The 115343-nt window shown below is 68.1% G+C and carries 97 protein-coding genes, 8 tRNA genes and 1 pseudogene (1 of these 106 running past the window's edge); 42 read left to right on the forward strand and 64 right to left on the reverse strand.

Annotated features, from left to right (window positions below; translation table 11 throughout):
- Positions 1 to 610 (forward strand): annotated as a pseudogene (locus tag H507_RS17980) (hypothetical protein); the annotation flags it as partial.
- Positions 611 to 694: 84 nt separating this feature from the next.
- On the opposite strand, the gene H507_RS0112000 reads toward H507_RS17980, so the two are convergent.
- From H507_RS0112000 to H507_RS0112095, 20 genes are all read right to left on the reverse strand, one after another.
- On the reverse strand, positions 695 to 1246 hold the full coding sequence (locus H507_RS0112000) for an arsenate reductase/protein-tyrosine-phosphatase family protein (RefSeq protein ID WP_051139816.1): 552 nt from the start codon (positions 1244 to 1246) through the stop codon (positions 695 to 697).
- A gap of 156 nt (positions 1247 to 1402) precedes the next feature.
- On the reverse strand, positions 1403 to 3763 hold the full coding sequence (locus tag H507_RS0112005) for a right-handed parallel beta-helix repeat-containing protein (protein ID WP_022910946.1): 2361 nt from the start codon (positions 3761 to 3763) through the stop codon (positions 1403 to 1405).
- Positions 3764 to 3876: 113 nt separating this feature from the next.
- Positions 3877 to 4752 carry a hypothetical protein gene (locus H507_RS16630; RefSeq protein ID WP_157438979.1) on the reverse strand — a complete coding sequence of 292 codons (876 nt, stop codon included), beginning with the start codon at positions 4750 to 4752 and terminating at the stop codon, positions 3877 to 3879.
- A 390-nt stretch (positions 4753 to 5142) separates the two neighbouring features.
- Positions 5143 to 6432, reverse strand: coding sequence for a lipopolysaccharide biosynthesis protein (locus H507_RS0112015; RefSeq protein WP_022910948.1), 1290 nt, complete (start codon positions 6430 to 6432; stop codon positions 5143 to 5145).
- 8 nt (positions 6433 to 6440) lie between these two features.
- The gene (locus H507_RS16635) at positions 6441 to 7823 is read right to left on the reverse strand and encodes a tyrosine-protein kinase domain-containing protein (protein ID WP_022910949.1); all 1383 of its coding nucleotides are present in this window, start codon (positions 7821 to 7823) and stop codon (positions 6441 to 6443) included.
- Positions 7824 to 8140: 317 nt separating this feature from the next.
- Positions 8141 to 9625 (reverse strand): sugar transferase, encoded by a 1485-nt coding sequence (locus tag H507_RS0112025; protein ID WP_084707824.1) that lies wholly within the window; start codon positions 9623 to 9625, stop codon positions 8141 to 8143.
- A gap of 287 nt (positions 9626 to 9912) precedes the next feature.
- A complete protein-coding gene (locus H507_RS0112030; RefSeq protein WP_022910951.1) occupies positions 9913 to 11043 on the reverse strand; it encodes a winged helix DNA-binding domain-containing protein in 1131 nt (376 codons plus the stop codon).
- Between the two features lie 124 nt (positions 11044 to 11167).
- Positions 11168 to 11875 carry a 50S ribosomal protein L1 gene (rplA, locus tag H507_RS0112035; RefSeq protein ID WP_022910952.1) on the reverse strand — a complete coding sequence of 236 codons (708 nt, stop codon included), beginning with the start codon at positions 11873 to 11875 and terminating at the stop codon, positions 11168 to 11170.
- Positions 11876 to 12000: 125 nt separating this feature from the next.
- Positions 12001 to 12432, reverse strand: a complete 432-nt coding sequence (gene rplK / locus H507_RS0112040; protein WP_022910953.1) for a 50S ribosomal protein L11 — start codon at positions 12430 to 12432, stop codon at positions 12001 to 12003.
- Between the two features lie 142 nt (positions 12433 to 12574).
- Complete coding sequence (gene nusG, locus H507_RS0112045) at positions 12575 to 13450, reverse strand: transcription termination/antitermination protein NusG (RefSeq protein ID WP_022910954.1); 876 nt, start codon at positions 13448 to 13450, stop codon at positions 12575 to 12577.
- Positions 13451 to 13476: 26 nt separating this feature from the next.
- Positions 13477 to 13989 carry a preprotein translocase subunit SecE gene (secE, locus tag H507_RS18425; RefSeq protein ID WP_084707825.1) on the reverse strand — a complete coding sequence of 171 codons (513 nt, stop codon included), beginning with the start codon at positions 13987 to 13989 and terminating at the stop codon, positions 13477 to 13479.
- Positions 13990 to 14004: 15 nt separating this feature from the next.
- Positions 14005 to 14077, reverse strand: a tRNA-Trp gene (locus tag H507_RS0112055).
- 96 nt (positions 14078 to 14173) lie between these two features.
- A complete protein-coding gene (locus H507_RS16645; RefSeq protein WP_022910955.1) occupies positions 14174 to 15232 on the reverse strand; it encodes an LCP family protein in 1059 nt (352 codons plus the stop codon).
- A 22-nt stretch (positions 15233 to 15254) separates the two neighbouring features.
- Positions 15255 to 16550, reverse strand: coding sequence for an aspartate aminotransferase type Ic (locus tag H507_RS16650; protein WP_022910956.1), 1296 nt, complete (start codon positions 16548 to 16550; stop codon positions 15255 to 15257).
- Positions 16551 to 16691: 141 nt separating this feature from the next.
- On the reverse strand, positions 16692 to 17873 hold the full coding sequence (locus H507_RS0112070; protein WP_022910957.1) for a UDP-N-acetylmuramate dehydrogenase: 1182 nt from the start codon (positions 17871 to 17873) through the stop codon (positions 16692 to 16694).
- Complete coding sequence (locus tag H507_RS0112075; RefSeq protein WP_022910958.1) at positions 17870 to 18292, reverse strand: MaoC/PaaZ C-terminal domain-containing protein; 423 nt, start codon at positions 18290 to 18292, stop codon at positions 17870 to 17872. The genes H507_RS0112070 and H507_RS0112075 overlap by 4 nt, the downstream gene beginning before the upstream one ends.
- A 1-nt stretch (position 18293) precedes the next feature.
- Positions 18294 to 18701: an FAS1-like dehydratase domain-containing protein gene (locus tag H507_RS0112080; protein WP_022910959.1), complete on the reverse strand. Its 408-nt coding sequence runs from the start codon at positions 18699 to 18701 to the stop codon at positions 18294 to 18296.
- A 132-nt stretch (positions 18702 to 18833) separates the two neighbouring features.
- Positions 18834 to 19004: a 50S ribosomal protein L33 gene (gene rpmG / locus H507_RS0112085; protein ID WP_022910960.1), complete on the reverse strand. Its 171-nt coding sequence runs from the start codon at positions 19002 to 19004 to the stop codon at positions 18834 to 18836.
- Positions 19005 to 19044: 40 nt separating this feature from the next.
- Positions 19045 to 19119, reverse strand: a tRNA-Met gene (locus H507_RS0112090).
- Between the two features lie 48 nt (positions 19120 to 19167).
- Positions 19168 to 19240: transfer RNA gene (locus H507_RS0112095), tRNA-Thr, on the reverse strand.
- A 457-nt stretch (positions 19241 to 19697) separates the two neighbouring features.
- Here H507_RS0112095 and deoD point away from each other — a divergent pair.
- Positions 19698 to 20420, forward strand: a complete 723-nt coding sequence (gene deoD, locus H507_RS0112100) for a purine-nucleoside phosphorylase (RefSeq protein ID WP_022910961.1) — start codon at positions 19698 to 19700, stop codon at positions 20418 to 20420.
- Positions 20421 to 20499: 79 nt separating this feature from the next.
- Here deoD and H507_RS0112105 read toward each other — a convergent pair.
- Positions 20500 to 20582: transfer RNA gene (locus H507_RS0112105), tRNA-Tyr, on the reverse strand.
- Between the two features lie 139 nt (positions 20583 to 20721).
- Here H507_RS0112105 and H507_RS0112110 point away from each other — a divergent pair.
- From H507_RS0112110 to H507_RS0112120, 3 genes are all read left to right on the forward strand, one after another.
- Positions 20722 to 21216, forward strand: coding sequence for a YajQ family cyclic di-GMP-binding protein (locus H507_RS0112110; RefSeq protein WP_022910962.1), 495 nt, complete (start codon positions 20722 to 20724; stop codon positions 21214 to 21216).
- Between the two features lie 64 nt (positions 21217 to 21280).
- Entirely contained in the window at positions 21281 to 22807 is a 1527-nt protein-coding gene (locus H507_RS0112115) for an FAD-dependent oxidoreductase (RefSeq protein WP_084707826.1), read from the forward strand.
- 46 nt (positions 22808 to 22853) lie between these two features.
- Positions 22854 to 23744: an exodeoxyribonuclease III gene (locus H507_RS0112120; protein ID WP_022910964.1), complete on the forward strand. Its 891-nt coding sequence runs from the start codon at positions 22854 to 22856 to the stop codon at positions 23742 to 23744.
- Positions 23745 to 23754: 10 nt separating this feature from the next.
- Here the strand turns inward: H507_RS0112120 and H507_RS16655 are convergent, their stop codons facing one another.
- The 6 genes from H507_RS16655 to H507_RS0112150 all read right to left on the reverse strand — a co-directional run bounded on the left by H507_RS16655 (position 23755) and on the right by H507_RS0112150 (position 28759).
- Positions 23755 to 24549, reverse strand: coding sequence for a GNAT family N-acetyltransferase (locus H507_RS16655; RefSeq protein ID WP_157438980.1), 795 nt, complete (start codon positions 24547 to 24549; stop codon positions 23755 to 23757).
- Between the two features lie 303 nt (positions 24550 to 24852).
- The gene (locus H507_RS16660) at positions 24853 to 25800 is read right to left on the reverse strand and encodes an enoyl-CoA hydratase/isomerase family protein (RefSeq protein ID WP_022910966.1); all 948 of its coding nucleotides are present in this window, start codon (positions 25798 to 25800) and stop codon (positions 24853 to 24855) included.
- Positions 25793 to 27286, reverse strand: coding sequence for a polyprenol phosphomannose-dependent alpha 1,6 mannosyltransferase MptB (mptB, locus tag H507_RS0112135; RefSeq protein WP_022910967.1), 1494 nt, complete (start codon positions 27284 to 27286; stop codon positions 25793 to 25795). Before mptB ends, H507_RS16660 begins: the two co-directional genes overlap by 8 nt.
- Complete coding sequence (locus H507_RS16665; RefSeq protein WP_022910968.1) at positions 27283 to 27666, reverse strand: 4Fe-4S binding protein; 384 nt, start codon at positions 27664 to 27666, stop codon at positions 27283 to 27285. The genes mptB and H507_RS16665 overlap by 4 nt, the downstream gene beginning before the upstream one ends.
- Positions 27663 to 28352 (reverse strand): NADH-quinone oxidoreductase subunit C, encoded by a 690-nt coding sequence (locus H507_RS16670; protein ID WP_022910969.1) that lies wholly within the window; start codon positions 28350 to 28352, stop codon positions 27663 to 27665. Before H507_RS16670 ends, H507_RS16665 begins: the two co-directional genes overlap by 4 nt.
- Positions 28349 to 28759: an NADH-quinone oxidoreductase subunit B gene (locus tag H507_RS0112150; RefSeq protein ID WP_245558925.1), complete on the reverse strand. Its 411-nt coding sequence runs from the start codon at positions 28757 to 28759 to the stop codon at positions 28349 to 28351. The genes H507_RS16670 and H507_RS0112150 overlap by 4 nt, the downstream gene beginning before the upstream one ends.
- A 234-nt stretch (positions 28760 to 28993) precedes the next feature.
- On the opposite strand from H507_RS0112150, the gene H507_RS0112155 reads away from it, so the two are divergent.
- From H507_RS0112155 to H507_RS0112175, 5 genes are all read left to right on the forward strand, one after another.
- Positions 28994 to 30865: a 2-oxoacid:acceptor oxidoreductase subunit alpha gene (locus H507_RS0112155; protein ID WP_022910971.1), complete on the forward strand. Its 1872-nt coding sequence runs from the start codon at positions 28994 to 28996 to the stop codon at positions 30863 to 30865.
- A gap of 5 nt (positions 30866 to 30870) precedes the next feature.
- Complete coding sequence (locus H507_RS0112160; protein WP_022910972.1) at positions 30871 to 31965, forward strand: 2-oxoacid:ferredoxin oxidoreductase subunit beta; 1095 nt, start codon at positions 30871 to 30873, stop codon at positions 31963 to 31965.
- A 40-nt stretch (positions 31966 to 32005) separates the two neighbouring features.
- On the forward strand, positions 32006 to 33367 hold the full coding sequence (locus H507_RS0112165; protein ID WP_022910973.1) for a hypothetical protein: 1362 nt from the start codon (positions 32006 to 32008) through the stop codon (positions 33365 to 33367).
- A gap of 63 nt (positions 33368 to 33430) precedes the next feature.
- Entirely contained in the window at positions 33431 to 35392 is a 1962-nt protein-coding gene (locus H507_RS0112170; RefSeq protein WP_022910974.1) for a M13 family metallopeptidase, read from the forward strand.
- 147 nt (positions 35393 to 35539) lie between these two features.
- Positions 35540 to 36526 (forward strand): polyprenyl synthetase family protein, encoded by a 987-nt coding sequence (locus H507_RS0112175; RefSeq protein ID WP_022910975.1) that lies wholly within the window; start codon positions 35540 to 35542, stop codon positions 36524 to 36526.
- A gap of 188 nt (positions 36527 to 36714) precedes the next feature.
- Here H507_RS0112175 and nuoN read toward each other — a convergent pair whose 3' ends face one another.
- The 16 genes from nuoN to H507_RS0112255 all read right to left on the reverse strand — a co-directional run bounded on the left by nuoN (position 36715) and on the right by H507_RS0112255 (position 55208).
- A complete protein-coding gene (gene nuoN / locus H507_RS0112180; protein WP_022910976.1) occupies positions 36715 to 38334 on the reverse strand; it encodes an NADH-quinone oxidoreductase subunit NuoN in 1620 nt (539 codons plus the stop codon).
- On the reverse strand, positions 38334 to 39848 hold the full coding sequence (locus H507_RS0112185; RefSeq protein WP_022910977.1) for an NADH-quinone oxidoreductase subunit M: 1515 nt from the start codon (positions 39846 to 39848) through the stop codon (positions 38334 to 38336). The genes nuoN and H507_RS0112185 overlap by 1 nt, the downstream gene beginning before the upstream one ends.
- Positions 39849 to 39862: 14 nt before the next feature.
- Entirely contained in the window at positions 39863 to 41773 is a 1911-nt protein-coding gene (gene nuoL / locus H507_RS0112190) for an NADH-quinone oxidoreductase subunit L (RefSeq protein ID WP_026378163.1), read from the reverse strand.
- Between the two features lie 10 nt (positions 41774 to 41783).
- Positions 41784 to 42083: an NADH-quinone oxidoreductase subunit NuoK gene (nuoK, locus tag H507_RS0112195; protein ID WP_022910979.1), complete on the reverse strand. Its 300-nt coding sequence runs from the start codon at positions 42081 to 42083 to the stop codon at positions 41784 to 41786.
- Entirely contained in the window at positions 42080 to 42886 is an 807-nt protein-coding gene (locus tag H507_RS0112200) for an NADH-quinone oxidoreductase subunit J (RefSeq protein ID WP_022910980.1), read from the reverse strand. The genes nuoK and H507_RS0112200 overlap by 4 nt, the downstream gene beginning before the upstream one ends.
- Positions 42883 to 43527, reverse strand: a complete 645-nt coding sequence (gene nuoI, locus H507_RS16675) for an NADH-quinone oxidoreductase subunit NuoI (RefSeq protein ID WP_022910981.1) — start codon at positions 43525 to 43527, stop codon at positions 42883 to 42885. The genes H507_RS0112200 and nuoI overlap by 4 nt, the downstream gene beginning before the upstream one ends.
- The gene (gene nuoH / locus H507_RS0112210) at positions 43527 to 44885 is read right to left on the reverse strand and encodes an NADH-quinone oxidoreductase subunit NuoH (RefSeq protein WP_022910982.1); all 1359 of its coding nucleotides are present in this window, start codon (positions 44883 to 44885) and stop codon (positions 43527 to 43529) included. The genes nuoI and nuoH overlap by 1 nt, the downstream gene beginning before the upstream one ends.
- Positions 44882 to 47293 (reverse strand): NADH-quinone oxidoreductase subunit G, encoded by a 2412-nt coding sequence (locus tag H507_RS0112215; RefSeq protein ID WP_022910983.1) that lies wholly within the window; start codon positions 47291 to 47293, stop codon positions 44882 to 44884. The genes nuoH and H507_RS0112215 overlap by 4 nt, the downstream gene beginning before the upstream one ends.
- Positions 47290 to 48648 (reverse strand): NADH-quinone oxidoreductase subunit NuoF, encoded by a 1359-nt coding sequence (gene nuoF, locus H507_RS0112220; protein ID WP_022910984.1) that lies wholly within the window; start codon positions 48646 to 48648, stop codon positions 47290 to 47292. Before nuoF ends, H507_RS0112215 begins: the two co-directional genes overlap by 4 nt.
- Positions 48645 to 49343 (reverse strand): NADH-quinone oxidoreductase subunit NuoE, encoded by a 699-nt coding sequence (gene nuoE, locus H507_RS0112225; RefSeq protein ID WP_245558937.1) that lies wholly within the window; start codon positions 49341 to 49343, stop codon positions 48645 to 48647. Before nuoE ends, nuoF begins: the two co-directional genes overlap by 4 nt.
- A gap of 307 nt (positions 49344 to 49650) precedes the next feature.
- Positions 49651 to 51033 carry an NADH-quinone oxidoreductase subunit D gene (locus H507_RS0112230; protein WP_022910986.1) on the reverse strand — a complete coding sequence of 461 codons (1383 nt, stop codon included), beginning with the start codon at positions 51031 to 51033 and terminating at the stop codon, positions 49651 to 49653.
- Positions 51033 to 51863 carry an NADH-quinone oxidoreductase subunit C gene (locus H507_RS0112235; RefSeq protein ID WP_022910987.1) on the reverse strand — a complete coding sequence of 277 codons (831 nt, stop codon included), beginning with the start codon at positions 51861 to 51863 and terminating at the stop codon, positions 51033 to 51035. Before H507_RS0112235 ends, H507_RS0112230 begins: the two co-directional genes overlap by 1 nt.
- Positions 51860 to 52417, reverse strand: a complete 558-nt coding sequence (locus tag H507_RS0112240; protein ID WP_022910988.1) for a NuoB/complex I 20 kDa subunit family protein — start codon at positions 52415 to 52417, stop codon at positions 51860 to 51862. Before H507_RS0112240 ends, H507_RS0112235 begins: the two co-directional genes overlap by 4 nt.
- Before the next feature lie 27 nt (positions 52418 to 52444).
- Positions 52445 to 52804, reverse strand: coding sequence for an NADH-quinone oxidoreductase subunit A (locus H507_RS0112245; RefSeq protein ID WP_022910989.1), 360 nt, complete (start codon positions 52802 to 52804; stop codon positions 52445 to 52447).
- A 52-nt stretch (positions 52805 to 52856) separates the two neighbouring features.
- Positions 52857 to 54215 (reverse strand): geranylgeranyl reductase family protein, encoded by a 1359-nt coding sequence (locus tag H507_RS0112250; protein WP_022910990.1) that lies wholly within the window; start codon positions 54213 to 54215, stop codon positions 52857 to 52859.
- Between the two features lie 336 nt (positions 54216 to 54551).
- The gene (locus H507_RS0112255; RefSeq protein WP_051139818.1) at positions 54552 to 55208 is read right to left on the reverse strand and encodes a maleylpyruvate isomerase N-terminal domain-containing protein; all 657 of its coding nucleotides are present in this window, start codon (positions 55206 to 55208) and stop codon (positions 54552 to 54554) included.
- A gap of 212 nt (positions 55209 to 55420) precedes the next feature.
- Here H507_RS0112255 and H507_RS0112260 point away from each other — a divergent pair, with 212 nt between their 5' ends.
- The gene (locus H507_RS0112260; RefSeq protein WP_022910992.1) at positions 55421 to 56665 is read left to right on the forward strand and encodes an isochorismate synthase; all 1245 of its coding nucleotides are present in this window, start codon (positions 55421 to 55423) and stop codon (positions 56663 to 56665) included.
- Between the two features lie 16 nt (positions 56666 to 56681).
- Here H507_RS0112260 and H507_RS16680 read toward each other — a convergent pair whose 3' ends face one another.
- A complete protein-coding gene (locus H507_RS16680) occupies positions 56682 to 58496 on the reverse strand; it encodes a DUF6297 family protein (protein ID WP_022910993.1) in 1815 nt (604 codons plus the stop codon).
- Positions 58493 to 59146, reverse strand: coding sequence for an ABC transporter ATP-binding protein (locus tag H507_RS0112270; RefSeq protein ID WP_026378167.1), 654 nt, complete (start codon positions 59144 to 59146; stop codon positions 58493 to 58495). Before H507_RS0112270 ends, H507_RS16680 begins: the two co-directional genes overlap by 4 nt.
- A gap of 141 nt (positions 59147 to 59287) precedes the next feature.
- On the opposite strand from H507_RS0112270, the gene H507_RS0112275 reads away from it, so the two are divergent.
- Complete coding sequence (locus H507_RS0112275) at positions 59288 to 59983, forward strand: demethylmenaquinone methyltransferase (RefSeq protein ID WP_026378168.1); 696 nt, start codon at positions 59288 to 59290, stop codon at positions 59981 to 59983.
- Between the two features lie 13 nt (positions 59984 to 59996).
- Positions 59997 to 61667 (forward strand): TM0106 family RecB-like putative nuclease, encoded by a 1671-nt coding sequence (locus tag H507_RS0112280; RefSeq protein WP_022910996.1) that lies wholly within the window; start codon positions 59997 to 59999, stop codon positions 61665 to 61667.
- 70 nt (positions 61668 to 61737) lie between these two features.
- Here H507_RS0112280 and H507_RS0112285 read toward each other — a convergent pair whose 3' ends face one another.
- The 6 genes from H507_RS0112285 to H507_RS0112310 all read right to left on the reverse strand — a co-directional run bounded on the left by H507_RS0112285 (position 61738) and on the right by H507_RS0112310 (position 68903).
- On the reverse strand, positions 61738 to 62484 hold the full coding sequence (locus H507_RS0112285; RefSeq protein ID WP_022910997.1) for a ZIP family metal transporter: 747 nt from the start codon (positions 62482 to 62484) through the stop codon (positions 61738 to 61740).
- 120 nt (positions 62485 to 62604) lie between these two features.
- The gene (menD, locus tag H507_RS0112290; protein ID WP_022910998.1) at positions 62605 to 64194 is read right to left on the reverse strand and encodes a 2-succinyl-5-enolpyruvyl-6-hydroxy-3-cyclohexene-1-carboxylic-acid synthase; all 1590 of its coding nucleotides are present in this window, start codon (positions 64192 to 64194) and stop codon (positions 62605 to 62607) included.
- A complete protein-coding gene (locus H507_RS16685; RefSeq protein ID WP_022910999.1) occupies positions 64191 to 65204 on the reverse strand; it encodes an o-succinylbenzoate synthase in 1014 nt (337 codons plus the stop codon). Before H507_RS16685 ends, menD begins: the two co-directional genes overlap by 4 nt.
- A 9-nt stretch (positions 65205 to 65213) precedes the next feature.
- On the reverse strand, positions 65214 to 66596 hold the full coding sequence (locus H507_RS0112300; RefSeq protein WP_022911000.1) for a hypothetical protein: 1383 nt from the start codon (positions 66594 to 66596) through the stop codon (positions 65214 to 65216).
- Between the two features lie 193 nt (positions 66597 to 66789).
- A complete protein-coding gene (locus H507_RS0112305) occupies positions 66790 to 67689 on the reverse strand; it encodes a 1,4-dihydroxy-2-naphthoate polyprenyltransferase (RefSeq protein WP_022911001.1) in 900 nt (299 codons plus the stop codon).
- Positions 67690 to 67739: 50 nt separating this feature from the next.
- Positions 67740 to 68903, reverse strand: coding sequence for an AMP-binding protein (locus H507_RS0112310; protein ID WP_022911002.1), 1164 nt, complete (start codon positions 68901 to 68903; stop codon positions 67740 to 67742).
- A 151-nt stretch (positions 68904 to 69054) separates the two neighbouring features.
- Here H507_RS0112310 and H507_RS0112315 point away from each other — a divergent pair, with 151 nt between their 5' ends.
- The 10 genes from H507_RS0112315 to H507_RS0112360 all read left to right on the forward strand — a co-directional run bounded on the left by H507_RS0112315 (position 69055) and on the right by H507_RS0112360 (position 79933).
- Positions 69055 to 69480: a MarR family winged helix-turn-helix transcriptional regulator gene (locus tag H507_RS0112315; protein ID WP_022911003.1), complete on the forward strand. Its 426-nt coding sequence runs from the start codon at positions 69055 to 69057 to the stop codon at positions 69478 to 69480.
- Positions 69477 to 70760 carry an MFS transporter gene (locus tag H507_RS0112320; RefSeq protein ID WP_022911004.1) on the forward strand — a complete coding sequence of 428 codons (1284 nt, stop codon included), beginning with the start codon at positions 69477 to 69479 and terminating at the stop codon, positions 70758 to 70760. Before H507_RS0112315 ends, H507_RS0112320 begins: the two co-directional genes overlap by 4 nt.
- Before the next feature lie 54 nt (positions 70761 to 70814).
- Entirely contained in the window at positions 70815 to 71696 is an 882-nt protein-coding gene (locus tag H507_RS18320) for a DUF4031 domain-containing protein (RefSeq protein ID WP_022911005.1), read from the forward strand.
- 71 nt (positions 71697 to 71767) lie between these two features.
- Entirely contained in the window at positions 71768 to 73432 is a 1665-nt protein-coding gene (locus tag H507_RS17470; RefSeq protein WP_022911006.1) for an inositol monophosphatase family protein, read from the forward strand.
- A 53-nt stretch (positions 73433 to 73485) separates the two neighbouring features.
- Complete coding sequence (dhaK, locus tag H507_RS0112335; RefSeq protein WP_022911007.1) at positions 73486 to 74484, forward strand: dihydroxyacetone kinase subunit DhaK; 999 nt, start codon at positions 73486 to 73488, stop codon at positions 74482 to 74484.
- Entirely contained in the window at positions 74485 to 75105 is a 621-nt protein-coding gene (gene dhaL, locus H507_RS0112340; RefSeq protein WP_022911008.1) for a dihydroxyacetone kinase subunit DhaL, read from the forward strand.
- A 64-nt stretch (positions 75106 to 75169) separates the two neighbouring features.
- Positions 75170 to 77518: a dihydroxyacetone kinase phosphoryl donor subunit DhaM gene (gene dhaM, locus H507_RS16695; RefSeq protein ID WP_022911009.1), complete on the forward strand. Its 2349-nt coding sequence runs from the start codon at positions 75170 to 75172 to the stop codon at positions 77516 to 77518.
- Between the two features lie 77 nt (positions 77519 to 77595).
- On the forward strand, positions 77596 to 77799 hold the full coding sequence (locus H507_RS0112350) for a hypothetical protein (protein WP_022911010.1): 204 nt from the start codon (positions 77596 to 77598) through the stop codon (positions 77797 to 77799).
- 71 nt (positions 77800 to 77870) lie between these two features.
- Positions 77871 to 78680 carry a nucleotidyltransferase family protein gene (locus H507_RS0112355; RefSeq protein ID WP_022911011.1) on the forward strand — a complete coding sequence of 270 codons (810 nt, stop codon included), beginning with the start codon at positions 77871 to 77873 and terminating at the stop codon, positions 78678 to 78680.
- On the forward strand, positions 78677 to 79933 hold the full coding sequence (locus tag H507_RS0112360; RefSeq protein WP_022911012.1) for a galactokinase family protein: 1257 nt from the start codon (positions 78677 to 78679) through the stop codon (positions 79931 to 79933). The genes H507_RS0112355 and H507_RS0112360 overlap by 4 nt, the downstream gene beginning before the upstream one ends.
- Positions 79934 to 79957: 24 nt before the next feature.
- On the opposite strand, the gene H507_RS0112365 is transcribed toward H507_RS0112360, so the two are convergent.
- On the reverse strand, positions 79958 to 80884 hold the full coding sequence (locus H507_RS0112365; RefSeq protein ID WP_040438582.1) for a cation diffusion facilitator family transporter: 927 nt from the start codon (positions 80882 to 80884) through the stop codon (positions 79958 to 79960).
- A 215-nt stretch (positions 80885 to 81099) separates the two neighbouring features.
- Between H507_RS0112365 and H507_RS16700 the strand changes: the two genes are divergently transcribed.
- From H507_RS16700 to H507_RS0112390, 5 genes are all read left to right on the forward strand, one after another.
- Positions 81100 to 81603, forward strand: coding sequence for a MarR family winged helix-turn-helix transcriptional regulator (locus H507_RS16700; RefSeq protein ID WP_022911014.1), 504 nt, complete (start codon positions 81100 to 81102; stop codon positions 81601 to 81603).
- A 1-nt stretch (position 81604) separates the two neighbouring features.
- Positions 81605 to 83263 (forward strand): MDR family MFS transporter, encoded by a 1659-nt coding sequence (locus H507_RS16705; protein WP_022911015.1) that lies wholly within the window; start codon positions 81605 to 81607, stop codon positions 83261 to 83263.
- 108 nt (positions 83264 to 83371) lie between these two features.
- Positions 83372 to 84865, forward strand: coding sequence for a patatin-like phospholipase family protein (locus H507_RS16710; protein WP_022911016.1), 1494 nt, complete (start codon positions 83372 to 83374; stop codon positions 84863 to 84865).
- A 204-nt stretch (positions 84866 to 85069) separates the two neighbouring features.
- Positions 85070 to 85145 (forward strand) — tRNA-Lys (locus H507_RS0112385).
- Between the two features lie 21 nt (positions 85146 to 85166).
- Positions 85167 to 85493 carry a hypothetical protein gene (locus H507_RS0112390; protein ID WP_022911017.1) on the forward strand — a complete coding sequence of 109 codons (327 nt, stop codon included), beginning with the start codon at positions 85167 to 85169 and terminating at the stop codon, positions 85491 to 85493.
- Positions 85494 to 85503: 10 nt separating this feature from the next.
- Here the strand turns inward: H507_RS0112390 and H507_RS16715 are convergent, their stop codons facing one another.
- The 3 genes from H507_RS16715 to arsD all read right to left on the reverse strand — a co-directional run bounded on the left by H507_RS16715 (position 85504) and on the right by arsD (position 88801).
- Positions 85504 to 86493 carry an NYN domain-containing protein gene (locus H507_RS16715; RefSeq protein ID WP_022911018.1) on the reverse strand — a complete coding sequence of 330 codons (990 nt, stop codon included), beginning with the start codon at positions 86491 to 86493 and terminating at the stop codon, positions 85504 to 85506.
- 62 nt (positions 86494 to 86555) lie between these two features.
- A complete protein-coding gene (gene arsA / locus H507_RS0112400; RefSeq protein ID WP_157438999.1) occupies positions 86556 to 88325 on the reverse strand; it encodes an arsenical pump-driving ATPase in 1770 nt (589 codons plus the stop codon).
- 17 nt (positions 88326 to 88342) lie between these two features.
- A complete protein-coding gene (gene arsD, locus H507_RS16720) occupies positions 88343 to 88801 on the reverse strand; it encodes an arsenite efflux transporter metallochaperone ArsD (RefSeq protein ID WP_022911020.1) in 459 nt (152 codons plus the stop codon).
- A gap of 89 nt (positions 88802 to 88890) precedes the next feature.
- On the opposite strand from arsD, the gene H507_RS0112410 reads away from it, so the two are divergent.
- On the forward strand, positions 88891 to 89235 hold the full coding sequence (locus H507_RS0112410) for an ArsR/SmtB family transcription factor (RefSeq protein ID WP_022911021.1): 345 nt from the start codon (positions 88891 to 88893) through the stop codon (positions 89233 to 89235).
- Between the two features lie 67 nt (positions 89236 to 89302).
- On the opposite strand, the gene H507_RS0112415 is transcribed toward H507_RS0112410, so the two are convergent.
- Entirely contained in the window at positions 89303 to 91543 is a 2241-nt protein-coding gene (locus H507_RS0112415; protein ID WP_157438981.1) for an FG-GAP repeat domain-containing protein, read from the reverse strand.
- A 199-nt stretch (positions 91544 to 91742) separates the two neighbouring features.
- On the reverse strand, positions 91743 to 92786 hold the full coding sequence (locus H507_RS0112420) for an alcohol dehydrogenase catalytic domain-containing protein (protein WP_022911023.1): 1044 nt from the start codon (positions 92784 to 92786) through the stop codon (positions 91743 to 91745).
- 268 nt (positions 92787 to 93054) lie between these two features.
- Here H507_RS0112420 and H507_RS16725 point away from each other — a divergent pair, with 268 nt between their 5' ends.
- From H507_RS16725 to H507_RS0112440, 4 genes are all read left to right on the forward strand, one after another.
- A complete protein-coding gene (locus H507_RS16725; RefSeq protein WP_022911024.1) occupies positions 93055 to 93561 on the forward strand; it encodes a hypothetical protein in 507 nt (168 codons plus the stop codon).
- Positions 93562 to 93686: 125 nt separating this feature from the next.
- Positions 93687 to 95465 carry a type I restriction-modification system subunit M gene (locus H507_RS0112430; protein ID WP_022911025.1) on the forward strand — a complete coding sequence of 593 codons (1779 nt, stop codon included), beginning with the start codon at positions 93687 to 93689 and terminating at the stop codon, positions 95463 to 95465.
- On the forward strand, positions 95462 to 96727 hold the full coding sequence (locus H507_RS16730) for a restriction endonuclease subunit S (protein ID WP_051139820.1): 1266 nt from the start codon (positions 95462 to 95464) through the stop codon (positions 96725 to 96727). Before H507_RS0112430 ends, H507_RS16730 begins: the two co-directional genes overlap by 4 nt.
- A 2-nt stretch (positions 96728 to 96729) precedes the next feature.
- Positions 96730 to 99732, forward strand: coding sequence for a type I restriction endonuclease subunit R (locus tag H507_RS0112440; protein ID WP_026378172.1), 3003 nt, complete (start codon positions 96730 to 96732; stop codon positions 99730 to 99732).
- A 204-nt stretch (positions 99733 to 99936) separates the two neighbouring features.
- Here H507_RS0112440 and H507_RS0112445 read toward each other — a convergent pair whose 3' ends face one another.
- The 3 genes from H507_RS0112445 to H507_RS0112455 all read right to left on the reverse strand — a co-directional run bounded on the left by H507_RS0112445 (position 99937) and on the right by H507_RS0112455 (position 102893).
- Positions 99937 to 101337 carry an ATP-binding protein gene (locus H507_RS0112445; RefSeq protein ID WP_022911028.1) on the reverse strand — a complete coding sequence of 467 codons (1401 nt, stop codon included), beginning with the start codon at positions 101335 to 101337 and terminating at the stop codon, positions 99937 to 99939.
- 198 nt (positions 101338 to 101535) lie between these two features.
- On the reverse strand, positions 101536 to 102078 hold the full coding sequence (locus H507_RS0112450; RefSeq protein ID WP_022911029.1) for a glucose-6-phosphate isomerase family protein: 543 nt from the start codon (positions 102076 to 102078) through the stop codon (positions 101536 to 101538).
- Between the two features lie 35 nt (positions 102079 to 102113).
- Complete coding sequence (locus tag H507_RS0112455) at positions 102114 to 102893, reverse strand: glucose-6-phosphate isomerase family protein (RefSeq protein ID WP_022911030.1); 780 nt, start codon at positions 102891 to 102893, stop codon at positions 102114 to 102116.
- A gap of 81 nt (positions 102894 to 102974) precedes the next feature.
- Between H507_RS0112455 and H507_RS16735 the strand changes: the two genes are divergently transcribed.
- The 9 genes from H507_RS16735 (at position 102975) to H507_RS0112500 (ending at position 112241) form a co-directional block, all read left to right on the forward strand.
- Positions 102975 to 104036, forward strand: a complete 1062-nt coding sequence (locus H507_RS16735; protein ID WP_022911031.1) for a LacI family DNA-binding transcriptional regulator — start codon at positions 102975 to 102977, stop codon at positions 104034 to 104036.
- A 13-nt stretch (positions 104037 to 104049) separates the two neighbouring features.
- Positions 104050 to 106266, forward strand: a complete 2217-nt coding sequence (locus H507_RS16740) for an alpha-amylase family glycosyl hydrolase (RefSeq protein ID WP_022911032.1) — start codon at positions 104050 to 104052, stop codon at positions 106264 to 106266.
- Between the two features lie 3 nt (positions 106267 to 106269).
- Positions 106270 to 107232 (forward strand): ROK family protein, encoded by a 963-nt coding sequence (locus tag H507_RS17475; protein ID WP_022911033.1) that lies wholly within the window; start codon positions 106270 to 106272, stop codon positions 107230 to 107232.
- Positions 107229 to 108983 (forward strand): class I mannose-6-phosphate isomerase, encoded by a 1755-nt coding sequence (locus H507_RS0112475; protein ID WP_022911034.1) that lies wholly within the window; start codon positions 107229 to 107231, stop codon positions 108981 to 108983. The genes H507_RS17475 and H507_RS0112475 overlap by 4 nt, the downstream gene beginning before the upstream one ends.
- A 51-nt stretch (positions 108984 to 109034) precedes the next feature.
- Positions 109035 to 109742, forward strand: coding sequence for a hypothetical protein (locus tag H507_RS0112480; protein ID WP_022911035.1), 708 nt, complete (start codon positions 109035 to 109037; stop codon positions 109740 to 109742).
- A 433-nt stretch (positions 109743 to 110175) separates the two neighbouring features.
- The gene (locus tag H507_RS0112485) at positions 110176 to 111528 is read left to right on the forward strand and encodes an SH3 domain-containing protein (RefSeq protein WP_022911036.1); all 1353 of its coding nucleotides are present in this window, start codon (positions 110176 to 110178) and stop codon (positions 111526 to 111528) included.
- Positions 111529 to 111590: 62 nt separating this feature from the next.
- Positions 111591 to 111666, forward strand: a tRNA-Glu gene (locus H507_RS0112490).
- A 362-nt stretch (positions 111667 to 112028) separates the two neighbouring features.
- Positions 112029 to 112102 (forward strand) — tRNA-Asp (locus H507_RS0112495).
- Between the two features lie 63 nt (positions 112103 to 112165).
- Positions 112166 to 112241, forward strand: a tRNA-Phe gene (locus H507_RS0112500).
- Positions 112242 to 112302: 61 nt separating this feature from the next.
- Here the strand turns inward: H507_RS0112500 and H507_RS0112505 are convergent.
- The 4 genes in view from H507_RS0112505 to purM are tightly spaced (at most 58 nt apart) and all read right to left on the reverse strand, a layout consistent with a single transcriptional unit that may run on beyond the window.
- Complete coding sequence (locus H507_RS0112505; RefSeq protein ID WP_022911037.1) at positions 112303 to 113601, reverse strand: NAD(P)/FAD-dependent oxidoreductase; 1299 nt, start codon at positions 113599 to 113601, stop codon at positions 112303 to 112305.
- 58 nt (positions 113602 to 113659) lie between these two features.
- Entirely contained in the window at positions 113660 to 114637 is a 978-nt protein-coding gene (locus H507_RS0112510) for an alpha/beta hydrolase (RefSeq protein WP_245558927.1), read from the reverse strand.
- A 39-nt stretch (positions 114638 to 114676) separates the two neighbouring features.
- The gene (locus H507_RS18475; RefSeq protein ID WP_425393315.1) at positions 114677 to 115048 is read right to left on the reverse strand and encodes a DUF3073 domain-containing protein; all 372 of its coding nucleotides are present in this window, start codon (positions 115046 to 115048) and stop codon (positions 114677 to 114679) included.
- Between the two features lie 28 nt (positions 115049 to 115076).
- Positions 115077 to 115343: the 3' portion of a phosphoribosylformylglycinamidine cyclo-ligase gene (purM, locus tag H507_RS0112520; RefSeq protein ID WP_026378176.1), read on the reverse strand. It continues 801 nt past the right edge of the window; the window shows 267 of its 1068 coding nt (coding positions 802-1068); its start codon lies off the right edge, out of view; its stop codon occupies positions 115077 to 115079.

A 115343-nucleotide genomic window follows, 5' to 3' on the forward strand; every position in this document is an offset into this window, starting at 1 on the left:
TGCCTTCGGTCGTACGGTGACCGGCGGCTGGGGCAGCGCGGACGTCGGAGGGCCGTGGACACTGAACGGTGGCAGCGCCGCCTTCTCGGTGTCGAGCGGCACCGGGGTCATCACCCTTGCTCCGTCGCAGAACCGGGTGGCACTGGTCAACTCGGTCTCGACGACGGCCACGCTGAGTCAGGTCGACCTCGTCGCCGACCCGTCGACGACGGGGGGCGCCAACCCCCACGTGACGGTGATCGGACGCCAAGTGGGTTCGTCGTACTACGGCGGCCGGGTTCGCTTCGAGGCGACGGGCGCGCTCAGGCTCTACGCCCTGCGGGACGAGACGGCGCTCGGGAGCAGCTACCTGCTGCCCAACGTCACCTACCAGGCTGGCGACGTCGTGCACGTCAAGGTTGAGGTGAGCGGCACCAATCCCACCACGGTGAAGGTGAAGGCGTGGCTGAACGCCGGCACCGAACCCACCGCATGGCAGATCACATCGACCGACTCGACCAGCACCATGCAGGTGGCCGGCTCGGTGGGGGTCAAGGCGACAGTGGGTTCGACGTCGACCAATCCCAGCACCCGGTTCATCTTCGACAACTACAAGGTGACAGCGATCTGATCGATCGGTGGCGACACCTGCACGGGGCCCCGGGCAGCTGCCCGGGGCCCTTGTGTGTTCGCATGTCGGGAGGGCGGCGCCCCGTCAGCGAGCAGCCCCGAGGAGATCGGCCAGGGTCTCCAGCGCTTCACCGATCTGCCTGTGCGAGGCGCGATACACAGCCCGCCGCCTCATGTAGGGATCGGGAAGGTCCATGGGGAGATCCGGCAACAGGAGCAGGTTTCGGTGGGCAGCGGCTTGGTCACGGAGCCACAAGAGCCGATCAGGGCCCTTCGGCAAGGATCCGCACGCCAAGTTCGCAGCGAGCGTCGTGAACTCCAGCAGGGTGAATGTCCTGCCCAGGACCCTGGGCACCCGCTGGACCACAGACGATCGGTGTTGCCTCGTGGCGGTCAGGATCAGGTCGGCGCTCATCACGTCATCATCCTCGAGCCGCCGGGAGGCGAAACCAGTCACGTCGATCCCGTCCCCCGCAAGGAGGGATGCGACGGTCGAGTCGAGCCTTTGACCATCCGTGGCCGCGACGCCCGCGCTGGTGATGCTGACGGGGCCGATCCCCCGCTCGTCCAACAATCGCCTGAACGTCATCTCCGCCGTCGGCGACCTGCAGATGTTCGCCGTGCAGACGAAGAGCACCTGCGCAGGTCGCTGGTCTGAAGTCCGAGCGTCCGTCACCCGATCAGCATAGGGTCGCCAGCCCGACGCGACTCGCCTGCCGGGGGCCTCAACTCTCCTGAAACGCAGAACTGGGACGCCTTGTGGGCGCCCCAGTTCGCTACGTACTACGTGCCGTCAGGGCTTGACCACCGTGAAACTGGCGACCCGCACCTTCACGTTCGAGGACGCGGTGCCTGAAAGGTAGGCCTTGATGCCCACTGTGCCTGCCGACTGGAGAACGGCGGTGGAGTCCTGAGCGGTGAGCGTCCAGGCGGAAGGTTCCGACTGGCCGGCGGCCCAGATCTTCGCCCTGACCGTGGTCGGCGCGGCGCCGGACACCTGCAGCTTGACGTTGAGCTGTTGGCCCGCCACGTACTTCTGAGCCAGGCCGTACGCTGCACCGAGCTGCGTCTCGTCCCTCAGCAGCAGGAGTCGGGCAGATCCGTCGGCACCGACCCGCACTCGAGCCGAGTAGACCGACCCACTCACCTGGCGTCCGATCACGGTCACACTCGCCGCGCCCGCGGTGGGCAGCGAGCCGACTGCCACCGTGGTGGTGGTGGAGGTCGAGGTGGTGGCGATCTTCGGGAGTGTTGCCACCCGATTGTCGGCCGGGTTGAGGCTGACCATTCCGTAGCCGCCGGTCACCGAGAAAGCCGACGAACCTCCGGAAAGGCTCCACGGGTTGCCGCCGTCGGACGATCCCCAGGTGCCGGACAGGGTGCGGTTGAACGCGTCCGAGTCGAGCACACCCGAGGTGGTGGTCGGCGGTGCCACGGTGGTGACGGGAGCGGTGGTCGTGTTGACGAGACCGATCTTCTTGGTACCAGCCGACACCCCGATAAGCGAGGCCACGTCGGAGGGGATGGCCATGGCGGCAGTGGTCTGCGTTGACAAGTCCACCGAGCTCTCGGGGTTGGTGACACAAGCGCTGCTCTGCAGGTTCGTCCAGCCGGAGCCCTTCTTCGCCAGGGCCGCGGTGCTCTGCAGGAACTCCGTGCCGCCTGACACCGGGGCCCCCCAGCCGACCATGTTCAGCTCGGGACTCTGCCGGTACTGGCTGAAGAGGTTCCCGGTGATCGTGGAGTCGAAGTCGGCCATCGGGATCCCGGTGTGGTCATCCTTGCCGAAGATCTGGAAGCGGGCACCACAAGCAAGGACGTTGTTGGCCACCGTGTTGTTCTTCACCAGGAGGCTGTGGGTGGCCGGCGCATTGCTGGGGCGGTTCGTCCAGCGGTCGTCCTGCGCCAGGTACACCCCGAACAGGGTGTAGCCACGGACGTGGTTGTTCATGACCTTGACCGTGTCGGTGTCTCGCAGCTCAATACCCTTGCGGCTGCCGATGACGTCGTTGTTCGCCACAATCCCGCGGGTGGCGGCCTCGAGATTGATGCCCTGCTCCCCGTTATTGACCATCGAGTTGTTGGCGATCAGGACGTCGGAGCTGTAGTTGTCGAACCACAGACCGGCGGAGAGGTAGTTGGCACTGAACAGGTTGTTCGTGATCCTGGCCTTCGCGGCCTTGGTGATCTTCACGCCCGCTGCGACCGGGAGGGTGGGGAACCGTTCGAAGTTGTTCTGGCCGAAGATCGAGTTGGTCACCACCACGTTGTCGGCACGATCCATGCCGAGGCCCATAAGACCGTTGCGCTCCACCGTGAGGTTGCGGATGGTCTTGTTGGACCCACTCAGCGCCAGACCGATGTAGGCGTTGTCGGAAACCACCAGGCGCTCAAAGGTGCCGCCGTCGGGGTCCATCAGAATCGCGGCGCGAGAGGCGGCCGTGACCGCGTAGCGCCTGACACCGAAGCCCTTCAGGTTGACGTTGGTGGTCATGATGCCGATGGCACGGGTGAGATCGCTGGAGACGACTCGCTTGCTGGTGGGGTCGCTTCCGATGACGAGGCGCTTGTTGGCTGAATCAGCGAAGAAGGTGCCGACCTTGACCTCCGCCAACGAGCCGACCTGTGCGAGCGCCGCCCCGTCGATGAAGACCTGGGCGGGGTAAGGAGCGTACGGATAGCCGGGCCGCGTTGCTCCCCCGCTGGAGGCGAAGAACGTCGACCAGGGGGCCACCCAGACCGTTCCGGACTTCGTCCAGTTGGAGACGGCGCGCGAGCCGTCGAACCAGACGACTTCGCGGGGGTAGTTCTGAATGGTCACCTGCTTGGTGACAGTCACGGACTCGTGGTAGGTGCCCGCACGGAGCACCACGGTTCCGCCAGACGGAGCCAGGGCCAGTGCCCGGGCAACGGTCTTCACGGGGCTGGACAAGGACCCGGGGTTGGTGTCAGAGCCGGCATTGCTTGCATAGACGGCACCGGCTGGAGGTGTGTACGAAGCGCTGCCGAGCGACGTGCCTCGGGTGCCGATCACGGCACCGACGTAGGTGTCCGCCGCGACAGCGGGGGTCTTGGGAAGGGCGACCAGGGCGGCGGTGGTGCCGAGGATGAGCACCAGGGCGCGCGAAGTCAGCCTGGAAAGTGGACGAGCCATGGGGGGGTTCCTTGGGGGGAGGAGGTGTTCGGGGGACCCGTCCCATGGTGGGAGGGACCCCCTTGCGGGGCACCTTAGCATTCGCTCTCAGACTCGCCGAAACCGCTCAGGCTCTATTCAGGAACGCCGGCCGCGTCGTCCCTTGCCCTGGTGGGGAGCCGGACCAGCAGACCAACAGCCACCGTGAGCGCGAGCGCCGCCGTGGTGTAGAACGGGCTGAAGAACGCATCCCAGACCACCTGGATGGCCAGGAAGGTGGTCAGCGCCCGGCCGCGACCCTCCGCCAGTCGGGCCGCGCTGTTGCGAAGGACCAGCACGAGCATGGCAAGCAGGAACGCGAGTCCCATGGGTCCGCACCGAAGCCACAGATCGCCCATCACGGAGTGGACCTCAAAGGCGCCACCGAACATGTAGCGCTCGACGTAGCCATTGTTGGCGTCGTAGTTGAGCCGCTCCATCCCCGACTTCGCGGTGTAGATGTCGGCGAAATTGGGTACGACTCCCAGCCCGTAGCCACCGGGCGAGGCCCTGAGCAGGGCCAAAGTGGCACCGATCTCGGGGCGCCCACCCAGGAGCAGCGACCCTGATGAGCGGATCTGGGCCTCACTGCGCAGCTGGGCACCCTCGCCGAGGAAGCCTTGCAGGATGAACGACTGCATCACGAAGTAGGTCATCAACCCCAGGAGCACGATGCTGACGCCCACTCGCAGGGCGGTCGACCGGAGCTGGAGCGCAGCCCTGGCCCGCTGCCAGGACAGGATGAGGAAGGCGGTGGCGAGGATCGAGGCGGCAGAGCGCGAGTCGTTCAAGGCAGACACGAGTGCGAGCAGGACGAGCGCGACCAATTCCCCCGTTCGTGCCTTGACCAGCCAGGCAGCGGCCAGCAGGCAGATCGTGACCGGCAGCGACAGGCTGAACTTCCAGGGGTTGTCGGCGCTCAACCGTGGCAGCACCGACAGCAGCATTCCGGACCCGAACAGGAGCCCCATCCACCCCGACCCCACGACAGATCTGACCCACACGAGAGCACCGGAACCCAGGAGCAACTCGAGGATCAGGACGATCTGAGCCTCAGTGAGTGGGACCGAGATGTGATGTGTCGACGCGTTGACCGAATTGAGCAGTAGGCCATTCAGGATGGCGCCCAGACCTGTCAGGGCCACGACCCCGGATTGGTGCCGGGCAAGGTGCGGCAGCCACACCGGCAGTAGGGCGACCGAGAGTACGAGCGTCAAGGTCAGTGGCCCCGGGAGGGGCAGATGAGCTCCGATTCCCAGTGCCGTGACGGCAGCAACCAGCGAGTCGAGGTGGACCCTGCGAGCCCCGCCCGCGTTGACGCCAGATGCCCGGACGGAGCGATGCGCAATGACTGCCATGGCTCAGGCCGCCTGCCACAGTCGGGCACGGTGGCGGTGGATGTAGAGGGTGAAGGGCACGAGCTGGAAGACCAGGACGCACAGGCAGTTGCTCAGGATGGGCCCGACCACCCCCAGACGTGGTGTCACCACAATGGCCAACAGGAGAGACATTACGGCCATCGCAGCGGTGGGGAGCGCCTGGAAACGAATACCGGGCTTGTCCATGATGAACATGCCCAACGGGTAGAGGCAGGCCTGGATCACGATCATCACACTGAAGGCCATGACGGTGTTGAGATGGACGGGCACCTGACCATTGGTGGTGAAGGCGAACACGGGGCCACGGAGGAGCCCCACCACGACCATGACGGCCAGACTGGCAGCGCCCAGAAGGGCACTGAGCAGGAATGGGCCACTGGTCAATTGCCCGGCTGCCCGGCGGCGGGCATAGCTGGGCCACAGGGCTATCCCGGCGGCGCTGATCATTCCCAAAAAGGCTAGGTAGACCTGCGCGGAGGCGGTGTATTCGGCCAGCTCACCCGTCGTCCCGGATCGGGCCAACACATACCGCTGTGCGGTGATGGACAGTGGCGCCGACAGCAGTTGCGCCATCATCGGCCAACCCACGTCCATGACCCGCACACCGGGATGGTGAGCGGGCTTGAAGACTTGGCGGCAGGCCCTTCCGACCGCTCGTCCCAGGTGCCGGACCGAAGCCGCCATGCCGACAGTGGCAATCACGAAGGCGCCGACATACGACGCCAAGGAGAGGAAAGGGAATGCTCCCGATCCCGAACCGATCAGCACCCACACCAGCAGGAAGTTGATGGGCGCCATCAGCCCCTGGATCAGAATGGTCAGGTGGTTCTTGCGGAGGCCAAGAAGAATGCGCTGCCAGATGCCCAGCGGGACAGCGACGGCCCACACCGACAGACACGTGAACACGACCAACGACGCTCGTGGAAGGAGCCCGGGCTCGCCGAGCAGCCACATCCAACCGCCCGACACCAACAGGACGACATTCAACGCCGTCAGCACGACGGCGAACTTCAGCATGATCCGCCACACCGATGTCAGTGTGTCGGTGACGTGACTGTCATCGTCGGGGGCATCAGCAGTGGCGATGGTGTTGACCAGCGCAGCCCCAGTGCCCAAGTCCTGGAATTGCACCAAGGACGGGAGAACCGTCACCAACGCATACAGCGCGAAGTACTCGACCCCAGCATGACCGAGGATGAGCCGCGCGGTCAGGATGCCGAAGATGGCTGAGGTGAGGGTGGTGAGCCCGCGCGCCGAGAGAGCCTTGAACACCGCCGTCCCTAGTCCACTCTGGCGTCTTGTAGCTCCCGATGTCGGGCGGTCGCGCCGTACTCCCTGCTGTGGTACTTGCTGTCCCGCTGGATGCGCACCCCGTTGACCACCAGACCGAGCACCCTGGCGTGGGTCGAGGTGACCGTGTCAATGGCCGCGAGGAGTGCCCTGGTGGGGGTCTTCTTGGCTCGCGTGACCAGGATCATCCCGTCCGTGTGCGGGGCCAGCCACAGGGCATCACTGACGGCGAGCACCGGCGCAGTGTCGATGATCACGACATCGAACTGTTCCCTCGCCAGCGCCAATGTCTCGTTCAACTGGCCCGACGAGATCAACTGACCGGGATTGGGGGACAGGACCCCTCCGGGCAGGATGCTGAGGTTCTTGTGCCCCCAGGGCTGCACCGCTTCGTCGAATTCACAGTCGTGCACCAGCACGGTCGTCAGGCCGACACCACCCTCGACCCCGGTCAGGTCGGCGATGGAGGGATTGCGCAGGTCGGCGTCGATCACCAACGTGCGTCGCCCCGCCTCGGCAAACGCGACGCCCAGTGCGACCGAGATGCTGGACTTGCCGTCGAACGGTCGCGCCGAGGTGAGGATCATCATCCGCGCGGGCTGGTCGACTGACACGAATCTCAGGCTGGCCGCCACCGCGCGCAGGGCTTCGGCAGCGTGGCCCCGGGGTGCCATGAGAACGCTCTTCGCGAGGTTGGCCTTACGCGCCAATTGGGGCACCTCGCCCAGCACCGGGAGATCCGTCAGGGCCTTGACGTCGTCGGCATTGCGGGGCCGGGAGCGCAGGAGTTCTCGTGTCAGCGCGATGCCCACTGCGAGCACCAATCCGGCCAGGGCGCCGACCATGCCATAGGTCTTGCTGTTGGGCGAGACATACCCCTGCGGCAACGTGGCGGGCGAGATGACCTCCAGACGCACCGCAGGTTCGCTACCGATTTTGGGCGAGAGTTCGTTCACTGCCGCGATCAGCGAATCCGAGGTGGCACCGGCGATGCTCTGCGCTCGCTGGGGCGACGAATCGGTGACAGCGAGCTGGATCACCACGGTGTTGAGCGGGGTCACCACGTTCACCTGCCGCGCCAACTGCCCGGGCGACACCCCCAGGTCAAGCTTGTCGACCACGGGTTGCAGCACGTACGGGGTGGTGGCCAACAGCGCGTACGACTGCACGATGTTCTCGACGTAGTTGGCGCCCTGCACGACCTCACTGGTGTTCTCGCCACGCACGGGCACCACCATCACGGACGCGTAGGAGCGATACTGCTTCGGCAGCGTGTGGGAGTAGAAATACGCGCCGGTGCCCCCGACCACGGCCAAGAGAATGATCAGCAGAAGGTTGCGACGCAGAACATGGACGTACTGGGCAACGGTCATCGGCGTTGTCCCCGGCGGCGCTTGACAGTGTCTCCGCGGACGACTGAACGCTCCATTCAGCACCTTCTGTTCGTGCCATGCGGGATGGCGCCGTGCCGAGCCCGTGCGGAGGTGGTCACCCACAGCCGCGCCGCGAGCCTACACCGCGAGCAATCACAGACCTCACCTTCTCCCCGCCCGCCCCCAGTTGTTACGTGAATGTGAGTTTTGCCAAGCCAACCCACGAACCGGCCCGCCTGACCAGGCCCGAACAAGGAGGATCGTCCGGGCCCCCCGACCCGGACGATCCCCGTCGCAGAATCCCTGACGGGACTCCCTCAGTAGGCACCCTGTGGCAGCAGCACGTGGCGCACGGTCTTGAGGATGATGGACACGTCCTCGCCCAGCGTCCAGTTCTCGACATAGCGCAGGTCGAGACGGATGGCGTCGTCCAGCGAGAGGTCGGAGCGTCCACCGACCTGCCACAGACCGGTGATGCCCGGTTTGATCAGCAACCTGCGCAGGGCGTGTTGCGGGAACGCGTCCAGTTCGCTGGCCAGGTGCGGTCGCGGTCCCACGACGCTCATCCCGCTGCGCAGCACCGTCCAGAACTGCGGCAACTCGTCGAGCGAGTGCTTGCGCAGGAAGGCACCAGTGCGGGTGATGCGCGGGTCGTGCTCCATCTTGAACAACGGCCCTGCTCCGACGGAGAACGCCCTCAGCTCGGCCAGGCGCTTGTCGGCGTCCAGGTGCATGCTGCGGAACTTGTGGATGGTGAAGGTCTCACCGCGCAGCCCGACCCGGGTCTGGCGGTAGATGACCGGGCCACCGTCCTCGAGCTTGATGAGCAGCGCGATCACCCCGAACACCGGCAGGAGCGCCAACAACGCAGCGCCGGCGAAGAGCACGTCGAAGCTGCGCTTCACCACGTACCTGAAGCCCTCGAACTGGGGAAGGGTGACGCGCACGAGGTTGAGTCCCGCCGCCTGCATGAACGACATCCGCTGCCCCGGGACGTCCAGCAGTCTGGGAACCAGCATCACCTCGACCGGGCTGCCCTCCAGCGCGCCGGTGATGCGTGCCACCTCCGGGTCGGAGACCCCACCGGCGACCACCACGGCTGCGCGCGGCATGGGTCGAAGCATCCCGGCCAGCACCTCGACCGGGATCCGCGGCAGCCCAGCCACCGTCAGGCCTGATCCTCCCCCACTGGGAAGGCAGACCCCGATGGGACGGTAACCCGCCGCCGGATTCGACTCCAGCTGCTTCAGCATGGGGGCGACGTCGTCCTGACCGCCGACCACCACGGTGGGCACCATGTTCTCGCCCCGCGCCCTCGACCGCGCGAGCCTGCCTCGCAACAGCCACCTCTCGGTGAGCAGCAACCCGCCGCCGACGAGGAACGAGTTGAGCAGGAAGAGCCTCGAGACGTCCAGGTCGAGCACCCAGCCCGTGATCGCGACGGCTCCCAGCGCCCGCACCGACGCGACCATGACAAGTCGGTACTCGCGGGGGCCCGCCCCCATCACCGTGAGCCGACGGCTGTCGACCAGCCCGAGCGCCAGCAGCCAGACCAGTCCCGTGAAGACGGCAACCATGGTCGGCGTCAGGCTGGAATGAGCGAGATGGAGTCCGTCCCGGCCCCTCGTCCACACCAGCGTGGCCAGGGTCATGGTGAAAGCCAACGCACCCGCGTCTGCCGCCAGAGCGGCCAGGTGCAGGCGACGTGGCCACGACAACGGTGTGGCCCAGGCCCGAAGCTTCGCCGGGCGCGACAAACGCCCGACTTCGAAAAGTGCACTCGCACTGTTGATCGTTGTCATTGCGCCGCCCCCGCGACACAACGACAGAATTGTCCCCACATGTGGCGTTCCCCCCGGATCACCTTCATGCCGCCCACGGATCAAGATCCCGGCAGCGTGTGCCTCACGGCACCCCCCTGAGTCACGAAGCGTACACCGACCCGAGGGTCACGCGAACCCAACGCGCGCAGATTGCTCAAAATCTCACGCCTTGACCGTCAGCGCTTGTCAGCTCGACTACCTAGCCAGCTCGTGGGCCGCAGCCGTGCCCGCCGCCAGCGACGACGACCTGTTGGTGCGCCCGGGGTTCAGGGCAGGGGAAAAGGGAATTCCTCGAACAGCCGCTCGTACTCGGCAAGGTCCTTCTTGGTGAGCCGTCCAAACGGCGCCAGCTCAAGGGTTCGCTTCCCAGGACGACCGGAGCGCGCCCAGGTTCCCACCACCCGTCCGCCGCCCACCAGAGACTTCTTGAACACCCCGTTGTTACCGGGCACGAGCAGGTGGTGCTCGCTCGAAGACATCGCGAACAATCGGTCCTGGTAGCCCAGCACGAACTCGTCGAAGCCCGGCAGCAGCAGTCGCGTTCCGGTGCTCTCCGGGTGGTCGGAGCTGTCGGGGCCGCCGAGCCGTTCGGCCAGTTCGTCGGCCAGTCCCGGGCGCGCAAAGCGGACCTCGCCGTCCTGCTCGGGCCCAGCCCCAGTGAACCTCTCGACCTCGTGTTCGATGAGGGTGAAGGCGGGTCTGATGTCGCGCTGCGGCAGCTTCGTCCACCACGCGAAGTCGCGCAGGGTCGCCGGACCGTGGCTGGTGAGGTAGCGCCTCAGCAGTTCGGCCGTCGCAGCTGTGCGGTCGCCGTTGAATCGACTCTCGAGGTCGCCACCCGCTGGCAGCTTGTCGCGCCCCACCACGTTCTGGTCGACACCGTTCCAGGGGCCGTAGACGACCTCACCACGCCCGATCAGATGTGACAGCACGTGGTAACCGCGCCCCGCGTCAGTGGGCACGCCCACCTCGTCCCAGTGCTGCATCAGGCCAGCCCGCGGTAGGCCACGTTCATGTGCGGTGAGCACCTTGGCGGTGAGTGCGGAGGCCACCTCGACGTGGTCCTCGTGCAGGTCGAGCTGGCCGCGGCGAGCGGCCTGTGCCCGAAGCATCGGTGCGTTGCACAACTGTGAGACCCAGGCAACGTCGTCGGCCGCCATCAGGAAGACGGTGCCCCGCATGGGGTAACCCCGCACCAAGCGGCCGGCGTCCAGGTCGGCGATCACCTGCTCGGCGGTGCCATCTCGGGTGCGCAGGGCAGCTGACGCGATGGCGCCGGGCAGATCCTGCCCCTGCATCGCGCCATGGGCCCGCACGGCCTCGGTCGGCGTGGCGTACGGACGGGTGACCAGCCCCTGGGCCAGCAGGCGGGCTCGTCCGAGGTGGGTGTCGACCATGATGGGAAGGCTAACTGGCTCCCCTGACAACCCGTGGCCCGGTGGGACGAACAACGGGCCGCCACCCGGAGGAGGCGACCCGCTGGTCAGGATGCTGAGTTGTCACATGGTCACGAGGAGAGGCTCAGGCCTCAGCGTCCTCGGCCTTGATCTTCGACGGATCCAGGTTGACCCCGGGGCCCATCGTCGACGAGATGGTGATCCGCCTGATGTAGCGACCCTTCGAGGTCGACGGCTTCAGACGCAGCACCTCGTCGAGCGCCGAGAAGTAGTTCTCGGTCAGCTGCTCCGCGGTGAACGAGGCCTTGCCGATCAGGAAGTGCAGGTTGGCGTGGCGATCGACACGGAACTCGATCTTGCCGCCCTTGATGTCGCTGACGGCCTTGGCCACGTCCATGGTGACGGTGCCGGTCTTGGGGTTCGGCATCAGGCCACGGGGGCCGAGCACGCGACCCAGACGACCAACCTTGCCCATCATGTCGGGGGTCGCCACGACGGAGTCGAAGTCGAGGTAGCCGCCAGCCACCTTCTCGATCAACTCGTCAGCGCCAACCTCGTCGGCGCCCGCGGCGCGAGCGTCCTCGGCCTTCTCGCCGGTGGCAAACACGAGGACCCGTGCCGTCTTGCCGGTTCCGTGCGGAAGGTTGACCGTGCCGCGGACCATCTGGTCGGCCTTGCGGGGGTCGACACCGAGTCGCATGGCGACGTCGATGGTCTCGTCGAACTTCGCCGCAGCGCCCTGCTTGACGAGATCAACAGCCTGCTCCGCGGAGTACAGCTGGTCTTCGTCAATCTTCTCGGCAGCGGCGTTGTAAGCCTTGCTTCGCTTCATGCTGGTTCCTTTCATGTCAGCCTCGTGGGCTGATCCACCAGTTCTGGTGCGGGCGCGAGGCCCTCCCAGGGGGATGTGGGGTGCACCCGGGACTCGTCCAAGGTGCGGGTGGGTTGAGCGAGTGCTCAGCCCTCGACGGTCACGCCCATCGAACGAGCGGTGCCGGCGACGACCTTCATGGCGGCCTCAACGTTGTTGGCGTTCAGGTCGGGCATCTTGGTCTCGGCGATCTCGCGCACCTGGGCCTGGGTCAGCTTGCCGACCTTGGTCTTGTGCGGGGTGGGCGAGCCCTTGTCGAGTCCGGCGGCCTTCTTGATCAGCTCGGCGGCCGGCGGGGTCTTCAGCACGAAGGTGAACGTGCGGTCCTCGTAGATGGTGATCTCGACGGGGATGACGTTGCCGCGCTGGGCCTCGGTCTGGGCGTTGTAGGCCTTGCAGAACTCCATGATGTTGACACCGTGCGGACCGAGGGCGGTACCGACCGGAGGAGCAGGAGTGGCTGCGCCAGCCTTGAGTGCGACCTTGACGAGGGCCGCAACCTTCTTCTTGGGAGGCATGGTTGTGGGTCCTTTTCTTGCTTGCCGGCGTGGACGGGTGCCCACACCGTGATGACTCGGACGAGAGCCCGGGTCGGGTGGTGGTCGGATCCCCGAAGGGTTGGCGGTCCGACCGGCGTGAACTCAGTTTCTTCCGAAACCCTCAGATCTTCTGGATCTGGGGGAAGGTCAGGTCGACCGGAGTCTCCCGACCCAGAATCTCCACCAGAGCCTTCAGGCGCTGGGTGTTCACGTTGATCTCGGTGATGGTGGCCTGGACGCCGGCGAACGGTCCGTCCACGACCTCGACGGAGTCACCGACGGTGTAGTCGACGACCTCGATCTTGCGCTTCTGCTTGCGTGAGGGCTTGCCCGACTGCTCGGCATTCACGCGAGCGATGACCGACGGGGTGAGCATGCGCTCGACCTCGTCGAGGCTGAGCGGCACCGGCTGGGTGGCGTGGCCGACGAAACCGGTCACCGAAGGGGTGTGGCGGACGACGCCCCAGGCCTCGTCGGTCATGTCCATGCGCACCAGCACGTAGCCGGGCAGCACGCAGCGGGTGACCGTCTTCTTGGTGCCGTTGCGCATCTCGACGACCTCTTCGGTCGGCACGACGCTCTCGTAGATGTAGTCCTCGACCTCGAGGGAGGTGACGCGGGCGTCGAGGTTCTGCTTCACCCGGTTCTCCATACCCGAGTAGGTGTGGATGACGTACCACTCCCCCACCTTGGTGCGCAGTTCCTCGCGGAGTTCGGCGAGGGCGGCCACGGTGGCGGCGTCCTCGTCGTCGTCATCGTCGTCCTGGGTCTCCTCGGCCGACGGTTCGGCGTCCTCACCGAAGTTCAGGTCGATGCCGCTGTCGGTCTCCTCGGCGTCGTCACCGAAGTCGAGGTTGAGTTCGGTGTCGTCGGACGCGGCCTCCTCGGATGCGTCGGCGTCGAACTGGTCCAGGTCGATCTCGAAGTCAGGGGTTGACTCCTCAGCAGCCTCGGGCTGGTGGGAGTCGGCGTTCGCGAAATCAGGGTCGTTGGTCATCTCGTCTTCTTCCGTTGTCAGCCGATTCAGGGTTTGCCAGCGCCGAAGAGCTTCAGCACGACCCACCCGAAGGCGAAGTCCAGCAGACCCACGTAGGCGATGATGATGAGCACGAACACCAGCACCACGGCGAAGTACTGACGCAACTGGTCGCCGGTCGGCCACAGCACCTTGCGCAGCTCGGCCACCGACTGGTTGACGAACACGCCGGGAGTGGTGCGGGCTGACTTCTCGGCCGCGGCCACGTCACGCCTGCGGGTCGAGGTGCCCTTCTTGGCGGTCACGGCCGACTCGGGCTGCTTGCGAACCGGACGAGAACTGCGGGCGGCCGCAGCAGGAGTCGAGGTCAGCTGCTCCGCGTCGTCGGCCACAGTCAGCTCCTGGGCCTCGTGGGAGGCATCGGGGCCGTGCTGCTCAGCCGCCTCGGGTGCACCGGTGTCGACGGGCTCGCGCTCGTCCGGTGACGAGGGGGTGTCGTCGGCCACGATGTTCCTTCGGTAGTGCCTTTCGGCTTGGTGCTGACTGGTCAGCAGGATCATCTCGATCCTGCCTCGCAGGGCAAGAGGGACTTGAACCCCCAACCTGCGGTTTTGGAGACCGCTGCTCTGCCAATTGAGCTATTGCCCTTCGGTGACGACGCTGACCGACGGGTCGGACCGGCGGAGCCACCAAGGGATCAGTGTAGGCGAATTGGTGCGGGCCGTCGAACCGACGCAGTGGCGGTCAGCTGCCGTACTTGGCTGCGTACTGGTCCATGGTGTCGGTCTGCATGGCCTTCGCCAGTTCCGCCAGCCCCACCTTGTCGACCACATCGATCGACTGGCCGTCCTTGGAGGTGCCGAAGCCGTCGATGGGCGCCTGCAGCGAGTGGATGCCCGTCTCGGGGTTGACCCGCAACTGCGTGGCGACGGAGCGGATGGTCTTGGAGTCGAGGTCCTCGCTGACCGTCATGCAGGCCGCGAAGGTGTCGACCGTCTTTCCGAACTTCACGGGGTTGGCGATCGTCTCGGGGGTCATCGTCTTCTTGAGGATCGCCTGGACGACATCTCGCTGCCGCTGCGCACGGTCGAGGTCACCGCGCTGCAGGTCGTGGCGCTCCCGCACGTAGGCCAGTGCCTGCTTGCCCTGGATCGTGATCTGCCCCTCGGGGAAGGTGAAGCCGTCGGACTTCGAGGCCTGCTTGTTGTAGACACTCACCCCTCCGAGCACGTCGGTGAGCTTGATGAAACCCTCGAAGTCGATCACGGCTGCGTGCTGCATGCGCACGGCCAGCATCGACTCGAGCGTGGCGATGGTCAACGGCGGACCTCCCCACGCGTAGGCAGCGTTGATCTTGGCCTGCCCCTTCCCCGGGACGGTGACCCACATGTCACGGGGGAAGGAGACCAGGTAGACGTCCTTGCGGTCACCCGACAGGTAGGCCACCATCAGCGAGTCGGAGCGTCCCTGGTCGGATCCCCGCGAGTCGGAGCCCATCAGCACGAAGGTCATCGGCTGGCCCGAGGCGGTCCTGTTCGTCGGATCGGCGGGACGCGGCGTCCCGTCCACCCCCTGCTCGGACGGCATGATCGATGGGTTGCGGCTCACGTGGTCGATCGCGCGGCTGACCCGGGTCAGGTAGTAGGCGAAGACCGCCCCGCCGGCCAGCAACAGCACCAGCAACACGGAGAAGAAGACGGTCGCGAACCGGCGCCCCTTGCGCCGCTGGTGTCGCGCCGCGGATCGTTCTTCGGCGGTGCCGTCGTCCGCGAGTCGCGCTCGTTCGTCGTCGGGGCTGGTCATCTCAGTCCTTAGGGTTCGGGGCCTACTGGCTGGGGGCGGCCTCGTGGGTTGCTGCTTGATGCGTGGGGTCCTGCTCGAGAGCAGCCACCAACACGCAGGTGGCCAGTCCGTCCATGGCTTCGGTCAACTCGCCCAGCGAGGGGAAGGTCGGCGCGATCCGGATGGTGCGATCGTACGGGTCGTGCCCAAGAGGGTGGGAGGCACCCGCCGGAGTGAGGGCGATGCCCGCTTCCTTGGCGAGGGCGACGACGCGGGTGGCGGTGCCGGGCACCACGTCGAGGGTGACGAAATAGCCACCAGCCGGCTTGGTCCAGGTGGCGACCCCGTACTTGCCGAGTCGGCGTTGCAGGGTCTCGAGCACGAGCGCGAACTTGGGCTCGATCAGCGCGCGGTGCTTGCGCATCAGCGCGCGCACGCCATCGGCGTTCCTGAACCAGGTGGCGTGGCGCAGCTGGTTGACCTTGTCGGGCCCGATCGCGCGCTTGCCGTAGTGGCTGAGGTACCAGTCGAGGTTGGCCCTCGAACCGCCCATGAAGGCGACCCCGTCGCCGGCGAAGGTGACCTTCGAGGTCGAGGCGTAGGTGAAGACCCGGTCGGGATGGCCCTCCTCGGCGGCCAGGGAGATCACGTCCAGCGGCACGGGCTCGTCCGCGGTGAGGTGGTGCAGGGCATAGGCGTTGTCCCACATGATGCGGAAGTCGTCGGCAGCCGGCATCGACAACAGCGCCCGCGTGGTGGCCTCGTCGAAGGTGACGCCCGTGGGGTTGGCGTACATGGGTACCGCCCACATGCCCTTGACCGACGGGTCGGCGGCGAGCTCACGCACCTCGTCGAGGTCGGGTCCGTGGTCACCCAGGTTGACCGGGATCATCTCGATGCCCAGGTCCTGGCAGATCGCGAAGTGGCGGTCGTAGCCGGGTACGGGGCAGATGAACTTGACCTTTTGGCGGGCCCACGGCTCACCGCCAGCCAGCCCGTGCAGCATCGCGAAGGCGATGGTGTCGTGCATCAGCGACAGGCTGGAGTTGTCGCCGGCCAGCAGCAGGTCAGGGGTGGTGTTGAGCAGTTCGGCGAAGATCTGGCGCAGTTCGATCAACCCGTTCAGGCCGCCGTAGTTGCGCACATCGGTGCCGTCGGCCGACTTGGGCGAGATGGGCGTGGTGAGCAGGGCGTTCGAGAGGTCGAGTTGCGAGGACGAGGGCTTGCCGCGCGTGATGTCGAGCTTCAGCCCGCGAGCCTTCAGCTCCTCGTACAGCGACAACTGCTGCTCGGCGAGGTCGGCCCGCTGGTCTGCGGAAAGATCTGCGAATGCGCTCATGCGCCCATTGTCGGTCATGGCGTCAGTGTCGCAGAAGTGCGCACCGGCGACGGGACGAAGCCGTGGCCGTGGAAGGCGCACCCGGGTGGGGGGTACCGGGACCCGGACGATCGCCATTCGCTGGTCGCCCGGGTCACCAACTCACAGGCTGCAGCCGACCAGCACCGGTTCGGGTACGAGCACGACCCCGAACGCCTGACTGACTCCGTCACGCACCGTGCGGGCGAGGGTGAGCACGTCGGCAGCGGTGGCATCGGAGTGGTTGGTCAGGGCCAAGGTGTGTTTGGACGACAACCTGGCTCTGCCCGAACCCAGGTCGGCACCGAAGCCCTTGTCGAACCCGGCGTGCTGGATCAGCCAGGCGGCCGAGGTCTTGACGAGGCCGTCGAGCTGGGGGTAGCGGGGTGCGTCCTCGGGCAGATCGGCGGCCTGCTCGGGTGAGAGCAGGGGGTTGGTGAAGAAGGAGCCGGCACTCCACGAGTCGCGGTCATCGGGGTCGACGACCATGCCCTTCGAGCGGCGGATGGCGAGCACGGCCTCGCGCACCCGGGTCAGTGGGGCCCGATGGCCGACGTCCACCCCCAGGGCACGGGCGAGTTCGGGGTAGCGGATGGGCATCGACAGGTCGCCCAGTTCGAACTGGAAGCTCACCTGCAGCACCACGTACCGCTCCGGCTCGCGCTTGAAACGGCTGGTGCGGTAGCCGAAGTCGCAGTCGGAGGCAGCAAAGCTCGCCACCTTGTTCTGCTGGCGGTCCCACGTGCGCACCCGAGCGATCGTCTGGCTCACCTCGGTTCCGTAGGCGCCGACGTTCTGGATGGGTGTCGATCCGACCAGCCCGGGGATGCCCGAGAGCGCCTCGACGCCGATCCACTGCTTGGCCACGGCGAACGCGACCAGGTCGTCCCAGCTCTCACCGGCGTTGACGGTGACGAAGGCCCCTCCACAGTCACTCACCTGGGCCGTGATGCCCCGCCACGCGATCTTGACGACGGTGCCCGGGAAGCCCTCGTCGGCCACCAGCAGGTTGGAGCCGCCCGAGAGCACCATCACCGGCACCCCGTCACGATCGGCCGCGCTGACCGTCTCGATGATCTGCGCCTCGGTGGTGGCGCGCACGAACGTCCGCGCCGGGCCCCCGACCCGGAAGGTGGTGTGGTCGGCCAACCGTGGGCTCGACGAGGTGTCGGTGGCCGGCCCCTGCGTGTCGACCTGGTCGGTGATCCGGCAGCTGTCGGCCTGCATCGAGGTCTCGAGGGTGTCGTCCCGGAACTCGTCCGTGGTGGACGACGCGGGAGTGACTGTGATGGGTCCATCGTTCATGCGCGCACCTCAACCTTCGCGTTGCCGAGAACTGTCTGGTCGTCCAGCGAGACCTCGAGCTGGACGACGGCCAGGTCGTCGACCACCGTGACCACCCGGCCCGCGATGGTGATCGCGGTGCCCTCGGCCGTGTCGGGGACGGGGACGGGGCGGGTGAATCGGACGAAGTAGCCGGCAAGGTCGTCGGGGGTACGTCCGGTGCTCTCCAGCCAGGCGCTGACCTCGCTGAGGGCCCGGCCCATCGTCCACATGCCGTGGGCGATGGGGGTGTCCAGACCGAGCTCACGAGCGGCACGGTCGGAGTGGTGGATCGGGTTGAAGTCGCCCGACGCACCCGCATAGCGCACGAGGTCGGTGCGGGTGACGCGGACCTCGACGGGTCCGAAACCGTCACCCTCGGTCAGGGGCGTACGTGCCATCTCAGGCCTCCTCGCGGGTGTGGATCAGGGTGGAGGTGGCGGTGCAGACCTGTTCCCCATCGGTTGTGCTGAGCTCGACCGTGACCGTGATCATGTCGACGTTGCCGCGGTTGCGCACCTTGTCGACGACGAGCACCGCATTGATCTCGTCGCCGGCTCGCAGTTGCCGGCTCCAGGCGAAGCGCTGGTCGGCGTGCATGGTGCGGTGCAGCCCCAGACCCAACTCGGCGTCGGCGAACAGGCCGTCCCACGCGAGCGCCCCGATCACCATCGCGAAGGTCCCGGGGGCCTGCGGACCCGTGGTGCGATCGCCCACGGCCATTCGGAACTCGTCGATCTTGGCCTGGCTGACGAGGTAGGGCTTCGTCACCGGATAGCGGCGACCGACATGTTCGGGCGTGATCGGCATGGCCCCAAGGCTAGTGCCCCGACGTCGGGCGGGGCGGGGTCGTGGGCGGGTCGTCGATGGGCGCTTCTAGGGTGCCCAGACATGCAACAACCCCGCTGGCTGGGCCAGCGGGGTGGTGCGGAGCAACGAGGGTCAGCGGGTCTCGCGGTGAAGCGTGTGCGCGTTGCAGCGCGAGCAGTACTTCTTCAGATCGAGACGATCGGGGTCGTTGCGGCGGTTCTTCATCGAGATGTAGTTGCGCTCCTTGCACTCGGTGCAAGCAAGCGTGATCTTCGGACGAACCTGGGAAGACTTCTTGGCCATGATGGTCCTCGTTCTCAAAAGGGTGGTGCTGGGAGCTTGTTGGTAGCGAGGACGGGATTTGAACCCGTGACACAGCGATTATGAGCCGCTTGCTCTACCCCTGAGCTACCCCGCCACTGGTGGGTCCGGGTCTCGCAGCAAGCCACGAGACCCGGTTCCATCGAGCCCCCATGCGGAATCGAACCGCAGACCTTCTCCTTACCATGGAGACGCTCTGCCTACTGAGCTATAGGGGCCAGCCGAAGAAGAAACTTACAGGACGAGACGCGGGTCGCGCAAAACGAGCCACGGGCACCCCGGGTCACACCTCGGCTGACCTCGGTGGATGAGGGCTCAACGTCGGCCGGCAAGCGTTTGTTCCCGTGGCCTTGGGCAAGCCAACGGTTCCTGGCGGCGTCGCGGGCGCGCCATCTGTTCCCGACGCCGCCCGGGCGCTGGTTGTCGGTGGCGTAGAGGTCACCGCGGCTCAATCGTGCCGATCGTGTGCTGTGGTGGCAAAACTCGCGCCCCAGCCGCAACAATCGCTGTCAGGGCACACGATCGGCACGATTGCCCGCCGTCACCCACCGCCCCACTCCCGGCCGACGCTGCTGCTGGCAGACTGGCAGCGCCCACGGGCGGCCCAGCGCCCTCCCTGCCTGCACACGGGGGGCCTCACCGCTCGCCCACCGCCACCTCGACCCAGGAGACCCCATGCCCACTCCTCACATCTCCGCCCAGCCTGGGGAGATCGCTCCCCTGCTGCTCATGCCCGGGGACCCGCGTCGCGCCGCCCGCATCGCCGAGACCTTCCTGACCGACGCGAAACTGGTCAGCGAGGTGCGCGGGAACGGATGTTTCACCGGCACCTACCAGGGCACCCCGATGTCCGTGATGGCCTCGGGCATGGGCATCCCGACGCTGTCGATCTACGCCACCGAGCTCTACCGCGACTACGGGGTGCAGCGCATCTGCCGGGTCGGCACCTGCGGTGGCATCTCGTCGAAGGTCAGGGTGCGCGACGTGGTCATCGGTTCGTCCGCGCACACCAATTCGCCCGTGGCAACGATCGATGCCCCCGGGCTGACGCTCAGCCTGGCGGCGAGCTTCGACATGCTGCGCGCGGCCGTGGACGCGGCCAGGTCGGCCGACGACCTGGCAGGTGCCTCGGTGCACGTGGGACCGGTGTACTCCTCCGACCTGTTCTACTCGGGGCGCACCGACATCATCCGGGCTCTCGACAGGCTGGGCACCCTCGGGGTCGAGATGGAGGCGGCGGGACTCTACAAGTGCGCGCTCGAGCACGACCGCGAAGCCCTCACCGTGCTGACCGTCTCCGACCACCTCAAGGACGGCTCCGGAGACATGTCCCCCGAGGAGCGGGAGACCCGGTTCGGGAGCGCCCTGGCGATCGCCGCCGCCGGACTCCTGGCCTGAACACGGGCCCTCGGCTCACCCGCCGAAACCCGCCATGACAAGCACAAAGCCCCGGAATCCATCCGATTCCGGGGCTTTGTGGCAGGTGTAGGGTTCGAACCTACGTAGGACGACGCCGACGGTTTTACAGACCGCTCCCTTTGGCCACTCGGGCAACCTGCCGTGCTGGTTTCCCAGCGATCGGCAACGATAGCAAACCCTCACGCTCCATCACCAACTGGATGGGCGGCCCACTCGATAGGTTGGGTCTGACCGGTGGACGAGCAGGTCGTCCGCCCCCACCGCTTCCCAGGAGGCAGCCATGGCTTCGGACAGCTCGTTCGACATCGTCTCGAAGATCGACCGCCAAGAGGTCGACAACGCCCTCGGACAGGCCGCCCGCGAGGTGGGCCAGCGGTTCGACTTCAAGAACACCGACTCGTCGATCAAGTGGTCCGGTGAGACCACCATCGAGATGGAGTCCAACGGCGAGGACCGGGTGAAGGCCGTCTGGGACGTGTTCCAGTCGAAGTTGATCAAGCGTGGCGTGAGCCTCAAGGCCGTGAAGGCCGACGACCCTCGCCTGTCGGGGAAGATGTGGAAGATGACCGCCTCGACCGAGGAGGGCATCACCCAGGAGAACGCCAAGAAGATCTCCAAGCTCGTGCGCGACGAGGGGCCCAAGGGCGTGAAGTGCCTGATCCAGGGGGACGAACTCCGGGTCTCGTCCAAGAGCAGGGACGACCTGCAGGTCGTCCAGAAGATGATCAAGGAAGCCGACTACGACTTCGCGGTGCAGTTCACCAACTATCGCTGACGCACCGCCCACAGGGTTCACACGCTCCCCGACGGAGCGCTCGGCCCACGCGTAGCATGCGTTCATGGTGAAGCCGATCCCTGCTGACCGTGAATCCATGTGGTGGGCAATGCGTGAGCAGCCAGCTCCTACCCCCACCTCTGGGCCCTCCTCCGCCCTGCCCTCAGCCGTTGACGTGCTCGTCATCGGCGCGGGGGTCACGGGGCTGAGCGCCGCCGTCGAACTGGCCCGGGGAGGACGCCATCCCGTGGTCGTCGAGGCGTGGCGGGCCGGCGCCGGAGCCACTGGCCACACCACCGCGAAGGTGAGCCTGCTCCAAGGGGACAGGCTGCAGCGGATCAGGCAGCACGCCAGCGCCGAGGCGGTGCGCTCCTACGTCGAGGTGAACCGCATCGGCCAGGGCTGGCTGCTCGACCTGATGCGAGCCCACGGCGAACCGGTCCAGGCGCGCCTGGCCGTGACCTATGCCGTCTCCGACGAGGGCGCCCAGCGTGTGCACCGCGAGGCGGAGGTGGCACGCGAGGCCGGTCTGGCGGTCCTGGACGAGCCCGCCCACGGGCTGCCCTTCACGACGACCGCTGCGATCTCACTGGCCGACCAGGCACAGGTCGACCCCATGGGGGCCGTCGACGCCCTGCGGGCAGAACTCGAGGCGCACGAGGGGGAACTGATCGAGGGGGTCCGCGTCACTGGCCTGTCCGGCGGGAACCCGTGGACGGTGCACACCTCGGCGGGGGACCTGCGCGCCGATGCCGTGATCATGGCCACCCAGACACCGGTTGGCTTCCGCGGGGCTGCACAGAATGCGGTGTCACAGGCGAAACGGTCCTACGCGATCGCCTACCCGTTGCCGTCGGGGACCGACCCCGAGTCCTTCCCGATGTCGCTGTCGCTCGATGCCTCGGCACGCTCGTTGCGCACGGCCGTGGGATCCGACGGCCCGGTCCTCCTGGTCGGCGGCGCCGGTCACCTGGTCGGCGAGGGGGGCTCCACCATGGCCCACGTCGCGGAACTGGATGCCTGGGCCCGTGAGCACTTCGACGTCGGCGAACCGCTGTGGTCGTGGTCGGCGCAGGACTACCTGCTGGCCACCGCCATGCCGTTCATCGGTGCCCTGCCGGTGAGTCACGGCACCTTGCTGACCGCCACCGGCTACGACAAGTGGGGCATGGCCCTGGGTGCGGGAGCCGGGTTGATCATCGCCGCCGACCTGCTCGGCGACAGCCCCGGCCATGCGACGGCCATGCGTCGTCACGTGACCGGGTGGCATGACGCTGCCTCGATCGGCGCACAGGTCGCCAAGACCCTGGAGAGGATCGTCCGCGACCGGGTCGGGTCGACCAAGGCGGACGAGGGCGCCCTCGCCGAGGGACAGGGTCGGGTCGAGCAGGGACCGATCGGCCCGCGGGCCGTGTCGACGGTCGACGGCCGCACCTGCAGCGTGAGTGCGGTCTGCACGCACCTGGGTGGAGTCCTGGCCTGGAACGACGTGGAGCGCTCCTGGGACTGTCCCCTGCACGGGTCGCGGTTCGCCTCCGACGGCACCCGGTTGGAGGGTCCCGCCACTGCGGACCTGTCGCCCGTCGACTGACAGAGGTCACCGAGGGAATGTCAGGGGCCGCCCCTAGGGTGAGGCCGTGCTCAGAATCTCCACGTTCAACGTCAACGGCATCCGCGCCGCGCAGCGCCGCGGCTTCACCGGGTGGCTGACCGAACGCGACCCCGATGTCGTCGCCCTGCAGGAGATGCGGTGCCCCCTCACCGAGTTGCCCCGCGACGCCTTCGGCGAGCACCACCTCAGCTACCACCCGGGCACGATCCCCGGACGCAACGGGGTGGCGGTCCTGACCCGGGAGGCCCCGGGTGCGGTGCGGGCGTGGGGCGAAGGATCACTGGTGGCCCATCTGGACTCCGACCATCCGCTCACGGTCGAGGTCGACCACTCCACCCTGGCCCGTGAGCTCAGGCACTTCGCCGACGAAGGGCGGTACATCGAGGTCGACCTGGCGGATCGACCGCTCACCGTTGCCTCGCTCTACCTGCCCAAGGGGGGAACACCCTTCTCCGACGAGGCGTCGTTGGCCAAGTACCAGCGCAAGATGAGGTTCCTGGCCGGACTCGCCCGTCAACTCGGACGATCCCGCCGGGCCGCGCTCGCCGCGGGTCGGGAGTTCATCGTGCTCGGCGACTTCAACGTGGCCCACACCCGGCACGACCTCAAGACCTGGCGCACCAGTCAGCGCTCCGAGGGATTCCTGCCCGAGGAACGCGAGTGGTTCGGCTCCATCACCTCCCCGCGCACCCTGGTCGACGTCGTCCGCCGCTTGCATCCCGACACCGACGGACCGTACTCGTGGTGGTCGTGGCGCGGGCAGTCGTGGACGAACGATTCCGGCTGGCGGATCGACTACCACCTGGCGACCCCTCGTCTGGCGAAGGCAGGGGTCAGCGGCGGCACGGATCGCAGCGTCAGTTACGAGGCGCGGATCTCCGACCACTCCCCCGTCACAGTGGACTATCAGATCTGACCCCGTGGGCTCAGGCGTCCGCCTGCGGGAGGTCGGGGTTGCGCCAGATGAGGTTCCGCCGCGGGTAGGCATCCCGAAAGCCTGCCCGGCGCATGTTGGCCAAGGAGGAGTTGTGTTCGCCCTTGCCTTCGGCTCCGGTCTCGGCGACGCAGACGCGCGCCCCAGCCTGGCGGGCCAGTTCGATGCGGTGGGCGAACATGGCCGCTTGGGCACCTCGTCCGCGATGGGAGGGGAGGGTGCCGGCGCCGCAGAAGCCGGCTCGTCCGTCCTTGAGGTGCAGCACGCCGATCGACACCAATCGGCCACCGTCGAACCCGCCCAGGAAGTGGAAGTTCTCTCCCTGGCCCATGCCGGCCCACATCTTCTTCATGTCGGGTGGCATCTCGAGCGTCTGGCACCCGACCTCGTAGGCCCGCTCACGCTCAGCGGGCTTGATCTCTCTGATCTCGAGGTCGGTGACGGGGCAACCATCGGCGCGCGGGGGGAGGGGTTCCATGCCGCGCAGCAGTTTGATCCAGGTGGCCCCAGGGGTCAGCCCCGCGCTCTGGAACATCTCGCCCCATGGCCGGGGCTCCGCGGGAGGAGCGACCTGCACCAGCGCGACCGCGGTCCTGTTGTCGCGGAACACCGTGACGATGTCGTCGAGCACGGCTGGGGTGATCGGCTCCGTGATGCCGAAACCCAGGGCTCGGCTGCACCAGCCGAACGCTGGGTCGTTGCGGAGCGAAATGACGACACCACCGTGGATCTGGGCCGTGACGATGCCGAACTCCTCGCGATGAGGCGCCGGTACGTGTTCGGTCATGTCAAGGAGCCAGCCAGCTTCCGTGAGCTCTGCATCGGCGAGGCTGTGGATGTCCATGGCTGCATCAGACACCCGTGACGCCCGGCCCACAAGAGTGCATTCCCACGACTTCCGCGGACCCCCATGGAACCGGGCCGTCACTGGGCACAGAACCCGGAATGCGGTCGCCAGGTGACCCAACCACGTCGCTGGCGGGCAGTTGACCCGAACTGGCGACGAGTGACCGGGAGTCGCTCGTGTGAAGCCAGGCCTCAACGCTCCCGACGGGGCTGTGGTGGTCCCAGACGCGTCGAGGACTCCCGATCAGGCCTCGAAGTAGCGGAGCACCTCGTCGGCACCCACCGACCCGACCCCGCCGACGGCGTGCTTCCAGACGGGCGCGCGGTCCTTGTCGACCAACTGGGCCCGGACCCCCTCGACGAAGTCGGAATCACGCATGAAGTTCCTGGCCAGCGTCAGGTCCTGGGCCAGCACCTCGCCCACGGTGCCCATCCCGCGGGCCCGCCGGAGCGCCTCGAGTGAGACCGCCACCGACAGCGGCGACTTGGTCGAGATCAGTTCGGCGGCCGCTCGGGCGTCGGGTTCGTCCGACGAGGTCAGGGCTTCGAGCACGTCGGCGACGGTGTCTGCAGCGAAGCAGTCATCGATCCAGCCACGCGCCCTCGCCAACCATGACGAGTCGGGGTGGACGGTCAGTTCGTCCACCTCGGTGAGCAGCCCCGCCCACAGTGCTGAGGAACAGTCGACGGAGGCGCCGGTCAGCGCCATCCACTCACCGGTCCGCCCGGGCATGCGCGAGAGCGGGAACAGCACGCCCACGTCGGGGAACAGCCCGATGGTCGTCTCGGGCATGGCCAACTGGGTGCTGGCGTCCCCCTCCCGCTGGGTGCAGTGGGCAGCCAACCCCATGCCCCCACCCATGCAGACACCCGACATCACCGCGTGGGTGGGCTTGGGGTGGTCGGCGACCAGGGCGTTGACGCGGTACTCGTCCGCGAAGAACTGGACGGCGCCGTCACCGCCCGCCAGCACGTCCTCGCGCAGCGCCCGGACGTCGGCCCCGGAACAGAACCCGCGCTCACCGGCACCCTCGAAGCGGATCCTGCGCACCTGGTCGTCCTCGGCCCACTCCGTCAGGGCCCGCTCGATCCGCAGGATCATCGCGTGGGTCAGGGCGTTGATGGCCCGTGGACGGTTGAGCGTGATCACTCCCACCCCGTCCCGTACCTCGACCAGCACCTCGTCAGACATCGGCAGTCTCCTTCGCGACCTCCGCGTTGGCCTGGCGCTCGTGCGCCCAGACCTGGAACCCGTAGGCGGCCAGCGCCGCGACACCGAGGGCGATGGCGCCGTTGCGCATCGACAGGTTCACGGCGGCATAGCTCAGCAACACGATGGTGGCCACGATCGCCGCCCGCACCACCTTGGCGCTGGGCCGCGCCAGCGGCAGCAACAGCCCACCCCAGAGCACGTACCAGGAGTGCAGCGCGGGAGCGAAGAGCGCGACCGCCAGGTATGACCACGCCAAGTAGGTGATCGGACGACGCCGAGCCACGGTGACGGCGCCGACGGCCAGGACCACCACGGAGGCCACCAGTCCGACGGCGCGCGAGTAGCGCACCGAGACCTCCGCCGCCTGGCGCCAGCCCACCGATTCGAAGAGCAGCTGCAGTCCCTGACCGAGCACGGTGAACGGTGACACCGTGACCACGAGGCCCGGCACGTTGACGGCGTTGTACCAGCCGAAGTACAGCCCGGTCACCACCGAGATGAGGGCGAACACACCCGTGGCCAGCCCCAGCGCGACGACCGCCCGGAAGATCACGATGGCACCGTCCGAGGGTGCGAAGGTTCGCCAGGGACGACGCACCAGCGGCAGTACGTAGGCCGCCAACAGAGCGGGCTGTTTGATGGTGGCGGCGATCGCCACCACCACGGCCGCGGGCAACCAGCCCCAGCGCACCTTGTGGGCGACGTAGAGGGCGAAGACCACCAGCCCCATCATCAGCGAATCGTTGTGGGCACCACCGATGAAGTCGATCACCAGCACCGGGTTGAGGGTGGCGAACCAGGCCGCGAACGCCGGGTCGACGCGCATCAGGGTCGCCAGGCGAGGGATGCACAGACCGATCAGTCCGACGCCGACGAGCGCGGGGATTCGCATGAGCAGGGCGGCGATGTAGGGATCGTAGCCAGAGACGTCGACCAGCAGGTGGCTCAGCTGCAGCGCGAACGGGCCGTAGGGCGCCGGGGTGAAGCGCCACACCCAGGCCACCTGGTCGGCGAAGCCGCCGGGCAGCACGCCGGGGCCCTGCTGGTAGGGGTCGACGCCGTTGTGCAGCATCCAGCCCTGGGCCGCGTAGGAATAGGCGTCGTGACTGAAGATGGGCGGGGCGAAGAAGAACGGTGCCCCCCAGATCGCCAGCACGGCCCAGTGCCGCAGGTCGTGCCACGTCTCGGCGATGCCGTGCCCCGCTCCTCCCAGCGGACGGAGTCGGAACCAGGCCTGCACCAGCAGCGCCACTCCCGCCAGCACGAGGATGTTGAACGCGACCTTGGCGACAGGATTGTCCAGGTGGGCCCAGCGCATGATCGGCCACCACGGCGAATTGCGCGGCAGGTACGCGGGCGTGAGCGAGCCGACGGCGATCAGCAGCGTGCCGTACATGCCCCGGCGTACGTCGGTGACCCGCCAGGCCTCGAGCAACTGCCGCCAGCGTTCGCCCCAGAAGGTCATGGGGCGGGGGTCCCGTCCGCCTCGTCGGCAGCCGAGGTCGCCATGGGGGCCAGCGCATCCCGACCGTGCACCAAGGCCTCGCGCGAGTCACCTGCAGCCACGTGAGAGCCCGCCCACTGCAGGGCGTCGAAGGGGCACTCCTCGATGCAGATGCCGCAGTACATGCACAGGGTGAAGTCGATGTCGAAGCTGTCGAGCACGTTGGCGGTGCGTTCGCGCCGTCGCCCCGGAGGACGGGCGCCCGCCGGTTCCTGGTCCGCGATCACCACGGAGTGGGAGTCGATCGAGATGCACCACGTGGGGCACTCGCGCACGCAGATCATGCACGAGGTGCAGCGGTCCTCGAGCAGTTCGATGCGGCCGTGGCCGGTTCCGGTCATCGGCGCCTCCGCACGCGGCCGCCGGAGACGGTGGCGGCGACCTCCGCAGGGTCGACGTCGGCGGCGGCCAGGGGTCCCCAGGTCTCGGGGTCCGGTACCCCCACGGGCAGGGTGCGCCGGCGGGAGGCCTGGGATCGTCCGTCGGTCTCGGGGTCCTTGGCACCGGGCCACGGGAGGCCTGCCCGCGAGACCAGCACGGAGTCCTTCAGCAGCGGGCGCAGCACCTGGGTCTCGCCCTCCGCCTGAATGGCGCCGGACGGTGTCTCGGCGCCAGGCGGTGCGTCGACCCCGGAGGGGTGCCACAACAGCGGGCGATCGTCGCCGCCGACGAACCGCACCCCGAAGAAGTCATGCACCTCACGCTCGTGCCACACCGCCCCGGGCAGCACCTCGGCCAAGGAGTCCAGGACCCCACCGACCCGGTCGACGCGGGTCTGCAGCTGCAGGCTGTCGCGTCGCAGGCCTCCCCCGCCCGACAGACCCTCGCTCGAGAGGCCGTCGGAAACCCGCCACAACCGGACGACCACGCGCACCTGCTCGGGGCCACCGGGGGTCTCCGGTCGTCCGATCTCGTCGACCGCGTGCAGGGAGTCGAGCCAGTCGAAGCCCTCGGCGACCGCGGCCCGCACCTCGTCCAGCCAGGCTGCCGGGGCGACTCGTCCGGGTCCAGCCGCCGACGCGCTCATGCCACGCCCCCGACCAGGGAGGACACGTATTCGGCCAGGGCTGACGGCGCAGGCGGGCAACCCGGGATGTAGTGGTCGACGGCGACCAGTTGGTCGACCCCCTTGGTCACCGAATAGGAGTCCCAGTACGGGCCGCCCGCGCAGGCGCAGGCGCCGAACGCGACGACTCGTCTCGACTCGGGGAGCACCTCGACCCGGTCGGCGACCAGGCGGGCCACCGGATCGGTGAGCGTCCCGGAGACGACGGCGACCACCTGCGCGCCCTCCGGGATCCTGTCAAGCCTGGGAGCGCCCACCGGAACCGCGAACTCCGACTCGACGGCACAGCACGCCAAGGAGAGGTCGACCACGGCCACCCGACCGTCGCCGAACCAGTCGATCACCGGGGTCTGGACTGCTGACGTCACCAGCACAGACTAACGACATCTCAGATGTCGGAACCCTTCCGCGGTGCGGGAACAACTCCGGAGCGCGCACGGTTGCGGAGTAAGGTTGAGCGGCAGTGCGGAGTCTGCGCGGGAGGGCGTTTCGGCGACCCCCGGCAGGCGGCGCACCACCCACCAGCTCGACGGTCAGCGTCGCACACCGCGGCGGACCACAGGTCAAGGGCTCCCCCGAGCCCGGGAAAGCAAGAGGCAAGCGTGACGAAGGTCCAGACCCTCGACCGCGTCGTGATCCGGTTCGCCGGAGACTCCGGTGACGGCATGCAGCTGACCGGTGACCGATTCACCGCCGAGGCAGCAACCTTCGGCAACGACATCTCGACGCTGCCCAACTTCCCCGCCGAGATCCGAGCACCCCAGGGCACCCTGCCGGGTGTGTCGAGCTTCCAGCTGCACTTCGCCAACTACGACATCGTCACCCCGGGCGACCGCCCCGACGTGTTGGTGGCGATGAACCCGGCGGCACTCAAGGCGAACATCGGCGACCTGGCCCACGGTGGCCTGGTGATCGTCGACACCGCCGACTTCACCAAGCGCAACCTGACCAAGGTGGGCTACGACGAGAACCCGCTCGAGAACGACTCCCTGCAGAACTACCAGGTGGTCACCCTCGACCTGACGGGCATGACCATCGGTGCCGTCGAACAGTTCGGACTCGGCCGCAAGGACTCCTCCCGCGCCAAGAACATGTTCGCCCTCGGGCTGCTGAGCTGGCTCTACAGCCGTGAGGACGGCGGCACCGAGCGCTTCCTGGCCGAGAAGTTCGCCAAGAAGCCCGCGATCCGTGACGCCAACATCGCCGCCTACAAGGCCGGGTACGCATTCGGCGAGACCACCGAGGTGTTCGCCCACCGCTACGAGGTCTCCCCCGCGACCATGCCCCCCGGTCGTTACCGGCAGATCTCGGGCAACGCCGCGACCGCCTACGGCCTGATCACCGGGGCCCAGAAGGCCGGACTGAAGCTGTTCCTGGGCACGTACCCGATCACCCCGGCCAGTGACGTGCTGCACGAGCTGAGCAAGCGCAAGAACTTCGGCGTCTACACCTTCCAGGCCGAGGACGAGATCGCGGCCGTCGGTGCCGCCCTCGGTGCCTCCTTCGCCGGGGCGCTGGGGGTCACCTCGACCTCGGGGCCGGGCATGGCACTCAAGGCCGAGACGATCGGCCTTGCCCTGATGACCGAATTGCCCTTGGTGGTGGTCGACGTGCAGCGCGCCGGGCCGTCCACCGGGATGCCCACCAAGACCGAACAGGCCGACCTGCTGCAGGTCATCCACGGACGAAACGGCGAGTCCCCCGTGCCCGTGGTCGCGGCGGCTTCACCGGCCGACTGCTTCGACACGGCCGTGGAGGCGGTACGGATCGCCGTCAAGTACCGCACCCCGGTGATCATGTTGTCCGACGGATACCTCGGGAACGGTGCCGAACCATGGCGCATCCCCACGATCGCGAGCATCCCGCCCATCGATCCGGGTTTCGCCACCGGCACCAACGCGGTCGACGGCTCGGGCAAGCAGGTGTTCCAGCCGTACAAGCGTGACCCCGAGACCCTGGCGCGCCCGTGGGCGGTCCCCGGCACCGTCGGGCTCGAACACCGCATCGGCGGCATCGAGAAGGCCGTCGACACCGGCAACGTCAGCTACGACCCCGCCAACCACGAACTGATGGTGCGAACCCGGCAGGCCAAGGTCGACGGCATCGTCCGCGACATCCCGGACCTTGTCGTCGACGACCCGTCGGGCGAGGCCAAGGTGCTCGTGGTCGGGTGGGGGTCGACCTATGGGCCGATCACCGCAGCCGCCCGCCGCGTTCGTGCCACTGACCGAAGGATCGCGCAGATCCACCTGCGCCACCTGAACCCGATGCCCGCCAACCTGGGCGACATCCTCAAGCGCTACGACACGGTGATCGTGCCCGAGATGAACCTGGGTCAGCTCACCATGCTGCTGCGCGCCAAGTTCCTGGTCGACGCACAGTGCTTCTCGCGTGTGCGCGGCCTGCCCATCTCGCCGAGTGAGCTCGCCGGCGAACTGACCGAGGCCATCGACGGCCTCGCAACCGAGAAGTGAGAGCCATGAGCACCGACACGACGCAACCCACCACGGGCCACCCCGCAAGCCCCGCCTACCGCGGGCTGGCGGGAGTGCCCCTGTCGCTGGAGCCACTGAACCGCAAGGACTTCACCTCCGACCAGGAGGTGCGCTGGTGCCCGGGTTGTGGGGACTACGCGATCCTGGCCGCGTTCCAGGGGCTGATGCCCGAATTCGGCATCACCCGCGAGAACACGGTGATCATCTCCGGCATCGGCTGCTCCTCGCGATTCCCCTACTACGTCGACTCCTACGGCATGCACTCCATCCACGGACGAGCACCCGCCATCGCGACCGGGGTGGCCACCACTCGTCCCGATCTGGGGGTGTGGGTCGTGACCGGTGACGGCGACGCCCTCTCGATCGGCGGCAACCACCTGATTCACGCGATGCGGCGCAACGTCAACATGACGATCATGCTGTTCAACAACCGGATCTACGGGCTCACCAAGGGGCAGTACTCGCCCACCTCCGAGATCGGCAAGGTCACCAAGTCCACCCCGTTGGGGTCGCTCGACCAGCCGTTCAACCCGGTTTCGCTGGCGCTGGGTGCCGAGGCGAGTTTCGTCGCCCGCACCATCGACTCAGACCGCAAGCACCTGACCGAGGTGATGAAGGCTGCGGCGAACCACCGCGGCACCTCCCTGATCGAGATCTACCAGAACTGCCCCATCTTCAACGACGGTGCGTTCGAGGAACTCAAGGGCCCGTCGGCCGCCGACGCCCTGATCCCGTTGGTGCACGGCGAGAAGCTCGTCTTCGGGCGAGACGGCCAGCAGTGCATCGTGCGTGGCCCGTCCGGTTCGCTCACCGTGGCCGCCACCGCCGAGGTGGACGAGGACCAGATCCTCGTGCACGACGCGCACCGCGCCGACCCGGCATTCGCGTTCGAACTGAGCAGGCTGACCGACTCGGGCGTGATGCACCAGTCGCCGATCGGTGTCTTCCGCGATGTCGAGCGCCCCGCCTACGACGACCTCGCCCGCGAGCAGGTCGAACTGGCCCAGCAGGGCACCGACGATCCCGAGGACGCGCTGCAGACCCTGCTCGACGGCAAGGACGTCTGGGTCGTCGCCTGAGGGCGGCGGCACTGGTCCGCTCGTGGGCCAAGGTTGGACCATGAACGACGAACCCGGCGCCACCGGTCGTCCCTCGCCCGAGGGGGACGACACGGACCGGACCGTGCTGCGCCCGGAGGCGACCTCCGGGGGCGACGGGACGCGGACGACGTACCGGCCCCGGGCCACCCCGCCCCTGGCCTCTGACGAGGAGGGCGCGACCCACCTCGCGGGTCGTCCCACGGGCACATCACCGGCTGGGTCACCTGCCTCACTGCCCCAGGTGGTGCGCGTCGACGACGTCCCCCGCGCCCGCCCCGGCATGCCTGCCGAGGGCGGACGCCCCCGCTTCCACACACCCGAGCAACGGTTCGTCGCCCCCGACCCGCAGACCCCCCGACAGCGCGGCGGCGTGCCGGTGCGCGCCATCCTCGCCTGGGCGATGGCCGTCATCCTCGTCGGGGTGGGCGCCGGTTTCGTCTACGTGCGCTGGTTCCGCCAGACCCAGGACGACCTCGCCACCAAGGTGCCCGAGAACTCGGCCTCGGCGAAGGTGAAGGTGCTGCGGGGTGACGAGGTCGTGCGCCAGTACCTGACCGCCCTGGCAGCGGGCGATCCCGACACGGCGCTCGCACTGGCCCAGTCCAGCGGCACCGGGTCGCAGCGGGTGGTCACCAGGCGTGCCTACGCGGTGTCGCTGCGACAGGCGCCGATCACCGACATCGACGTGCCCCGGGCCGGCGACAACGCGACCGAGATCCCCGCCAGCTACTCGCTCGGCGGCACGCGGGTCACCACCAACTATCGGGTGGCCAAGCAGGACAACGGCTCCTGGCTGCTGACGAAGGCCACGGTCACCTTCCGCCCCGTCGGCACCGCGGTCGACCACCTGCCCCTGCTGGTGAACGGTGTCTCGGTCAACTGGGAGAACGCCCTGGAGTTGCTGCCCGGTCGCTACGTGATGTCGACGGGGCTGACCTATCTGGCCTACCCGGCCAGCAACACCCTGACGGTGCCCCACCTCAACTATCCCGACAGCTCCGACCACCAGATCACTCCCTCGCTCACCCCGGCGGGCAGGTCGGCGTTCATCGAGGCAGCCCGAAGGTCGTTGGACGTCTGCGTCAGTCGACGCGAACTGAGCCCCGCGAACTGCCCCTTCTCGGTCGAGAGCGCCCCCGGGCTGGTTCCCGGGTCACCGCGCTGGAGCATCGACTCCGACACCATCGGCGCCGCCAACCCTGCCCTCTCGGCGAGCGACCAGAGCGTGGCCCAGGTGACGGTGAACCTGAACCTTCGCCTGCGCACCGAGTACCGCGGTGGCGGCACCTCGAACCAACCCGTGAACGTCAACACGACGGTCTCGGGCGCCATGACCGGCTCCAGCAGCACCGGGATCAGGCTGGAGTGGCGGATCAACTGAGTGGGCCGCCCACCGGTCCCCTGCCTCGGCACGACGGGAGCTCCCCGCGCTAGGCTCGCCGGCATGACAGCCGCGCTGAACGTCGCCGAGTTCGATCCCACCATCCGCCCCCAGGACGACCTGTTCCGCCACGTGAACGGCAGTTGGCTGCGGCGGGCGACGATCGATGCCGACAAGCACTCGGCGGGCGCCTTCACCTCGCTGCGCGACGAGTCCGAGGAGGCCGTGCGCGACATCGTCACCGGGCTGGACGACGGCAGCCTGGTCGAGGGCAGCGAGGCCTGGAAGATCGCCACCCTGCACTCCACCTTCATGGACGAGAACACCATCGAAGGGATCGGCGCGGCGCCACTCACCCCGATCCTGGCCCGGATCGACGCCATCTCGACCGCCGATGACCTGCTGCGTCACTGGGGATGGAGCCTGCGGACCGGCATGTCGGGTGCGGTCGGCTTCGGGGTCGAGTCAGATCCCGGCAACCCTGATCGTCCGGTCGTGTTCTGCTGGCAGGGCGGCCTCGGGCTCCCCGACGAGGAGTACTACCGCGCCGACGAGCACGCGGGGGTGCGCGAGCAGTACCGCGCCTACGTGCTGCGCTGCTTCGAGCTGGCCGGGGTCACCGACGCCGAGGCGCAGACCGACTTGGTGGTCGATCTCGAGACCCGGATCGCGAAGCTGCACTGGGACAAGGTGCGCACCCGAGACCTCAAGCAGGCCTACAACCTGCAGACCTGGGACGAGTTCACCGCCAGCTCTGCGCTGCCCTGGAACTCCTTCCTGGATGCTGCCGCCATCAGCGCCGAGCTGGTCGCGGAGATGGTCAACGAGCAGCCGAGCTTCTTCGCCGAGTTGCCCGCGCTCGTGACGGAGGGCGACCTGCCTGCCTGGCGCGCCTGGGCACGCCGCAAGGCCATCAGCTCGTTGTCTCCCTACCTGTCCCGCGCCTTCGTCGACTCGCACTTCGACTTCTACTCCACGGCGCTGATGGGCATCCCCGAACAGCGTCCACGCTGGAAGCGCAGCGTCGGACTGATCGAGGGTGTGCTCGGGGAGGCCATCGGTCGGATCTACGTCGAGCGGCACTTCCCGCCCGCCGCCAAGGAACGCATGGACGAACTGGTCGCCAACCTGCTGGAGGCCTACCGGCTCTCGATCGGCACGCTGGACTGGATGGGCGAGGACACCCGGGCCGAGGCACTGTCGAAGTTGTCGAAGTTCACCCCCAAGATCGGATACCCCACCAAGTGGCGTGACTACTCGGCGTTGGAGGTCACCCCGGGCGACCTGGTGGCCAACGTGGCGGCGGCCTCGTCCTTCGAGCTCGACCACGAACTCGCCAAGATCGGCAAGCCCGTCGATCGCGAGGAGTGGCTGATGACCCCCCAGACCGTGAACGCCTACTACCACCCGCTGCGCAACGAGATCGTCTTCCCCGCCGCCATCCTGCAGCCCCCGTTCTTCAACGTCGACGCCGACGACGCCGTGAACTACGGCGGCATCGGTGCGGTGATCGGCCACGAGATCGGGCACGGTTTCGACGACCAGGGATCGACCTGCGACGGCGATGGTCGGCTGCGTGACTGGTGGACCGATGACGACCGGACGGCCTTCGAGCAGCTGACGGGCTCACTGAAGGCCCAGTACGACGCGCTGGTGTGCGAGCAGCTGGCCGACGAGGAGAACCCCCCGCACGTCAACGGTTCCCTGACCATCGGCGAGAACATCGGCGACCTGGGCGGGGTCTCGATCGCGCTGAAGGCATGGAGGTTGGCCCACCCCGAGGGCGTGGACGACATCGACGGGCTCACCGGCGAACAGCGCTTCTTCCTCAGCTACGCCACCATCTGGCAGCAGAAGACCCGCGACGAGGCGCTGAAGCAGCGGCTGGCCACCGACCCCCACTCCCCCGCGGAGTTCAGGTGCAACCAGATCGTGCGCAACGTCGACGCGTTCTACGAGGCGTTCGGCACCTCCGAGGCGGACGCGCTGTGGCTGCCCGAGGACCAGCGGGTCTCGATCTGGTGAGCCGTGTCCGGCCCAGCCCCGTCCGGCTCGGCACCGTCCGGCTCGGCACCGTCCACGGCAGCACCCTCGGCGATTCGGGTGGGTGGCGGGCCAACCGATAGGCTGGGGCTGCCGCACGGTGCGGCCCCTGCAGACCTGGGAGAGCGTGTGAGCGAGCCGTCGCGTGAGGAGTCCGCCGAGGCGTTCCGCGGACAGATCAACGAGTGGCTCGAGGTTGTCGAGGAGCGACTGGCCGAGCTCGCGATCGCCGGCAATCCCTACGTCACCGAGGCCAGCCAGCACATCATCGCGGCGGGCGGCAAGCGATTCCGTCCCCAACTGGTGATCCTGGCCAGCCAGTTCGGCGGCCCGGTCGAGGACGAGGCGCTGGTGAAGGCCGCCTGCGTGGTCGAGTTGACCCATGTGGCCTCGCTCTACCACGACGACGTCATGGACGCCGCGGACAAGCGCCGGGGTGCGGCCAGCGCCAACGCCCTCTACGGCAACTCGATCGCCATCCTGGTCGGGGACTACCTGTTCGCCCGGGCCTCGTCGACCGTCGCCACCCTCGGCACCGACTACGTGCTGCTGCAGGCAGCCACCTTCGCCCGACTGGTGCACGGACAGATTGCGGAGACCCGCGGTCCGCAGCCCGGTGACGACCCCGTGCAGCACCACCTGCAGGTGGTGGCCGACAAGACCGGCTCGCTGATCGCCGCAGCCGCCCGGTTCGGCGGCATGGTCTCGGGCGCCGAACCCGCGACCCTCGACCTGCTGGAGCAGTTCGGCGAGGAGATCGGTGTGATCTTCCAGCTCTCGGACGACCTGATCGACATCACCTCGGAGGTGACCGGGAAGACCCCCGGCACCGACCTGCGCGAAGGCGTCCCCACCCTCACCACACTCTTGCTGCGGCAACGCAACGACCCGGCCGATGCCGAGTTGCTGGCGCTGATCGATGGCGACCTCGACACCGACGAGGCCCTCACCGATGCCCTCGACCGGTTGCGGGCCCACCCGGTGCTGGACGAGGCCAAGGCCGAGGTGAGGAGGCGCGCCGAGGTGGCACGTGCCCTCGTCCGGCAGTTGCCCGCCGGGATCGCCCGTGACGCCCTCGACCAGCTCTGCGACAGCGTGGTCGAGCGGGTCAGCTGAACGACGCAAACTCTCACCGTCTGGTCAAACACTGCCGCGTTGCAGCGCGTGAGTCTGTCCTGAAAGCGAGAATTTGCGGTTGAGGGCTCGACGACCGGCCGCCACACCCGGACGCAACAGCGCCCCCGCCACAGAGGCGGGGGCGCTGTCACGATTCCGGGGACCTGTCAGGTCTCACCGACGCCGAGTCACCGCAGGAACACCGACATCCGGGCAGCCAGGTCGGCCAGCGGACCGCTCCAGAGCCCCAGCAGCAGGGTGCCGATCACCCCGACGACCACGGCGACCCAGGTCAACCACGACGCCTTCTCGACGGTGACGCCCTCGGCGGCCTCACCGGGCTCGCGGAAGAACATCACCACGACGACCTTGAGGTAGAAGAAGGCCGCGACGAGGCTCATCAGCACCGCCACCAGCACCAGCCAGGCGTAGCCGCCCGACCAACCGGCGAGGAAGATCATCAGCTTGCCCATGAAGCCACCGGTCAACGGGATGCCTGCGAACGACAACAGGAACAGCACCATGCAGGCACCGAAGACGGGGTGGCGTCGTCCGACACCGGCCCACGAGGCCAGCGAGGTCGACTCGCCGCCGGCCTTGCGCACCATCGTGATCAGCGCGAACGCGCCGAGCGTGGCGAAGCCGTAGGCCGACAGGTAGAACAGGATCGACCCCACCGAGCTGGTCAGCGCGCCACTGGTGGCGGTCTGCACCGTCACCGCTGCGGCCATCGGCACCAACAGGAAGCCGGCGTGGGCGATCGAGGAGTACGCAAGCAGTCGCTTCATGTCGGACTGGGTCAGCGCGATCACCGAGCCGACCAGCATGGTGAGCACCGAGAGGGCGGCGAGCAGCGGGGCCCACTCCCACCTCATGGCACCCAGACCGACGTAGAGGATGCGCAGCAGCGCCACCACAGCGGCCGCCTTGGTGGCGATCGCCATGAACCCCGTGATCGGGGTCGGGGCGCCGGTGTAGACATCGGGCGTCCAGGAGTGGAACGGGACGACACCGACCTTGAACAACAGCCCGACGGCCACCAGCCCGAGCCCCGCCAGCAACAGCAGCGAGCTGGGCCCCTTGGCGCCGACAGCGGCGTCGATGGTGCGCAGTTCGAAGCCCCCGGCGAAGCCGTAGAGCAGAGCCGTGCCGTAGAGGAAGAAGGCGGACGACAGCGACCCGAGCAGGAAGTACTTCAGTGCCGCTTCCTGGCTCAGCAGGCGGCGGCGACGCGCCAGCCCACTCAGCAGGTAGAGGGGCAGCGAGAAGACCTCGAGCGCCACGAACATCGTGATCAGGTCGTTCGACGAGGCGAACAGCATCATGCCGAAGATGGCAAACATCGTCAGCGGGTAGATCTCGGTGTGCTCGACCTTCAGTTCGATGGCGCGCCTCTCGATCGGCGACCCGGGAACAGCGGCGGCCATCGGGGCGAAGCCCATCGCACCACCGTTGAGGGTGCGCTCGCTCATCATCAGCACCACCAGCAGTCCGACCACCAGCAGCAGGCCCCACACGAAGTAGGAGGGCCCGTCGATGGCGACCGACCCCATGGCGTGGATGCCCTGCTTGCCGGTCGTCCAGCCCTGCACCGTGAAGACCAGCGCACCGATCAGTCCCAGCCCGGCCACGATCAGCTGGGCCTCGTCGCGGATGCGGCGACGCAGCACGCCCTCGACCACGACCCCGAGACATGCCGCCACGAAGACGACGATCAGCGGGGCCAGAGCCGTGTAGTCCAGCTTCGGGGGCGTGATGGCGCCCTCGAAGGGGAGCAGTCCCTGAAGGGGAGCCAGAGTCTGCAACATCACTTGCCTCCCTCGACGGCCGGGGCCGGGTCAGTCATCTTGACGGCAGACATGGTGTCCTTCACAGCTTGGTCAAGGCCGGAGATGATCGGCTTCGGGAAGAATCCGAACACCAACAGCAGTGCGATCAGAGGGGCCATCACGGCCTTCTCGCGCAGGTTGAGGTCAGTGGTGACATGGGTGGCCACCTGGTCGGTGACGGGGCCGGTCATCGTCCGCTGGTAGGCGAGCAGCACGTACAGCGCCGACAGCACCATGCCGATGCAGGCGATGGCGGCGTACACGGGGTGCCGCGACCACGAGCCGGCCAGCACCATGAACTCGCCCAGGAAGCTCGACGTTCCGGGCAGCGACAGGGCCGACAGGCCAGCCACCAGGAAGGTACCGGCCAACACCGGTGCCACCTTCTGCACGCCCCCGAAGTCGGCGACCAGCGCCGACCCACGACGCTTCACCAGGAAGCCGATCACCAGGAACATCGCGGCGGTCGAGAATCCGTGGTTGAGCATGTAGAAGATCGATCCCTGGATCGAGGTCGAGGTGAAGGCGAAGATGCCGAGCACCATGAACCCGAAGTGGCTGATCGAGGTGTAGCTGATCAACCGCAGCAGGTCGCGGGCGGTGATCGCCATCAGCGCGCCGTAGATGATCGAGACCAGGGCCAGCACCAGCACGACGGGAGTGGCCCACTTCGACGAGTCGGGGAAGATCTCGAGGCAGAGGCGGATCATCCCGAAGGTGCCGATCTTGTCGAGGATGCCGACCAGCAGGGTGGACGATCCGGCGGTCGCCTGTTCGGCGGTGTCCGGCAGCCACGTGTGCACCGGCACCATGGGGGCCTTGATCGCGAACGCGATGAAGAAGGCGAGGAACATCAGCCGTCCCATCGTGCCCGTGTCGATCCCGGCAGCAGCCAGGTCGCTGATCAGGAAGCTGGCCTTGCCGGCCGAGGCGCCCTGGGCTCCGGCACCGATGACGCCGAAGAGCATCACCAGACCGCCGGCCAGCGAGTACAGCAGGAACTTCATCGCGGCAGGCCCGCGACGGGGTCCGCCCCAGCCGCCGATCAGGAAGTACATCGGGATCAGGGTGGCCTCGAAGAAGATGTAGAACAGCAGCACGTCGCTGGCCATGAAGCACAGCAGCGCGAAGCTCTCGAGCATCAACGCCAGCGCGAAGAACAGTCCGGTCGAGGATCGTCCGCTGTCGGTGGAGTCACCCACCTTCCACTCGGCGAGCAGCACGATCGGCACCACGATCACGGTGAGCAGCACCATCACCATGGCCAGACCACCGGAACTGAGCGCCCAGTGGGCACCGATCGTCCTCATCCAGACGACGTCCTCGGACAGGTCGGTGCCACGCGAGACGATGTAGACCACCACGCCGAGCACCAGGGTCGCCAGCGAGAAGGCGAAACCGACCAGCTTGGCGAGGTGTCCCCTCAGCACGAAGGTGACGAGCGCACCGACCAGCGGCAGCAGGCCCAGCAGGCTGAGCACGGGGAGATTCATTCCAACTCCTGTCTTCAGGCCAGCTGGCCGAGGATCAAGACGACACCGACCAGCACCACGCCGACGACCATGGTCAGCCCGTAGGAGCGGACGAAACCGTTCTGCAGGCGACGCACGGCGCTCGACAGGCCGCCGAACACCCCGGCGGAGCCCATCACGGCGCCGTCGACGACACCGCGGTCGAAGCTGTCGAGCCCGGCGACCAGGTGCTGGCCGGGGCGCATCAGCAGTGCTTCGTTGAGGGCGTCGCCATAGAGGTCACGACGACCGGCGATGACGAGCGGGTTGCGGGTGGCGGGTGCCGTGTCGGGAACGTCGCGGCGGTGCAGCCACCAGCCGATCACGACCCCGACGGCCACGACGGCCATGGTCAGCAGTCCGATGCCGGAGAAGTGGACGAGGCTGAGGTGCTCCTCCTCGCCGCCCGTGGCGGGAGCCAACCAGCCCGTGATCCAACCCAGCATCAAGGCGCCACCGATCACGCTGAACACAGCCAGCACCATCAGCGGGATGGTCATCACCAGCGGGGACTCGTGCGGGTGCACGCCCTGGCGCCAGCGCTTCTGCGAGAAGTAGGTCATCATCATCAGTCGCGTCATGTAGTACGCGGTCACACCGGCGCCCAGCAGGGCCAGTACTCCGAGCACCGTGTTCTTCTCGAACGCAGCCTCGATGATGTGGTCCTTGGAGTAGAAGCCCGAGGTGAACGGGAACCCGATGATGGCCAGGTAGCCCATCGCGAAGGTGATGAAGGTGATCGGCATGGCCTTGGCGAGGGCGCCGTAGTGGCGCATGTCGACGTCGTCGTCCATGCCGTGCATCACCGAGCCGGCCCCGAGGAACATGTTGGCCTTGAAGAAGCCGTGGGTGATCAGGTGGAAGATCGCGAAGGCTGCACCGATCGGTCCCAGCCCGGCGGCCAGCATCATGTAGCCGATCTGGCTCATGGTGGAGCCGGCCAGCACCTTCTTGATGTCGTCCTTGCTGGTACCGATCCAGGCACCGACCAGCAGGGTCACGGTGCCGACGATGGCGACGGCGAGCGAGGCTGCCTCGGTCTGGGCGTAGAGCGCGTGGGAGCGGACGACCAGGTAGACACCCGCGGTGACCATGGTGGCGGCGTGGATGAGGGCCGACACGGGGGTCGGGCCCTCCATGGCGTCGAGCAGCCAGGACTGCAGCGGCACCTGCGCCGACTTGCCGCAGGCCCCGAGCAGGAACAGGAAGCCGATCAGGGTCGCCCAGAAGGGGCTGAGCCCGGCGGCCCGCTCGTTGACCTGGGTGAAGTTGACGGTGCCGAGCTGGGCCAGCAGGGCGAAGATGCCCATCGTCATGCCCAGGTCACCGACACGGTTCACCACGAAGGCCTTCTTGGCTGCGACGGCGGCCGAGTTGCGGTGCTGCCAGAAGCCGATCAGCAGGTACGAGGCCAGACCCACGCCCTCCCAGCCGAAGAACAGCAGCAGGTAGTTGTCGGCCAGCACCAGCGTCAGCATGGCGGCGATGAACAGGTTGAGGTAGGCGAAGAAGCGGCGGCGGCGCTCGTCGTGGGCCATGTAGCCGATCGAGTAGACGTGGATCAGCGACCCGACACCGGTGATCAGCAGCACGAACAGGATCGACAACTGGTCGATCTGCAGGGCGACGTCGAACTTCCATCGCCCCACCGAGAACAGCTCGTAGAGCGAGTTCGAGACCGAGCGCTGCGAGGCGTCCCGTCCGAGCAGGTCGATGAACAGCACGAGGCCGATCAGGAACGATGCGATCACCGCCAGCGTGGCCAGCAGGTGGCCCCACGCGTCGGTGAGTCTGCCGGCCACCAGCAGGAACCCGGCGACGACCAGCGGAATCGCGATCATCAGCCAGGCGAGGCTGAACAGCCCGCTTGCCGCCACGGGAGCGGCTCCCGTTTCGAGAAGAGTCACGTCCTACCCCTCAGAACTTCAGCAGGTTCGCGTCGTCGACCGAGGCCGACCGGCGCGTCTTGTAGATGGTCACGATGATGGCCAGACCGACCACGACTTCTGCCGCGGCGACGATCATCACGAAGAAGGCCGCGATCTGTCCGTCGAGTCCGCCGTGCACGTGGGCGAAGTTGACCATGGCCAGGTTCGAGGCGTTGAGCATCATCTCGATGCTCATGAAGGCCACGATCGCGTTGCGGCGCAGCAGGAAGCCGAGCACGCCGATGCAGAACAGGATGGCCGACAGCACCAGGTAGTAGTTGGGGTTCATTCCAGTTCTCCAGCGTTGTCGGTGACCTTGCTGATCTCGGCGAAGGCGGCGTCGGTGGGCGCACGCAGCTCACCGGCATCGATGTAGGCGCCGCGGCTCGACAGGGTCTGCGAGAGCGAACTCTCGGCGACCGAGCCGTCGGGGAGCAGCGCCGGCACATGGATGGCGTTGTGGCGGGCGAATACACCCGAGTTCGGACGAGGACCGATGTGCTGCCCGGTCTCGGCGTAGGCACGCATCTTGCGAGCCGCTGTCAGCTTCTGGCCGATCTTGGGGAACACCTGCTCGCCGTGGGCCAACACCATGGCGCCGACGGCGGCGGTGATCAGCAGGGCCGAGGTGGCCTCGAACACGAACACGTAGCGGACGAAGATCAACTCCGCGACGCTGGGCACGTTGCCACCGCCCGCGGCGTTCGCCTGCTCGAGCCCGGCGGCCGGACCCTTGATGGCGTTGCCGATGCCGAACAGCAGCAGCCCGGCGAAGCCGAGCACGGCCAGCACCGAGGCGAGCCGGTGGCCCTTGATGGTCTCGACCACCGAGTCGGACGAGTCCACGCCCACCAGCATCATCACGAACAGGAACAGCATCATGATGGCGCCGGTGTAGACGATGATCTGCACCACGAACAGGAAGGGTGCGTCGAGCGCGGCGTACTGCACGGCCAGCATCACCATCATCCCGGCGAGGAAGACCGCCGAGTGCACGGGCTTGCGGCTCACCACCATGCCGATGGCGCACAGCACCATCAGCGGGGCCAGTGCCCAGAAGGCCACCTGGGCGGCCGTCACGAGGGCGATCATCGCTTCGTCCCCTCTGTCGTCGTCGTCCGGACCGCAGTCCGGGAGCTCGGGGTGTTCATGGCTGGTGCCGCCGTGGCCTGTCCGGGACGGCTGGCTTCCTGGGAGTAGGAGGCGGTACGGGTGTCGGGCTGACCAGTGGCGGGAAGCCCGAGGAAGTAGGCCTCCTCGTCGTCGCCGAGGCGGCGGGCGTGGGGGGGTTCCTCCATGCCCGACAGCAGCGGCGCCAGCAGTTCCTGCTTCTCGTAGATGAGGTCGGCGCGGGTGAAGTCTGCCAGCTTGAACTCGTTGGTCATCGTCAGGGCCCGGGTGGGGCACGCCTCGATGCACAGCCCGCACAGGATGCAGCGCAGGTAGTTGATCTGGTAGACGCGGCCGTAGCGCTCGCCGGGCGAGAAGCGTTCCTCGTCGGTGTTGTCGGCGCCCTCGACGTAGATGGCGTCGGCGGGGCAGGCCCAGGCGCACAACTCGCACCCGACGCACTTCTCGAGGCCATCTGGCCAGCGGTTCAGCTGGTGACGCCCGTGGAAGCGGGGCATCGTGACCTTCTCGGAATCCTTGTGCGGGTAGTCCTGGGTGAAGGTCTTGCGGAACATCGTCTTGAACGTGATGCCGAAGCCCGCCCATGCATCGAGCACACCCATCAGGAATCAGCTCCATTCGTGGTGGCGGCTCGTTCGTCCGCCGGGTTGTCATCGGGGTAGGCGAGGGTCGAGGGGACCACACTCACCAGTTCGGGCAGCTGCTGCCCGGGCATCGGAGGCACCGGGTAGCCACCGGCGAAGGCGTCGAAGTCACCCTCGGTGACCTCACTGACACCCTCGGGTTCGTCGTCCTTGCGGCCGCCGAACAGGATGAACGCCAACAACCCGACGATGATCACCCCGAGCACCACGAAGAAGACCGGTCCCCGGAACCAACCCTCGTTCTGGCCGGCGCGCAACAGCGAGATCGCGACGATCCACACCAGCGAGATCGGGATGAGCCACTTCCACCCGAGGTGCATGAACTGGTCGTAGCGGAAGCGGGGCAGGGTGCCTCGCAGCCACACGAAGACCGTGATCAGCAACTGCACCTTGATCACGAACCAGAGGACGCCGAACCAGCCCGAGTCGAGGAAGGCGATCTGGTTGAACGGCCAGGGGGCGCGGTAGCCACCCAGGAACAAGGTGGTGGCGACAGCCGAGACGGTGGCCATGTTGATGTACTCCGCCAGGAAGTACATGGCGTAGCGGAAGCCCGAGTACTCGGTGAGGTAACCGGAGACCAGTTCGGACTCACACTCGGGGAGGTCGAACGGCGCCCGGTTCGTCTCGCCCACCATCGAGATGGCGTAGATGATGAAGCTCGGGAACAGCAGCAGGGCGTACCAGCCGGGGATGCCGGTGTTGAAGTCACCCAGCCGGATCGGCAGCGCCTGCGCCTCGACGATCTGTGAGGTCGACATCGACGACGAGAACATGAAGACCGCGACCAGGGCCAGGCCCATGGCGACCTCGTAGGAGATCATCTGCGCGGTCGAGCGGATCGAACCCAGCAGCGAGTAGGTCGAGTTCGACGCCCAGCCGGCCAGCACGATTCCGTAGATGCCGATCGACGCGATCGCGAGCACGAACAGAACCGCCACCGGCAGGTCGGTGAGCTGCAGTCGGGTGGTGTGCCCGAACATCCGCACCTCACCGCCGAAGGGGATCACGGCCCATGCCGTGAAGGCCGCCGTGCCCGTGAGCAGCGGGGCCAGGTTGAAGATCCACCGGTCGGTCTTGGTCGGACGGAAGTCCTCCTTGAGGATCAGCTTCGCGCCGTCGGCGAGCGCCTGCCCCAGACCGAAGGGTCCGTTCATGATCGGGCCGAGGCGGTGCTGCATCTTGGCAACCACGCGTCGCTCGTACCAGACGTTGAAGATCGTCCACACCAACAGCAGGACGAAGATCATCACGACCTTGATGAGCACGATCCACCACGGATCGGCCCCGAAGATCTGGTTCTCCAGGATGTTCATGCCGCTGCTCCCTTGGTCACGGTCACCCGGTCACCGGCCAGGACGCCCAGGGCGGTCACGGGGGTGCCGGAGTTGGCGGGCACCCAGACCACCTGGTCGACCATGTCGGCGACGATCTCGGTCGGGAGGCTGAGGGCTCCCGAGGGGCCGCTGACCGTGAGAGTCTCGCCGTGGGCGATCCCCAGGTCGGCAGCGGTCTTGACGGACAGCCTGGCGACGGCCACCGGTGCGGTCGCCTGCAGGTCGGGTTCGTGGTCGACACCGGCGGAGTCGTCCAGCAGCTGGCGCCAGGTGGCGAGGGTGAGACCCTCGCTGGCGGGCCGCTCGACGTGGGGCTCGTGGGTGAAGCGCGGACGAGCGCCCTCCCACACCCCGAGGTCGGCCAGCGACTCGGCGGCACCCTTGGCGCCGCGGAAGCCGAGGTCGGCACCCATGGCGTCGGCCAGCGCGGCCAGCACCCTCAGGTCGGTCATGGGGGCCGTCGACTGACGGATCACGGTGTTGACCCGTCCCGAGCGGTGCTCCCAGTTCAGGAACGAACCGGCGTGCTCCTCGATCAGGGCGACCGGGAAGACGACGTCTGCGTGTTCCGCGACCTCGGAGAGGCGGGTCTCGATCGAGACGAGGAAGTCAACCTTCTCGAGCGCCTCGACCATCACGGCAGGATCGCTGAAGTCGCGGGGTTCGATACCCGCGGTGACCAGCGCGCCCAGTCGTCCCTCACCGGCTGCCGCGAGCATGGCCGAGGCATCGAGCCCGACCTCCTCGGGCAGGGACTGGACACCCCAGGCGGCTGCGACGTCGACCCGTGCCGACGCGTCGCCGACCCCGCGTCCACCCGGCAGCAGGTTGGGCAGACAGCCCGCCTCGACCGCGCCCATGTCCCCGGCGCGGCGCGGGATCCAGGCAAGCCTGGCCCCGGACGTGGCGGCGAGTTCGGCCACCGCGGCGAGGGTTCCGGACGACAGGGCCGCCCGCTCCCCCACCAGGATCACCGAACCGGAGTCGAGGCCCTGCAGTCCGGCGACCGCCTGGGCCTGCAGGCCGGGGGCGGTGGCGACCAGGGTCGCGTCGAGCTTGGCCGACCCGCGGCTGCGGAACGGTGCGATCGTGACGACCTTCAGCTTCCTCTTGCGGACGGCCTTGCGCAGTCGCAGGAAGACGATCGGCGACTCGTCCTCGGGTTCGAAGTCGACCAGCACGACGGTGTTGGCCGTCTCGAGGTCGGCGTAGGTCACCGAGTCCGAAAGAGTGCGACCGGCCACGTGGGCGGCCAGGAAGTCGGCCTCACCGGCCCCATAGGGGCGGGAGCGGAAGTCGATGTTGTTGGTGCCCAGCACGGCCCGGGCGAAGCGGGAGTAGCCGTAGGCCGCCTCGGTGGTCAGGCGACCTCCGGGGAGCACCCCCACCCGACCATCGGCCGCCCTCAGTCCGGCGACCGCGGCGTCGATGGCCTCGTGCCAACCGGCGGGCTCGAGCACCCCGTTGCGGCGGACGAGCGGCGTGGTGAGGCGATCAGCGCCTCGTCCACTCATGAATCCGAAGCGACCCTTGTCGCAGTTCCACTCCTCGTTGACCTCGGGAGTGTTGCCCGCGAGCCGGCGCTTCACCTGGAAGTGACGGTGGTCGCTGCGCAGCTGGCAGCCGGAGGCGCAGTGCTCGCACGTGGTCGCGGTGCTGACCAGGTCGAACGGGCGCGACTGGAAGCGGTAGGCCACGCTGGTGAGTGCACCCACGGGACAGATCTGGATGACATTGCCCGAGAAGTACGAGTCGTAGGGCTTGTCCTCGTAGATGCCCACCTGCTGCAACGCGCCGCGCTCCACCAGTGCGATGAACGGGTCGCCCGAGATCTGCTCCGAGAAGCGCGTGCAACGCGCGCAGAGCACGCAGCGCTCGCGGTCGAGGAGCACCTCTGCGGAGATGTTGACGGGCTTCGGGAAGGTGCGCTTGAGACCTTCGTAGCGGGACTCGCCGTAGCCATTGGCCAACGACTGGTTCTGCAGGGGGCACTCGCCGCCCTTGTCGCAGATCGGGCAGTCGAGGGGGTGGTTGATCAGCAGGAACTCGAGCATGCCCGCCTGGGCCTTCTCGGCCACCGGCGAACTGACCTGGGTCGAGACCTTCATGCCGGGCATCGCCTCGAGCGTGCACGAGGCCTGCGGCTTGGGCATGCCCCGTCCGTTGCCCATGTCGGGGATCTCGACCATGCACTGGCGGCAGGCACCCACCGGGTCGAGCAGGGGGTGGTCACAGAACCTGGGGATGGCCACACCGATCTTCTCGGCGGCCCGGATGACCAGGGTGCCCTTGGGAACGCTGACCTCGATGCCGTCGATGGTGAGGGTGACTTCCTCGGGCTTGGTCTCGACCTTGGCGCCGGTGTCGTTCTTCGTGTCTACGCTCATGCGTGCACTCCCGCGGTGTCGGAGGTGGTCGTGGTGGTCCGGGAGTCATCCTCCGCGGAGCCGAAAAGCGCGGACTTCTCGTAGGGGAACAGTTCGCGCGCGGGCGTGGTGTAGCCGGCCTCGAACTCGCTGCGGAAGTACTTGATGGCGCTGGTCACGGCAGCGACGGCACCATCCGCGAGGGCGCAGAACGAGCGGCCACCGATGTTGTCGCAGACGTCGAGCAACTTCTCGACGTCACCCTCGGAACCGTGACCGGCCTCGAGGTTCCGCAGCGTCTGCACCAGCCACCACGTGCCCTCACGGCAGGGGGTGCACTTGCCACAGGACTCGTGCTTGTAGAACTCGACCCAACGCAGCGTCGTGCGCACCACCGAGGTGGTCTCGTCGAAGATCTGCAGGGCCCGGGTGCCGAGCATCGATCCCGCCGCCGCCATGCCCTCGAAGTCGAGCGGTGTGTCGAGGTGCTCGGCGGTCAGGATGGGGGTGGACGAGCCGCCCGGGGTGAAGAACTTCAGCTCATGGCCCTCACGCATGCCACCACCCAGGTCGATCAGTTCCCGCAGGGTGATGCCCAGGGGGGCCTCGAACTGGCCGGGGGTACGCACGTGGCCCGACAGGGAGAAGATCCCGTGGCCCTTCGACTTCTCGGTGCCCATCGCCTGGAACCAGGCCGCACCGTTGCCGATGATGCCGGGCACCGAGGCGATCGACTCGACATTGTTGATCACGGTCGGCGAGGCGTACAGACCCGCGACGGCGGGGAACGGCGGACGAAGCCGGGGCTGGCCACGGCGTCCCTCGAGGGAGTCGAGCAGAGCCGTCTCCTCACCGCAGATGTAGGCGCCGGCGCCGGCGTGGACCGTCACCTCGACGTCATAGCCGGAACCGAGCACGTTCTTGCCCGCGTAGCCGGCGGAGTAGGCCTCACGGACGGCCTGCTGCAGGCGACGGATGACGTGCAGCACCTCGCCGCGGCAGTAGATGAACGCGTGGTGGGAGTTGCAGGCGTAGGCAGAGATCAGCACCCCCTCCACCAGGGTGTGGGGCGAGGCCATCATCAGTGGGATGTCCTTGCAGGTGCCCGGCTCGGACTCGTCCGCGTTCACGACCAGGTAGACCGGGTTCGGGTTGTCCTTGGGCAGGAAGCTCCACTTCATGCCGGTGGGGAAGCCGGCGCCTCCGCGTCCGCGGAGGTTGGCGTCCTTGACCTGGGAGATGATCTCGCTCGGCTGCATGCCCAACGCCTTGCGCAGGGCCTTGTACCCGCCACGGCGTTCGTAGTTGGTCAGCTTCCAGGCGCGCTCGTCGCCCCAGTTGGAGGTGAGGACCGGGGTCAGCGTGTCGATGCTCACTTCTTCTCCCCTTCCGACTGCGCGGGTTCCGGCAGGTTGTTGGGATCGGGTGCGTGCCAGCCGCGCTCGTTGGCGATCTCGAGACCGACCAGTGACGCACCGGCGGCCGTCGGGCCCTCGTCGGCCAGACCGTCGGGGAAACCGGCGAGCACACGCTCGGCCTGCCGCCATGAGGTGATCCGGGCGCCGCGGGTGGAGTGCACCTCGTCGCCGGCGGCCAGCTTGTCGAGCAGGTCGTCGGCCTTGGCCGGGGTCATGTTGTCCATGAACTCCCAGTTGACCATCATCACCGGGGCGAAGTCGCAGGCGGCATTGCACTCGATGCGCTCGAGCGAGATCTTGCCGTCGGGGGTGGTCTGGTTCTCCTTGATGCCGAGCTTCTGCTCGGCCCGCTCCAGCAGCAGGTCGCCGCCCATCACCGCGCACAGGGCCGTGGTGCAGACACCGACGTGGTGCTCACCTGCGGGACGCCGCTTGTACATGGTGTAGAAGGTGGCCACTCCCGAGACCTGCGCCTCGCTGATCTCGAGGATCTCCGCGCAGGCGGTCAACCCGGCGGGGCTGATCCGTCCGTCGACCGACTGCACCAGGTGCAGCATCGGCAGCAGGGCCGACCGCTTCTGGGGATAGCGGGCCGCGATCTGGGCGAGCTCGTCGAGGGTCGACTGGTCGATGTTGGTCGAGGTGTCGTCCATGTCGATGGAACCCGACGTCTCGAAGTGGGACTGGAACTCGTGACCGCTCACCGGTCAACACCTTTCATCTCTGGCAGGGAGGGACAGCCCCCCTGCACCCCCCGGACACCTCGCGCACCACTCGCTCCGCTCGTTGCGAGCTGTCGAAGGCCGGAGGAACAGCCCCCCTGCACCCCCCGAACACCTCGCGCACCACTCGCTCCGCTCGTTGCGAGCTGTCGAAGGCCGGAGGGACATCCCCCCTGCACCCCCCGGACACCTCGCGCACCACTCGCTCCGCTCGTTGCGAGCTGTCGACCGAAGTCGTTCATCGGTCGACACCTCCCAGCACCGGGTCCAGCGAGGCGATGGCCACCACGACGTCCGACATCATCGCGCCCTCGCAGAGCACGGGAACGGACTGGAGGTGGTTGAACCCGGGGTCACGGAAGTGCACCCGGTAGGGACGGGTACCGCCGTCGGAGACCACGTGGCAGCCGAGTTCACCCTTGGGCGACTCGATGGCCTGGTAGACCTGCCCGATCGGCACGGAGAAGCCCTCGGTGACGAGCTTGAAGTGATGGATCAGTGCTTCCATCGACTCGCCCATGATGTGCTTGATGTGCTCGTTCGAGTTGCCCTGGCCGTCGGGTCCGACGGTCAGCTGGGCCGGCCAGGCGATCTTGGCGTCGGCCACCATCACCGGTTGTCCGGTCGACTTCTCCAGCCGGTCGGCGCACTGCTTGACGATCTTGAGCGACTCGTACATCTCGGCGAGGCGAACGCGGAACCGGCCGTAGGCGTCGCCGGTGTTCCAGGTGTGCACCTCGAAGTCGTAGGTCTCGTAGCCGCAGTAGGGCTGCGACTTGCGCAGGTCGTGCGGCAGACCGACGGCGCGCAGTACCGGACCCGACATGCCCATGGCCATGCAGGTGGCCAGGTCGGCGTTCGCGACGTTCTGCATGCGTCCCTTGAAGATGGGGTTCTCATTGCAGAAGGCGTCGTACTCGGGCAGGTGCTTGTCGAGCCACGCGATCACGTTGCGCAACTGGTCGAGGCCACCTTCGGGCAGGTCGTTGGCGACACCACCGGGGCGGATGTAGGCGTGGTTCATGCGCAGGCCGGAGACCGCCTCGAGGAAGTCGAGGATCATCTCGCGCTCACGGAAGCCGATGGTCATGACCGTGAGTGCGCCGATCTCCATGCCGCCGGTGCCGATGGCCACCAGGTGCGAGGCGATGCGGTTGAGCTCCATCACCAGCACCCGGATCTCATTGGCGCGCTGGGGGATGTCGTCGGTGATGCCGAGCAGCTTCTCGACGGCGAGGCAGTAGACGGCCTCGTTGAACAGGGGCGCGACGTAGTCCATGCGGGTCACGTAGGTGACTCCCTGGGTCCAGGTCTTGAACTCCATGTTCTTCTCGATACCGGTGTGCAGGAAGCCGATACCCGGACGGATCGACGTGCACGTCTCCCCGTCCATCTCCATGATCAGACGGAGCACGCCGTGGGTGGAGGGGTGCTGGGGACCCATGTTCACCACGATGGTCTCGTCGCCACGCTCGGCCTGGCTGGAGACGATGTCGTCCCAGTCGCCTCCCTGGCTTAGGTAGACGTTGTCGACGACACCCTCCTGGGCGCCGAACGCGTCGGGCTGCGAGGCGGTCGGGTTCGCCGACGAGGCGGACTGGCCGGCAGTGTTGGTGCTCATCAGTAGCTCCTCCGATCGTCCGGGGGCGGCACGACCGCGCCCTTGTACTCCACCGGGACGCCGCCCAGCGGGTAGTCCTTGCGCTGGGGGTGGCCCTGCCAGTCGTCCGGCATCAGGATGCGGGTGAGGGCGGGGTGACCGTCGAAGATCACGCCGAACATGTCCCAGGTCTCGCGCTCGTGCCAGTCGGTGTGGGGGTAGACCGCCACGGCGCTGGGCAGGTGCGGGTTCTCGTCGGTGCAGGTCAGCTCGATGCGGATGCGCCGGTTGTGGGTGATCGAGAGGAACTCGTAGACCACGTGCAGTTCCTCACCGACCGATCCCGGGTAGTGCACACCGGAGACCGAGACACAGACCTCGAAGCGCAGTTGGGCGTCGTCCCGCAGCACCTTCAGCACCTCGACGAAACGGTCGGGCCGCACGAAGAAGGTGATCTCGTCGCGGTGCACGTACACCCGGCCGGTACCGAAACCGGGCACGAGTTCCTCGATGCGGTCGGCGACCTCGTCGAACCAGCCACCGTAGGGACGATCGGTCAGTCCCGGCATCTGCTTGGTGCGTGAGATGCCGCCGTAGCCCGAGGTGTCACCCGAGCCTCCCTTGCTGCCCCACATGCCCGTGCGGATACCGAGCACCTGGGTCTGCGCGGTGGTGACACCGCCGGGGGTGGTGGGGGTGAGTTCCGCCTCGCTGGCGGTCAGCTCGTCGGGCACCTGCTGGACCGGGTTCTGCTGGCCCGTGTTCAGGTTTCCCCCGTTCTGGCCTGAGGGGTTCTGTGCTGAGGGGTTCTGGGAGGGGGGGTTCTGGGAGGGGGGGTTCTGGTCGGTCATCGCATGAGGCCCTTCATCTCATGGGTGGCGGGTGCCACGAGGGCCGCCTGCTCGCGGTCGTCGATGGCCTGCTGCATGTCGGCGCCGATCGGCAGCTTCGAGACCCGCTGCTCCCTGAGCTTGAAGACCGCGTCGATCAACATGTCGGGACGAGGCGGGCAGCCGGGCAGGTAGATGTCGACGGGAAGGAAATGGTCGCAACCCTGCACGATGGCGTAGTTGTTGAACATGCCACCCGAACTGGCGCACACGCCCATCGCGATCACCCACTTGGGGTTGGGCATCTGGTCGTAGACCTGACGGATGACAGGTGCCATCTTCTGCGAGACACGTCCCGAGACGATCAGCAGGTCGGCCTGGCGGGGTGAGGCGCGGAAGACCTCCTGGCCCCAGCGGCCGGAGTCGAATCGGGGGGTGCCGAAGGCCATCATCTCGATGGCACAACAGGCGAGACCCATCGTGGCGGGCCAGAACGAGGCCTGGCGCATCCAGCCGGCGATCGCCTCGACCGAGGTCAACAGCACTCCGCTGGGAAGCTTCTCTTCAATACCCATGACTCAGTTCCTCTCTTGCCCGCCCGCTCAGTCCCAGTCCAGGCCGCCGCGGCGGAGGACGTAGAAGTAGGCGACGAACACGGTCACGATGAACAGCACCATCTCGACGACCGCGAACAGGCCGAGACGGTTGAACGAGACGGCCCACGGGTAGAGGAACACGATCTCGATGTCGAAGACGATGAACAACATGGCGGTGATGTAGTACTTCACCGGGAAGCGTCCGCCGCCGACGGGCTGGGGGGTGGGCTGGATGCCGCACTCGTAGGAGTCGTACTTGGCCCGGTTGTAGCGCTGGGGACCCACGTTGATCGACAGGATGATCGACACGATGATGAACAGCGCCGCCAGGGCGGCAAGTCCGATGATCGGGATGTAGGCGTTCACGAGTCCCCTCCTGGGCCGAACGGGTGTTGGTCAACTGAGCTGGTGGGCGCGATCATGCCGATGGCGCCATTCTGCGCAGGGCGTTGATGGTCTTGTCCATCACATCGCCGTCGTGTTCGTCGGTGAGGTTGGCGAGCAGTTTGTGCACCAACCTCATCAGGTTCTTGCGGGGCAGCCCGTGGCGCACGCACAGCTTCATGATCTCGGGGTGGCCGATCAGCTTGGCGAAGATCGTCCCGAGCCGGAAGTAGCCGCCCATGTCGGACTTGAGGTGGGTGACGTAGCCACGCAGTGCCAGTTCGGCGTTCGGTGTGCCGAAACCGCGGGAGCGGGCCTCGCTGATCGCCTCGGCCGCCAGTGCCGCCGCCTCCAGCGCGTAGTCGATGCCCTCACCGTTGAACGGGTTCACCATGCCGCCGGAGTCGCCGACCAGCAGCAGGCCGCGGTCATAGGCGGGCTGGCGGTTGAACCCCATCGGCAGGGCCGCACCTCGGATCGGTCCGCGCAGGTTCTCGTCGGTGAAGCCCCACTCGGGCGGGCAGGCGGACAGCCAGGTGCGCATCAGTTCGCGGTAGTCGGTCTTGGCGAACGCGGGCGAGGTGTCGAGCATGCCGAGGCCGACGTTCGCGATCCCCTCCCCCGTCGGGAAGGCCCAGCCGTAGCCGGGCAGCAGGTTCGAGGAGTGGGGCTTCCCGTCCCACAGTTCGAGCCACGACTCCATCCAGTCGCCGTTGCCGCGCTCGCACTCGAAGTAGGCACGCACCGCGACGCCCATGGGCCGGTCCTCGCGCTTGGTGATGCCCATGGCCACGGACAGGCGGCTCGAGACCCCGTCAGCGGCGACCACGACCGGGGCGCGGAACTCTCGGCCGTCCTTGGTGGTGACGCCGACGATGCGGTTGCTGGTCTCGTCGATGATCGGGGCGGTCACCTGGGCACCCGTGAACAGGTGTGCGCCCAGCGCGACGGCGTGCGCCGCCAGCAGTGCGTCGAAGTCCTCCCGGCGGCGGACGAGTCCGTAGTTGGGGAAGTCCTTCAGTTCGGGCCAGGGCATGTCGAAGGGTTCGACCCGACCGCCGTAGACCCGCAGGCCACGGTTGCGGTGCCAGCCGTTCTCCTCGGAGGTGTCGATGCCCAGGTTGACGAGTTGCTTGACCGCGCGAGGGGTGAGGCCGTCGCCGCAGATCTTGTCGCGGGGGTAGCTGGCCTTCTCGAGCAGCACCACGTCGAGGCCCCGACGGGCCAGGTGGGCGGCGGTGGCCGCTCCGGCGGGCCCTCCCCCGACGACGATGGCATCGCAGGACCGCGGCTTGCGCGAGCTGGCCGAGGTGGAGTCTGGTGACTGGCTGGGGGTTTCGGGGAGGGAGGTGGGTGCAGGGGCTGCCGGGCTGGCGGCCTGTGCGTCACTCATCGCTTCTCCCACGGGTGCCTCGCAGCACCCACTCAGCAGTGCGAGCGACCCCTGGGCCGCCCGGTTCGAGCCTTACTCTAGGCCGAATTGCCGAACCGCGCTAAACCAGCGTTCACCCCCATGAGACTGCGGGCTGACAAGCCACGACGGTTCTGATTTAGGCAATCGCAGGGTTGCGTTAATGAGCGCTTGAGGGCCGGCCCACACGGCCCCGACCCGCAATGAGGCTCGTGCGTGGACCTTGGGAGGCGTCGCTGGATGACGCGTTGGTCAGGCGACTGCCTCACACCACAGGCCCGCCGTCAGCCGGCGGACGCGACCGCGAGCGCCGTGGCTTCAGCGGGCGCGGATGCCCGCGAACACCGAGTAGCCCTCGGGCAGGCTCCCCCGCCCCGACAGTGCCCGCGCCAAGCTGGCCCCGTGGCCGTCGAGCAGCACCAGTTCCGAGAGCACCTGGATGGTCTGGCGCATCGGGTCGACCGGAACCATCAGGTCGCAACCCAGCGCGCGGGCCAGGTCGAGGCAGTGCAGCACGAGTTCGAGGGTGCGCGTGGGCAGGTAGGCCGACAGGTGCATCGAGCCCCCGCGGGTGACGATCACCGGGTCGACGCGATGGTCGCCGTCACCTTCGTCGGTCAACGCCTCGAGCCGGTCGAGAACACGCTCCAGCAGGTCGCGCACGAAGACCGCAGGCTGGTCCCCCAGCGCCTGGCCGGCCTCGCGTCCGCGTTCGGCGATGGAGGCGTTGTCGATCGTCTGGATCGCCTGGTGGTAGTACCCGCTGGGCGTGTGGTGGTCGGGGTGATCGGCCCGCTCGTCCAGGTAGGCATCGACGGTCGTGAGGGCCCGGGTGGTGTGGCCCACCAGGTCGCGCACCGTCCACTCGTCGGTGGCTGGCCGAGCCAGCTGATCCTCGTCGAGGTCCTCGATCAGGTCGGCGAACATGCGCCCCGCCTCTTCGAAGATCGCCAGGTTGGCGTCCAGCTGCGTCATCACGGCCTCCTTGTCGCGTTGGTCCCAGCGTGTCATGGCAGCCCGCCGCAGGCGAAGCCGGGACGGCCATTCCGCTGCCCTCCGGGCGGCTGCCGGATGGCTCGTCCACCGTCGTCCAAGGGGGGGTTCATCACGGCGCCCTGTGTCAATCCAGCCGGGTCAATCCAGCCGGTCGTCCCTACCTCCCGAGGCCTGTTGGCTAGGCTGCGAGGGTGATCCTCAATCCCGGTTCCGCGCGGCTGCGGGCCCGTACCGTGGCCATCCCCGACCCGGGACCGCTCGAGACCTACCTGCCCCGGGACGGCGCGTCCGCCTTCCTGCGCAAGGGCGACGGGATCGTGGGCATCGGCGAGGTGGCGAGGTTCGCCACCGATTCCCTCGACGCAGCCGACATCTGGTGGACGGAGTTCTCAGCCACCATCGAGCACGAGACCGAGCTGTACGGCCAGTACGGCACCGGACCGGTCGCGCTCGGGTCATTCGCCTTCGATCCCGACCACTCGAACGAGCCCTCCGTGCTGGTCGTTCCCGAGGTGGTCATCGGCCGCCGGGACGGCCAGAGTTGGTACACACGGCTGGGCTACGGGCGCCTGGTGGACGATCCACCCGAGCGGCAGCCGGCCCCCGAGGCCCCAGGCGAGCTGTCGTGGTCGGACGGGGCGATGTCGGGCGTCGACTGGGAACTGATGGTCGGCGAGGCCGTCAAGATGCTCAACCGGGGCGAACTCGAGAAGATCGTGCTCGCCCGAGACCTGATCGCCCGGGCGAGTGGCCCCATCGACCCTCGCTGGGTCGTCGAGCGACTCACCATCAGCTACGCCAACACCTGGACCTTCCTGCTGGACGGCCTGCTGGGAGCCACCCCCGAGATGCTGGTGCGCCGCCGGGGTGGGCTGGCGACCTCACGGGTGCTCGCCGGCACCATCCGACGGGGCACCGACGACGAGGCCTCACGGTTGGCGGAGGCACTGCGCTCGTCCAGCAAGAACCTGCGCGAGCACGAGTACGCGGTGCGCTCGGTGGCAGAGCGACTCGCCCCGTTCTGCTCGGGAATGAACGTGCCCGAGGCCCCCTCGATCCTCGAGTTGCCGAACGTGCTGCACCTGGCGACCGACATCACGGGCGCGGTGGTCGACAACGTGACGGCCCTGGCGCTGGCGGCGGCGGTGCACCCCTCGGCTGCGGTCTGCGGGTCGCCCACCCACGTGGCCCTCGACCTGATCAACGAACTCGAGACCCTCGATCGTGGACGCTACGCCGGCCCGGTCGGCTGGATCGACACCGCCGGCGACGGTGAGTGGGCGTTGGCGCTGCGTTCGGGGCAGATCCACCAGGCCACGCCCAACGAGATCCAGATCTATGCCGGGGCGGGCATCATGAGCGACTCCAACCCGGCCGAGGAACTCGCCGAGACGATCGCCAAGTTCCGCCCGATGCGCGACGCCCTCTCCGGCTGACCGGAAGCAGTCAGCCTCACTCCCCGCGCTTGATCCTGATCTTCTGACCGGCGGGTGTCGTGGCCTTGCCAGCCGGCTTGGACGATGCGCCCTTGCCGGGCGCCGGGTTGCCTGCGGCCTGACCCAGCCGGGACTCGTTCAACTGCTTCTTCTGCTGTTCCTGCAGTTCACGCATCTCTTCGGGGTCGATACCGCCCACGCGCAGGAAGCTGAAGATGATGATGCCCAGCACCACCGAGATCCACGGCGTCCAGCCGAACACGGCCGGCACGCTCATCAGCGCCACCATGTCGAATCCGCGCACCAGGTTGAACATCAGTCCGGGCGGCATGGCCCCCATGCTGGTGGCCACCATCGGTGCCTGGTAGTTCGCCGACTTGGCCGACTGCCAGCGCATCGCGGCGAGCATGCCGGCGAAACCGGTGACGAGGGCCCACATGGCGGCGTCGACGGGGGTCTTGCCGACCATGGACGTGCCGCCAACACCCACGAATGCAGGGGTCACCGCGATCCCCCACACCAGGGCCAGCACGCCCGGCACCACACAGGTGGCGGTGCGGATCTGGGCCGTGGTGAACGGGAACGCGCGGGCCAGACCCTTGGTGCGCGACAGGATGCGAAGTGAGGTGAAGAAGGGGATGAGCGCAGCCATCAACACGATGGCGGCGATCGGGACGACCAGTCGTCCCAGCCCCAGCGCCTGCACGGAATAGGGGACGACCACCGAGGCCGCGAGCAGCACCCAGGGCTTCGGGAAGCGGATGATCCGCTGCACGTCGCGCAGCACCAGGGCGGTGAGCCCGGTGCCTCGTCCGCGGGTGGGTCGGACGTGCCCCCGGTCGACGGCTTCACGCTCGACCAGGATGTCGCGCATCAGCCCGAAGTCCATGGCGAACATGGCCCCCTGCATACCGCTGATCAGCGAACCACCGGACGTGAGTCGGGAGCGGCGGATGCGGTCGAGACGAGTGCGGGCGATGATGCCCGCGCCGACCGCCAGCAGCAGCCCTGCGGCGGCGACGATCGCGGCGAGTTCGACGGCGAGGTTGTCGGTGAGGCCCAGGTCGATCCACCCCGAGGCGGTCGCCACCACCAGCAGCAACGCGGTCAGGCCGACCAGCGACACGATGGCCTGGATTGTCTTCACGATCCAGGTGCGTTCGGCGCCCTGCTCGGCCGCGGCCATGGCGGTCAGACCTGCTGCGCCCAACCCGGTGGCCACCGTCCAGGCGATCACGGCGTCACCGGACGAACCGGTCAGCGTGCTGGTGAGGGCACCCACGGCGGCTCCGCCGACCAGGGCCAGCAGGATGGCGGCGAGCAGGCGTGCGGCCAGCAGTTTCGAGCGGCGCAGCGGCGCCTCCATCAGCCAGAATCCCTCGGCGGCAGAGGCCAGGACCGGGCCGAACATGCGGGCCGCACCCAGGGCCAGACCCAGCACCCCGGCCAGGGCAGCCCACGGGAGCAGGCCGCGGGCGGCACCGCACGAGTCGGCGGAGCAGTCGGCGGCCAAGGACTGGGCCCGGATCAGCGAGCTGATCATCATCGCCGCGATGACGGCGACGGAGAAGAGGGCGACGTAGGCGTCCGAGAGCATCTGGCCGACGCTGCGGGTGGCTCGTCCGCGGCGCCAGTCCTTGATCAGCAGTTGGAGTTGTCGCTCGTCGACCTGGTGCTGGTGCAGGGAGTTCACGTCCTGCTGCACCACCAGGCGAGCGGGTTCGGGCAGGGCTTCCGGCTGCTCCGCGAGCACCACCACGGGTTCGCTGGCCTGACCCGCCTTGGGGGCGGTGGCCTTGGGCCCGGACTTCTTGCGACTGAGGCGGCTCATCCGCGGGCACCTCCGAGCTGGACGATGCGGCAGCCGAGGGCCTCGACCAGCGACGGTTCGTGTGAGGCCAGCACGATGGCCAGTCCGCGCTCCTTCTCGGCGCGCAGTCGCTCACCCAGCCAACGGATGCCCTCGACGTCGAGTCGCTGCTCGGGCTCGTCGAGCACCAGCAGCTTGCGGGGGCGAACCATGGCGGTGGCCAGTGCGAGGCGGCGGCGCTGCCCGGACGACAGGGTGCCCGGGAGCTGGCCCGACTGCGGCACCAACTGCACCTCCTCGAGCACCTCGTCGACCAACGCATCGGCGTCGTCGAGCCCGTGGGCTCGCGCCAACAGGTCGAGGTGTTCGACCACTGACAGGTCGGGGAAGAAGTCGAGGTCGTCGATGACGGTGGCGACGTTGCGGCGGATGTCGACGTTGGACTCACTCACCTTCTCGCCGAGCACCTCGACGGTGCCCTCGGTGGGGCGGTCGGCGCCCACCAGACAGCGCAGCACGGTCGACTTGCCCGCGCCGTTTCGTCCGGTGAGGGCCACCGCCTCACCCTCACGTACTTCGAGGGAGAAGTTCTCGACGATGACGCTGGGTCCGTAGGACTTGGAGAGGTTCGTCACCTTGAGGACGACGGTGCGGGCTGCCATGGCATCCATCGTAGAAGGGTTTTGTCGGGCCCCCGACCCAGGCCCGGCCAGCCTGTGGACGACGGACCGCCTCCGGCTCGCCACGACGCACGGCGCGATCTGACGCCACCGGGTCGAATCCTGTCGTAGGGGTGTGCCACAGTGGTGGCCGTGGTGGAGATTCGAGCTGACCTGTCCAAACGGCGCGCCGACGTGAGCGCGATGTTCGACGGGGTGGCGCAGCGATATGACCTGCTCAACCGCATGTTGACCATGGGGGTCGACACCAACTGGCGCCACGAGGTCGTCGAGGCCCTCGAACCTCGTGCGGGTGAGCGTGTCCTCGACCTGGCGGCGGGCACCGGGGCGTCGTCCGCGCCGATCGCCGACCGCGGGGCTGGCGTCTACTGCACCGACCTCTCGCTCGGCATGCTCGCGGAGGGCCACCGCCGTCACCCCGAGCTCACGTTCGTCGCCGGGGATGCACTGCAACTGCCCTGGGCTGACGACTCCTTCGACGCCGTCACCATCAGCTTCGGCCTGCGCAATGTCGAGGACACGGTCGGTGCCCTGCGGGAGATGAAGCGGGTGACCCGGCCGGGTGGGCGTCTGCTGATCTGCGAGTTCTCGACCCCGGTCAACCGCGGTTTCCGCCGGCTGTACGAGACCTATCTGTCGACGGTCTTCCCGATCGGGCGAAGGTTCGCCAGCAACCCGGCCGCCTACGACTACCTGGCCGAGTCCATCCGCGCCTGGCCGGACCAGCAGGGGCTGGCCGACCTGATCGACGAGGCGGGGTGGCGGGCACCGGGATGGATGAACCTCTCAGGGGGCATCGTCGCCCTGCATCGCGCCTGGGCCGACTGAACGTGGGCCGCCGATGATCCTGCTGGGGCCGTACGCGGCGCAGAGTTGCCCGGTCAAGACGCAGCACGAGTACGACCCGCTGTCCCCTGACGCGCCAGTCGACGACGCCTCCGCGCAGGAGCGTTTCGCGGGGGCCAACCTGTTCAAGGACGAGATCCACCCGATTCTGGCAGGGGTGCCGGGAGCGGTCGACCTGCGCGACCACCCCGATGCCCTGCAGCTGACCCGTGAGGCGGTGGCGGCAGGCGCTCCCGTCATCCTGGGACCCCGGCTCCCCTGGTCGTTGGAGGGGCACCGCAAGGGAAGCCCCGAGGCCTTGGTGCGTGACGCCGACCGCGAGGACGGTCGTCCCGGGTACCTTCCGCTGCGGATCAAGAAACACCTGGTGCTCGAACGCCAGAAGATGGCGGAGCCGTGGGTGTGGGTCTCTCGGCTGGGCGACCCTGCCCGCACCTCTGCCGTGGTGCCCGAACTCAGCTTCCGTAGTGGTCGTGAGTCCGATGCCCTGCAGTTGGCCCACTTCTGGCGCCTGCTCGAGGAGATCGAATGGGTCTCCCCCGGGCCGCCGGTCGGGGCCCTGATCGGCACGGATCGACTCGACCTGTTCGACGACGACCGGGGCGTGGTCTGGCTGAGCCTGATCCACAAGGCCTTCCGCACGTTCTCGCGCACCGCCCAGACGGGCTGGAAGCGTCGCTCGGCCATCGAACGCTACGACCACGAGTTCGGCTTCCGCCTGAAGGTCGCCCAGATGGCCAGCGAGCACACCTCGCCGGCGAGCCGGCTGATGGTGCAACCGATCGTGACCCGCGAGTGCAACTCGTGTCAGTGGTGGTCGGTGTGTGCGCCCGCCCTCGACGACGACGACCTCAGCGCGCAGATCCTCAAGTCGCCCCTTGACGTGCGCGAGATCGGTGCCCTGCGCAAGCTCGGCGTGGCCACGGTGCAGGACTTGGTCAGCATCGATCTGGACGACCTGATGCCCCGCTACCTGCCCGAGGTGCAGCATCGTCCGGGCGGGGCGGGACGACTGGAACTGGCCAAGCGCCGGGCACGGTTGATCGCCGACGGGGTCACCCTCGATCGGATCAACGACATCCCCGTGCGGTTGCCCGAGCACGAGTTGGAGGTCGACTTCGACATCGAGACCAGCCGCGACGACCGGATCTACCTGTGGGGATTCCTGGTGCACGACCGGGCCAGCGGTGAGGTGTACTACCAGGCCTTCGCCGAGTTCGCAATGCTCGAGGACCAGACCGAAGGCGACCTCGCCAAGCAGGCGGCGGCGTGGCTGGTCGACCTCTGCGCCGGCCGGGACGCCATGGTCTACCACTACTCCGACTACGAACTGGTGCACCTCGCCAAGGTTGGGGGCATGACCAAGGACGCCGGTGTCTTGTCGCTGGCCGCCAACCACGCCCTGTTCACCGACCTGTTCACCACCGTGCGTGACCACTGGTTCGGTGCGCAGGGGCTGGGACTGAAGGTGGTCGCCGCCGAGGGACCCGGGTTCTCGTGGCGCGATGTCGATCCCTCTGGCCTCGCCTCGCAGACATGGTTCGACGAGGCCGTCAACGGTGCGACGGAGGCCGTCCGGAGTGCCGCGGCCACCCGACTGCTCGAGTACAACGAGGACGACGTGCGCGCCACCTTCGCCGTCCGGGAGTGGTTGCGGCGGAACTGACGCTCCCTCGGGTCGCAGCCTGGAACAGATGGTCCGCGCGCGGCCCGACGAGGTGCTGGGGCAGAGCCCGTCAGAACTGGCTGAGAAAGAAGGAGAGGATGAAACCGAGCGCCGTGAGCAGACCGCTTGTCGCTCCCCCGCGCTCGAAGGCCTCCGGCATCATGGTGTCCGCGAGCATGGTGATGACCGCCCCGGCCGCGAACGCCTCGACGGCGCCGACGACGACGTCAGGAGCCTGGGCGAGGAGCACGAAGCCCAGGAGTGCCGAGATGGCTGAAGCCACGGTGACCGCGAGCCAGAGGAGCAAGATGTAGCGCACCGAGCGCCCGTTCTTGCGCATGCCGGCCGACGACGACCAGCCCTCGGGAATGTTCGACAGGAATACGGCGGCGACCACGGGAACGCCAACGGAACCACCGCCGAGCAGGCTGATGCCTATCGCTGCGGATTCAGGGATGCCGTCGAGAAGCGCTCCCAGCGCCAGCATCATTCCCTTGTTGTCGCTCGCGCCCTTCTGGCGGACGCCTCGCTGCCCTCCGGAGCGTTTGCGATCGTGGGCGCCGTGCCGCTCCAGGATGACGCTTCCCAGGAAGAAGGCCCCCGCCCCGAGCGCCAGTCCGATCGTCACGGCGAGGTAGCCGCCTTTGTCGAACGCCTCAGCAGTCAGGGAGAAGGCCAGGGCACTGATCAGCACGCCGGAGCCGAAGGCCATCACGCCTCCGATGAGGCGTGGCGATCCCTTCACGTACACCCCCAGCACTGCACCGAGCAGCACGGCTCCGCCGGCGACCGCTCCCCAGAACAACGCCCACCACATGATGCCTCCCGGAAATTCCCGCTCGTCCTGTGCGCGACCGCTCGGTGGCCGGCTCCTCGCTCCACGCAGGCTTGCCCTCGCCCTCCTTGACCTCGTCGTTGAGATCCAGCACGAGGCTACCTACTCGACCGGCGCGGTACCCGTGAGTCGGGCGACGATGACCTGCCAGCCGTGCTCGGGGTGGGGGGAGGCGAGCGCCTCGTCCAGTTCGCCGAGCGAACGAACCGCGCGAGCATCGGCGCCCAACCCGCTCGCCGCGGCGACCAGGTCGACCCGCTGGGGGGTGCCGAAGACCCGAGCGAAGTGGCGGCCGTAGACCTCTGCTCCCTGTTCGAGACCGGCGAAGATCGCTCCTCCGTGGTCATCGACGACCACCACCCGAATGCCCGGCTCCTGCTCGAGGTCGCCGCCCACCACCGCCGTCAGGTCATGGACCGTCGTCAGGTCACCGAGCAGCACGGTGGTGCGCAGACCGGTGACCAAGCGGGTGCCGAGCGCGGTCGACAGGGTGCCGTCAATGCCCGCCAGACCCCGGTTGGCGAACACGATGGGCCCTTCGTTGGGCACGGGAGCGCCGTCAGCCCAACGGATGGGAGCCGAGGAACCCAGCACGAGCGCCTCCCCCGGGGTGACCGACAACAGCACCCGCTCCGTCACCGACCTCGACGTCCACCCGTCATCGGGCGCCTCGACGTCGGCGGGGTGGTCGAGCCACCGCCGCAGCCAGGCTGAATCAGCGGTGCCCCCGGCGATCACCGCGTCGACCACCGAGGTCGCGGCCCAGCCCGGGTCGACCCAGCTGGCCCGGTCGGAGACCATGATCACTTCGCAGTCCGAGCGGCCCAACAGCCGCGTCATGGGGCGCGACAGGGTGGGATGGCCGAACACGATGACCCGTTCGATGTCGCCGACCAGGTCGCTCGTCAACAGGTCGGCCACCCGACCGACGGCGAACCCCCCGCTGCGCGCATTGGACGAAGGCTCGGCCAGCAGCGGCACCCCCAGTTGCTCGGCGAAGGCGCGGGCGGCCCGTCCGTGCTGGGGGGTGGCGTCGCCGGCCACCACGACGGTGCGAGGTCCGGGATTGATCATGGTCGGCTCGGCTGGGCGCGCCGCTGCCACCGATCGTGGTGCGGGCGTCTCGTCCAGCCACCGGGACTCCATCAGGGAGGGATCGACCAACGGGGTGGCCAGGCCAAGGTTGACGTGCACCGGCCGGGGCTCGCGGGTGCGGGTCCCCGCCGCCAGGGTGAGCGCACGGACGAGTTGCCCCCGCCAGGTCTGCGGGCGGCCCGACTCGTCGGCCAGGTCGACGCTGTCGAGCACGTGGGGCCCGAAGAGGCCCACCTGCCGGGTCGTCTGGTTCGACCCCGAATCACGCAACGACAAGGGACGATCGGCTGACATGACGACCAGGGACAGCCCCGAGTGGTGGGCCTCGGCGACCGCAGGGTGCAGGTTGGCCACGGCAGTGCCCGAGGTGGTGACCACACCCACCAGCCCCCCGCTGGCCTTGGCCAGACCGAGTGCGAGGAACCCGGCGGAGCGTTCGTCCACGCGCACGTGCAGACGCAGTCGTCCGGCCTCGTGGGCCGTGGCGAGGGCCAGCGCGAGACCGGCGTTGCGCGACCCGGGACTCAGCACCACCTCGCGCACTCCAGCAGCGATCAGGGTCTGCACGACGGTGCGAGCCAGCAGGGGTGCGTTCACTGGCCCACTGTCCCACGAGCGCCGGCCTCGGCCAGTCGTCGGGTCGTCGCCAGCCGCTCGAGCCACCAGCGCTCGCGCTCCTGCGATGGCGCGTGCCGCCCGAGCAGCACCTCATCGGCCGACACCTCGCGCACCTCGATGGCGCCCCCGACGGCGACCAGCGGTTCGTCCACGAGGTCTGAGGTGAGCAGGGTCGACGTGTTCAGTCCGCAGTCGTAGGGCAATTCCGGGAGCGCAGCAGCCAGGGCGATGCCCATCCGCAGTCCCAGCGATGTCTCCAGTGCGCTCGACACCACGACCGGCAGTCCGAGCCGTTCGGCCAACTCGAGGCAGCGCCGCACCCCACCCAGTGGCTGCACCTTGAGCACGGCGATGTCGGCCGCTTCGAGGGCCACCACCCGTTCGGGGTCACCGGAGCGGCGGATTGACTCGTCGGCTGCGATCGGCACGTCGATTCCCGCCCGCGCCAGACGAACGCGCAGACTGGCCAACTCCTCTGTGGTCGCACAGGGCTGCTCCACGTACTCCAGCCCGATGGAACGGAAGCGGGTGATGGCCTCGACGGCCTCGTCCACGCTCCAGGCACCGTTGGCGTCGATCCGCACCCGGCCGTCGGCACCCAATGCCTCCCTCACGGCGGCGAGTCGATCATGGTCACTGGACAGGTCGGATCGCGGATCGGCCACCTTCACCTTCGCCGTCCGACAGCCCTGGGCGAGCACCCACCGCTGGGCCTGGTCGGGGGGGATCACCGGCACCGTGCTGTTCACCGCGACCCTGGTGCGCACGGGCGCCGGGAAGCCCTGCGTGCAGGCCTCCTCGCAGGCCAGCCACCAGCCCACCAGCTCGCTGCCCGAGTAGTCGAGGAAGGGGCTGAACTCGCCCCATCCTGCGGGGCCGCGGAGCACCAGCCCCTCTCGTCGCTGGATGCCGCGGAAGCGCATCCGCAGGTCGATCCCGTAGGAGTGGATCTCGGTGGCTGTCGCCTCCAGCCAAGCTGTCGTCGTCACGGCGCCGGGTCAGCTGGTGAGGGCGGCGTCGAGCATGCGGTCGGTTCCGGCCAGGTAGTCCCGCCACGTGTTCTGCACCGCCACGTCGGGGCGGAACTGCCCCACCCCCTGCAGCAGGAACTTGTCGGGCAACCACACGTCACCCCACAGCCCAGCGTCGTGGGAGAGGTCGTGCCAGTCATGGCACAGCTGCACCGTCAGCCCTGAGCGGGGCAACACCACCAGTCGTCCCTGACCACGGAACTTCAACTCGTCGCCGACCTCATTGCCCACCAACAGGGTGCGCTCGGGGGCATGGGCCAGCACCTGGCTGGCGGCGATCAACCCTCCCCCGACGGTGTTGGGGCCGATCACGACACGAATTGGCACGCTCAGGGTGCGGGCACGCTCGGCGACCGCCCGCACCAACGGCAGCACGGCGCGGTAGTCACCGCCGGCGGCGTAGCGCACGTCGACCACGTACCGGGAGGGTTCGTCGTCGGCCAGATCGGCGACCGCCCGCTCGACCACCTGGGACGAGGGGTCGCGACCGTCGGCGCTGCTGAGCAGCCGGATGTAGCTGGCGTCGCCCAGCCGGGTGTGCCAGACCAGGTCGTTGAGTCGGCGCTGGGAGACCGGCAGCCTTTCCTCGTCCAACTGGTCGAGGGCGGTCACCCAGCCGCGGGTGCCCAGCCCCGCGTCACCGGGGAAGCGGTCACGGAAGTCGGCGAGCGGACCGCCGGGGAGGGCCTCGACATCTGCGGTGAGGTGGGTCACCGTGACGGTGCCATCGACGGCCTCGGTCTCGAGGCGGACCGGGACCCGTTGGTCGGTGAGTTGCCCGATCCGCTGCAGTGCCGCTGGCACCGTGAAGAACCAGGCGCTTCGGTTGCGCTGCCAGGCGCGGGTCCCGCCACCGATGAATCGGACGAACCCGGGCCACACGTCGTGGGGTTGGCCACCACCGATCCTGAGCACGCGTTGCCCGACCAGCTCGGCGTGCTCGGGCCGGGCCTTCACCACCACCAGGTCGTCCGCCATCCAGCTGAAACGCACCGGCAGGCGATGGGCGCTGGTGGTCAACAGGCTGGTGGCCGCGTTGTGGAACTGGGCCAGCGCCTCCGAGGTGGTCAGCGTGAGGTCGTCGACGCTGCCGGACGGGCGGGTCGCCAGCACCTCCGAGAACGCGAGCCATTCCTGGCGGGTCGCCCCCAGTTCCAGGCGGCGGACGGCGCGGCGCAGGTACTTCACGTCACCGGCCAGTCCGGCGGGCAACCGACGGCTCCCCGGGGTCGGCAGCAGGGTCCTGGCCAACGATCCCTGGTCGATGCTCCCGGCGAGGGCGACCACGCCGGCGGTCGCAGCCGCCGATGCGATCAGCACCTTGTGCCGGGTCTTGAGCCTGGGATTCACGGGAGCTCCGTTTCTTGGAAGGCCGGACTGACTCGCTCGGACGACTCCTGCCAACTGCATCAGCCCGAGCCGAAGCGTGCTCCCACTTCACCACTGACCAGGGGCGGCGCTCAAGCGGGGTGCCAGTTCGTCACCCTCCCGTGACCTGCCCCTTCCCCGGCCCCCTCTCCCGTCGAACCAAGGACTGGTGGGGTCACCAGCGGGCGAGGACGGCGCCGAGCACGAGTCCGATGCCGAGCAACAGTTCGGCCTGACCGGTGAATTTCAGCACGGGGATCAGGTCACGCCCCAGCGCACCGCCGCGGACCCGGCGCAGGGCCGGCACCAGCCCCACCAGACACACCAGGCCAGCCAGCAACCAGACGCTGGTGAGCACCGAGACGGCCACACATCCCAGGGCGGCCACCACGGCGAGCAGGAGGTAGAAACGGCGCGTGGAGGCGTCGCCGAGGCGCGTGGCCAGGGTCCGTTTGCCGACTTCGCGGTCGCCGACGATGTCGCGCAGGTTGTTGGCCACCAGCAGGGCGCAGGCGAGTGCTCCGATGGCCACCGCTGCGATCACCGCCGCCGCGTCGATGGTGCCGGTCAGCAGGTAGTGGGTGCCGCCCACCGCAACCAGTCCGAAGAAGATGAAGACCATCAACTCCCCGAGCCCCGCGTACCCGTACGGGTGACTGCCACCGGTGTAGAACCAGGCCGCGAGGATGCACGCCACCCCGACTGCCACCAGCCACCAGTGGTGGGTCACCAGCACGAGCCCGAGACCCGCCAGCGCGCCCACCCCGAAGCAGGCGAAGGCGGCCGCCTTGACCTCCCGTGCGCGAGCGGCCCTCGACCCCACCAGCCTCATCGGGCCCACCCGGTCGTCATCGGTGCCGCGGACACCGTCGGAGTAGTCATTGGCGTAGTTCACCCCCACCTGCAGGGCGAGCGCGACGACGAAGCAGAGGAGCACCACCAGCCACTCGCGACCCCCGAACGATCCCCGGTCGAGGGAGAACAAGGCGGTGGCCGTGCCCGCCATCACGGGTGCGGTGGCGGCTGGCAGGGTCCGTGGACGAGCGCCCTCCACCCATTGGCTGAACGTGGCCATGCACTCACTCCTGGTCAGCGGCCGCGCTCCACCGACCCCGGGCGGGGCCGTCAACCGAAGTGGACGCGCAGACCTTGCCGGTCGATCTTCCCAGAAACGGTGCGGGGCAGCGTGTCGACGCGGGCCAGCCGCTTGGGCAGCGCGGGGGCCTGGAGCCCCTCGTCCCGCAGTTGGCCGCGCCACCACCCCAGTGGCTCATCCCCCTCGACGACGAGGCAGACGCTGGCCCCCCACTCGGGATCGGGGGCCGCCACCACGGCAGCGCGGCCCGGCGCGACCCGCTCGACAGCCTGCTGCACCTCGGCGAGGTCGACGTTGACCCCGCCGGAGATGATGACGTCGTCGTAGCGGCCCAGCACCCGCAGCCGGCCCTGGCGCCAGCGTCCCCGGTCCTGGGTGACCACTCGACCGTCGACCAACGTCTCGGCGGTCAGGTCGGGCCGGTTCCGGTAGCCCGAGAAGAGCATCGGCCCGCTGATGGCGATCCGTCCCTCATCGATCTCAGGAGCGTCGCCACTGCCGAGCACACCGGGGAACTCGTGCAGCCCCAGCAGGTGGATGCCCACCCCGGGCAGCGGTGAGCCGTCGTAGACGCAGCCTCCGGCGGTCTCGCTCATGCCGTAGGTGGTCACGGCCTTGATGCCCATGCCGCGGGCGCGTGCCAACAGGCCTGCCTCGACCGCCGAACCGCCCACCAGCACCATCCGACACGAAGCCATGCTGCGCACCACCTCGAACACCCCCTCGTCGGCGAGCGCGACGGCGCGGTGCAGTTGGGTGGCGACCACCGACAGGGCCGCGGGCCGTCCCGCCACCACCTCGGCCAGGCCCGACAACGACGCGTCGACCTCCGTGAACCGATGACCGGCGATCCTCGCCCTGACCAGCGTCATCAGTCCGGCGACGTACTGCAGCGGAAGGGCGCACACCCAGTCGGCCGGGCCGACGACCTGTTGGGTGGCCAGGCCACCCGCCCGGAGAGCGGATCCGGGAAGACAGACACCCTTGGGAGCCCCGGTCGAACCCGAGGTCGTGACGATGACTCCACCGCCGGCGCTCGTCTCGGGACGATCGGGGGCGAGCCAGTCGAGCCGCGCAGTTGCCCCACCGTGGTGACCGGGGTCGAGCGGGACCAGCCATTCCTCCTCGTCGAGGGCGCGATCGATCAGCCGTGGCAACTCTTCGGGCCGGCACACCCGGATCGTCCCGGTCATGCTGGTCCAATCATGCTGGTCCAATCATGCTGGGCAGCCTAGTCCCGGCGAGTTGGGGGGATATGGTTAGCCCACGTAAACATTGCTCCTCACGCCTGCGTCGCGCACCCCGCCGCCGCTGGTCGTGGGACGTACCCCCGGGACCTCGGCCGTGCTTCCTGCCACCTCCACCATCGCCCACGACCTACGCGCCGCCTGCATGCGCATCACCCGACGCGTGCGGCTGCAGGCGACCCGCATCCCCCCGCACTGGTTCACCGTGTTGGCCGCCCTCGACCGGGGGGTGAAGACGGCGACGGAACTCGCCGAGCGGGAGCACGTGTCGGCCCCGAGCATGAGCCGCACCCTGAAGGAACTCGAGGACCGCGGTCTCGTCTCACGCACCACCGACCCGGACGACCGCCGCTCACGCATCCTCACCCTCACCGAGGCCGGCCTGCGTGAACTCCACGACGGCCGCCGCAGCCGGGACCACTGGATGGTCGAACGCGTGCGCAGCTGCACCCCGCAGGAGCAGAAAGTCCTGTACGAAGCCACCCTCATCCTCAACCGCCTTCTGGAGGACGACAGTCGATGAGCGTCACGTTCGCGAGCCTGTCCAACCGCAACTACAAGCGCTACTTCATCGGTCTCACCACCTCCAACATCGGCCAGTGGATGGCCCGCACCGCCCAGGCCTGGCTGGTGCTGGTGACCCTCACCGGCGGCAACGCCAGCATGTTGGGTTGGCTGACCACGCTCAGCTTCGCGCCGACCCTGTTGCTGGCGCCCATCGCAGGGTCGATCGCCGACCGGGTCAGCAAGCGGACGATCATGAACGCGGCCGCCTCGATGATGGCCATCGACGCGATCGCGCTGTCGACACTGGTGCTGACTGGGCACGTGCAGTTGTGGCACGTGTTCCTGTTGGCCGGTCTGGACGGCACCGCTGCGGCGTTCGACGGGCCGGCCCGGCAGGCCTTCGTCAGTGAGGTGGTGCCGTTGTCGATGCTGCCGAACGCGATCAGCCTCAACTCGGCGAGCTTCAACGGTGCCCGCCTGCTGGGCCCCGGTATCGCCGGGGTGCTGATCGCCGCCATCGACACCGGCCCGGTGCTCGCCCTCAACGTGCTCAGCTTCGCCGCTCTGATCGTGTCGTTGTCGAGCCTCAACCGGGCCGAACTCCACCCCGCTCGCGCCAAGGGCAAGGGGGGACTGATCGAGGGGGTGCGCTATGTCCGCGAACGCGCTGACCTCAAGGTGTTGTTGTTCATCGCGTTCATGTTCGGCACCTTCGGCTTCAACGGTGCGATCTCCAATGCGGTGATGGCAACCGAGGCGTTCGGCAAGGGCCCCAGCGAGTACGGCATGTTGGGCTCCTGGATGGGACTCGGCGCCCTGACTGGCGCCCTGGCCTCGGCCCGTCGCCCGCGGCCCCGACTGCGCTACGTGCTCGAGGCGATGGCCGGGTTCGCCATCGTGATGTGCATCTCGGCGATCGCTCCCAACTACTGGTCGTTCGCGGCCCTGCTGGTGGGGGTCGGTTTCACCTCGATCACCTGCATCATCACGGCCAACTCGCTGGTGCAGATGAGCACGGAGCCCGCCATGCGCGGACGGGTGATGAGCCTGTGGGGTGCCGTGATCCTGGGCGGTGTGCCGTTCGTCAGCCCGGTGATCGGCTGGATCGGGGACACCTTCGGCCCCCGCTGGACGGTGGCGGTGCAGGGCATCCCGATCGGGATCACGTTCGTGCTGGTGACCATGTGGATCATGCGCACCGACCAGTTGTCGGTGGTGGTCGACCGCAACAAGCGGGCCCCGTGGCTCCGGTTGGTGCGCGGCCAGGTCACCGAGGACGTTCAACTCGGACGGTGACCGCGGGCGTTGGCCGGAGACCGTGATCCGCGGATGTGTGGCAAGAATGGACCCATGGCGATCCTGATCGACACCCCCCGCTGGCCGGCCCACGGCACGGTCTTCGGGCACCTCGTCAGCGATCACTCCCTGACGGCACTGCACCGCTTCGCCCGCGCCAACGCCCTCGACATCCGGGCCTTCGACCACGACCACTTCGACGTCGCCGAGCACCACTTCGACCGGTTGGTCGACGCAGGGGCCCAGCACATCTCCTCCCGCGAACTCGTCGCGCGGCTCTCCGGGTCGGGACTGCGGGTCCGTCGTCCCGACAAGTTGCCACCGGCTGGCAGCCTGGTCGAACCGTTGAGGTACCAGTGGACGAACCTGGTGCCCTCCGATCCGGCCCTCGGTGATCGGCTGGTCGACGCCTGGTCGGCACCGGGCCGCCACTACCACGACCCCCGCCACCTGTGGATGATGCTGGCGGCGCTCGACGAACTGGGGGCCGCCACCCCCGAACTGCAGCTGGCCACCTGGTTCCACGACGCCATCTACGACGGCATCCCGGTGCAGGACGAGGAGGCCAGCGCCGCCTGGGCCGAGCATGCCCTGGCCGGATTGGTGCCCACCAGCACGGTCGCCGAGGTGGCCAGACTCGTCCGACTGACGATCACCCACGCACCAAGCCGGCACGACGAGGCGGGTCAGGCGCTCAGCGATGCCGACCTGTCGACCCTGGCTGGACCCGAGGGACGGTACTGGATGTACGCCCGGGCCATCCGGATGGAGTACGCCCACGTCGACGACGCCGCCTTCCGCCGCGGACGTGCCCAGGTGCTGCAGGGATTCCTCGAGTCCGAACGCATCTTCCACACCGACCGGGGACTCGAACTGTGGGAGGCCCAGGCGCGGTCGAACCTGACCGGGGAACTCGACTTCCTGCTGCACGACTGACCACACCCTCACCCGCCCACCACAGAACTGCCACAACCTGAACGCCCACCACCCAGGAGCAACCCGTGCCCATGAATGTCTGCCGCGTCGTCGGCCACCGAGGCGATCCGGAGTCGGCTCGCGAGAACACCCTCGATGCCTTCGCCGCGGCGATCGAGGCGGGGGTGGACGTGATCGAACTCGACGTGCGCACCACGTCCGACGGGGTCAGCATCGTGCTCCACGACCCCACGACCTTGCGACTGTGGGGTCGGGCCAGGCCAGTCGGCGAGCAGACGCTGGCCGAGATCCGGGAACTGGGCGTCGGACCCATTCGCATCCCCACCCTGGCCGAGACCATCGACCTGGTGGCGGCCACGTCACCACGCCCCGGTTTCGGACGACCCACGGTGCTGGTCGACACCGTCGATGCCGATGACGCCGAGGTCGCCTGGCGGGTGCTGCGTGACCACCCGCACACGGTGAAGGAGACGGAGCCGGGGAACGGCACGACGGGGCAGACCACGGCGGGGCGGGGCACGGTGGCCATCGAGTGGTGTGGTGACGCGCAGGCCATGCGGCGGATCCGAGAACTCGACCCATCGGCCACGCTCGCGCACAACCACTTGGGAGGGGCGCTCGACCATGACCTGCTGCGACGACAGCGCCCGGACACCGTCAACGTCGAGTGGACCCTGCTCACCCGCGACCTCGTCACCGAGATCCACCAGCTCGGTCTGCGCTGCGCCACGTGGACGGTCGACTCCGCCGAGGAGATGACCTGGCTGCTGGCGCTGGGCGTCGACCAGATCACCACGAACCGCCCGCGGGTGTTGCGAAGCCTGGTGCCGGTCAACACCGGCGAGAACCTGATGGTGGCCGGTTCAAGCCCCCTGGCGCTGGCCTGGGCCGACGCCGATGCGCTCGCCGGGGCTTCCGGGCTCACCGTCGAGGTGGCCCGCTGGGTGTGCGTGGCCAGACAGATCGCCGAGTGGACCATCGCCCACACCCGCACGGCCACCCTGGGCCGGATCACCACCAAGAAGCACGCCGCAGACATCGTGACTGCCGTCGACGTCGCCGTCGAGGAGCGTGTGCGCGCCATCATCGCCGCCGAGTTCCCCGACCACCTGGTCGTCGGCGAGGAGCTGGGCGGGCAGACCCAACCCGGTCGTCCGACCTGGTACCTCGACCCGGTCGACGGCACCACCAACCTCGCCAACCACCTGCCCTGGACCTCGATGAGCCTGGCCCTCGCGGTGGACGACCAACCCGTCGTCGCCGTCGTGGCCCAGCCGTGGTCGGGTGAGATCTTCCTGGCGGTGCGGGGACTCGGTGCCGTGCGCAACGGTGAGCCCCTGCAGATCGGGGCGGTGCGGCAGCTGGCCGGGACGGCGCTGCTCACCGAACTGGCCGGCCACGAGTTCTGGCCCGGCATGCAACCCTTCCTGGCCAGTCTGGCCGACGAGCACGTCACCACCAGGGTGATGGGTTCGGGCACGCTGACGATGACCCGCATCGCCAGCCAGTCAGGCATCGGTGGGTTGGTGCACGAGTTCCACGCCATCGACCATCTGGCAGGGGTGCTGATCGCCTCCGAGGCAGGAGCCCGCATCGTCAACTCCGACGGTGGCGACTCACTGTTCCCCTCTCACGGAGGCATGCTGGTGGCCGCTCCGGGTGCCGCCGAGAAGCTGTGGCCCCTGTGGGAGAGGGCCCTCGCCGAGGCCTCGGACGACGGGCCCATCGGCGGCTGAGGGTTCCTTCACTTCCCCACCCGTCGGGGTGGGCTCGGTGCCAGACTGAGGCCATGAAGAAGCTCATCAACGACGCCGGCGCCGTCGTCCGCGATTCCCTGCTCGGAGTGGAGGCCGCACATGCTGACCGTGTGCGTGTCGACCATGAGCACCGGGTCATCCTGCGCCGCGAACCCACCCGCCAGGGCAAGGTGGCCGTCATCTCGGGCGGAGGCTCCGGCCACGAACCCCTGCACGGGGGTTTCGTCGGTATCGGCATGCTCGATGCCGCCGTCTGCGGTGAGGTCTTCACCTCACCGACACCCGACCAGATCATGGCCGCCACCACGGCCGTCGACGCCGGTGCGGGGGTGCTGCACGTCGTCAAGAACTACACCGGCGACATCATGAACTTCGAGATGGCCGCCGAACTGGCCGATGCCGAATCGGGGGTGCGGGTGGCGGCTGTCGTCGTCGACGACGACGTCGCCGTGCAGGACTCCCTCTACACCGCCGGTCGCCGCGGTGTCGGTCTGACGGTGCTGCTCGAGAAGATCGTCGGAGCCGCCGCCGAGGAGGGACGCGACCTCGACTCCTGCCTGAAGGTCGCCCAGCAGGTCGTGGCCACCGGCCGGTCGATGGGCATGGCCCTGACCAGCTGCACGGTTCCGGCGGCTGGCAAGCCCACCTTCGACCTCGGCGAGGGCGAGATGGAGCTCGGCATCGGCATCCACGGCGAACCGGGCCGCGAGCGACTCCCGCTGGGCAGCGCCAAGGAGGTGGCCGCGCAACTGGTCGAGCCGATCCTGGCCGACCTCGACTTCGCCGGCGACGCCATCGTGATGGTCAACGCCATGGGTGGCACCCCACTGATCGAGCTCTACATCGTCTACGCCGAGGTGAAGGCGCTGCTCGAGAGCCGAGGCGTCACCATCGTCCGCAACCTCGTCGGGAACTACATCACCTCGCTGGAGATGGCAGGCTGTTCCGTGACCGTGCTGAAGGCGGACGACGATCTGCTGAAGCTGTGGGACGCACCGGTGAACACGCCGGGACTTCGTTGGGGAGCCTGAATGACTGACACCGCCGCCGTGGCCACCTGGTTGGCCGATTTCGCTGCTCTGGTGCACGAGAACGCCAACCTTCTGACCGACCTCGACCGCCAGATCGGCGATGCCGATCACGGGTCGAACATGGAACGGGGCATGACGGCGGTGGCCGCCCTGGATCCGGGCCAGTACCCCGAACCGGCGGCGCTGTTGAAGGCCGCCGGCATGACCTTGGTCAGCACGGTGGGTGGGGCGTCCGGACCGTTGTTCGGCACCTTCTTCCTGAGGCTGGCGACGGCGGCCACGGGGCCTGACATGTCCCCGGCCGAGTTCGCGGCGGGTCTCGAGGCAGGGCTGGCCGGGGTGGTCGCCCGTGGCAAGGCCTCAGAGGGCGACAAGACCATGATCGACTCTCTCGCACCGGCCGTCCGGGCTTGCCAGGAGGCGATAGCCGGGGGCGACTCCTTGGCGGACGCGCTGCACAAGGCAGCCGAGGCCGCCGCAGCCGGCCGCGACGCGACCGTGCCGCTGATCGCCCGCAAGGGCCGGGCCAGCTATCTGGGCGAGCGCTCCCGGGGGGTGCAGGATCCCGGTGCGACCAGTGTGGCGCTGTTGATCGAGAGCGCCGCCCGCACGCTGCACTGAGCCCGGTGCTGGGGGTTTTGGGCATGGGGGTGTTGGGCATGGGGGATGGGTTCGAGGTGAACCGATGATCGGGGTGGTGGTCGTCTCGCACAGCACCGCCGTGGCCGAGGCCGCTGCCTCGCTCGCCCGCGAGATGGTGCCCGCCGACTCGGGGGTACGCCTTGAACGTGCCGCGGGTACCGCGGACGGCGGGTTCGGCACCGACGCCGTGGCCATCGCCGACGCCATCCAGCGGGCAGACTCGGGTGAGGGCGTGCTCGTGCTGATGGATCTCGGATCCGCGGTGCTGTCGGCCGAGATGGCCTGTGAGTTCCTCGACCCCGACCAGTCAGCACGAGTGAGGCTCTCCCCCGCCCCACTGGTGGAGGGCCTGCTGGTGGCGGCCGTCAGTGCGGCCTCGGGAGCCAGTCTCGACGAGGTCGCCGATGAGGCGCTGTCGGCCCTGTCGGCCAAGCGTGACCACCTGGGCGCAGTCGATGACGACCAAGGGCAGCCAGCTCCCTCCCCCGGCCCCACCACCGCGGCAGCCGGTGATCCGGTGACCGCGGAGTTCGAGATCACCATGCAGCATGGGCTCCACGCCCGACCCGTCGCCCAGTTGGTCAGCGCACTGCGCGCCTTCGATGCCGAGGTGGTGCTGTCGAATGCCACCACCGGACGAGGTCCGGTACCCGCGACCTCGGTCACCAAGGTGGCCACGCTGGGTGTCGCCCACGGCCAGCACCTGGCCGCGGCAGCCGTCGGCCCGCAGGCGCAGCAGGCGATCGACCGCCTGGCCGAACTCGTGTCCGACCAGTTCGGCGAGCGCGAGCCCGACACCTCGGCGGCCAGCGCCGGGATGGCGTCGGGTGGAACCCCCGGAGGTGGCCCTGCCGGGAGCCACCTCACCGGGCGGCAGGTCGTCGTCGGCCCGGCCGTGGTGGTCTCCGACGACCTCGACCTCTCGACCCACACGCCGTCGACCGACGAGCCCGCCAGGGCTGACCGGGTGCTCACGGACCTCGTCGCCGACCTGCAGGCCCGATCCCAGCGCTCACACGGCGACATCTTCGCCGCACAACTGGCCCTGCTCGACGAGTTGGCGACCTCGGTACGAGACCGCGTCGCCGCCGGTTCCGGGGTCGTGGAGGCGGTCGACACCGTCTTCGGGCAGGTGGCCGCCGAATTCGACCAACTCGCCGACCCCCACCTGCGCGATCGCGCGCAGGACCTTCGCTCCCTGCGCCGCCAACTGCTCGAAGCCCTGCTGCGCCCCTCGGACGACAGCCCCGTGACCGAGGGCGAGCACGTGCTGGTGGTGCAGGAACTCGACGCCCTCACCGCCTCCTCGCTCGACGCGTCCCTCACCCTCGCCGTGCTGACCCGTGCCGGTGGGGCGACCGGGCACGGGGCCCTGGTGGCCGGTTCGCGGGGCATACCCGTGGTGACCGGCCAGGCTGAGTTGTCGGTCGTGACCGGGGACCTCGTCGCTGTCGACCCCGTCGAACAGCGGGTGTGGGTCAACCCGTCACCAGCCGAGTTGGACGACCTGCGGCGCCGCGGCGCCGAGCGGACCCAGGCCGAGGTCGAGGCCCGCCAGCACGGCCACGAGGAGGCCATGACCCGCCAGGGCGCCCTGATCGTGGTGAAGGCCAACATCTCCAACCTGACCGATGCGCAGGTCGCATCCGACCAAGGTGCGGACGGATCAGGTCTGGTGCGCACCGAACTGCTGTTCGGGGACCGCGCAACGGCGCCCTCGGCTGAGGAACAGGCGGAGGTGTTCATCGCCGTGGGCCGGGCCCTGGGCGGTCGTCCGATCACCGTGCGCACCTGGGACGCCGGCGCTGACAAGCCGCTGCGCTTCATCGACCAGGTCGCCGAACTGAACCCCTTCCTCGGCGAACGCGGCGTGCGGACGATGAGGCGGGTGCCCGAGGTCTTCGACGAGCAGTTGCGGGCGGTCGTGCTCGCCAACCGCCAGACCCCGGTGAAGGTGATGCTGCCGATGGTCACCACCACCGACGAGGTGCTGTGGGCGCGGCGGCGACTCGAGGCAGTGTGTCGGGAACTCCACTCCGATCCCGTGCCGCTCGGCATGATGGTCGAGGTGCCAGCCGCAGCCATCCGCGCCGGCGACTTCGTCGACCTGGTCGACTTCGCGAGCATCGGCACCAACGACCTCACCCAGTACACGGCCGCCGTCGACCGGGGCAACGCCTCGGTCCAACGGCTCGCCCGGGACTCGTCCGAAGCGGTCTTCGACCTGATCACCATGACCTGCCTGGGACTGATGGGCCTGCCGGTCAGTGTCTGCGGTGACCTCGCCAGTGACCTCGACGCGGTACCGCGACTGATCCGCGCAGGGGTGACCGAGTTGAGCGTGCGCCCCTCGATGGTGGCGCTGGTCAAGCAGTCCGTGCGGGAGGCCTGACCAGTCCCACGGCGGCGACCGAGCCCCCTTGCGCGTGAACCTGTCCCCTGCATCGGGAGCGTGACTAGGTTGGGGCCATGACCGAGCCACCCAGTGACTTCGACCCGCTCGACGCCATCGAGGAAGCAGCCATCATCGAGGAGATCGACGGCGACGAGGACGTGCCCCGCAGCGACGGCGACCGGGACACCGCACCCCATGAGTCGGAGGGGCTGGAGGAGCCCGTGCTGACCGCCGACGGTCAGGTGGTGCCCGTCGCCCCCGACACGCCCGCCTCCTGAACCGGCGGCACGACGCTCAGGGGGGTGCGCATCTGGCGCAGCGCGCGTCACCCGCTCACTAGGCTGCCGTCATGGCGAACACCAAGGCAGTGATCATGGCGCGCGGGCTCGGCTCGCGCATGCGCAAGCAGGCCGACGGGGTCGCGCTCACCGAGCAGCAACAGGCCGCCGCCGATTCCGGCGTGAAGGCGATGATCTCGGTCGGACGCCCCTTCCTCGACCATGTCATCTCGGCCCTGGCCGATGCCGGTTTCACCGATATCTGCTTGGTGATCGGGCCCGAGCACCAGGTGATCCGCGACCACTACGACAGCGTCGAGAAGACCCGCGTGACGATCAGCTACGCCGTGCAGGAGGAGCCGCTCGGTACCGCCAACGCCTACCTCGCCGCCGCGGACTTCGCGGGTGACGACCGGGTGCTGCTGGTGAACTCCGACAACTACTACCCCGCCGAGGCGGTGGCGCTGCTCAACGGGCTGACCACCTCCGGGCTGCTGGGATTCGACTCCCGCGCCATGATCGAGCAGTCGAACATCCCTGCCGACCGGGTCGCCGCCTTCGCCCTGGTCACCGCGGACGACCAGGGACACCTGACCTCGCTGATCGAGAAGCCCTCCCCCGACCAGGTGGCCGCTGCCGGTGAGTCGCCGCTGGTGTCGATGAACTGCTGGCTGCTCGGGCCCGCCGTGCTCGAGGCCGCCCGCCACGTGCCGCTGTCGGCGCGCGGCGAGTACGAGATCGTGGACGCCGTGCGGGCAGCCATCGAGTCCGGTGAGACCGTCACCCTGGTGCCCGTGCGGGCCGGGGTGCTCGACATGTCGAACCGCGGCGACATCGCCTCGGTCGTCGAGGCCCTCGCAGATCGTCCGTGCACCCTGTGAGCGCCCAGACCGGCCGACGGGTCGACGCCGTCGTGCGGTGGTTCGTGCCCGGGCGCATCGAGGTGTTGGGCAAGCACACCGACTACGCCGGCGGCCGCTCGCTGCTGGCCGCCGTCGACCGGGGTGTGACCGTCGAGGCGAGGTTCGCGTCGGGCGACGAGTTCATCGGACGAACCGACGCCACCCCGGGCGAGGTGGTGCTGATGCGTACCGGTGAGGCACCCCGCTCGGGCCATGGAGCATCCCTGCCCGAGGGCCACTGGGGCCACTACCTGGCCACTGTCGTCGACCGTCTCGGCTCCAATTTCGGTGCCCTGCCCCCGGCCGAGATCGAGGTCAGCTCGGACCTTCCACTGGCCAGTGGCATGTCGTCGTCATCGGCCCTCATCACCGCGATCGCCTTGGCGCTGGTCGACCTCAACTCGATCACCGACCACCCGGCGTGGCGTGAGAACATCGCCACCCGTATCGACCTGGCCGGCTACGTGGCCTGCATCGAGAACGGCATGTCTTTCGGCAGCCTGGCGGGACATCGGGGGGTCGGAACCTTCGGTGGATCCGAGGACCACACCGGCATGCTCTGCGGCGTCACCGGCCACCTCGGTCAGTTCTCGTTCTGCCCCATCCGGGAGGAGGCCCAGATCCCCTTCCCCGACGACCTGTCGTTCGTCGTGGCCGTCTCGGGGGTGGCCGCCGAGAAGACCGGTGCCGCCCGTGACCTCTACAACCGGGCCTCACTGTCGACCCTCGAGATCGTCGACCGCTGGAACGCCCAGACCGGGCGCTCCGACGTGGTGCTCGCCGACGCCGTCGCCTCCTCACCCGATGCTCCCGACCGGCTACGGGCCCTGGTGGCCGGCGACGACCGTCTTGCGAAGCGGTTGCACCAATTCCTCGAGGAGTCCGACCGCATCGTCCCCGCCGCTGCGGCGGCCTTGGCGGCAGGTGACCTCGTCGGGTTCGGACGACTCGTCGACCAGTCGCAGCGGTTGACCACCACCGACCTGGGCAACCAGGTGGACGAGACCGTCGCCCTGGCCCGGTTGGCACGCGAGCGCGGCGCGCTGGCTGCCTCGGCCTTCGGGGCAGGCTTCGGTGGTTCGGTGTGGGCGCTTGTCCCCACGGTCGACGCCGAGGAGTTCGCCGCCGGCTGGCTGGCCGAGTACCGCGCGCAGTTCCCGGACGCCGGTGCCCGCGCGACCACGTTGGTCACCCGCCCGGGTGACCCGGCTCGGCCCGTCGCCATCGGCTGAGCACGGCTGCCTGCAAGGTCGGTCTCAGATGTCCATGTCCTCATAGGATCGAGGATCCTCGATCGGCTCCAGGTGCATCGTGATCCTCAGTTCGGGCATCAGCTTCAGCAGTTCCTCGGTGACGTCCTCGACGGCGTCGTGACCCTGCTGCACGCTCCAGTCGCCGGGCACCAACATGTGCACCGCCATGAACTGTCGCCGCCCTGACTCGCGGGTGCGCAGGGCGTGGAAGATGATCTCCTCGGAGCTGAAGCGGTCGAGCAGCGCCACGATGGCCTCGTTGTCGTCCTTCGACAGCGAGGCGTCCATCAGGCCAGCGGTCGACTCGGCGATCAGGCGCCACCCGGTCACCAGGATGTTGATGCCCACCGCGAAGGCGACGATGGCATCCAGCCGCGTCCAGTGAGTGATCACGACGAGCCCGACACCGACGATGACGCCGACCGAGGTCCACACGTCGGTCAGCAGGTGGTGGCCGTCGGCCCGAAGGGTGACCGAGCGGTGGTTGCGTCCGGCCCGGATCAGCACCCACGCCACCAGCCCGTTGATCACCGAGGCCAGCGCCGAGACGGCCAGACCGACGCCGATGTTCTCCAGGGGCTGCGGTGAGAAGAAGCGGGTGATGGCCGAGTACATGATCACCGCCGCGGCGACGAAGATCATGATCCCCTCGACCGCAGCCGAGAAGTACTCAGCCTTCGAGTGGCCGTACTGGAAGGACTTGCTGGGCGGACGAATGGCCACCTTGAGCGCGACCAGGGCGACGATGGCCGCCACCAGGTTGACGATCGACTCGGCCGCGTCCGAGAGCAGACCGACCGATCCGGTCATCAACCAGGCACCGGTCTTGAGGGCGATCGTGACGATCGCAGCCGCGATCGAGAGCCAGGCGAACCGACTCAGGTCTTCGGGAGCGGCGCGGTGGTGGATGGAGTCGACAGGCGTGGTCACGTCAGCATTCTCCCAGAACTCGCGGGCCGGGACCCTCGCGGGGGTCGCCGACGAGAGACCCACCTGCGGCAGACCACTCCCCCACCCCTCAGCCGAGGGCGAACAGATTTCGTTTGCATCCTGCAAACACCCGGCGCAAACTAATTGCGGGGTGCAATCAACGCTCCTGAGCGGCACTGGCCGCTCCGATCCATGATCCGCTCGAAGGAACCGCCGTGCCCACGCCTCCCGCCCGCACCTTGGGTGACCACTTGATGCGACTCGTCAAGCTGATCCAGGCCGGCAAGCACCTGATGCAGGTGCCCCACCCCGACGTGGATCCCTTCCACTACCCCATCCTGTTCCGGGTCTGGGCCGAACCCCAGAGACTCAGCGACCTGGCCCAGGCCCTGCACGCCGACGTCTCGACCACCAGCCGACAGGTCAGCCACCTCACCCAACTGGGGCTGATCGAGAAGGTGCCCGACCCGCAGGACCGCCGCGCGGCCCAACTGGGCATCACCGAGCAGGGCAAGGCCTTCGTCCTCGCCCTCCGCGCCTCCCGCAACCAGCAGTTGGACGAGGTGATGGCTGGCTGGTCCGCGGAGGACCGGGACCAGTTCACCCACCTGCTCGCCCGCTTCCTCGACGACCTCGAGGTCGGGCTGCAGCGGCTCCGCGAAGCCAAGTCCTCGGTTCCAGCATCGTCCCAGCCCACCACCGACCAGCAGGAGTGCTGACATGACCTCCCACGCCACCGCCGAATCGGCACCAGCCAGCGCCCAGGCCGACGCCGGCCTCACCCACGCGCAGATCGTCACCATCCTGATCGGCCTGATGACCGGCATGTTCCTGGCCGCGCTCGACCAGACCATCGTCGCCACGGCCATCCGCACGATCGCCGACGATCTGGACGGTCTGAGCCAGCAGGCTTGGGCCACCACCGCCTACCTGATCACCTCGACCATCGTCACGCCCTTGTACGGCAAGCTGTCGGACATCTACGGGCGCAAGCGCTTCTTCCTCTCCGCCATCACCATCTTCGTCTTCGGGTCGGCGCTGTGCTCGCTGGCGGGGTCGATGTACCAGTTGGCGGTCTTCCGCGCCGTCCAGGGACTCGGCGCCGGAGGCCTGTTCTCCTTGGCGCTGGCGATCCTCGGTGACATCGTCCCCCCGCGGGAGCGCGCCCGCTATCAGGGCTTCTTCCTCGCCGTCTTCGGCACCTCGTCGGTGCTGGGCCCGGTGGTCGGTGGGTTCCTGGCTGGCCAGTCATCCATCCTCGGGGTCTCGGGCTGGCGCTGGGTCTTCCTGGTGAACGTGCCTCTCGGACTGATTGCCTTCCTCGTGGTGGCACGAACCCTGCACCTGCGTCATCGACGCCTCGACCACCGCATCGACTGGTGGGGTGCTGCGGCGCTCTCCGTCGCCGCGGTCCCGCTGCTGCTGGTGGCCGAGCAGGGCCGCACGTGGGGCTGGGGTTCATTGGACTCGATCCTCTGCTACGCCGTCGGCCTGGTCGGAATCGTCTCGTTCGCCCTCATCGAGAGGCGCATGGGCGACGAGGCTCTGTTGCCCTTTCACCTGTTCCGCAACCGCACGATCGGCATCTCGTCCATCATCTCGGTGGTGATCGGCATCGGCATGTTCGGTGGTCTGGCCATGCTGCCGCTGTACCTCCAGATCGTCCGCGGCGCCTCCCCCACCAAGGCCGGCCTGCTGATGCTGCCGCTCACCTTGGGCATCATGACCGGTTCGGTGTTGGCTGGACAGCTGATCAGCAAGTTCGGACGCTACCGCCGCTTCATCCGCATGGGCGGGTTGCTGCTGACCGTGGGGCTGGTGCTCTTCAGCTTCCTGCGCTACGACACGGCCATGTGGAAGGTGATGCTTCCCATGATCGTGTTCGGGCTGGGGCTGGGCTTCATGATGCAGCCCCTGATGCTGGCGGTGCAGAACTCCGCCGACCGCAAGGACATGGGAGTGGCCACCTCGTCGGCCACGTTCACCCGCCAGATCGGAGGCACCCTGGGTACCGCGGTCTTCCTGTCGATCCTCTTCTCGGTGGTGCCGACCAAGTTGGCAGAGGCATTCACCAGATGGGTGCCCACGGCCGAGTTCCAGGCGGCCGTCAAGGATCCCCAGGTGATGCAGAACCCGGTCAACCAGGCCTTCGTCAAGGCGCTGCAGTCCGGCGACCGGGGCGGGCTCAACCCGTTGAGCGACAGTTCGTTCATCCAGCACTTGGACCCGCGTCTGGCCAGGCCCTTCCTCGAGGGCTTCTCGAACTCGATGAACCTCGTCTTCCTGGTGGGTGCCTGCGTCATGTTCGTGGGTTGGTTGGTGACCTTCCTGCTCCCCCACGTCGAGCTCCAGGGTGGGGAGCGCCCCGCGGCCGAGTGACGAGGCTGGGGCCATCGGTGACAACAACCTGCCCCCCGGGGGAAGGATGACCGCGAATGGCGGCTCCCCTCCCACGGGGGGCAGTCGCATGTCACCTAGGCTGAGGCCATGTCGCGGTTCTCGTGGAGTGGACTGCCCACCTTGCCGTGGTCGCACGGCGCCAACCCCGTCGAGGGCCTCGTCCTCTCGGGAGGGGGCTCCAAGGTGAGCTTCCAGCTGGGTGCCCTGCGTTACCTCTACGAGGTGGTGGGGATCCGGCCGAGTGTGGTGGTGGGCACGTCCTCCGGTTCGATCCTGTCTGCCATGATCGGACAGAGCACCGACCCAGAGGAGCAGGCCGCCGGAGTCAGGCAGCTGGAGGGGCTCTTGTACGAACTGCGCCGTCAGTCAGACATGTTCACCGAGCGGCCTTGGTTCACCACCCTGCAGGCGCGGGGCCAGGAGTGGGTCGCGCTGCTCTCCACCGAGCGTCCGATGCCGTCCGCGCCCAAGCTGGGAGCGACCAGGAAGCGCGCCACGGACGACGATCCCCCGCTCGCGGATGAGGAACAGCTGTCCGGCCAGGCGGAGACCCTCCGGATCGCGATGGCCGAGAACACCCCCGAGACCAGCGGCTGGTCGCCCTCGGTGGTGATGCAACTGATGTCGAGCCTGCCGCGGTTACGGGGGGCGCCTTCGGATCTCGGCACCATCCTGCGGGGAGCTGAGGCGACCCGCTCGATGTACCGTCCAGGTCCCCTGCTCGAGCGGTTGTTGGACGAGCAGACGTACCGCTCCGACAAGGTCGCCTCGTCGGGCATGACGGTGCGGATCTCGACCGTCTGTCTGGAGTCGGGCGAGCTGCGATTCATGCGTCAGGACGGGCGGCTCGTCGATCGCGACGACGAAGTGGTCGGCCACGAGGTGCACGACTTCTCCCGCGGGGTACTGGCCTCCTGCTCGATCCCGGCGGTGTTCGCCCCGGTGGAGTTGGAGGGCGAGTACTACGTCGACGGGGGTGTCCGGGAGAACATCCCCGCCGAAATGGCAGCCAAGCTGGGGGTGGATCGCTGCTGGGTGGTCAGCTCGGCCGCGGTCGACAACCCTCCCAAGCACAGCTTCGCCGTCTCCTCGATCGCCCTGATCGCCTCGCGTGCCACCGAGATCATGGCGGACGAGATCGAGCGCGACGAAATCGCCTATGCCCGCTCGGCGGGCATGCGGGTGATCGAACCGGAGGTTCCGGTGCACCAGCCGTTGCAGGTCGACCCGGGGCTGATCCGGATCAACCGGGACTACGGCTGGATGCGTGCCGCCGAGGCGCATCTCGACGTGCCGCTGGCTCAGCGGAACACCCACCGCAGGCTGATCGAGTTGAGGTGCGAGGCGCACCGACTTGAGGCGGAGCACTTCGTCAGGAGGCGGGGCGAGCGTTCAAGGCCGACCGAGGACCAGTTGCGCGCCCTGACCGCGGTGAAGCTCGAGATCGCCGACGCCATCGGTCACGCACGACACGAGGCCCTTCCCGAGGGCCACGAGCGGTGGGCCAGCGAGTGGGAGCAGCATCCCTCCCAGCCGACGCGGCGTCCACCGTGGTTGAGTGCGGCGGGCCGCAGGAGCTGAGCGGCGGTGGGCTGCCACGCCCGAGGCGCGTGGCCCGCGACGTCCCTGGCTCATCTTGCGCGGGCGGGGTCAGTGGGGGTCGGTGACCCATTCCGGCTTCCGGATCGCCCCAGCGGCAGGTTGCGGGGGCTCAGTGCCATCGAGCAGCCGGATCGGTGCACCCTCGCGCAATGACCAGCCGTGCGTGCCCGCTAGGATTGGCGGGCCCCTATAGCTCAGTTGGCAGAGCAGTGGACTTTTAATCCATGGGTCGCGGGTTCGATCCCCGCTGGGGGCACCAGCTCGCCCCTAGGGTGGTCGAGTGCCGTCCTACCGCGTCAGTGTCGACATCCTGGCGACGAGGCCGGGCGTGGCGCACGAGAGCGTGCTCCCCGCGGCGGAGGCAACGGTTTCCCGCACTCACCGGGTGGAGGACCGCAGCATCCAGGTCATCGGCGGGCAGCCCCAGATCCACCTGAGATTCGGCGTGGCCGCCTCGAACGACCGGTCCGAGGACGAGGACGCCGAGGCCGTCGTGCGAGCCGTCGTCACCGAACTCGACCGGGTCGCCCACTGCGGACGATGGACCCTCAGGCGCGGACGGGGCGGCCGCTGGTTCCCGGTTCGCGCGGGATGGGCTCCCCTGTGATGCCTGCCGTTCAGGAGGCCTCGGGCTTGGCCTTCGCCCGGCTCGCTCGCTTGGGACGTTGCGCGGTCTGATCGGCCGGCTCACCAGCCGTCGCCTTCGCGACCGTGGCTTTCGGGGCCGCAGCCTTCGCGACCGCAGCCTTCGTAGCCGTGGTTTTCGCTGGGGCCTTGGCGGCGCGCCTCTGGCGCAGGCGCACCTGTCGTCCGCTGCCATGGGTGCGGGTGTCGAGATAGGGCTGTTCGTCGACCAGGGAGCTGAGCTTGGCATGCCCGAAGTCGCGGGGGTCGAAGTCGGCATGGGCGCGGCTCAGGTGCTGGCCCACCTGGCTCAACTTGGCCCACCCGTCGTCCCCCGAGGTGGCGTTGATCGCCTTGGTGAGCACGCTCTGCAGGTTGATGGTCGGCCCCTCGGGCGCAGCGTCCGCACCGGACGAGCCGCGGTCGGCCGACTCCGGGGAAGTGGGCGCGACAGCCGTGGTCGCCGAGGCAGTTGCTGCTGCGCGGTCGGTTGCGACGGAGTCCTGCTCGGTGTCGGCCTCGGCCTGCCGCTCCTGCTCCTGCAGCACCTCGAGGAAGATGAACTGGTCGACGGCCCGGCGCAGCGACTCGGGTGTCTTGCGGCGTCCGAGCCCGAACACCCGCTTGCCTGACTCGCGCAGGCGGGTGGCCAACCGGGTGAAGTCCGAATCGGACGAGACGATGGCGAAGGCCTCGACGTTGCCCTGCCACAGCAGGTCCATCGCGTCGATGATCAGGGCGGAGTCGGTGCTGTTCTTGCCCACCGTGTTCGCGAACTGCTGCACCGGCTGGATGGCGTTGCGCAGCAGTTCCTGCTTCCAGCCGGTGAGCTGGCTTGTCGTCCAGTCGCCGTAGGCGCGCTTGACGGTCGGCACCCCATAGGTGGCCAGCTCCTCGAGCACGGCCGCTATGTGCTTGGAGGAGACGTTGTCGCAGTCGATCAGAACGGCGATCCGGGTCGAGCTGCTGGTGTCGGTGTCCACAGGTTCACCCTAGTGGGGCTTCCGAGCCCGGGGCCCAGCACCCCACAGCTCGACCTCCCTGCTCAGATCGCCGCCAACGAGGCGTCCTGGGTGAGACCGGCCAAGAGCTCGACCCCCACGGGCTCCTCGACCTGCATGGGGACGACCGCCATCCGCGGCGCGACCTCCTGCACGGCGGCCAGTTGCTCAAGTTCCCGCCGAGCGCGCCGCACCAGGAACGGGTCGGAGGGACGAGCGGCAGCCAGCGAGGCGTTCACCACCCAGGCCCAGGGTGTGATCTCGGCTCGGGCGAGATCGTCCACCAGCCCTTTCGCCTCGAGCACCGGCGTCGTCTCGGCCAAGGTGACGACGATGATCTTGGTGTAGTCCGGGTTCTGCAGTCGCATCAGCGGGGTGGTCACCCGCGCCAGTTGTGCCTGGTCGAGGTGACGGGTGATGTCCCGGTGGTACGAACCCGTCGCGTCCATCAGCAGGAGGGTGTGACCGGTGGGCGCCGTGTCCATGATCACGAACTGGTCGCGGGCCCGGTTCACGGCACGACTGAACTGCTGGAAGACGGCTATCTCCTCCGTGCACGGACTCATCAGGTCCTCGGCCAACGCAGCTCGGCCGGCCTCGTCCAGCGCTGCCCCCTTGGTGCGCATGACGTGCTCGCGATAGTCCGACGTGGCTTGGTGCGGGTCGATGGAGGTCACCTCGAGGCCGGGTAGTCCGCCACCCAGCGCCTCCGAAAGGTGGGCAGCCGGGTCGGTCGTGGTCAGCAGCACCCGCTTTCCGCGGGCGATGAGCGCGACGGCCAGGGCGGCCGCGATGGTGGTCTTGCCCACGCCGCCCTTGCCCATGGTCATCACCAGACCGCGGTCCTCGGTGGCGAGGTCGTCGACGAGTTCGGCCAGGGACGGCAGCATCAGGTCAGGCAGGAGTGGGGCATCCGGGGCAGGCGCAGTGTCGTGTTCGGCCAACAGAAGGTCGAGCGCGGGGAGGCCGACCATGTTCTCGACCTTCAGTCCGATCCGGTCGCACTCCAGCTCGGCCAGGCACGCGGGCAGCTCGGCCAGCGCCGACGCCTCTCGCTCCTGGATCGCATGGCGCAGAAGGTCGTCCGAGTCCCCGGGCGGCATCACCCCGTTGACCACGAGATGACTGGGCCGGATGCCGAGCTCGCTGAGTTCGTCCACGGTTCGGGCCACCTCGTCGAGCGTGGAGCCTTGCGCCCGCGCGACCAGGACGATCCGCGTGGCCTCGCGGTCGGTGAGCCGCTCGACAGCGGCGCGATACGTGGTCCTGCTCTTCTCGAGACCGGCCATGGGCCCCAGGCAGGACGCGTCCCCCAAGCCGTCGTCGAGGTAGCTCGTCCAACTCCCCGGCAACTGCAGCAGGCGGATCGTGTGGCCGGTGGGAGCCGTGTCGAAGATGACGTGGTCGTAGGCGGCGGTGGACGACGGGTCGGCCAGCAGGTCGGTGAACTCGTTGAAGGAGGCGATCTCGGTGGTGCACGACCCCGACAACTGCTCGGTGATCGCCTCGATCTCGCGGGCGGGAAGGATCAGGCGCACCGGGGCGATGATCTTCTCCCGATAGGCGCGCGCGGCCTCGTCGGGGTCGATCTCGATGGCGTCGAGCCCGGGCACGGACTCGATGGGCGTGATCGCATCCCCGATCCGGGTCTTCAACACCTGACCCACGTTGCTGGCCGGGTCGGTGCTGACCAGCAGTACCCGCTTGCCGGAACGCGCGAGGTGGAGGGCGGTGGCGCAGGCCACGCTGGTCTTGCCCACTCCACCCTTGCCCGTGAAGAAGAAGTGGCGCGGCGGGTTCTCGAGGAAGTGCATGATGCGTACCGGCCGATTCAGCAGCAGGCGTTGGTGGTGGAGGACCCGGCGGTGGACGACCCGGCGGTGGACGAGTCCGATGAACTGCAGCACGAACTGCCCGACGAAGCGGACGACCCCCCGCAGCATCCCGACGACGCCATCGGAAGAGGGTTGGCAGTGGCGGGAACGGGGTCCAACCCGGCGAAGCGCAGCAGTTCCTCGCGACTGGGGTGGCGTCCCGTCAGCACGGTCACATCGTCGACCAAGGTGAGGGGCAGGCCGGCGGAACCGGCGGCGTGGAGGAAGCTCACCACCACGGGATTCTCGGCGAACAGGGCCGGGTCGCTGGCAAGGTTCGCTCGTTGGATGTCGACACCTTGGGTTTTGACCGCATCGAGGTCAGCGGTGAAAGTCACCAAGGACTGGTCGACATCCGGTCCGCAGACCCCGGTGTTGCAGCACAGGGCGGGTTCGAAGACGCGAATGGTGGGCATGGGGACCTCCGGACGTATTGACGAGTGTCGATGCATCGATCCTCGTCCTCATATCGACGAGTGTCAATACGTCGGGGTAGGGTGATCCCATGAACTTCCGCACAGAGACCCTCCCGGTGGTCGAACTGTGCGCACCGGCTGCGGAGACGATCGACGTGCCCGAGGCCGAGGCGCTGGCAGTGGTGGCCAAGGCGCTGGCCGACCCGGTCCGGCTGAGGATCTTCCACCACATCGCGGCCAGCAGGTGTTCCAGTGTGTGCGCCTGTCACCTGCCCGAGGTGTTCGGGGTCGGACAGCCGACCTTGTCCCACCACCTGAAGAAGCTGGTGGAGGCTGGCCTGGTGAACCGTGAGATGCGGGGACGATGGGCCCACTTCACGCCGCGCCCCGAAGGGCTGGAGGCGCTGCGAACCTTCTTGGGGGCGATGGGCTGAGGGCGCCCGAAAACCTCCCCGTGGAGGGATCGGGCGCCCTTGTGCTCCGGACCCGGGAGTCCCCCGCTCAGGCGAGCAGGGTGTAGCCCTTGAACCCGGTACCCAACTGGGTGGCTGCCGACCAGCCGCCGCGTCCGTTGTTCTTGTAGCCGTACAGCACACCCGATGAGTTCACACCCACCAGGTCGAAGCGACCATCACCCGACATGTCACCCGGGGAGAACGCATGGGCGAAACCGCCCCATCCGCGCCCCACCTGAACGCCGCCGGCCAAGGTGCCATTCGTACGACCCGCATAAAACCACATCGTCCCGTCGCTGGAACGGACACCAATGATGTCGCCCCGCCCGTCACCGTTGAAGTCGCCGACCGAGAAGAAGAAACGCATCCCGCTCCACCCGCTGCCGATCTTCACTCCACTCGACAGACCCGTCGACGACATCTGGTACCGGTACAACAAACCCGTCGACTTCTGCCTGGCCACCACATACTGCGTCGAGGAACCACTCAGCTTGCCCGCGAACACGATCTTGTCCATACCGCCCCAGTTCTGGCCCACCTTCCGCCACGGGTACAAACCACCCGAAGCCGACGACCGGTAGATCCACAGACTGTTGTCCGCACGACGCACCAGCGTGTCTGAGCGACGATCACCGGACCAGTCACCGATCTGCACGAGGTAGGTCGCGCCATCGACCATCGCATCGAACGACGCCAACCGCGACAACCCCGTCGAGGTCGTCCGGAACAACGACAAGTAGCCGTACTGATCGGCCGCGTAGATGTCGGCGAACGAATCACCCGTGTGCTCACCAAACCTGCCCGTCGCGGCGAAGGTCGGCATCACCTTGGCGGTGCCCACCACCTTGGTGGTGGTGCTGTTGTTGCCCATGATGTCGGACAGGTCCGCAGGGTCGAAGCGGAAGGTCAGAGCCCACGGGGTGGTGCCCTTGGGGATGGTCCAACCCATGATCCACCAACCGTCCAGGGGGGTGCCCTGGTAGAGCTCCATCGCCTCGCTGGTGACGAATCCTTGGCTGTCGTACAAGGCCAGGGTGGGCGGGTTGGTGCCGCTGGCGTCCTTGATGCGCACCAGGACGACCACCTGGGCGTCGGTGAGGGAGGCGTCGATCGAGCTGGGGCTGACGAAGGAGTCGACCACCACGGGCGCCGCCACGTCGGGGGTGTTGACGACGGTGAAGCGTGCGAGCTCCTTGACCGCGGTCCACGTGTTCCCGACCGCGTCGCTGGCCGGACCCATCTTGACGATCCAGGTGCCGGCTTGGGCTCGCACCGGTACCTCGTACTGGGCTCGCCACGTACCCGACACTGCGGTGCCGCTGACGAGCGTCATCGTGTAGTCGGGGTCACAGATGCCGCCCTGTACGTACACACAGATCATCGGGGGCCTGACGCCCGACGGGTCGGAGAGCTGGGCCTGCACCACCACCACCTTCCATGCAGAAGTGACATCGACACTGCTCGGGGAGACGCTGCTCGAGACCAGGGTCGGTGGCGTGGTGTCGGTGGAGGCCAGCCGCACACCGACGTTGCCGACGGTGGTCGGGTCGGCCACGTTCCCGACCTTGTCCTTCAGGTCGGACAGCACCACGGTCCATGTGCCGGAGGCCGCGGTATCGGCCGGAACGCGCAGGGTCGCACCCCATCTGCCGTTGAGTTCGGTGCCGCTCGAGCGGGCCAGCGAGGCGCTGGGTTGGGGGTTCCCGGCTGGATCTTCCAGGTGCACGGACCCGGAGAGCACGCCCGAGGGGTCGGCGAGGTCGAGGGCCACGGTCACAACGTTCGAGTCCGCCGGCAGGGTGATGATCGACGGGGTGGTCGAGACGTTGGACGTCTGCGGGGCCATCGTGTCGGGGGCCACCACCACGGAGAACCCGGCAACAGCGATGGCGCTGGCGCTCTGGTTCCCGAGCGTGTCACGCACAGGCCCGACGTTCACCGTCCACTGGCCGGCCTTCGCACGAGCCGCCACTGAGTAGGTTCCCGTCCAGGTGCCCGACTGCGGAGTACCGGACGAGAGGGCGAGGGCGACACTGCCGACACTGGGGGTGTCGGGCGAGGAGACCACCGCCGTGGGAGCCTCGGTTCCCGTCTCGTCCGTGATCGTCACGGCGATGGTCACCTGCTGGGCGTCCGTGGTGACATCGACCTCCATCGGGGTGACCGTTGATGCGGTCACCACCGGAGCGGCGAAGTCATCGGCGGCGTGTGCCACCCCTCCGGCGAGTCCCAGCCCGACGACCAACATTGTCGCGAGCGCGATCCGCGCAATTCTTGTAGCCCCCATGGCTCATTCTTTCTCGAAAGGTCCGCCTCACCGACGGTGAGCACTCGGACGCGTGCACGGTAACCCACGGGCCGGTTCAGCGCGCAGCCGGGGGTGGTGCATTTGTCCACGATCGAGTCGAAATCGTTACCACGGAGCGTCGCAGAGCGAAATGCGCCTCAGGTGCCTCGCAGCGCAACGGGGAATCTTCGCCCAGTGATCACGGCCTGATGATCGTCACCCCTGGCACAGCCATGGATCCGTCCCCCATGGCCACCAGCGCCGCGGGCGCCTCGTCCAGACTGATCGTGCGACCCAGCAGCCGCTCCGGCTGCAGCCGCCCAGCAGCAATGTCGGCCAGCATCCGCGGGTAGTCGGCGGCAGCCATCCCGTGGCTGCCGAGCACCCGCAGTTCGCGGGCGATCACCAGATGCATCGGCACGCTGGCCCGGTCCGCGACGACGGCGGGCGGGAGCAGGCCGATCTGCAGATGCCGACCATGCACCCCCAACGTCTCGCTTGCGGCGCGGGCGGTCGGGATACTGCCGAGGGCGTCGATCGCGACGTCGGCGCCGCCGGACCACACGAGTCTCACCTCGTCAGCTATGGACTCTGCGGCGTCGACCAGATGCGTCGCGCCGACCGATGCAGCGACCTCCAGCGCCCCGGACGACACGTCCACCGCGAGCACTTCTGCACCGAGCGAGGCGGCGACCATCACCGCCGCGAGTCCCACGCCACCGCACCCCACGACGACGACGCGCTCCCCCGCCTGCACCTTCGCGACGTCGACGACGCCCCGGTAGGCCGTCGCGAACCGGCAGCCGAGTCCCGCCGCCACCTCGAAGCTCACCTCGGGCGGCAGCGTCACCGCGTTGAAGTCTGCGGCCGGCACGGCCACGAGTTCGGCGAACGATCCCGGCCCGTTGAAGCCGGGCTGCCACTGGTTCGGGCAGACCTGGGCCGCACCGGCCCGGCAGGTGTCGCAGTCGCCGCAGCCCAGCACGAACGGGACGACGACCCGGTCGCCGATGCGCACCCGCTTCACGCCTGCGCCCACCGAACGGACGACGCCAGCGAACTCGTGCCCCGGGATGTGCGGCGGCGTGATGTCCGCGTCGTGACCGGCCCAGCCATGCCAGTCCGAACGGCACAGACCCGTCGCGCGAACCTCGATGACCACGCCCCCGTCGGTCGGCTCAGGGTCCGGGACATCCTCGACCGCCGGCAGCTGACCGAAGGCGGCGTATCGCACAGCTCTCACGGACGAATCCTTTCATCAGCGCCGCTGAGTGACTCGCCCCAGCCACCGAAGGGTCACGTGCGGTCGTGGATCACCACAACTCCTCTTGGTTCGCCGCTGCTCCCACGTGGTGGTCGGCGCAGTGGCGGCTCCTCCCATCGTGGGAGCTGGCGTTCAAAGATCGGCTCACAATCACCGCAACCCCCACGCACGGCCTGCCGGCACCTTCCCCGCAAGTCTCCTTGTAGAGTCGCTGGCGTGCTTGTGGCACTGGGGCCAAAGGAGAAGCGTGAGCGAAATCAATGACAGCACGACCGAGATCGAGCTGATGAAGAAGCTGAACATCGATTCTTGGCGCAATCTGTCCAAAGACAAGGTGCTCGAGTTCGCCTCCGCCCTCCCAGACCTCGACAAGGAGGTGGCCCTGCAGGTCGTCGGGCAGTTCCCCAACCTCAAGGAACTCGTGAATGGCGCGCTCCAACAGGTGGAGAACCAGGCCAAAGAGGCCCATCGCTTCAACTGGAGGAGCCAGAAGAAGGCCCACGAGGGCTACGCGGACTACCGACGCGTGCTCGACAGGGAACTCGACCGTGACGACCAATCCCCGGAGGCCCGGCTCCACATCCTCGAGCTGTTCAAGAAGGTGGTGGACGACGAGGCCGCCAAGGACAGCGAGAACAAGAAGTTTCTGGCCTTCTTGGCCACTACCGGCTCAGCCGCCATCGTGGTCGCCATCGGCCTGGCCTCAGCCGCGCTTGGAGGAAGCTCCAATCTGCGAGATCACAACCAGAACTGACATGGGCGTTCGCCTTCACCCCGAGTCAGAGTTCCTCACGCCGCCCCGACTGGCACCCCCTTCGCGTCCCCCTGCAACCCCCACTGGATAGGTTGATCAGCAACCCCCACCATCGAAGGAGATCCATGCCCCCACAAGGCTTTGCCGACAAGGTCGCGTTCGTGTGGCGCGTCGCCGACAAGCTCCGGGGCACCTTCAAGCAGCACGAGTACGGCTCGGTGATGCTCCCCCTCCTCGTGCTGCGCCGCATGGACGCCGTGCTCGCGGACACCAAGGACGCCGTCGTCGCCGCGGCCGAGGGCTGGACCGACATCAACGAGGGCCAGGACTACATGCTCAAGTCCATCGCCAAGCAGCGCTTCTACAACACCTCGCCACTGACCTTCTCGAGCATGCTGCACGACGACAAGAACCTCGCCCTGCACATGGGTGGCTACATCCGCCGTCTCTCCCGCGATGCCTACCGCGTGATGGAGGCCTACAACCTCGACGAGAAGCTCTCCCGCATGGAACGCGCCGGCATTCTCTACGGTGTCGTCTCCGATTTCGCTGACCTCGATCTTCGTCCGAGCCAGGTCAGCAACGAGGCGATGGGCTACATCTTCGAAGAACTGCTGCGGAAGTTCTCCGAAATGAGCAACGAGACCGCCGGGGAGCACTACACCCCGCGTGAGGTGATCTCGCTGATGGTCGACCTGCTGCTCACCGGCCAGACGCTCACCGAACTCGTCGAGAACCCCAAGCCCGTCCGCACCGTCTACGACCCGGCCGCGGGCACCGGCGGCATGTTGATGGGTGCGCTCGACAAGATCCGCGAGGCCAACCACAGCGCCGTGGTGCAGGTCTACGGTCAGGAACTCAACGACGAGACGTGGGCCATCGCCCAGTCCGACCTGATGATGCAGGACATCTCCCCTGACCAGATGGCCAATGGCAACACCCTCACCCAGGACCACTTCCCCACCCACAAGTTCGACTTCATCCTCGCGAACCCGCCCTATGGGGTCGACTGGAAGGGATACGCCGGCCCCATCAAGGACGAGCATGAGTTGCTCGGCTTCCACGGACGCTTCGGCGCCGGCCTCCCCCGCGTCAGCGACGGCTCGCTGCTGTTCCTGCAGCACATGCTGTCGAAGATGAAGCCGGACGGATCCCGCGTCGGCATCGTGTTGTCGGGCTCGCCCCTGTTCTCCGGCCAGGCCGGGTCGGGCGAGTCGGAGATTCGCCGCTGGATTCTCGAGAACGACTGGCTCGAGGGCATCGTCGCCCTGCCCGACCAGATGTTCTACAACACCGGCATCTCGACCTACGTGTGGATCCTCACCAACCGCAAGGACGACCCCTCCCGCGGTCTGGTGCGCCTCATCGACGGCCGCGAATCCGGCTCCAAGATGCGCAAATCCCTCGGCGACAAGCGCAAGGAACTCACCGGTGACGCCATCGCCGACCTCGTGCGTCTGTACGGGGGTGCAATGGGCGAATTCGCGGACGATCCCCGAGTGCGGGTGCTCCCCCGCGAGGAGTTCGGGTTCCAGCGCATCACCGTCGAGCGCCCCACCAAGGACGAGGACGGCAGGCCCATCCTCAAGCGCGGCAAGCCCGTGGCGGACGCAAGCCTGCGCGACCAGGAGAACGTCCCCCTGCCCGCCGGCTTCTTCGAGCTGGACGCCAGTCAGCGCGAGCAGGTGTTGATCGAGTCGGCCGAGAAGCACCTTCACGAGGAGATCCACCCCTACGTGGCCGACGCCTGGCTCGACCACAAGAAGACCAAGTTGGGGGTGGAGATCCCCTTCACGCGGCAGTTCTACGTGTATGAGCAGCCGCGAGCGGTGGAGGAGATCGCCGCGGAGATCAAGGCGTTGGAAGGTCAGATTCAGGAGTGGATGGCGGGGTTGGGGCTGTGAAGCTCAAGCACGTAGCCAGGCTCAGGGCGGGGGGAACCCCAGACACGAGCGATGAAGCCATGTGGACTGATGACGCAACCGAGGGAATCCCCTGGGTGGCGATCGGCGACATGAGCGGAACCCGATTGGTTGCGGGAACCAACAAGCTGGTGTCCCTGTCCGGAGCTTCGTCAAAAGGCCTCCCCGTGGGGCAGGCCGGGACAGTGCTCTTCGCCATGTACGCCAGCGTCGGAGCGGTCTCCGCATTGGGGGTGAAAGCGACTTGGAATCAGGCACTGTTGGGCCTAGAGGCGAGCGATCTCGCGGATCAACGCTTCCTCGCCTACTGGCTAGAGCACTACGCGCCACAAGCAGTCGCACAAGCCAGGTCAGCTACACAGGCCAACCTCAATGCCGACCAGGTCGCCAACTTCCCGTTTCCTGACCTGTCTCTCGAGGAGCAACGGAGGATCGCGGCCTTCCTCGACGACCGTGTGGACAGGATCGACCGCATCATCGCCGCCCGCCGCCAGCAGATCCAGCACGTGAAGGAGTGCCTGCAAGCCGAGCGCCGGCACGAAGTGCTTGGCTTGCGCGATGGTCAGGTTGCGACGCCACTGCCCTGGGCGACTCACGTCGGCGCCGGACGCCCGCTGCGCCGCCTCTTCCAAGTCACGAGGATCGGTACGGGTCATACCCCGAGTCGGTCGGTCCCCGAGTACTGGGAGAACTGCACGATCCCGTGGCTTACCACAGCAGACGTGCACAAGTTTCGGTACGACCAGATCGACGTCATCGACCAGACTGAGCTGCAGATCAGCGAGCTTGGTCTCGCGAACAGCGCGGCCGTGCTCCACCCGGCAAACACAGTAGCCCTGAGTCGCACGGCCTCCGCAGGCTTCCCGGTCATCCTTGGCAAGGATATGGCGACCAGCCAGGACTACTTCACGTGGACCTGTGGCCCCGAGATCATTCCGGCATACCTCTTGGAGACGCTGCGCGTGATGCGTTCGTACTTACTCAAATACCTTGCAACTGGCTCGACTCACAAGACCATCTACTTCCCCGATCTCCAAGACCTTGAGGTCCCCCTGCCGAGTCTCGGCGCTCAGCAGGCGGCCGTCGAACGGGTCCGCCATGCGTCCTCGGTCGCCCTGAGCGCGGAGAAACTGCTGACAAACCAGATCGCCAGGCTCAGCGAGTACAAGTCGTCTCTGATCACCGCCGCCGCCACCGGCGAACTCGACGTGACCACCGCCAGCCGCCGCATCCCCGGGGAGTGACCATGAGCGTCCATCTGGAGTCGTCGTTCGAGGCCAACATCGAGGCCCACCTCGTCCAGCACGGGTGGACGTCGCTGCCTGCCACCGGGTACGACCGCACCCTCGGCCTCTTCCCCGAGGAGATGCTGGCGTTCGTCCGGGAATCACAGCCCAAGCAGTGGGCCACACTCGTCCAGCGCCACGGCGGCGAATCCTCCGCGCGGCACAAGTTCCTCACCGTCGTCGCCCAGACGATCGACCACCGCGGCACCATCAGCGTGCTGCGCGGCACCCTCAAGGACTCCGGTGTCGAGTTCCACCTGTGCCCGATCAAGCCGGCGAGTGGGCTCACCCCGGAACTCGAGCAGCGCTACTCGAAGAACCGGCTCGGCATCGTCCGGCAGTTGCACCACTCGGAGTCGAACCCGTCCGATTCGGTAGACCTGACCCTGGTCGTCAACGGCATCCCGGTGGCCACGGCGGAGCTGAAGAATCCGATCACCCACCAGACGGTCGAGCACGCGATGGCGCAGTACCGCACCGATCGGCACCCGAACGACCGCATCTTCGCCAAGCGCACCTTGGTGCACTTCGCCGTCGACCCGCACCAGGTGATGATGGCGACCAAGCTGGCGGGCGACGCTACGCGGTTCCTGCCGTTCAACCAAGGCACGGCGGGTCCGGGGCGTCCGGGGGCGGCGGGAAACCCCGCCTCCGACGGCTACCAGACTTCGTACCTGTGGGAGCAGGTGTGGCAGCGCGACAACTGGCTCGACCTGCTGCACTCGTTCGTCCACGTCGAGAACGGAGTGGTGCTGTTCCCCCGCTTCCACCAGTGGCATGCAGTCCGCTCGCTGGTCGCGGCTACGCGGGAGTCCGGCGCCGGAGTCGATCGCTTGGTCCAGCACTCGGCGGGGTCGGGCAAGTCCAACACCATCGCTTGGACCGCGCATTCCTTGTCGAGGCTGCATGGGGCTGACGATCGTCCGATCTTCGACAAGGTCGTGGTGATCACCGACCGCAAGGTGCTCGACCGGCAGTTGCAGCAGACGGTGGCGGGGCTCGACCACACGCCTGGCACCATCGCGCGGGTTGACCAGCACTCCAACCAGTTGAAGGCGGCGCTGGAGGGGAACGCGGCCCGGGTGATCATCACGACGCTGCAGAAGTTCCCGGTTGTGGCTCAGTTCGCCGCGCAGGAAGCGGCGGCCGGCGAGGGCAAGGAGGTGGCCGGGCATCGGTTCGCGGTGATCGTCGACGAGGCTCACTCCTCGTCCAGTGGTGACTCGATGAAGAAGCTGAAGACCGTGCTCGGCAGCGATGACGACGAGGCGCTGCTGGCGGCGGCTGAATCGATCGAGGCCAGCGCGGAGCAGAAGGCCGAGAACGACGACCCGGTGCTGGCGAGTGCCCAGGCGCGGGGCAGGCAGAAGAACCTGTCGTTCTTCGCGTTCACGGCCACTCCCAAGCCGAAGACGCTCGACCTGTTCGGGCAACTCGACTCCGAGGGCAACCGGCAGCCGTTCCACACGTACTCGATGCGGCAGGCCATCGAAGAGGGCTTCATTCTCGACGTGTTGGCGAACTACACGACTTACGCGACCTACTACAAGCTCGCCAATGCCGAACCGCGCACCGATCCGGAGCTGAACCAGTCGAAGGCGAAGGCTGCCTTGGCACGGTTCGTGTCGCTTCATCCGTACCAGTTGGAGCAGAAGGCCGAGGTGATCGTCGAGCACTTCCGCCAGAAGACCGCCTCGAAGATCGACGGGCGCGCCAAGGCCATGGTGGTGACGCGGTCGCGGCTGCACGCGGTGCGCACCAAGCAGGCGCTCGACGCCTACATCACCAAGAAGGGCTACGACCGCGGGGCAGGTGCACTGAAGACCTTGGTGGCGTTCTCGGGTGCCGTCACCGACCCGGACATGCCGGAGGTGGCGTTCACCGAGGCCGGCATCAACGGATTCCCCGAGACGCAGCTGCCGAAGAACTTCCACGAGGACGAGTTCCAGGTCTTGGTGGTGGCCGAGAAGTACCAGACCGGTTTCGACGAGCCGCTGCTGCACACCATGTACGTCGACAAGAAGCTGTCAGGTGTCAAGGCGGTCCAGACGCTGTCGCGGTTGAACCGGACGCATCCAGGGAAGACCGAGACCTTCGTGCTCGACTTCGCCAACTCGGCCGAGGAGATCAAGGACTCGTTCGCGCCGTTCTACGAGGAGACCCTGGCCGTTCCCACCGAACCGCAGATGCTCTACACGATGGAGCACGATCTGCGATCAGCGGGGGTCATGGCTGCTGACGAGATTCGGGCTGGTGCGCTGGCGTTGTTGTCGGACGATCCGGGACAGCAGGCGGCGGTTTACGCTGCCGTGACTCCAGCGGTGGGGCGATTCTCGCTGCTCGAGGAGGACGACGACCGCGACGAGTTCCGGGCGAAGCTCAACCACTTCTGTCGGGCTTATGGCTTCGTGGCGCAGGTGATGCCGTGGGCGGACCCCGATCTCGAAGAACTGTTCCTCTACGGACGAGTGCTGCTGGCTGAGTTGCCGGCTGGCGGGGACGACCCCGTACCCCAATTGTCACGGTCGGTGCAGCTGACCCACCTGCGGTTGGCGGTCACCTCGGAGGGAACGATTGGTCTCTCGGCCGCCGACGAGCCGGGCAAAGCGTTCACCGGAGAAGGCAAGGGTCGACAGGCCGAGCCCGTGGTGGACAAGCTGTCGGCGCTGATCGCCGCCATGAACGAGAGGTTCGGAGCCGATCTGGGCGAGGCCGACCTCGTGTGGTTCGAGCAGCAGCGCGTCGTCGTCAAGACCGACGATGAGATGCGCACGGTGGCCCTGAACAACGACAAGACCCAGTACATCCTGATGCTCAACGAGCGGGTCAAGCGGATGCTGGTGGATCGGCACGGGCAGAACCAGGTGTTGTTCGACCTGTTCTTCAGCCAGCCGGAGGTGCAGGAGCGGGTGTTGAGCTACCTGGCGGACACCTATGAGGAGTTCAGGAGTGAGGCTGGATGACGTCGTCGCCACGAACTGCGGTTGGAGAGCACCATGGAGCGAATGTCGCGAGGTGAGCAGAGTCGGAACTCAACTGCTGATCACTGCTGCTCTGCTGTGGGCGCCGCCCGCCGCCCGAACCCCCCCTCCAGCCTTCGGGCGGACAGCCAACGCACTGGTGCAACCTACTGAAACATCTATGTTGCAGTAGATGTTTCAGTAACTTCACGGCAGGCTCCACGAAGCTCGGGGATCACGGGGCGACTGACCGTCCCACGTGACAAGCCCGAGCGCGCGAAGACTCTGCAGATGACGAGAGGCGGTTGGGCGGGCAACGCCAGCGAGTTCCGCAACCTGACCGGTGCTCAGTGGCCTCCCCTCCAACCGCAGGACATCGAGGATACGCCGTGCGGCCTTCGGCAGACTCGCTCGCACATCCTCATCGAGGGCATCAGCAGACGACAAGACAAGCCGCACCGAGCCAGTGCCTTGCGAGTAGATCGGATCAGTGAGACCGAGGGATCTCATCTGGGTGAAGATCCGCTTGATGCCCTCACCAAGTTCTCGGGCAATCCCGAGGTCAGAGCAAACGCGGACGATACGAGGGTTGCGTGCATAGCGACTGATCGCCAACGGCCTGGACGGATCCGCCAGACCTGGGAAGCGTCCGGGGTTCTCGATCTCGATGCGGTTGGGGAAGATCTCAACACGGACGTGGTCCCCCGCGATCGAGTACGAACGATGCAAGACCGCATTGACCAGCCCCTCGAGCCACACGTCGCGGGGGATGATCGGGCGCGCCTCGAAGTGTCCGCTGGGCGCCAGCGCCTGAACCTTGGGAGCCCATTGTTCGATCGCTGCTGCTGCTCGAGTGATCTGCACTGGGATGGAGCCTTCGAAACGGACATCTCGGCCTTCGAGGAGTGACATGTTCGCCCCGGTGCCCCGGTCGATGCCCGCGTACTGGAGAACTCGGACGACTGCACTGGGAAACAGCGTCTGTGGTCGCTCAGCGAAGAGAAGCCAGCCCGCAACTGTGAGGCGGCCGTCGCGCGTGAGCAGGTCACGCGCCGACAGCATTCCAGCCGGCGTCTCAGACCCGATCGACTCTTGGTAGGACGAGACCTGTCCTCGGTCGAGATCCTTGACGGCAACGTCGACGGGTGTTCCGTCGAAGGGAGCGCTTCCGCGATCGAACTCCAATTCTCGGCGCTGGGTGTAGCCAAGCTTGCGTGACTCATCGCCGACCCGGAGGTAAACCTCACCCTTGCTCGTCTCGTGAACATGCTCGCCCGGATCGACGCGCAGTACGATCACGACCCTTCCATCGGTTGTGGCCAACTCGAAGGCAGTGGAGCGCACCACTGGGGCGGTGAAGTCCTGAGCTGCCTGCCGCAGTGCGTTGCGATGAGTCTCAGCCACTCCCTCCACCGACCCGTCATGAATCCCGACGACGACGTACCCACCCTCCGCGTTCGCCAATGCCACCAATGGGACGGCCAGGTCTCGGGCACTGATCCGACCCGCCTTGCGCTCAAACCACTGTCCCTCCTGTAGCCGCGCCAGGCGCTCGATCGCGTCGCTGGGGGGCAGTGCGAGCACACGCTCGACGTCTCCGGGATACATGATCCTACTGTAACAATATTCCAGTAGATTTCAGTCATTGATCAGCGCCGGGAGTCAACCGGAAGCCAAGCTGTGTTGCACCCACTTGGAGGCTTGGTGCCAGCGGTCGCCGTCAACCATCCAGCGCCACCACGCCCAACCTCGCGACTCAGGTGTGGTGCGTGAGGCACCAGTCCACTACGGATCCCAGCGCCGAGGTCACCCCGCCGTGACAATCCCCTCGGTCGTGACCCGCACCCCAAAACCCTGCCCGTCAATGGCGGCGTAGTCATACCCAGCGGTCGTGGGCCACACCGCAAAGACCTTCAGGCTCTCGTCGCCGGTGTTGACCAGCCGGTGCCCCTCGGACCCTTGGATCGCGTGGATCGACCCGGGCTCCACCTCTTCCAGGCGCGTGTGGCCCTGCTCGTCCATCAACAGGAGCAGCCCGCGCCCCGCCACGCCGACGTAGATCTCGGCCGCACGCCGGTCCTGGTGCACGTGCCCGCGCGTCATGTGGAACTCGCCGTTGACGTCGCCGGGGTGGATCGTGGTCATGCCGACGTAGAGGTTGCCCGGAACCGCAGGCTCGCCGCGGTGGAACACGTCCACCTCGTAGAGCACCCGGTCCGGATCGACCCCGGTGGCGTCGGTGAAGGCGCCCGCCACCTCGCCCAGTGTCTTGCGGGAGTGCACGACGCTCTCGCCGGTGATGGTCAGTCCGGCCAGTGCGAGGGCCAAGGGTGCTGGGGTGATGGTCACGTGCTGCTCCAGGGTGGTCGAGGTTCAGTGAAGGGTCAGGGGATGAAGGACTGCCAGCGGGGATCGTCCATCCGCGGCCGGGGGATGAAGTCGAAGTCGTGCGGACGCTGCTGCCACTGCCGATGAATGGGTCCGGCGCCGTCGACGCCGAACTCGGTCAGGTCACCCGGCGCCTTCTCGACCAGGGCTGAGCTGTGCTGGTAGTGCTCGTTGGGGAGCCAGCGCAGCTCGCCCCCCTCCAGCACGGGATACCAGGCGAGGCCACGTCTGGCCCGCAGGTCGGCGTAGTCGAAGCCGTAGTCGCGCACGCACCAGGCACCGAAGGCCATCGGCCGACTCGGGTCCGCATTCACGGTGCAATGGGCCCAACCCGGTGGGACGAGCACCTTCTCGCCCGGCTCCGCGCGCACCGCGAAGCAACGGCCGGGATCGTCGGCTGCGAACTCCTGCATGTAGACGATCCCGACCCCCTCCCAGAACTCGTACAACTCACCGGTGGAGGTGCCGCACGATGCCGACACGGCGTGCACATGTCCCTGCGACCTGACCGGCTCCTCACCCACCGTGCCGCCGGCATAGGCGCAGGCCCCGAACAGGATGTTCTGGTCGACCTGCCGCGGCCGGTCGACCGCGGGACCGATGTCCATCGCAATGGCGTAGAGCACGTCCGGTCCCGAGGCCTCCGGGTCACGGAGCGTGGCACGCACATCGTCCAGTCGGCGCAGTTCGAGCGGGGGCGCCATGACATCGGCCCCGTGACTGAACCCCAGCGGGTCGTGGGTCAGCTCGATGTCGAAACCCGGGTGGTACTCCACTCAGACCCCTCCTCTTGGTATCGTTACCAGAATGCCGAGCCTAGCCCCCTCCCCCAACCAGCGACAAGTGCCCCCGCTGCCATGACGGCAGGCCAGAAGTCGCCCACCCTCAAGCAGGTGGCCGAGCGGGCGGGCGTCAGCCCCATGACCGTCTCGCGTGTGCTGGCGGGTGGTCACCACGTCAGCGCCGAGGTCAGCGAACGAGTGCTCGCCGCGGTCAGCGAACTGGGCTACCGCCGCAACGACGTCGCGAGCAGACTCCGTAGCCAACGCGGCAGCGGACTGGTCGGGGTGGCCATCACCAACATCGACAACCCGTACTACGCGCAGGTGGTGCTGGGTGTCGAGGACGCCATCCGGGCCAGCGGCCGCCGCATCCTGCTCGGCACCACCGCCGAGGACCCCGAGCGTGAGGCCACCGTGGTGGCTGACTTCGTCGGTCGTCAGGTCGAGGGCATCGTGCTGGTACCCAGTGGCGCTCGGGCACACCTCCGCCCGGCCGCGCTGGCGGGCCGTCCGCTGGTGCTCGCCTCGCGGGCCGTGCCCGGCGTGAGGGCCGACACGGTGCTCGTGGACGACGTCAACGGATCCCATGAGGCGACACTCGCCCTGTTCGAGCAGGGCTACCGGCGGCTCGCCTTCCTCGGCAACGCCGAATCGGTCTCGACCAGCAGCAGACGCCTGGAGGGCTTCCTGCTGGCGCACGAGGACGCCGGTGTACCCGTCGACCAGACCCTGGTCAGGCGCGGAGCACACTCAGTCGAGCAGGCGTGCGAGACCGCACTCGACCTGTTGGCACTTCCCCAGCCACCCGATGCCTTCTTCGCCGCCAACAACCGCAACGCCGTCGGCCTGCTCACCGCACTGGCACGGCACCGCACGGACGACCTCGTCAACGGAGCCGTACCCGGCCTGGCTGTGTTCGACCAGTTCGACCTGGCCGAGTTCGTCCCCTGGCCCATCGCGGTCGTCGAACACGACGCGCGCGAGGTCGGCCGGATCGCCGGACGGATGCTGCTCGACCGACTCGAGCGGGGGGAAGATGCCCGCGACCACGAACCCCCCGAGGTACCGCTTCGTACGGTGCAGATGCCCGCCCAAGTCGTGTGGGCAGGAACCCCTCGACTTCCCGGGAAGGTCTGATAACGTTATCAGCGTGCTGCTGATGAACCGGGCCCGCGACGTGGCCCTCACCCTGGACGACACCACCGGTTGCCCCACCTCGCTGCGTAGCGGCGACGTGGAGCTCGATCTCGCCGTGACCCTCGACCTCGTCGTCGGTGGCGTGGAGGAACGAGGCGTGCAGGGTGGCCTGCACTACCGCGACACGACCACACTGACGGGCACCACCGCCACAGCACCGGCTCGTCGTCGATCGACGGGTCTGGACGACCAGGTGGTCGTCACCACCGACCTGCAGGGCTGGACGGTCGAGTGGACCTGGACCCTCCATCCCTCCGAGGGGCCCGCCCTGGGGCTCGGCCTCACCCTGACCCCGCCGACGACCGGGGAGCGGGTGCTGCGCGACCTCATCGTCCGGGTCACGCCCCAGCTGCCGTACGACGCCGTCGTCCACGTGCCGGGGGCACAGCTGCGTCCCTCACTCGAGGTGCGTGACCTGCCGGCAGTGGTGCAGGTGGCGTCCGCGGGGGGCGTGCCCGGGTCGTCCGCCCTGTTCGGGTTCGAGACCGAGGGCGCGACCATGGTGGCCTGGCCGTTCTGCCGCACCGAACTCGGCTCCATCACCCTGAGCCCGGTCACGGGGGGCTGCGAGGTCACCTACGCCACGTCCCTGGCCGGTGAGGTGGCAGCCGACGAGTCGTTGGTGATCGAACCACTGCTGCTGCACCTCGCGCCGCACACCGGCTGGGACCACCTGCTCGCCCTGTTGCCGCAGTGGTACGCCGGGCTGGCCCTGACCACGCCCCAGAGCCCTCCCCCGTGGCTGCGCGCCGCCAGCATCTTCGAGGTGCAACTGGGCACCTCGCTCTTCTGGGGCGGGCACAGCTACACCGCCTACCCCGATGTCGCCGCCCTGCGCGCCGACCTCGACCGGGTGCAGCAACTCGGGTTCGACGTCATCCAGCTGATGCCGCGCCAGCCCTATCCCAGCTACAACCTGCATGAGGTCGGGGACGTCGACACCAGCTACGCCCCCGCCGACGAACTCCGCGCCCTGGTCGATGACTGCCATGCCCGCGGCATGCACATCATCCTCGACATCCTCATGCACGGGGTGCTCGACAACGAGTCGATCGACGAGGCCGCGGTCGGCGTCCGCGGAGGTCCGCTGGCTGCGTCGCTGGAAACCCTGCGCGGTCAGGCCTTCGACGAGGAGGGCGTCTTCTACCCGGTCGCGTGGTCGCGGCACATCCTCGACTTCGAACAGGCCTGGAAGCAGGGCAGCCCGGTCCACCACCACCTGCTGGACGAGCACCCGGACTGGTTCTTCCGCGCGAGCGACGGGCACGTCACCGGCATCTACACCAAGGCCCTGGACGCCAGGACCGGATTCGCGGATGCGTTCATCGATGCCTGCTGCGCCATGGTCCAGACACTCGGCATCGACGGCTTCCGCTTCGACGCCCCGACCTACAACGACTTCCCCAACTGGTCACCCGAGACCCGGCACCGTGCCAGCGCCTCGCAACTGGCGTGCACCTCGCTGTTCCGGCGCCTGCGTCCGCGGCTGCGCGCCATCCGCGACGACGTGCTGCTCTACACCGAGCCGTCCGGGGTCCTGCTGCGCGAGTCGATGGATCTCAACTACAACTACGACGAGCAGTGGCTGCTCGCCTCGATCGTCCTCGACAGCGAGCACGGCTCGGCCCACCAAGTCCGCACCGGGCATGACCTGGTGGCCTGGTACCACGACCGCGACGCCGCCCTCCCGCCGGGCAGCCTCACCGCTCACCACATCGACTCCCACGACACCTTCTGGTGGCCGCTGTGGGGCGACAAGTGGCGGCGTGAACAGTTCGGCCTGCCCGCGACCCGCGCGATCGCGACCGTCAACCTGCTGTTGGGCAGCCCCTACATGATGTTCGTCGGCGGCGAGGTGGGGCTGGAGGACTGGCTGCCGGTGGTCAACCGGCTCAAGCGCGAGCATGCGGCCCTCCGTGAGGGACGACCCGACTTCGTCGTCCTCGCACCCGACGCACCGAGCGTCTTCTCCGTGCTCCACCACCACGCGGACGAACCGGTGGCTGTTCTCGTGAACCTCTCCGACCGGCCGGCGACCAGCCGAGTGGTGCTGCCCGTGGCCGGTCCGTGGCACGAGGTCACCGGGCAGGACGGCCTGCCGTCCCAGGTCACGGACGGGGACGAGGTGACGCTGCCCGCCTGGGGCGCGATGGTGCTGGCCGGGAGCTGAGCCGTGCCTGACACGATCTGCGTCGACCTGGGCGGGTCGAGCGTCAAGCTGGCCCGGGTCTCGGCTGACGGCCGACTCACCCTCGGCCCGGTGTTGTCGGTGCCGTCCTCCCCCGAAGACCTCGGCCCGCTGGCGGCGGCGCTGGTCGGGCTGGGCCGAAGCTCGACGGACGACCGGCTGGGGGCCGCCGGGTTGGCGCTGCCCGGCATCGTCAACGAGCGAGGACTGGTGGCGTCCAATGCCAAGTACGACGGCTTCGCCGGAGTCGACCTCCGCGGTTGGCTGGCGACCACGACAGGACTCCCCGAGTCGTGCGTGGTCGTCGAGAATGACGCCCGCTCCGCACTGCTCGGCGAACTGGCCGCCGGCTGCGCGGTGGGGGTCAAGGACGCAGTTCTCGTCATCCTGGGCACCGGTGTCGGCACCGCTGTCGCCCACGACGGGCAACTGCTGGTGGGAGCCCACGGCCACGCAGGTGTGCTGGGGGGCCACCTGACCGTGGCCGTGGGCGGCCCACCCTGCACCTGCGGCAACCTCGGTTGCGCCGAGGCGATCGCCGGCAGTTGGGCCCTGGGTCGCACCTGGCAGACAGTCGTCGGCGAACCGCCGCCGGCCCACCTCGTCCCGCTGGGCTACCGCGGACTGCTCGATGCTGCCGCTGCCGGTGACGCTGCGGCCGCAGCCGTGTGGACCGCCGTGAGAGACGTGCTGGTGGCGCTCGTCGTCGACCTGTGCCACGCCCATGACCCCGACGTGGTGATCTTCTCCGGCGGCCCCCTCCAGCACCCCATGGTCGACGTCCCCGCCCTGATGGACGACGTGCACCGCCGCCTCTACCCGTCCAGCCACCGGCCAACCGCCCTCCGGGCCACCGACCCGGCCTCCTCGGTGCTGCTGGGCCTCGACCACCTCGCCCGCCGCGCCATCCGGCCCGGCACCACCACCCAACCCACGGGAGCAGCATGACCTACCGCGACGACCACCCCCGCAACTACGACCGGTGGCCGGTGGTCGAGGTGCCCGATGGCGCCGCCACCAGCGGGGCGGAGGTGTGGACGACCCTGGTCGCCGCGGCCGGCGAACGTGACGGAGGTCGTCCGGTGCTGGTGGTTGACACCTACCCCGGGGTCGACCTCGACCTGCTGCGCCAGCAGGTGGGGCGGGTGTGGGGCGACCACGATGTCGTCGACGTCGAGGACGAGGCCGCACTGCCGATCGCCGAGATCGACCAGATGGTCCAGGCCAACCTCACCGACGACCGGGTGTTCGGCGTGCTCAGCCATCACCGCCTCGAGGACTTCTACGACCACCACCGGCTCGCGGCGGTGAGCGACAGGGTCGAGAACGCCGTCCGCCCGACCCTGGTGGTGGGCTGGGGTGCTGCTCTGGTGGCCCCGGAACGGGCCCTGCTGGTGCTGGCCGACCTGGCCCGCTGGGAGATCCAGCAGCGGCTGCGAGCCGGCATGCCCAACTGGCGCTGCTCCGAGCCCGAGGACGACATCCTGCGCGCCTACAAGCGTGGCTTCTTCGTGGAGTGGCGGGTGGCCGACCGCCACAAGCGCCGCCTCTTCGACCGCCTGGACTTCGTCCTCGACACCAACTCCGCCGAGCCGCACCTGCTCGACGGGACGGGGTTCCGCGCCGGGCTGTCCGAGGCGGCATCGCGTCCCTTCCGCGTGGTGCCCTTCTTCGACCCCGGGGTCTGGGGCGGCCAGTGGATGAAGGAGGTGGTGGGCCTCGACCGGACGGTGGAGAAGTTCGCCTGGTGCTTCGACTGCGTACCCGAGGAGAACTCGCTGCTGCTCGAACGCGACGGGGTGGTGACGCAGGTGCCGGCGATGGACCTCGTGCTGAATCACCCGCGCGAACTGCTCGGCGAGCGCACGTTCGCCCGGTTCGGTGCCGAGTTCCCGATCAGGTTCGACTTCCTCGACACGATGGAGGGCGGCAACCTCAGCCTGCAGGTGCACCCGTTGACCGACTACATCCAGCGCACGTTCGGCATGCACTACACCCAGGACGAGAGCTACTACCTGCTCGATGCCGGACCCGACGCGGTCGTGTACCTGGGCATCAAGGACGGCGTCGACCCCGACGAGATGGTGGCGGCCCTGCGGCGGGCCGAGGCCGGGGACGAGCCGTTCCCGGCGGAGCGGTACGTCAACACGTTCCCCGCGCGCACCCACGACCACTTCCTCATCCCGGCCGGGACGGTGCACTGTTCGGGTGCCGACTCGATGGTGCTGGAGATCTCGGCCACCCCCTTCATCTTCACCTTCAAGATGTGGGACTGGGGCCGGGTCGGGCTCGACGGACGGCCGCGTCCGGTGCATCTCGACCATGCCGAAGCCAACATCGCCTGGGAGCGGCGGACGGACTGGGTCGGGCAGAACCTGGTGGATCGGGTGGAGCAGGTGTCGTCCGGGGAGGGCTGGAGTGAGGAGCGCACCGGACTGCACGAACTGGAGTTCATCGAGACCAGGCGGCACTGGTTCACCGGTCCCGTCGAGCACGACACGGCCGGCACGGTGAACGTGCTCAACCTCGTGGAGGGGGATGCTGCGGTGGTGGAGTCACCCAGCGGGGCCTTCGCGCCGTTCGAGGTGCACTACGCCGAGACCTTCATCGTCCCGGCGGCGGTGGGTCGCTACACGATCCGGCCGCTCGGGGAGGGTGACCGTTGGGGGACGGTCAAGGCCTACGTGCGAGGCACCTGAGCCACGTCGGTTGAGTGGGGGGCCGGGTCCCCCAGCGCCTAGGCTCGGGGCATGACCACCAGCACCGTCCAGGGCGTCGTCACGATCATCGCCATCGGGGTCCTGGTGCTGGCGGTGGCCGCCCTGCTCGACTGGCGCAGCAAGCGCCGGGCGGAGACGATCCTCGCCGCGCCCACCAGCGAGACCATCGCGGGCGAACCCGTCCCCGTCCCTGACTACCTGACCCCCGAGACACTGCAGAAGACGGCGAAGGCACCCGAAGCGGTCACGCCGGACGAGGCGGAGGTCCTCGCATCGGCTGAGGCCGAGCCGTCCACCCTGCATTTCGACCACGGTCTGGTCGACCCTCGCCAGGCCAACCGCAGCGACCCCGAGCGGCTGGTGCTCAACGGACCTCTCGTGCTGGTCGTGAGCGATGGCATCGGCTCGCCGCAGGAAGTGCTGCAGACACTGGACCGGGCTGCTCGCGGGAATGAGGCGATCGTGCTCGCCTCGCTCGCCATCGACCCCGAGGTGGTTGACCTGGTGAGCGTCAACGCGCAGCAGGGAGTGATCAACGCTGGCACCCTCGTGCTGCCCCGGGAGGCCCTCGAAAGCCTCGCCGCGGCGACGGGTGCCACCGCCCTCAGCCGGGCCGACCTGCAGGCCGGCTACGTGCCGCACTCCGCCTATGGACGAGCGGCGTGGGTGACGGCCGATGCCGAGCACACCACCATCGTCGCGCTGACCAGCGATGACGGACCCTCAACCGAAGCCTGAACTGTCAATCAAGACTTGACCCTGAAGCCGCGGTCATCGTTTGCCTGTGAGTTGCCACCCGGACTCTCAGCCCAGGCTCAGCTCACAGCCCTCCATTCGTCCTCCCTGGACGATCGTTCGGCCTAGCCAGCGCGCATTCCGAGGACCTCGCCACCCTCCCGGGGAGCACCTGAATCACACGATTGTGGTTTTTGACCCCTGACCGGCATGTCGGCTTGCAGTCGTAGGGCAGACCACTTCGGACGGCTTGTGGACGTAGGCGCGTCGGCTTACTTTTCTGGCGTCGACGATCGAGCTCACGCGGGTGACCGGGTGATGGGCGTGGTGTTGGCGTACCCCCCAACCGATGGGGTGTGCCCTGCACCGGGGAAGACGCCCTTCGATCGACGGCTGTCGACCTGCGGCAGGGAAGGCCGCACGGAAGGAGCCCCCCATGCTGCGCCTCTTGGTCAGCCTGCGCATCGGCGCTACCGCTGCTGGCCTCGCCGGAGCGATCGTCGCCTCCGGTGTTGCGATCGGTCCGAGCGCCATCGCGAACTACACCACCCTGCGCGCCACCACCGCCGTCAACGTGCGGTCGGTGCCGAGCCCGAGAGGCCCCATCATCGGGGTGCTCTACCTGGGCGGCACCGTCAAGCAGACCGGACCCGTCAACAACGGCTGGGTGCCCGTCACCTGGAACGGACGCTCCGCCTGGGTGTCGTCCAACTACCTCACCGGCGTCCGCGCGACCGAGTCGGCCCCCGTCAGCCAGTCGGGCTCCATCGGTAGCCGAACCGTCACCGAGGCGCTCAACGTGCGCACCGGGCCCACCGTCACCGCACGCGCCGTGGGTCTGCTGCCGAAGGGCGCGACCGTCACGCTGACAGGCCTCGTCAACGCCTCCTACACCCAGATCATCTGGAAGGACGGCCGGGCCTGGGTCGCGACGGCCTGGCTGGGCACCTCCGGGTCGGCCGACACCACGCTGGTGGCCAAGAGCCAGGGACGTGCCACCGCCGACCTGATGATTCGCACCTCGGCGGACGCCTCGTTCACCTCGCTCGGCGACATCCCCAAGGGGACGATCCTGAACCTCACCGGCAAGACCGGCACCGGCGTCGTCGAGATCATCTGGCAGGGCAGCCTGCGCTGGGTCAACGCCGCCTACGTGGCACCCGTCGATGGCGCGCCGGTGGTCATCACACCGACGCTTCCCAAGGTGATCGGAATCCAGTACGCCACCGCTGCGCTCGACATCCGCACCACCTCCGGGACCGATGCGGTCACCGTGGGCGAGGTGCCCGCGGGCACCGCGCTCAGCGTGACCGGTGTGGTGCAGAACGGACGAGCCCAGATCGTCTACCAGGGCGCCGTGCGCTGGGTGACCGCCCTGTACCTGAGCTCGACCAAGCCTGGCTCCAACATGGACCCGACCTACGGCGGATCCTCGGGTCTGGTCGGACTGCCCAGCAACACCTACACGCTGCTGGTGAACGTGCGGTCGACTTGGCCCCAGATCAAGACGATCTACGGCATCCGTCCCGACTCCATCCCCGACCACCCAAGTGGTCACGCCCTCGACCTGATGCTCCCCAGCTGGGGCACGACGTCCGGCAACGCGCAGGGGTGGCAGATCGCGAAGTGGGCCCGGGCCAATGCCGATCGACTCGACATCCAGTACGTCATCTTCGACCAGCACATCTGGAACCGTGATCGGGACGCCGAGGGATGGCGCCTGATGGCCGACCGTGGTGGAGCGACAGCCAACCACCGCGACCACGTGCACATCACGACGCGGTTCTGAGGATCCGCGGCCGCGCCCGATTGGCCCACGGTCAACGGCAGGTCCTAGACTTGCCCAGCCGGGTCCCCATCGTCTAGCGGCCCAGGACACCGCCCTTTCAAGGCGGCAGCGCGGGTTCGAATCCCGTTGGGGATACCAGACCACGAACCCCGCCGAGCCCAGCTCGGCGGGGTTCGTCGTTCCCTTCCCGAGGCGGAAAGCAGTGACGTGCAAGCTCGGGGCGGCCGCTTCACCAAGGGGGCAGCCAGCGTCTCCGCGGCGAATCGTGCGGATCGTGCGCTCTCACACCGATTGTTGCGCCCAGGAGGACCGGATTGCCGCCAGGGGACACAATCCGCACGATTGGGGCGAGAGCCTCAGACCGAGACCGCACGCCATGGCCGCGCCACCAGCCGGCCGCGTCTGGCTCGATTGGCGAACCCCGCGGGGTTGTGGCTATTCTTCTCTAGCTGCCTGTTTCGGGTAGCAGCTCACCGAATCGCAAGGTTCGAGGGCCGCCAGGCCCCGTAGCGCAGTTGGTTAGCGCGCCGCCCTGTCACGGCGGAGGTCGCGGGTTCGAGTCCCGTCGGGGTCGCTGAAGCGATGATGTCTCGCACATCATCGCTTTTGTCTCTCAGTGAGCATGCTCGCGAGGGATGGCCAGGTAGCTCAGTTGGTAGAGCGTTCGCCTGAAAAGTGAAAGGTCACCGGTTCGATCCCGGTCCTGGCCACCACAGCCCCGGTCCGCCGGGGCTTTTTTGTCTGTCCGGACAGCCCCCGGGACGGCCACGGGCCTCACTCGTGCTCGCGACCCAACTCCGCAGGGGAGGCGGTGATGTCGCCCATGATGCCGGTCGCCGACTTCGGCCAGGTCACGAACCGCACCCCCATGTTGATCATGGCCTGGAGTCGGTTTCGTCCACCCAGCAGCGACCGCAGGTGGACGGCCACCCACAGCACCCAGGCCGGCCCGGAGCGCAGCGTGTAGCCGGGCTTCCCGTCCTTGCGGTTGGGGAACTGGAGCACGGCGTCGAGGCGGCCGATGGTGGCCATCGTCCCCTTGTCGGTGTACTCGAACGGACGCGTGGCCCGGCCCTCGATCCGCGCCAGGATCGTCTGGGCCACGTGGGCGCCCTCCTGGATGGCGGGCTGCGCCAGCTGCGGCAGCGGGTCGTCCTCGATCAGGGCGGCGTCGCCGATGGCGTAGACGTTGGTGAACCCCTTCACCGTGAGGTCGCGGTCGACCAGGATCCTGCCTCCCCTGCCCTGCGGCATGCCCCACCCGTTGACCACGGAGTGGGCGCCCACGCCCGCCGCCCAGACGACCACGTCGACGTCGAGGGTGCCGCCGTTGGCGAAGGTCACCTGGTTGTAGGCCACCTTCGAGATCGTCGTGTTGAGCCTCACGTCGACCCCGCGCTTGCGCAGTTCGGCGAGGGTGTAGTCGCGCAGTCCGGGTTCGAAGGGGGCCAGCAGGGCGGGCCCCATCTCGACCAGCACCACCCGGAAGTTGTCGATGTGGATCTCGGGGTAGACCACCGGCAGGGCCTCGGACTTCATCTCGGCGAGGGTGCCGGCCATCTCGACTCCGGTGGGTCCGCCTCCGACCACCACCACGGTGAACCGGCGATCTGGGTCGCGCTCGGCCGTCAACTGCTCCAGGCCGGAGTAGATGATGTCTCGTACCTCGATGGCCTCGCCCCGGGTGTAGATGGAGCGTGCGTTCTCGGAGGCTCCCTCGATGCCGAAGAAGTTGACCCCCACCCCGGGGCTCAGCACCAGGTGGTCGTACGCGATCGGCTCGCCGCGGCTGACGACCACCTGCTGGTTCTCGGTGTCGATGGCGTTGACGGTGGCCCGGCGGAAGCTGACCCGTCCGACGGCATGGTTGGACGCGAACCGTCGCAGGGAGTAGGTGATGTCGCCCGGATTCAGGCCCCCGGTGGCCACCTGGTAGAGCAGGGGCTGGAAGGTGGTGTAGGGGTGGCGGTCGACCAGGGTGACCCGGAACCCGGCCTTGGCCAGCTGGGTGCTGGCGTTCAGTCCGGCGAACCCGCCACCCACGACGACGACATGCTGATCACGATGCGGCATGTGACCATTCTCTCACCGGACGGCCCCTCGACCGGCATCGAGGAACGACTGCGGCCGCTCAGAGGACGTAGGCCGACAGCCATCGCCGCAGGTGCTCGAAGACGTCTGCACGCGCCCTCTCACCCGACAGCACGAGGTCGTGCATGCCGTCGGTGATGCGCACCACGGTCACGTGGGGGCCCAGACGAACCGAGCCGCGTGCCAGCTTGTCGACGTCGAGCACCGTGTCGGTGGTCTGGGCCAGCGGGCCGTAGGTGCGCCGAAAACTCGTCTTGTGGCTCAGCATGCTGATCACCGGGGTGTCGATGTGCAGACCGGCCTTGACCTCGGCGTGGCCAGCCATGATGGCCCGCATCCAGCCCACCCTGATGGCGAAGGACGGGTGCTGCTTCAGACCAAGGTCGAAGTCCCACTCGCCGTCCTGGGAGGCATGGATCGAACGTGCGTAGATACCGGCGTCGGTCAGGGGCAGCACCGTGGTCGGGTAGCGCTGGCCGAGGGTCTTCATCATGGGGGCGGTCACCGCCTTCAGCACGGGCGCACCCTGCAGGTCGATCCACGGGGAGTTCAGGACGACACCGTTGAACCGTCCGGGACGCTCGTTCGCCCACAGCGAGGCGGTCAGACCGCCGGTCGAGTGGCCCATCAGCGTGATGTCGTCGTGGTCGGCCGCGATCACCGCGAAGGCTTCGTCCAACTCGTCGAAGTACTCGTGCAGGTCGGTGACGAACCCGCCCAGTTGCCCCTCGCGCAGCGACCGTCCGTAGCGCCTCAGCTCGATGGCATGGAAGTCGAATCCCAACCCATCGAAGAACTCGGCCAGATGGGTCTGGAAGAAGTAGTCCGACCAGCCGTGCAGGTACAGCACTGCCCGTCGATGACGGGGTGGGTGCTGCCTGACCAACGTGGCGCAGAGGTCGGTGTCCTCGGGTTCACCGTCGGCCACCGCCGGGTCGTGCAACTCAAGCCGGAGACACTCGTAGCCGGGCAACAACTCGTCGGGGTACCAGTCAGCCACGGGGTACGAGTCAGCCACGGGGTACGAGTCAACCATTGGGGTCACCCCTGGATCCGGTCAGCGACCGTCCGGGTCGTCGTCCTCGCCGTCCACGTACTGCGCAGCGAGATCTGCGTACTGGTCGTCGTCCAGATCGACAAACCTGCTGTCGTCCGGCGAATCACTGCGGAGCTCACGCTCCAAGGAAGCAAAATCTGTGTCAACCGAGCGATATTTCAGATCGCGGGCAACCTTGGTCTGCTTCGCCTTTGCACGGCCGCGCCCCATATGGGTCGACCCCCTCGCTGTGTCCCTCGCGGGCGTGCCCGCGGAAATGTGTGTCAACTGTCGTGAGTGCAAGGGTAGCGGAGCCACCTGCCCCATCCAAAGTGATTCCGCCCCCAGCGAGTGCCGGGCGGGTCGCCCGTGGCGGGCGCCGCCTGCGACCATCGGGACCGATCGGCTGACCGGGCGCCGATCAGGCGTGTTCGCCGACCAGTTCGACCCCGTCCCGGGACTCGACCCGACCACAGACCCACGACTCCACCCCGCGGGACGCCAGGCTCGTCCGGGCGGCGTCGACGGCCGATTCCGGCAACACGACAGCCATACCGACCCCTTGGTTGAGGGTGGCCTCGAGATCGGCCCGGGAGACCTTGCCCACGCCCTGCACGAGCTGGAAGATCGCCGGCGGGGTCCAGGTCGAGCGCTCGACCACCGCCCCCAGACCGGACGGGAAGATGCG

It is taken from the genome of Aestuariimicrobium kwangyangense DSM 21549, from assembly GCF_000421525.1.
Classification (GTDB): Bacteria; Actinomycetota; Actinomycetes; order Propionibacteriales; family Propionibacteriaceae; genus Aestuariimicrobium; species Aestuariimicrobium kwangyangense.

Coding starts and splice junctions, on each gene's coding strand:
- H507_RS0112005 (WP_022910946.1), bottom strand. CDS start 3,763: ATGGCTCGTCCACTTTCCAGGCTGACTTCGCGCGCCCTGGTGCTCATC.
- H507_RS16630 (WP_157438979.1), bottom strand. CDS start 4,752: ATGGGGCTCCTGTTCGGGTCCGGAATGCTGCTGTCGGTGCTGCCACGG.
- H507_RS16635 (WP_022910949.1), bottom strand. CDS start 7,823: ATGACCGTTGCCCAGTACGTCCATGTTCTGCGTCGCAACCTTCTGCTG.
- H507_RS0112025 (WP_084707824.1), bottom strand. CDS start 9,625: ATGACAACGATCAACAGTGCGAGTGCACTTTTCGAAGTCGGGCGTTTG.
- H507_RS0112030 (WP_022910951.1), bottom strand. CDS start 11,043: ATGGTCGACACCCACCTCGGACGAGCCCGCCTGCTGGCCCAGGGGCTG.
- rplA (WP_022910952.1), bottom strand. CDS start 11,875: ATGAAGCGAAGCAAGGCTTACAACGCCGCTGCCGAGAAGATTGACGAA.
- rplK (WP_022910953.1), bottom strand. CDS start 12,432: ATGCCTCCCAAGAAGAAGGTTGCGGCCCTCGTCAAGGTCGCACTCAAG.
- nusG (WP_022910954.1), bottom strand. CDS start 13,450: ATGACCAACGACCCTGATTTCGCGAACGCCGACTCCCACCAGCCCGAG.
- secE (WP_084707825.1), bottom strand. CDS start 13,989: ATGATCCTGCTGACCAGTCAGCACCAAGCCGAAAGGCACTACCGAAGG.
- H507_RS16645 (WP_022910955.1), bottom strand. CDS start 15,232: ATGACCAGCCCCGACGACGAACGAGCGCGACTCGCGGACGACGGCACC.
- H507_RS16650 (WP_022910956.1), bottom strand. CDS start 16,550: ATGAGCGCATTCGCAGATCTTTCCGCAGACCAGCGGGCCGACCTCGCC.
- H507_RS0112070 (WP_022910957.1), bottom strand. CDS start 17,873: ATGAACGATGGACCCATCACAGTCACTCCCGCGTCGTCCACCACGGAC.
- H507_RS0112075 (WP_022910958.1), bottom strand. CDS start 18,292: ATGGCACGTACGCCCCTGACCGAGGGTGACGGTTTCGGACCCGTCGAG.
- H507_RS0112080 (WP_022910959.1), bottom strand. CDS start 18,701: ATGCCGATCACGCCCGAACATGTCGGTCGCCGCTATCCGGTGACGAAG.
- rpmG (WP_022910960.1), bottom strand. CDS start 19,004: ATGGCCAAGAAGTCTTCCCAGGTTCGTCCGAAGATCACGCTTGCTTGC.
- deoD (WP_022910961.1), top strand. CDS start 19,698: ATGCCCACTCCTCACATCTCCGCCCAGCCTGGGGAGATCGCTCCCCTG.
- H507_RS0112110 (WP_022910962.1), top strand. CDS start 20,722: ATGGCTTCGGACAGCTCGTTCGACATCGTCTCGAAGATCGACCGCCAA.
- H507_RS0112115 (WP_084707826.1), top strand. CDS start 21,281: ATGGTGAAGCCGATCCCTGCTGACCGTGAATCCATGTGGTGGGCAATG.
- H507_RS16655 (WP_157438980.1), bottom strand. CDS start 24,549: ATGACCGAACACGTACCGGCGCCTCATCGCGAGGAGTTCGGCATCGTC.
- H507_RS16660 (WP_022910966.1), bottom strand. CDS start 25,800: ATGTCTGACGAGGTGCTGGTCGAGGTACGGGACGGGGTGGGAGTGATC.
- mptB (WP_022910967.1), bottom strand. CDS start 27,286: ATGACCTTCTGGGGCGAACGCTGGCGGCAGTTGCTCGAGGCCTGGCGG.
- H507_RS16665 (WP_022910968.1), bottom strand. CDS start 27,666: ATGACCGGAACCGGCCACGGCCGCATCGAACTGCTCGAGGACCGCTGC.
- H507_RS16670 (WP_022910969.1), bottom strand. CDS start 28,352: ATGAGCGCGTCGGCGGCTGGACCCGGACGAGTCGCCCCGGCAGCCTGG.
- H507_RS0112160 (WP_022910972.1), top strand. CDS start 30,871: ATGAGCACCGACACGACGCAACCCACCACGGGCCACCCCGCAAGCCCC.
- H507_RS0112165 (WP_022910973.1), top strand. CDS start 32,006: ATGAACGACGAACCCGGCGCCACCGGTCGTCCCTCGCCCGAGGGGGAC.
- H507_RS0112170 (WP_022910974.1), top strand. CDS start 33,431: ATGACAGCCGCGCTGAACGTCGCCGAGTTCGATCCCACCATCCGCCCC.
- nuoN (WP_022910976.1), bottom strand. CDS start 38,334: ATGTTGCAGACTCTGGCTCCCCTTCAGGGACTGCTCCCCTTCGAGGGC.
- H507_RS0112185 (WP_022910977.1), bottom strand. CDS start 39,848: ATGAATCTCCCCGTGCTCAGCCTGCTGGGCCTGCTGCCGCTGGTCGGT.
- nuoK (WP_022910979.1), bottom strand. CDS start 42,083: ATGAACCCCAACTACTACCTGGTGCTGTCGGCCATCCTGTTCTGCATC.
- H507_RS0112200 (WP_022910980.1), bottom strand. CDS start 42,886: ATGATCGCCCTCGTGACGGCCGCCCAGGTGGCCTTCTGGGCACTGGCC.
- nuoI (WP_022910981.1), bottom strand. CDS start 43,527: ATGGGTGTGCTCGATGCATGGGCGGGCTTCGGCATCACGTTCAAGACG.
- nuoH (WP_022910982.1), bottom strand. CDS start 44,885: ATGAACATCCTGGAGAACCAGATCTTCGGGGCCGATCCGTGGTGGATC.
- H507_RS0112215 (WP_022910983.1), bottom strand. CDS start 47,293: ATGAGCGTAGACACGAAGAACGACACCGGCGCCAAGGTCGAGACCAAG.
- nuoE (WP_245558937.1), bottom strand. CDS start 49,343: ATGGACGACACCTCGACCAACATCGACCAGTCGACCCTCGACGAGCTC.
- H507_RS0112230 (WP_022910986.1), bottom strand. CDS start 51,033: ATGAGCACCAACACTGCCGGCCAGTCCGCCTCGTCGGCGAACCCGACC.
- H507_RS0112235 (WP_022910987.1), bottom strand. CDS start 51,863: ATGACCGACCAGAACCCCCCCTCCCAGAACCCCCCCTCCCAGAACCCC.
- H507_RS0112240 (WP_022910988.1), bottom strand. CDS start 52,417: ATGGGTATTGAAGAGAAGCTTCCCAGCGGAGTGCTGTTGACCTCGGTC.
- H507_RS0112250 (WP_022910990.1), bottom strand. CDS start 54,215: ATGAGTGACGCACAGGCCGCCAGCCCGGCAGCCCCTGCACCCACCTCC.
- H507_RS0112255 (WP_051139818.1), bottom strand. CDS start 55,208: ATGACGCAGCTGGACGCCAACCTGGCGATCTTCGAAGAGGCGGGGCGC.
- H507_RS16680 (WP_022910993.1), bottom strand. CDS start 58,496: ATGAGCCGCCTCAGTCGCAAGAAGTCCGGGCCCAAGGCCACCGCCCCC.
- H507_RS0112270 (WP_026378167.1), bottom strand. CDS start 59,146: ATGGATGCCATGGCAGCCCGCACCGTCGTCCTCAAGGTGACGAACCTC.
- H507_RS0112280 (WP_022910996.1), top strand. CDS start 59,997: ATGATCCTGCTGGGGCCGTACGCGGCGCAGAGTTGCCCGGTCAAGACG.
- H507_RS0112285 (WP_022910997.1), bottom strand. CDS start 62,484: ATGTGGTGGGCGTTGTTCTGGGGAGCGGTCGCCGGCGGAGCCGTGCTG.
- H507_RS0112305 (WP_022911001.1), bottom strand. CDS start 67,689: ATGGCCACGTTCAGCCAATGGGTGGAGGGCGCTCGTCCACGGACCCTG.
- H507_RS0112310 (WP_022911002.1), bottom strand. CDS start 68,903: ATGACCGGGACGATCCGGGTGTGCCGGCCCGAAGAGTTGCCACGGCTG.
- H507_RS0112320 (WP_022911004.1), top strand. CDS start 69,477: ATGAGCGTCACGTTCGCGAGCCTGTCCAACCGCAACTACAAGCGCTAC.
- H507_RS18320 (WP_022911005.1), top strand. CDS start 70,815: ATGGCGATCCTGATCGACACCCCCCGCTGGCCGGCCCACGGCACGGTC.
- H507_RS17470 (WP_022911006.1), top strand. CDS start 71,768: ATGAATGTCTGCCGCGTCGTCGGCCACCGAGGCGATCCGGAGTCGGCT.
- dhaK (WP_022911007.1), top strand. CDS start 73,486: ATGAAGAAGCTCATCAACGACGCCGGCGCCGTCGTCCGCGATTCCCTG.
- dhaL (WP_022911008.1), top strand. CDS start 74,485: ATGACTGACACCGCCGCCGTGGCCACCTGGTTGGCCGATTTCGCTGCT.
- dhaM (WP_022911009.1), top strand. CDS start 75,170: ATGATCGGGGTGGTGGTCGTCTCGCACAGCACCGCCGTGGCCGAGGCC.
- H507_RS0112350 (WP_022911010.1), top strand. CDS start 77,596: ATGACCGAGCCACCCAGTGACTTCGACCCGCTCGACGCCATCGAGGAA.
- H507_RS0112355 (WP_022911011.1), top strand. CDS start 77,871: ATGGCGAACACCAAGGCAGTGATCATGGCGCGCGGGCTCGGCTCGCGC.
- H507_RS16705 (WP_022911015.1), top strand. CDS start 81,605: ATGACCTCCCACGCCACCGCCGAATCGGCACCAGCCAGCGCCCAGGCC.
- H507_RS16710 (WP_022911016.1), top strand. CDS start 83,372: ATGTCGCGGTTCTCGTGGAGTGGACTGCCCACCTTGCCGTGGTCGCAC.
- arsA (WP_157438999.1), bottom strand. CDS start 88,325: ATGCACTTCCTCGAGAACCCGCCGCGCCACTTCTTCTTCACGGGCAAG.
- arsD (WP_022911020.1), bottom strand. CDS start 88,801: ATGCCCACCATTCGCGTCTTCGAACCCGCCCTGTGCTGCAACACCGGG.
- H507_RS0112410 (WP_022911021.1), top strand. CDS start 88,891: ATGAACTTCCGCACAGAGACCCTCCCGGTGGTCGAACTGTGCGCACCG.
- H507_RS0112415 (WP_157438981.1), bottom strand. CDS start 91,543: ATGGGGGCTACAAGAATTGCGCGGATCGCGCTCGCGACAATGTTGGTC.
- H507_RS0112430 (WP_022911025.1), top strand. CDS start 93,687: ATGCCCCCACAAGGCTTTGCCGACAAGGTCGCGTTCGTGTGGCGCGTC.
- H507_RS0112440 (WP_026378172.1), top strand. CDS start 96,730: ATGAGCGTCCATCTGGAGTCGTCGTTCGAGGCCAACATCGAGGCCCAC.
- H507_RS0112445 (WP_022911028.1), bottom strand. CDS start 101,337: ATGTATCCCGGAGACGTCGAGCGTGTGCTCGCACTGCCCCCCAGCGAC.
- H507_RS16735 (WP_022911031.1), top strand. CDS start 102,975: ATGACGGCAGGCCAGAAGTCGCCCACCCTCAAGCAGGTGGCCGAGCGG.
- H507_RS0112475 (WP_022911034.1), top strand. CDS start 107,229: ATGACCTACCGCGACGACCACCCCCGCAACTACGACCGGTGGCCGGTG.
- H507_RS0112480 (WP_022911035.1), top strand. CDS start 109,035: ATGACCACCAGCACCGTCCAGGGCGTCGTCACGATCATCGCCATCGGG.
- H507_RS0112485 (WP_022911036.1), top strand. CDS start 110,176: ATGCTGCGCCTCTTGGTCAGCCTGCGCATCGGCGCTACCGCTGCTGGC.
- H507_RS0112505 (WP_022911037.1), bottom strand. CDS start 113,601: ATGCCGCATCGTGATCAGCATGTCGTCGTCGTGGGTGGCGGGTTCGCC.
- H507_RS18475 (WP_425393315.1), bottom strand. CDS start 115,048: ATGGTCGCAGGCGGCGCCCGCCACGGGCGACCCGCCCGGCACTCGCTG.